This window comes from Propionivibrio pelophilus DSM 12018 (assembly GCF_059569095.1).
The window spans coordinates 1-90,953 of the sequence record NZ_JCANUT010000004.1 but is presented as its reverse complement, the minus strand read 5'-3'; the positions used below and the strand labels follow the sequence as shown (position 1 = coordinate 90,953).

The window sequence follows — 90,953 nt, the reverse complement described above, 5'->3', positions numbered from 1 at the left end:
TTCTTGGGTACTTCTTCTTGGCAAGACAAGAAGAAGTACCTCGCCTGCAGGCGAAACACGGCGCGTCAGTCCGCGACCACGCTATCTCGTGCTGCTTTGGAGACGGATGCGTTGATCTTCGCCTGAACCGCTTGGTTCCGCGCCTGACGCGCGGGCATCCTTTCTTTTGCCTCGCCAAAAGAAAGGAGCCAAAGAAAAGGCGACCCCGGGTTACGCGATCGGCTGCGCCGACTCCCCTGCGCTACTCGGCAAGCCGGGCGGCTGCGCAACTCGGGGCTACGCCCCTCAAACAGTGCTCGCCGACTGCCCCCGGCTCGCCTCCGTTGCTCGGCGCTGCACAAGGGGAAGCTCAAAACCAACCGATCACTACCACCATCGGTTGAAACACCGTTCGGTTTTCCTTCTGCCCTCTGCGTCGTCGAGCAGCGCAGAGTACCCGGCAAAGCAGGGCGACGCAGCGGGCGCGCCTTCTTCTTGGAAAGACAATAAGAAGTACCTCGCCTGCAGGCGAAACACGGCGTTTCACCGACCTCCAACGCCTGAGATCGCAAAAAGACAAGAAAAATGGCGAATGAACCATCCGGAGTGAAAACTCACGACACGGCCGGCCCCGACTGCTGACCGTGTCGCAAAGTTGTAGTAGTCTTGCGCCCTTTTTTCGCTGTCCGACCACGCCACTGCCATGACGCGTGAATTTCAACGCGCCACCTTCCACCGCTCCACCCTCGTCCGTCTACTGTCCGACACGCATCCGCAGCTCCCCGACCCGAAATACGATTTCGGCGAACGGCTCGGGCGCTGGCTGGACCTTTCGGATGCGATGACGCTGTTTTCCGTCCTCGGCGCGGAGGCTGGCGGTCGCACGGCTGAACCTTCATCGGACGGCGATCTGCCAAGGCAACTGGCTCGCCTGCGCCAGACGCTGAGCGCCGCCATTCACCACGACGGCGTTTTTGTCGCGGCGCCCGACGGCACGAAACCGCGCATCCCGTTCCCGACGCTGACGCCCGCCGCCAATGACACCGACCACGCCGGCAGCCCCCCCGACTTCACGCCATTCCACCGCTACTACCTCGCGCACCAGCGCGAGATGAATACGGCGATCACCGCGCTGCGCGCCGACGCTCGCAAGGCCCTGGCCGCGCAGTCGGGCGCCGGCAGGCAACTGGCCAACCTCGACGCCACCTTCGAGAAGGCGCTGGCGGCGCGCGAATACAACCTGCTGGCCAACGTCCCGATCCTGCTCGCCCGATCCTTCGAGCAGCGCTACGCCGAACACCGCGCCAAAGCTGACGACGGTGATGATCCGGCGCTCTGGACGCAGCCGGGCAGCTGGCTGGAAGCCTTCTGCAATGACACCAAGCGCGCACTGCTCGCCGAACTCGAACTGCGCCTGAAGCCCGTCGCCGGGCTGATTGCCACATTGAACGACATGAACGAAACGAAACCGCATGAACAGTCCTGACCGATTTAACCGCAACCTCAGTCTCCTCGCCTTCATCCTCGGCTTGGCCGCCGTCATCTGGGTGGCCGTCGGCTACGTCGGCGGCAGCGCGCTGGCCTTCACCGTTTCCTGCCTCATCGCCACGGTCTATCTCGCCGGCGCCTTCGAAATGCGGCGCTTCGATGGCAACACGAGCGCGCTGGCCCGGGCGCTGGACAACATCCCGGACGAGGTCGACAACATCGGTGAGTGGCTGCAACAGGTCCCCGGCAATCTGCAGAACGCCGTTCGCCTGCGCATCGCCGGCGAACGCGTCGCCCTGCCGGGACCGAGCGTCACGCCGTACCTCGTCGGTCTACTGGTCCTGCTCGGCATGCTCGGCACCTTCCTCGGCATGGTCGTCACGCTGAACGGCGCCGTTCTGGCGCTGGAAAGCACGACCGACCTGCACACCATCCGTGCCGCACTGGCGTCACCGGTCAAGGGACTCGGTGTCGCCTTCGGCACCTCGGTCGCCGGCGTCGCCACCTCGGCCATGCTCGGCCTGATCTCGACGCTCGCCCGACGCGACCGCCAGCAGGTCGCCCAGTTGCTCGACGGCAGGATCGCCGGCGCGCTGCGCGGCGTCTCGTTCGCCCACCAGCGGCAGGAGACTTTCAAGGCGCTGCAGGTGCAAGCCCAGGCGCTGCCCGACCTGGTCGGCAAACTCGACGCGATGATGAGCCAGATGGCCGAGCAGAACCGCCAGCTTGGCGAACAGCTGCTCGCCGATCAGCAACGCTTCCATGGCGAAGCCAAAGTGCTGTACGCGGACCTCGCGCAATCGGTCGATCAGTCGCTCAAAACCGCCCTCCGGGAGAGCACGACGGCCACCGCAGAGGCCATCGAGCCGATCGTCGCGACGACCATGGCGGGCATCGCCGGCGAAACGCGCGGCCTGCACGACAAGCTGTTCGGCACCGTCGAAACGCAGCTAGCCAACGTCACCGACCAATTCACGCGGACCGCCGCCGGGATCGGCGAGACCTGGTCGCAATCGCTGGCGCGTGCCGAGCAGGCTGGCGAAGCTCAACGCCAGAATCTGCAAACCGCGTTCGCCAGCTACGCCGACACCTTCGAGCAACGCTCGACCGCGCTGCTCGCCTCGCTCGAAGCCAACCAGACCCGCTTGCAGGCCAACGCCGCGCAACAACTCGCTGCCCTGACCGCAACCGCTGCCACCCGCCAGCAGCAACTTGCCGACACGCTGACCGAGCAATTCGACGGGCTGACAACGCACCTCGATCGGACCATCACTCAGCTCGCCGGCACCTTCGGCGAACGCAGCCAATCGCTGCTCGCATCCATCGACGCCAGCCACGCCGCCTTCGCCGAGACGACGCGAGCCCAGCAGAACACGCTGACGCAGCACGTCGCGACCCAGCTCGATGGCATCGCCCAGCGTTTCGACGGCGCGGTGCAGACGGTTGCCGAGACGTGGATCAGCGCCCTGAGCAAACACGAGCAAGCCAGCGACCGTCTCACGCAAACGCTGGACCGGACGCAAACCTCCCTGGCCGAAACCTTCGCCGAACGTAGCGCCGCGCTGCTCGCCGACCAACGCACTGCCCAATCCGCCTGGCAAAGCGAATGGAGCGCCGGTGAAGAGGCCCGCCAGACCCGCATCACCGAGGCATTGACCGCAATGGCCAGCACGCTGGAAACACAATGGCAGCAAACGAGCGAGAAGACGCTGGCGCAGCAGGAAGCGATCACGCAAACGTTGAACGCCACCGCGTGCGACCTCGTCGCAGCTACCCAGAGCCAAGCCGAAACGACGATCGCCGAAGTCACCCGCCTGATGCAGACCGCCGCCGAGGCACCCAAGGCGGCGGCCGAAGTCATCGGCGAGCTGCGCCACGAACTCTCCGCCAGCATGGCGCGCGACAACAGCCTGCTCGAAGAACGCAGCCGCATCATGGAGACGCTGGGAACCCTGCTCGATGCCATCAACCACGCCTCGACCGAACAGCGCAGCGCGATCGACGCGCTGGTCGCTTCGTCGGCCGAACTGCTCGAACGCGTCGGCAGCCAATTCACCAACAAGGTCGAAAGCGAAGCCGGCAAGCTCGTCGAAGTCGGTGCCAGCGTCGCCGGCGGCGCGCTCGAAGTCGCCAGCCTCGGCGAAGCCTTCGGCCACGCCGTGCAGCTGTTCAGCGACTCCAACGAGAAGATGATGGCCGCGCTGCAGCGCATCGAAGGCGGGCTCGCCAAGTCGCTCACACGCAGCGACGAACAGCTCGCCTACTACGTCGCCCAGGCGCGCGAGGTCATCGAACTCAGCGTCCTGTCGCAGAAGAAGATGGTCGAAGACCTGCAGCGCGCCGGCCCCAGCGAGGCTTAAGCCATGGAAGAGATCGACGCCGGCTTTGAACACGGCGCGCATGAAAGCACGCCGGCGTGGGCGGTCTTCGGCGACCTGATGTCCGGGCTGCTCGGCGCTTTCGTCATCATTCTGGTGGGCGTGCTCGGCGTGCAACTCGAACTCGCCACCAGCCTAGAAGCCGAAATCCAGAAGCGCCAGCAGGAAGAACAACGCCGCGAAGCGCTCGAACGCGCACTCGCCGGCCCGCTCGCCTCGGGCCGCGTCACGCTCGACAACGGCAAGATCGGCATCAGCGGCAACGTTCTCTTCGCGCTCAACTCCGACCAGCTGCAACCGGATGGTCGTCAACTGCTGAAGACGCTCGCCCCGCCGATCACGGCGTATCTCGGCGCCAGCGAACAACTGCTGATGGTCAGCGGCTTCACCGACGACATGCCGGTGCGCGACAACAACCGGAAGTTCGCCGACAACTGGGAGCTCTCGGCCCAGCGCGCCCTGACCGTCACGCGCACGCTGATCGAGGAAGGCGTGCCGCCCTCCGCCGTCTTCGCCGCCGCCTTCGGGTCGCAGCAGCCGGTGGCCGACAACGCCGACGCCGACGGCCGCGCCCGCAACCGCCGCGTCGAGATGGCGCCGGTGCCCAAAACAAGCACCAACGACAATGGCCGCAACTGAAGATCTGCAAGCGACCCTGGACGCCCTGCGCGCCAGCGGCGCCGCCGAACGCGACCCGGTCCGCTTCGCCTACCTCGAGGCATTGGCCCGCCGCGCTGCCATACAGCCCGAAGCGGTACGCGCTGTACTCAGTGAACGGATCAACGACACCGTCCGCAAACTTGGCCCCCGCCCAAGTGAGCCGGCGACAGTAATCTCCGACGAAGGTGCAAGCAGTCCGCTGGCCAAACTCCTCGCCGACATCGGCCAGCACGCCGATGACCAGCCGGAAACGCCGGCGCTCCGCTCGGTCACCCGCTTCCACGACACCTGGGCCCGGCTCAGCAGCGAGCAGCAACTCACCCAGACCCTTGCGCAGGCCCCGGAGAACGCCGGGCCGATGAACTCGCAGCACCTCGTCCTGCGCAGCCTGCAAGTCATGCGCGACATCGCACCGGACTATCTGCAGTCCTTCATGTCCTACATCGACACGCTGATCTGGCTGGAGCAGGCGGCGCCGACCAGGGCGACCACCCGTTCATCGGCAGGTGAGCGCGAGAACAAATCACAAACCACAAAGCGTAGCGCGACAAACCGGTAACCGGCTGCAAGAATCAGAAACAAAACCGACTTGGGCGCGTTTCCCGCTGGTGCTGATTAAAAAAGTCGCAGCAGGCGAGCCGGCAGCAGGTTAAGATCAAAGGGAGATCCAAACGCAAAACTCGGGCCAATGACGATCCACCGATGGTACGCCTGCCTCGAACGAGTCGGCGCCTTCGCCAGCAGAGTCATTCTGTTGGTAGCGACGGCGGCCGTCTTGCCCGCTGCTGCCGAACATCAGGAGACGCTCGCACTACAACTCAAGGGGCCACACCAGTTCCAGTTCGCCGGCTACTACGCGGCGCAGGAAAAAGGGTTCTACCGCGAGAAGGGACTGGACATGCGTTTCATGGAGGCGAAACCTGACACGAACGTCGTCGACGAGATCGTCAGCGGCCGGGCGGAATTCGGCGTTGGGAACAGCGCTGTGCTCCTTGCACGCCAGAAAGGCAAACCGGTCGTCGCCCTGGCGGCGGTGTTCCAGCATTCGCCGCTCATGCTCTACGGGCACATCTACTCGGGCATTTCCTCGGTCCGCGACCTCAAGGGCAAGCGGATCATGCTCGAACCGAATGCCGAAGAACTTCTGGCCTTCCTGCGGCGCGAAGGCATCTCCGAGAACACGCTGAACCCCTTCCCGCATACCTTCTCGACCGACGAGATCATTCTCGGGCGCGTCGACGCGATGAGCGGCCAATCGACCAGCACGCCTTTCCTGCTGGACAAGAGCTACATCCCCTACGTCGCCCTCTCGCCGCGCTCGGCCGGCATCGACTTCTATGGCGACATTCTGTTCACCTCGGAAGACCAGGTGCGCGAGCATCCACAACGCACCAGGGCGTTCCGCGAAGCCAGCCTGAAAGGTTGGGAGTACGCGCTGGAGCATCCCAAGGAAATCGTGGACATTATCCGCAGCCGCTATGCCACGGACAAAAGCCGCGAATTCCTGTTGTTCGAGGCCGAACGCATCAAGCCGCTGGTCAAGGATGACCTGCTCAGCATTGGCCACATGCGCGGCGAGCGCTGGCAAAACATCATCAATACCTACGCCGAACTCGGACTGATGCCCAGCAACTTCCGATTGGGTAATTTCCTTTACATCGACGATGAGAAGGAACAACGGCGACAGGAACAGAAAAAATGGGTAATCGGGTTGTCGATTGCCGTTGCCGTCGGAGCATTGGCATCACTCATCGCCGCATTCATGCTGCGCCTCAACCGACGCATGAAGCGGGAAATGGCCGCGCGCGAACAGGCCGTCAGCGAATTGCGTGAGAGCGAAAGCAAGTTCCGCTTCATCGCCGAGAACAGCGGCGACGTGATCTGGATCCTCGACATCGCCAGCGGCCGCTTTACCTACATCAGCCCGGCGGTTTTCGAACTGCGCGGGTACACGCCGGAGGAGGTCATGGCACAGCCGATGGACGCTGCGCTGACGCCGGAATCGGCACAACGCGCCAAGGACACGCTCAAGGAATCGATCGCGCGCTGGAACGCCGGCGACCCGCTACGTTCCCCACGGATGACAGAAATCGACCAGCCGCACAAGGACGGCCACGTCGTGCACACCGAGGTAGTCACCACCCTGCACGCCGACGCCAGCGGCAAACCCGCCTACGTGATCGGCGTCACCCGTAACATCACCGAACGCAAGCGCGCCGAAGAGGCGATCCGTCGACTGGCCTTCTACGATCCGCTCACCGACCTGGCCAACCGCCGCTTGCTGCTCGACCGTCTTCCGCAACAGATCGCCCGCGCCCGTCGGGATCAGCACCGGCTGGGAATCCTCTACATCGATCTGGACAAGTTCAAGCCGATCAACGACCGCCTCGGGCACGAAGCGGGCGATTGGTTGCTCCGCTCGGTGGCCGGGCGAATCCGCGACTGCCTGCGCCTGTCGGACACCGCAGCCCGTGTGGGGGGCGACGAGTTCGTCGTCCTGCTGCCCGACATCCAGCACCCGGGACACGCACAGACCGTAGCAGAAAAGATCAGCCACGAACTGCAACAGCCGTTCATCACCGATGCCGGCGAGAAACTGAACGTTTCATCGAGCATCGGCATCGCACTCTATCCCGACCACAGCGAAAACGACCAGGAACTGATACGAATGGCCGACGAAGCCATGTATCACGCCAAGCGCTCGGGCAGTGGCCGTGTCGAACTGTTCTCGCCCATCGAAGCCGCCGGAGAAATCGGCACCGACACGCACCGTGTCCTGCATCTCGCCTGGCGGCCCAGTTTCGCGTCGCACCACCCCGCCATCGACCAGCAACACCGCGAACTGTTCCGTCTGGCCAATGCCCTGCTGGATGCCGCGCCCACCAATTTTTCGAATGCCTTCGACGTACTGTTGACCCACGTCGAACAGCATTTCTCCGACGAGGAAAAAGTCCTCCGCGACCATGCCTATGAAGCACTCGCCGACCACACCGCCCGCCACCACGCACTGATCCGCAATGCGCTGGAACTACGCCGCCGCGTGGACGAGAAGACGGTATCGATGGGCGAACTGGTCGATTTCCTGGCCCGTGATGTCGTAGCCAAGCACATGCTTCAGGAAGACCGGAAGTTTTTCAGCCTCTTCGCGAAACCCGGGCAGACAAAGCCAACGGACATACACCGCAACTGAGATGCCGAGACACCGGCGCCCCTTCACGCCGGCAAGGCTTTCCGGTTAGCATTCTGCCTTCTGCCAATGACATAGTCTGGCCTTTCCGAGGACCCCCATGAGCAAGCGAAAGATCCTCGTCGTCGACGACGACAAGCGGCTGCGCGACCTGTTGCAACGTTACCTGGGCGAACAGGGGTTCGCCGTCAAGGTGGCGGAAAACGCCGAGATGATGGACAAGGCGATGGCGCGCGAGACGTTCGACCTGATCGTGCTCGACCTGATGCTGCCGGGCGAGGATGGCCTGTCGATTTGCCGCCGCCTGCGGGCCAGCGAACCGCAACAGGCGATCGTGATGCTGACGGCCAAGGGTGACGAGATCGACCGCATCGTCGGACTGGAAATGGGCGCCGACGACTACCTGCCCAAGCCGTTCAACCCGCGTGAGCTGGTCGCCCGCATCCAGGCCGTGCTGCGCCGCCGCGTGGCTGTCGTTCCCGGCGCACCGAACGCCGAGCACAAGACCATCGTGTTCGCCAACATCGAAGTCGACCTTGCCACGCGCACCTTGACCAAGGACGGGGAGGCCCAGCCGCTGACCACCGGCGAATTCGCCGTGCTCAAGGTGCTGCTCGAACACCCCCGTCAGCCCCTGTCCCGCGACCGGCTGATGACCCTGGCCCGCGGCCGCGAGCACGGACCGTTCGACCGGGCGATCGATGTCCAGGTCTCCCGCCTGCGCAAGCTGATCGAACCCGACCCGGCAACGCCCCGCTACCTGCAAACCGTCTGGGGCTTCGGCTACGTCTTCATTCCCGACGGCGAAACCAAGTGAAACTGCCGCAGCGGCTCGTTCCGCAGACGCTGCTTGGCCGCGCCTTCCTGCTGATCAGCCTGGTCATCTTCGTTTCCGGGATCGTCTGGTTCGCCCTTTTCAGCCTCGCCGGACGCGAACCCCGCGCCCGTCAACTGGCGGAACTGGCCGTCAGCATGGTCAACCTGACCAAGGCCGGTCTCGTCGCCGCCGACCCGGGGAAACGGGTTGCCCTGCTGCAGGATCTTGCAGAGAGTGAGGGTGTTCATCTCTATCCGGCCGAACAGAACGACACTGTCGCGCCCTTGCCCGACACCTTCTTCTTCAACGTCATGAAGCAGGCCGTCATCGCCCAGCTCGGACCACAGAGCCGCTTCGCCAGCGAGGTTAACGGGCAAGAGGGGCTGTGGATCAGCTTTTCGATCGACCCCGGCGATGACGACGAATACTGGCTGATGCTGCCCGCGGCCCGCGCCGAGCGACCGGTTCCGTGGCACTGGCTCGGCTGGGGGTTTGCCTCGCTGGCCCTTGCCCTCTTGGTCGCCTGGTTGATCGTTTCCCGCGTCACGCAGCCGCTGCGCACCCTGGCCAACGCCGCCCGCGAACTGGGACAGGGGCGTCATCCTGCGCCGGTGACGATCGATGGCGCGAACGAATTGCGGCAACTCGCGGACGCGTTCAACCGAATGTCGAACGACCTGCAGCAGATCGCCACCGAACGAACGGAGGTTCTGGCCGGCATTTCGCACGACTTGCGTACCCCCCTTGCCCGCCTGCGCCTGGAATGCGAAATGTCCATTGCCGACGACGATGCACGGGAGGCAGTCGTCGGCGACATCGAGCAGATGGATACGATCATCGCCCAGTTCCTCGACTACGCGCGCGGGGACGGCAAGGAAACGCCCATCGACAGCGATATCAACGCGCTCATCGAGCAAGTCATCGCGCGATATCTGCGCACTGAGCCGGCGCCGCAATTCACGCCAGGCAAGCTTCCGGGGACGATCCATGTGCGCCCGAAGGCACTGAGCCGCGCCATCGCCAACTTGCTCGACAACGCGCTTAAATACGGGGCCGCGCCGTTCAGCGTCGAGACACGACAGGAAAGTTCGCTGCTGGTGATCGACGTCGCGGACTGCGGCCCCGGGCTTCCGGATGCCGAACTGGAACGGCTGAAACGCCCCTTCACCCGACTGGAAAACGCCCGCACCGACGCCAGCGGCACCGGCCTCGGCCTGGCCATCGTGGAGAGGATCGCCCGCCTGCACGGCGGCACCTTCGAACTGCAGAACCGCCCCGGCGGCGGTTTGATTGCGCGCCTGCGCATCCCGACGCAGGCGTCCTGACGGCAACTACAAGACTTTGCCGGGATTCATGATCCCGTTCGGATCGAGCGCCTGCTTGATCGTGCGCATCATGTTGATCTCGACGGGACTGCGATAAGTCGCCAGTTCGCGGCGCTTGAGCTGGCCGATGCCATGTTCGGCGCTGATGCTCCCGCCGAACCGCGTCACCAGATCGTAGACGAGGCGATTGACCTCCGGTTGCCGCGGAATGAATTCGGCATTGGCCGCCTTGTCCGGCATCGACTGGTTGTAATGCAGGTTGCCGTCGCCGACATGGCCGAAGGCCACGATCCGCACCCCGGGAAACGCCGCCGTGAGCGCCACATCGGCCGCATCGACGAACTCGGCCAGGCGCGAAATCGGCAGCGAGATGTCGTGCTTGATGCTGATCCCCTCCTTCTTTTCCGCCTCGCTGATGTTCTCGCGCAAGGCCCACAGCTTGTGCGTCTGCTCGATGTTCTGGGCGATCACCGCATCGCTCACCGTGCCGTTGTCGAACGCCGTCTCGAGGAAACGCTCGAGTCCGGCATTGAGTTCGCTTTCGCCGTCCGGCGCCGACAATTCGACGAGCAGGTACCACGGACTTACCGACAGCGGCGGCTGCGCGCCCTCGATATGCTTGAAGACGAGGTTGAGCGAAAGCTCGGAGACGAGCTCGCAGGCGGTCAGCGCAGTGCCGAAAGCACTTTGCAGTTCACCGAGCAACTGCACCGCGACGCTCGGCGATTCGATCGCCAACCAGGCCGTGGCGATCGCCCGCGGCTGCGGAAACAGCTTCAATACCGCGGCTGTGATGATGCCCAGCGTCCCCTCGGCGCCAATGAACAGTTGCTTCAGGTCGTAGCCGGTGTTGTCCTTGCGCAACCCACGGAGGCCATCCCACACCTCGCCATTCGGCAGGACCGCCTCCAGGCCGAGGGTGAACTCGCGGATATTGCCGTAGCGCAGCACCCGGACGCCGCCGGCATTGGTCGACAAGTTGCCGCCGATCTGGCAACTCCCTTCAGCCGCCAGCGAAAGCGGAAAATAGCGTCCCGCCTCGAACGCCGCATCCTGCACGGTCTTCAACAGGCAGCCGGCCTCGACGGTGATGGTGTTGTTCGCCCGGTCGATCGCCCGGATGAGGTTCAGCCGCGAGAGACTGATCATCACGGCGTTGCCCGAGAGGTCCGGGATGCCGCCGCCGCACAGGCTGGTGTTGCCCCCCTTCGGCACCATTGGCACACCGGCGGCGGCACATACGCGCACCACGCCGGCAACCTCTGCGGTCGACGCAGGACGCACAAGACACCGGGCCGCGCCATGATAACGACCGCGCCAGTCAGTCAGATGCGCAGCCATCTCCTCGGCACGTTGCAGGACGTGGTCTTCGCCGACCACGGCAGACAGTTGTCCAATCAGTTCGTCGCGCGTCACGCTGCTCGCTCCGATTACTCGGGAATCGCCTCCGCATAAAGATCATGCTCGTCGGCATCGACGACGCGCACCTTCAGGAAATCACCCGGCTCGGCGTCAAAATACTGGTCGATGATCACCAGCCCGTCGATTTCCGGCGCATCGGCCGACGAGCGTGCCAAGGTTCCTTCATCATCGACTGCGTCGACCAATACGGTGATTTCGCGCCCGATCTTGGCCGCCAACAGTTCGGCCGAAATATCTTCCTGCACGTCCATCAAACGGCGGCGCCGCTCCTCACGCACTTTGTCGGGCACCGCGGGCGCCAGTGAATTGGCCACGGCGCCTTCTACCGGCGAATAAGGGAAGCAACCGACACGGTCGAGCCGCGCCTCTTCGATGAATTCCAGCAGCTCCTCGAACTCCGCCTCGGTCTCGCCCGGGAAGCCGGTGATGAAGGTGCTGCGGATCGTGATGTCCGGACAGACTGCGCGCCAGGCCTTGATCCGCTCAAGGTTGTTTTCGGCGCTCGCCGGCCGCTTCATGGCCTTGAGGATGCGCGAATTGGAATGCTGGAACGGCACGTCGAGGTACGGCAGGATCTTGCCCTCGGCCATCAGCGGGATCAGCTCATCGACGCTCGGATACGGATACACATAATGCAGGCGCACCCAGATGCCGAACTCGGCCAGCGCCTCGCACAACTCCCTCAATCGCGTCTTGACCGGGCGACCGCCGACGAAGCCTGTGCGGTATTTCACATCGACGCCATAGGCGCTGGTGTCCTGCGAGATGACCAGCAACTCGCGCACGCCGGCTTCGGCAAGATGTTTCGCTTCCTGCAGCACATCGCCGATCGGCCGGCTGACCAGCGGCCCGCGCAACGACGGGATGATGCAGAAAGTACAACTGTGGTTGCAGCCTTCCGAAATCTTCAGGTAGGCAAAATGCTGCGGCGTCAGCTTGATACCCTGCGGCGGGACCAGGCTGGTGAACGGATCGTGCGGCTGCGGCAGATGCGTATGCACGTGCTGCAGCACCTCGTCCGCCGAGTGCGGCCCGGTAATCGCCAGCACTTTCGGATGCGCTTCACGCACCAGTTCCTGTTTTGCCCCGAGGCAGCCGGTCACGATCACCTTGCCGTTCTCTTCCAGCGCCTCGCCGATCGCTTCCAGCGATTCCTCGACGGCGGCATCAATGAAGCCGCAGGTGTTGACCACCACCAGATCGGCGCCCTCGTACGAAGGCGAAATCACGTACCCTTCAGCGCGCAGTTTGGTGAGAATCTGTTCGGAATCGACGAGTGCCTTCGGGCACCCGAGGGAGACAAAGCCGACTTTCGGCGGCAGTCTGGAATCTATCATCGTGGAATCGGCTTCAGAAAACCGAAAGACGCCGCACGCCGTGCGCGCCTCGTCTCTCAAACGGACGGCAAAAAGAAAGTGGCGAGCCTTACCCCGGCACTCACAGTAAATGGCTGTGGCTGCTTCCTTCCGGACCTGACCAGGTTCACCACCCTGCGATGCGGGGAGACCCGCCGGCGCGAATGTTACCACAGAGCGCGGCGAGGATCGGCACCGCGCAAAAACCTTTTTCGGCCTGACCGGTTTTACGGTCAGGAACGCGTATCCTCCGGAAAATCGAGCAGCTCGCGCAGCTGTGCCAGCGTCCCCTGGTCCTTGACGACGGACGCCAGCCAGCGCTCGAGCGGCATTTCCGCCCAATTGGCCGCCCGTTCGGCCAGCGGCGCCACCGGGCTGTGCGGCTCGTTCTTGCGGAAATACGACGCCGCGGCGCGCAACGCCTGGATCGCATCGGAACGGGTAACGATGATGCCCTGTACAGACCGCGGCAAGAGCGACGGCGCCATATCGACCGCGTGGCTGTTTCGTTCCGTCCCGGCTAAAGGAGATTCCTGGCCCCGAGCCACCACCACCTGGCCGCCCAAGCGGGCCAGCAACTTGCCGACAAGCGACTCGCACGCGCCAAGCGTCTCCTGCATTTCCTTCAGGCTCGGCGCATCGAGTCCGAAGCGTTCGTCAATGCGGGCGGCCAGCATCCCGGCAGCAGAAACCGCGTCGCCTATTCGCGCATGCAACTTCTCGTAATAGGCCGGCCCGGATAGCTGCACGGCCTTGTCGAAATCTTCACCGCACAACTTCCCGGCGGCAATCGCCTTGTCGCGGGCGCCACCGTCCTTCAACCCCAGGTTGTCGACCAGACGCGATTCCTCCCACTTCAGGAACGAATAACCACCGGACGCCCGATCGGTCAGCGGAATCTCGCGGATCACCGCGCTCAGCTGCTTGTTTAACCACTCGATCTTCCCGGCCCGCTCGTCGAGATCGTCCGGATCAAGACTGGGATAGCAGAATTCCCAGAATTCGTTGAGAAGCCCCTCGACGACCGCAAGCCCCGCGGTCACTCCCTCGAACCCCTTCAGCCGCGCCATCGCTTCGGCGTACCAGGCCGCGACCTGCAAGTCCTTGCTCTGACGCGACAACACATCCTCCGCCAATTCCCTCACCCTTGGCCAGTCCGCGGTCTTCAATGAGGTCTCCCACTCTCCCTGCGCCAGCGTCGTATCGTCCTCGCGCCGCGCCTCGAGGATTTCGTCGAATACGGCAGAAAACGACAGGTCGACACCACCGATGTCGTCACCGGGAACAGGGTCAAGGAGCGGAGCAGGTAGAAGGCTGTTCATGGATTTCTTCCGTCAGTCGGAGTTTTGCGACTCCAGGAATTTTTTCGAGTACGTAAATAGAGCGATCTTTGCCATCCTCAGATCTGAGCAGGCGTGAAGCCGGGGGCGGCGAATGCCGACACCAAGTGGCAGGAAGGGGTGAAACGAAGTGGTAATCGCGCACCTGTTGGCGCCTGTGTCATGGCATCTTCTTGCGAAATGAAATACGGAACAGACAGTCTCGTTTTTCCTCCTTGAAGGCAAACGACAGTTCCCCCCACGGCATCGCTGCAGCATATACGGTGGTTTCCTGCAACGAGCGCCCACGAGGGTATTGAACGATGGTTAGCACACCAAAGTGCTCGCGAATCTCGTCGAGGCCGATACACCGCCCCTCAAGTTCAATAGACAACCCACTGTTCTTCCCGAATTCACCGCCGGGTAGTAGCGCGAGACTTACGCGAGAGACTGACGAACCATCATCAAGCGGATGACCGCCCCCTACGAGGTGCCAAAGGTATTCATCACGCGTTTTGTCTGTCAGTTCTGTTCTCAATACCGCTTCGACTACCTCTCTCGAAAGCGGCATCTTTTCGCCAAGTGTATTCACGACGCCCCATAGCGTCCCGCATCCATTTTCCATCAATGATTCCTTTTCCTTAGCGCCGGAAGCATGCAGACATCCCGCACACAAACACCCCAACATACCGAGCAAGAACAGGCGCAATAGATTATTTTTTCGCCGGATAGGCTCGGTCATACCATCCCCCGTAATAGTCTGCATACGATTGTGCTGTATTCGAGGTTATCTCACCCGTTCCAAACCTTGCGCCAATGGAGTTTCGTGCGGCAATCGCATTGCCGTCTTTGAGGTACTGATCGTAAGCCGCATTGTACGCAGCATGATTGGCACGGTTTCCTGCAATTCCGATATCCGGGCCTCCGCTGGACAGTATCTCTCGCTGTACCTTTATGTTGTTCATCGTGGCGCCCCCTTCATCGGCCATTGCGCCATTGATGAAAGCAGTTCTGGACGAATAGTCGGCTGCGTACGGATAGACAGCATGCCCAACCTCGTGAGCAAGCGATTGAGTTGCAACTTCCGAATTTCCCCTCTCTGAGCCATCAATCGTAATTGTCGGAGGAGACGCCATTCGATCAGCGTACGACCCACTTCCTGCGGGACCATACTCAATTGCCCACCCCTCCTGTTTCAGTTTGAGAACGTCCTTCTGCAGACTCGGTGACTTGGCGACAAGTGCATCGACGCCGTCACCCAGCCCTGTCACCACCGCAGAACCGCTTTTTCCGGCAGCATGTACTGCAGAACTTGCCGTGCTTGCCGCCTCAGCCACCTTCGGCGCGAGCAAGCCCACCACCGAAGCTGCCATCGCGCCGGATGCCGAGCCGGCACCTTCGAAGGAGCGCCCCAAGGTCGGCAACGTGGAGATCAACGAACAGCCGCAACTGCATTTGTGGCCTTCGAGCGCCACGGCTTGCCCTTCGACGTACCACGACGGATCGCCCTCGACGATGGTCACGACACCGTGACCTTTCTTCGGACAAACCGCCTTGTCGCCACGTCTCGCCACCCGCTTGCCGTTGATTTCGGTATTCGCCGCGGCCGTAATCACCCGCCCGCCGTGCGTGTGCGGATCGCCCAGACGTATTACTCGCTTCATTCTCTCTCCCGAGTATTAGCCCATTGCCATTTCGGCGGGTTCTGGCGCACGCGCAAAAAAGAGCAACAAGGTTGCGTCGCGACGGAACTCGACGCAAAGCGCCGTACCTTGCGTCGCGGCGGCTCGGGCCACCGCGACGGAGAGCATGCCGACATCAAGCGCATCGCCGAGATCGCCGGCCACGGTGGAAATGTTTGTCGCTTCGTCGAACGGATCGAGCTCGATGCCGTGCTCGAGCAGCGCCACACCAAGTCCGGCCATGTGCACACCGCAATTCGCCGGCGTTCCCGCGTTATGTACCAGCCAATTGCACGTGCCGCTCCCTCCGCCTTCCTGCGCCTTTGCCTCTACGCCGTCGCAGGCCGGGAGCATCTCATCCATTCCGGCATAACGCCGGGCCTCATCCAGAGCTCTTCCCAAGGTGCGTGCCAACACGTTGGCACGCGTTTTCCCGCTATCCATCCCGACCATGGCCGGTCGATGCAGACGCGCCAGTATCGGCAGGGAACGCAGCGCCTCGTCCTTTTCCAGGGAAGAATCCGCGTCATCGCTCACGAAATCGGGATGGGTCAGCAACATCGCGAACACCCCTTGCCCCGGTTTCCCGGCATCGACTGCGCCCTCTTCTTCGTCCGTGTTCTGCGCCTGCAGCCACGGCGAATCCGTCCCGAGCAGAACGACGGCCAATCCCGGAGTCTGCTCAAACAAGCGGAGAAGAGCGCTCAATACGCTCCCTTCTTCCGCCAGTTGAAGTATCCGTCCGGGATCACGCACGCCATCGAATAATAGCCCCCCCTCCTCGATAAGCGCATGTTGCACGCCCCTGACCGCGTTCACGAACTCGTCCGCACGCGCCTCGCCCGGCGGCACGACATAAAGAGGGAGCGATACGGCGGCCGGGCTGCTCGCATAGATCGCTCCCAACGCCTCGTGCATGCCGGAACGCAAATGGGCCACCACTTCGGCCCGCTCATCAACATCCGCAGCCGAGGACTCGAATGAAGAGAGGTAAACACCTTGACACGCCTCGGCCAGAGGGACATCACCATCCCCGGCGCTCACCTGCGCCAGCGCAACAGCGCGGCAATCGCAGCCGAATCGATTGCGCTGCGACTCCTCCGTGGCAAGTCTGCGAGCTTTTTCTTCCCCCGCCTGGCGTTCTTCTTCGGCGCGCTCCTCCATCGCCCGGGTCCGCGCCTCCGCGACGCGGCCCCGCCAACGTCGCCAGCCAAACCAGAGCCCCCCGCAGAACAGCGGCGGCAGCGCATGAACAGCGGCTAGCCGGGGCAACGACCATTGACCGAAATCCGGCGCCACACCGAACCACAACGCGCTTACCCAGGCGGCAGCCAGCGTCGCCAAGATGATCAATCTCCTCAGCATTCCGGGCACCCCTATTTGACGGTGACCGCCAGTTCGTCGCTACGCACTTTCAGGCTCACCTCGCGTAGCGGCCGCCCCTCTGCCATGCGCGCGAGGACCTTTTCGGAGACGCGCGCCAGCACGGTGTCGGTGATGATCGCTTCGGCATCCCGCGCGCCGCTGTCGACTTCGGTACAGCGCGCGACGATCATGTCGGGCAGCGCGGCGTCAAAGACCAGCCGTGCGCCGTGGTTGGACTGCATCCGGCGCTGCACCCTGGCGAGCTTCAGCCCGACGATCAGGCGCATGATTTCGTCCGAGATCGGGTAGTACGGGATGACCGACAGGCGCCCCAGAAACGCCGGCTTGAAAGCCCGCTGCAGTGCCGGACGCAGGAGTTCCTGCAAATCCTCGGGCGTCGGCGGCCGCTGCTCCTCCTCCACGGTAACGCCATGCTCGACAGCACGCATGATGAGATCGGTACCCACATTGGAGGTCAGGATGATGATGGTGTTCTTGAAATCGACTTCGCGTCCTTCGGCGTCCTCCAGAACGCCCTTGTCGAAGACCTGGAAGAACAATTCCAGCACATCCGGATGCGCCTTCTCCACCTCGTCGAGCAACACCACCGAATACGGTTTGCGCCGCACCGCCTCGGTCAGCACGCCGCCCTCGCCGTAACCAACGTAGCCGGGCGGCGAACCCTTGAGACCGGAAACGCTGTGCGCCTCCTGGTATTCAGACATGTTGATGGTGATCAGGTTACGCTCGCCGCCATAAAGCGTATCGGCCAGCGCCAGTGCGGTTTCCGTTTTCCCGACACCGGACGGCCCGACGAGCAGAAACACGCCCTTCGGCTTGCCGGGGTCTTCCAGATTGGCCTTGGCGATCTGGATACGCCGGGCGATCAACGCCAGCGCGTGCGGCTGCCCGACCACGCGCTGCTCCAGCAAGGCATGGAGATTGCGCACCGTTTCGATTTCGTCGGCAACCATGCCGCCGAGAGGAATACCGGTCCAGCCCGAGATCACCTCGGCGATCGTCGCCCCATCCACGCACTCATAAATCAGCGCCTGTTGGTCGTGGAGTTCGTGCAGCTTTTTGAGCGCCGCGAGCAAGGCTTCGCGTATCGAACCGCCCTTGCCCGCCTTGCTCCCCTTCCCCTTCTTGGGTGGAGCCTCAGAGCCTTCCTCCTGCAAACGCGCCCGTAGTGCTACTACTTCGTCGACCAGCGCTCGCTGCTCCGCGAACGCCGCCTGCAAGACGGAGAGGTCGCTCTCCAGCGCCTTGCGTCGCGCCGCCAGTTCGGACAGGCGCCCCGCATGAGCGGGATCCTGCTCCTTCGTTAGCGCGGCTGTTTCACGATCAATGTTCTGGATCAGGCGGTGAACGTCTTCCAGCGCCGCCGGCGTGCTCGCCCGCGAGAGCGCCACGCGCGCGCAGGCCGTATCGAGCACGCTGATCGCCTTGTCGGGTAACTGCCGTCCGGTGATGTAGCGGCTCGACAGCTTCACCGCATCCACCACGGCCTCGTCGAGAATGCGCACCTTGTGGTGAGCCTCCATCGCATCGGCGATTCCGCGTACCATCTGGATCGCCGCCTCTTCGGGGGGCTCCTCGATCTTCACGACCTGGAAGCGCCGGGCCAGCGCCGCGTCCTTCTCGAAGTATTTCTTGTACTCCGCCCAGGTGGTCGCCGCAATCGTGCGCAGTTCGCCACGGGCCAGCGCCGGCTTCAGCAGGTTCGCCGCATCGCTCTGGCCCGCCGCGCCGCCCGCCCCGATCATCGTGTGCGCCTCGTCGATGAACAGGATGATCGGCGAAAGGCTCGCCTTCACCTCGTCGATCACCGAACGCAGCCGGTTCTCGAACTCGCCCTTGACGCTCGCGCCGGCCTGCAACAAGCCGAGATCGAGTGTGCGTAGCGTAACGTTGTGCAACACCTCCGGCACATCGCCCTGAACGATCCGCAGCGCCAATCCCTCGACCACGGCCGTTTTGCCGACACCCGGTTCGCCGGTCAAAATCGGATTGTTCTGCCGCCGGCGCAACAGGATATCGATCATCTGCCGAACCTCGCCATCCCGCCCGAGCACCGGATCGATTTTTCCGGCCCGAGCCTGCGCCGTCAGGTCAATCGTGTATTTGTCGAGATTCGGCGCATTCTTTGTCTTATGCGCCTTGCCGGCTTCATTCACCTCGCCCTCGTCAGCAGATGCATCGCCAACCGGCTGCCGCAACAGCGCCGGCAATGTCTCCTTCAGATTGTCCACAGGAATCCGCACTAGCGCCGCGCAGGAACCGGCCAGCAGGCGACGCAGATCGTCGTCCGCGACCAGCGCCAACAGCAGCACCCCGCTCCCCAGTCGTTCCACGCCGTAATTCACGCTCCCAGCCAGCCACGCGGCCTCCAGCCAGCGCAGAATGTTGCGGGAGAGCACGGGATTGCGCGTATTGCCCGTACGAAAACGTTCAAGCGCCGTTTCCAGATCTTCCTGCAAACGCGGCACATCGACGTGATATGCCTTCAGGATGCGCAGCAGGTCGGCATCCGGCGCCTGAAGCAATGCGGACAGCACGTGTTCGATGTCGACTTCGTGATGAGTGCGAGACAGCGCCACATTGGCCGCAGACTCCATCGCCTTGCGGGAGGAAACATCGAGCTTGGAAACCAGGGATCTGAGATGGGAGGTCATCGGTGAACAAGTTGATTAGAAAAGAGAATGTCCGACAGGGCTGAAACCGAATGGAAAAACCGCCGCCCGCACTGGCCAGAACAGAAAGGACGCCAAAAGAAGGGCCGACCCGGCGATCGACACCACCAGCCACCACACTTTCACGCGTTGAACTTCCCGTCTCCCGACGCATACGCCACCAGCGTCCACGTCGTTTCCACGAGTACGTTGATGGGGGCCCCCTTGAGTTTTTGCAGCAAGCTGCGTTCAGGGCCGCGCACGATGACGGTCGGGAGCGTCATGCCCTGCGGGAAGAAGCGGCGTTTCTCGCCGGCTGCAAGTTCGGCGGCGCATTCCCAGAGACCCGTTTGCGGACACCGACTCAATGAGGCGGCGGAGGTGCCCAACGGCAGGCCGCTTTGCGGCGCAGCCGGATTGGGCGACGGTTCCGGCGAAAGTGCGGGGGAGCTTACCGGCCGCACGCGGATCGAATTGACGATCGAATCGAAAAGCTCGATGGCTTGCTTGTCGGAAAGCGTCGGCGGGCGTTCCTCGAAGTCCTTGGTCTTGCCCGTCCGGAACTCGACAATGATTTCCGGCGCGTATAGATCATGGTATTTGCCGGTGGTTTCCCAGCGGAACATGTGCGTCGAGAAGGTCTCTCCCGCCGGAATCGACTGCAGGTATTCCTCCGCGGCCATGCCGGCAACCGAGTGCTGGCCGCGCCGCAGCACCTTGATCCTGTTGAACAGATCGATCAGGGCCGTATCCTTCTTCTTACGGTCGATCCGGTCCAGCAAACCTTCCCTGTCCTCCTTCATCACCATCCACGTCGACGCGTTTACCACCACGTCGGGATGGCCTTTCAGGCGGAAACTCACCTCGGCACGTTCGTAGTGCGGCATCGCCGGCTCGCCGGCAAACAGTCCCCGCTCGATACAGAAGCCGGGCTCGGTCGGGATCTCCTTCGGGTCGCGGTAGCGGAGTTCGGAGAGAGTGCGGTTGGCCATTCCGAGAGCAACGTCAACCTTGTTCTTGCTGGCTTCGTCTTTCATCAAAAAGCGGAAACCCTGCAGCCACTTGTATGCCGCCATTTCATAGAGGACATCCGAATAGGGTTTTTCCCAATAGAGCATTACGACTGAATTCCCGTTGTCGCTCCGCGAAATGTGTTTGAGCAGTGAAGGTTCATCGTCATGCTTCGTTTCGCGCAGCGTTTTCTCCTTCTCGGCGATCATTTCCTGGAAGGTTTTGGACGACGGCAGGCGTTCGACCTTGATCTTGTCCCAGCGGTACTCGGCCGTTTGCGCCATGATCTCCGCATCGTTGGGTAGGTCGATCAGGAAACGGCCGAGGCAGTAGGTGTTGGGCTGAGGGGCGGGTTTCATGGAATCTCCTTGAGACTGGGCAACGGCCGGCATGGCTAGAGCAAGTGCGGCGAAGAAAGTCAGAGTCAAACGCATGCGGTGCCATCCTCCTTGATAGTGATCTGCTGGACGAGCTTGCCGACAGCGTAGAGCACGGTGTGCTGGGCAATCTCGTTGTTGTAACTGAATTGATGATCGAAACCGTCGAGACCGAACACATCGCGGATACCTTCGAGGCGTTTCGCCGCTTCACCGGAGGGTGTCGGCACCGTCCCGTCGCCCGGACCATCGCGGTCTTTGAGTTTGAAGGTATAGGTTGTACCGGCAATCTCCACCTTGGTCTTGCCGGTCAGCTTGGCCGATAGGCGCGGGGCATTCAATAGTTCTTCCGCCGCAACACCGGACAAATCGTCAGAGGTTTCCCAGACGACGCTGGCGAAGGACTCGTGCTTTGGATCGTCGCCGTAGTGGGCGTAGGTGTGGGTGTGACAGGTAAGGCCGAGTGTGTCGTGGAATCTCTTGGCGAATCCCAGTTGTTTCAGGAAATACTCTTGTGGAGTAGTGTTCGGTTTTTCTTTCAATTTTTCCGCGGGATCGAGCAACCCCGGATCGACCATCCCCCACCACTTGTCGAGGGCGGAGACTTTGTAGACGTCAGTATAGGGGTCGGCTTCCTCGCGCCCTTCAAGGATGGCGGCAGGATCGCCTTGCGGTAACCGGAACTCGTTGCCGTTGCGATCCCGGATGCGCAGCCAGCCGGGACCATAGTGACGGGTCGGCAGGAGTTCCATCGGACCCGGCGAGTTGCCGAGGACTGGTGTGGTGTCGGCCGCATCCCAACCGAGCACGACCGCCGCGCCGACGCCACCAATGTCGAAGAAGCCACCGGCCTCGGTGCCGGACTTGAAGCGGCGATAGACGACTGGCGCGCCGGTCACCGGTTGCACGCCGTGTACGACCCCCAGGATCTTGTCCGGCACGAGTTGCGCTACCCGTCGCCCGACTAGCCCACCCATCGAGTGGGTGACCAGAATGACCTTGCCGGCATAGCGGTAGTAGCTGCTGCCCTCGATTCGTTTTTCGATCTCGGCGATGCGATCAATGACCCGTTGGGCCGAATCCTCGTTGCTCTTCAGCCAGTTGTAGCCACAGGCGTAGACCGGCAAGTAGATGGCCCCGAGGTGCGAGGCAAACTCGTCTTCGGTGAGCGGCGCCTTCGGCGACCAGCGGTCGTCCTTGGGCGAAATGGCTCCTTGCCAGGATTCGTGGGGTGACGGGGCATCGTTCCGTTCGGGGTCGCAGTACGGGTAGTTCAGTCGTTCTTCGAGTTCCTTGAGAATCGGGAGGTAGCTGTCGGCATGCAGTTCGCCCCAATGCCGCCGTGTGGCTTCCTCTTCGTCGAGGGCGAGATAGCTGTCCTTGAGCTTGACGGAGTCGTTGCGTTCATAGACGTCGCAGTCGTCAGCGGTGAGTTGCTCCTGGCGTTGTGCTGGCTCCTGCCCTGCCCTGCTGCCCAATTCTCCGAGTTTCTCGAGGACGCCATTGGGAGGCCTCCAGGAAGGAGACTGATCCTTCGTGCTGCGCAGATTCGACCCCATGATCCCCGGGATGAAGATCACCGGAACCAGGATGCGCCCCGGCCAGAGGGCGACGGCGCGGATCGTGCAGCCGACCGGGCTGGTGCTGGAGGGGGATTGCGGCGACATCTTCTTGTCGAACGTGGTGCGCACGCGGCGCCAGGTTTCACCTTCGCTCATGCCTTGTCCTTGAATTCGATGCGGATGTTCTCCGGGAGCTCTTTCTTCAGAATGTCGGCTTCTCCTTGCGCGTTGGTCGTGCCGCTCCACAAGGTCTTGCCCTTGGCATCGCGAATGACGGCGGGCGTATTGGCGACCGGCTTGCCGTTGTTGAAGCGCAGCCGGAATTTCTCGTCGTAGGCGGCTTCGCTGCCGGGCAGTTGCCCGCCGACACTGCCGCCGCCGGGCCCGGTCAGCTTGTGGAAGCCGGCCTTTTGTTCGTGGATCCCGGAGCACTGCGTGGTGATCGCGCCGCTGCCCAAGTCGATGCGTGCGCCGGACGCGATGAACGAAATCTTGGGGGCGTTGAGGACGATTTCTTCGAGCCCGGTGAGCACGATCTTTTTGGCCGCAGTGGCTTCGATATTGTTGTTGTGCGCCTGAATTTCGACCTTGTCGTTTGCCGCAATGAGCTTGATGCGGGCGCGGTGGGCAAACAGGCTGATGCTCTCGGCCGCGCGCACCAGCCAGCGCCGCCCGGCGGACATCTGGATGTTCTGGTTGCTGATGAGGTCGATGTGATTCTCGGCTGCCAGGGCGATATTGCTCGCGCTGCCGACGACAAAACCGGCCGGGGCGGTGGCAGCGATGATCGGTTGGCCGCCAGCAGGGTCTGCCTTGCCTCCCTCTGCGTTGTTGCCTTTTTCCCAGTTCTCGACGTGCTGCTTCAGTTCGGTGAGTTTCTGCGTGTCGGTCTCGTCCGCCTGATGGGTATTGGCCAGGTCCGCCAGTTGTTGCTGCAAACTTTCGAGCACCTGCAGGATGCCGATGAGTTCGGCTCGGTCGAGCTGGCGGCCGCGGGCTTTGAGCCGAGCATCGGTTGAAAGCAGCAGCCCCTTGGCCGCGCGTAGCGCCCCCGACTCATCTGTGCGCAGTTCAAAGCCTTCGCCCCGTGGTTCGCCCTTGCCGTCGGTGCGCGGGTGGATGAGGTAGCCCTGGTTGAGCTGGGTCTTGCCGTGTTCGCTGGAGAGTTTGGTGCGGAGTTCGCCGGTGCTGTCGTCGAGCAGGAGTTCGTTGTAGCCGCTGCCTTTGTATTCCTTGGACTTGTGCCCGGAGAGGGCCTTGTTCGCCGGGAGAGATCCGGCGCCGCTGAAGGTCGGGGGGCGGTGCGTGCCGTTGTGGAGGACGCCGGTGACGACCGGGCGGTCGATGTCGTTTTCCAGAAAGCTGATGAGGACTTCCTGGCCGATCCGGGGGATGTACTGCGTGCCCCACGCCGCGCCGGCGCTGGGGTAGGCCACCCGCACCCAGGTACTGGAACGGTCGTCGCGGTCGGCGCCGCCGTCGGGGTGATCCTGTTTCCGTTGCCAGTGGAACTGGAGCTTGATCCGGCCGTGTTCGTCGGTGAAGATTTCTTCGCCTTCCGGGCCGACGACGGTGGCGGTGGTGCCGCCGGGAGCGGTGGGTTTTTGATGGGCGGTGCAGCTGTAGTCGGGCACGAAGCGGATGGGGCGGCGGATCGCTTCGAAGGTGGCGCGGTAGGGGGTGCCGCCGGTTTTGGCCTGTGGCCGGGAGGGTGTCTCTATGGCTTCGCCGAGCAGGCTGTCTGCAGAGAAAGGAAGGGAAACAGGAAAGGGGTCGGCGTTTTTGGGCAGGAGGTTGTTGGTGGCGGCGAAGGTCAGCCGGGTGACGAGGAACTGGCGGTCTTCTTCGCCGTCGGCGTCGTGCAGGGGGTGGTCGGCGAGCGGGAACCAGCCGCCGGCGATCAGGCGGCGGACGCTGCCTTCGCCGGTGAAGGTCTTGGTGGCGCGGTCCCTGGCCTGTTGCCGCAGATTGGCGTAGCGGGCCATGGCGTCGGGATCGCTGCCGTAGTAGAGGGTCTGCGGGTCGTAGTCTTCGAGGGCGAGGCTGGCGGGGTCGCCGGCCTTGCCTTGGGCGATGGCGGAGTTGTCGTCGCCCGTATGGGCAGCAACGGTCTTGTAGTCGTAGGAGAGGAGCGTGCTTTTGCCGCTCTGGAGCTGCCGGGTGCCGTGCCAGCGATCGAGGGCGTCGTCGGTCTCGACGCCGGCAGTGCGGTGGTAGCGGATGGCGGCGGGACGGGTGGCGCCGGTACGGCCGATGGGCTGTTCGGCGGTGAGGAGCGGGAGGTCGGTGTTGTCGTCGAAGAGGACAAGGGTGTGGGCGGGGACGCGGTCGTCGGTGGGGGCATCACTGTCGCGCAGGGAGCGGTCTTTGTCCGGGCCGTGGATGTAGCGGTAGGCGATGCCTTCTTCGGCGAGGAGGCGTTCGAGGAAGGCGAGGTCGGTTTCGCGGTACTGGAGGCAGTAGGAGCGGAGCGGGTAGCGTTGCTGGGTGGCGTCGCGGTAGGTGAAGCTGCGGCGGAAGGCGGGGTGGGTAGCCTGGTGTTCGCTCAGGAGGGCGGCGACGATCTCGGGGACGGTTTTGTCCTGCCAGACGCGGCTGTTGCGGCGGTGGGCGAGCAGCGCCAGGGCGGGTTCGATGGTGAGGGTGAAGAGGCCGAAGCCGCCGTCGGCGCCGACCTGCTCGGCGCGGGTGACGAGGCCGGTGTAGAGGCGCTCGCCGCCGTCGGGGAGAAGGAGGCCGAGCTCGATCGGCTGGCCGAGCAGGGCCTTGAGTTCGAGGCGGGTGTCGGGGGCGAGGCAATCCAACGTGTAGCGGTAGTTCTGCGAGAGGCCTTCTTCGCCGTGCAGGCGGTGGGGGAGCAGGCTCTCGGAAGTGAGTCCGGCGTCAGAAGCGAAGCGGAGCCGGAGAAGACGCCGGTGCTGATTGAAGAGGGAGACGCCCGCCGCGGCGAGGTCAGAGAGCGTGGTGGCAAGTGGAGAGAACGCGGCAAGAGCAGCCATCGGAACTCCGGCAGAAAACCAAAAGCCGGGATTTTACGATAAATGAATTTGCCAATCGAATAATTTAATGCGTATGGATTCAGCCAAAACACATGAAATGTGCTGAAGAGCGCGATCGTTGCCCTCTTCTCTTCGCGCCCCATGAATTCCGAGAGGCGCCTAACCCGGTTGCCCGTCAACCCGAGGATTGATCAGGATCGGCGCGAACTTCACGACGTAGAGCGCAAAGCACGCCGACCAGGCCATCGCGGAGTGCCACAGCACGACGGTGTAGGCCTCGCCGAGCAGGCCGAACTGCGGCAGCACGCGCAAGATGACCGACAGCTGCAGCAGCACGTAACACGCCGTCTCGATTCGCCCGATCCGGAGCAAACGGCCGGTATGGCCAATCGCCGTGCGGGTGATCATGCCGATGATCAGCCCGCCCATGCCGCCTACGGTCAGCAGGTGCAGGACCGGCGTCGCTTCCACAAGTCCCGCTCCTGCGGCCGCAAGCAGGAACAGGGCGACGACGATCCACCCGTGCGAAAGGTGCAGGATCCACAACAAAGGCGTGCGGACGGTCGCCAGTGGGCGCCACCCCCACACCCGGACGGACTGGGCAATGCCGGCAACCAGGGCCGCCATGCCGGTCAGTCCGGCGGGCGCATCAAAGGCCCACAACCCGAGCGCAATGGCCGTTCCGGCGATGGCTGCACGATCGACATGGGCGTTTTTCCACGGCGTGGTGCGCAGCGCATTGGCGGTGAAACTCGGCACGATGCGCCCGGCGATTACCGTTTCCAGGATTGTGACCAGCGCCACAGCCAGATGCAGCCCGGCAAGCGGCGGCACCGCCAGCCAGCCATGACTGCCGGCATGGCTCAGCGCGTTGGCCAGCGCCAGCACTATCAACAAAACGGGGATGAAGTAATTGCGCCGGTTGCCGGCACGGAGCAGGACGCGCGCCAGGACCAGCGCCGAGACGATCAGGAAACTCACATCGACAACAGCGGCAAGCACCGGCATCGATGAGAACAACACCACCCGCCCGGCTAGCCACAACGCCACCAGCGCCGCCAGCGGCCAACCCGAGGGCGTCGACAGGCCGGTCCAGTTGTGCGCCGCGGTCAACAGAAAGCCGACGATGACCGCGGCGGCGAACCCGAAGACCATTTCATGGCCGTGCCAGACCATGGCCGGCAGGATGGGCGAGAGAGGCAACCTGCCGGTCAGCATGGCGATCCACAGCGGCACCAGCAACGCCGCCGATACGGCCGCCAGCAGGAAGAACGGCCGGAAGCCGAGCGCAAAGAGGGCAAAGCCCTTGGGCGGGGTCTTCGGTGCGACGCGCGGCTCGGCAATCCGGATAACGGCCATGGATCAATCCTTTCGGTTCAGTAATGCGGCGGGATCTCGTCACGCAGGCTGCGCTGCTCCGCAGGCGGCTGCGCAGCCTCGACCTGTTTGTACAGCAGACGCAACTGCGCCTGCAGCAGATCCAACTGCTCCTGCTGACGAAAGACGGTGCGGTTGAGTTCCTCGACCAGATCCTCGGTCAGGCTCAGCTTGATTTCCAGTTCGGTCAGACGATCTTCCATGGCTCGTTCATTCTCTTCCGTGCAAACAACAAAGGGCTGGCAAGGTAACATAGCGGCCAAACCAGACCATCATTCCGAAGTCATCAGCAAGGATTCAACCATGTCGCTCGTTCCCTGCCGCGCCTGTGGCCATCAGGTCGACACCTCGGCCCTGGCCTGCCCCGAATGCGGTGCCACGAACCCCGGCCACAAGATCAGCCTGCAACAACGCAACATGATCAGCGCTGCGATCCAGATCGTGGTTTTCGCCATTCTGCTCGCCTGGGGCGGCATCTACGCTTGGCGAACGTTCGTTCCGATGGTCAAGGAAATTGTTGCCAAGCCGCAGACCGCACAGACCGAGCAGCCGGGCGAGCACCGCTGAAAAGGCTAGTCAGACAGCGCTCGCAGGCGCTTGTTCCGCAGCCGCGGCCAGCATCGCGGCACGCGTCTCGGGCGTTTCCAGGCTGATGCGCCCGAGTTTTCCATCGCGATAATCCTGCAGCAGAACCATCGAAGCCTTCTCGAAATCGGGCTCGCCACCGCGGGTGCGCAGCGCGCGCCGTCTGGCGACGCCTTCGACAACGGCCACCGCGTCCATCCCAGCGACCTTCAGACCATAGCGCTCGGCCAGCCGCGCCGGGTAGCGTGCGAGCAGCAAACCGGCGAGGAACACTGCCACCTCCTCGTCGATGATCGCGTTGCGACCGATCGCATGGCTGGCGGCGAGCATGTAGCCGTCGCTGTCGTGCTGGATCTTTGGCCACATCAACCCGGGGGTATCGGTGATCGACTGGCGCACGCTGAGCTGGTAGGTCTGCTGCGACTTGGTCACCGCCGGCTCGTCGCCGACCTTGGCGATCTTGCGCTTGACCAGCGCGTTCATCAGCGTCGACTTGCCGACGTTGGGGATGCCCATGATCATCATGCGCAACGGCTTGACGTTATCGTTGCGATGCGGCGCCAGGCTCTGGCAGAGACTCGGCAGCCGCGCCACCTCGCCCGCGACCTTGCTCGAAATCGCCACCGCCTTCACGCCCGGCTGCTGGTTGTACCAGGCGATCCAGGCCTTGGTCGCTTCAGGATCGGCGAGGTCGGACTTGTTCAGCACTTTCAGGCACGGACGCTGGCGGTAGCGCCGCAGTTCATGCACCAGCGGGTTGGTACTCGCCTCGGGCAGGCGCGCGTCGACCACCTCGATGACGACGTCGGTAACCGCCATCGTCTCGGCCGCTTTCTTGCGCGCCGAGGTCATGTGTCCGGGGAACCACTGGATTGCCATAAGCTGCCAAAACCTTGAAAAGGCGGCAATTATCCCATTTGTTCACTAAAATGAGCGGCTTATGAAAAAAACCGCCTCCCCTGACATTCCCGAAATCCGCCCCGGCCAGTCGCTCGAACTGCTCAAGGAACTGCACATCCTCACCCGCGACGGAAAGCTGAACCAGGACAGCCGGCGCAAATTGAAGCAGGTCTACCACCTGTACAACTTCATCGCACCGCTGCTCGACGAACTGTCGCAGGTCGGCGAGGACATCACCCTCGCCGACCATGGTGCGGGCAAATCGTATCTCGGCTTCATTCTCTACGACCTGTTCTTCAAGGCACGCGATACGGGCCGCATCTACGGCATCGAAACGCGCCAGGAACTCGTCGAAAAATCGCGCAATCTTGCTGAACGGCTCGGATTCGGTCGGATGGACTTTCTGGCCCTGACGGTAGAAGAGTCGATCCATTCGCCGGCATTACCGGCGCAGGTGGACATCGTCACCGCCCTGCACGCCTGCGACACGGCGACCGACGACGCCATCCGTTTCGCCCTGCACAAGCAGGCCCGCTTCATCGTCCTCGTGCCTTGCTGTCAGGCGGAAGTCGCCGCCGTACTGCGCAAGAACAAGAGCGCCTCGTTCGGCAGGACGCCGCTCTCCGAACTCTGGCGCCATCCGATCCATACCCGCGAATTCGGTAGCCAGCTGACCAACGCTCTGCGCTGCCTGATGCTCGAAGCCCACGGGTACCAGGTAACGGTCACCGAACTGGTCGGCTGGGAACACTCGATGAAAAACGAGTTGATCGTCGCTCGGCACACCGGGCAGGTCCGACGCAACGCCGAGGAACGCCTCGCCGCGATCCTGCACGAACTGAATCTCGACGAACTGCGCGAACGCTTCCTCCTGCCGCCGCTTGCCGTGGAAGCCGACTGATGAGTACCGAAAACTGGATCATCCGCATCGTCGGACTGTTCTGCGCTGCCGGCAGCGCCGGCCTGCTGTGGACCTTCGGCGTGTTCGTCGTCGTCCCCTGGCGCGCTGATCGGCTGTTCGCTCTCAACGCCGCCGAAATCCAGGTTCTCGGCGCATCGCTGATCCTCGGTCTGGTGACAGCCTGGGGCGCCCTGCACATCCTGGCGCAGGCCGATCGCGCCAGTCGTCCAAAAAGCTACGCGATGACCCGCATGTTGCTGATCATCGCGTGGCTCGCCGCCGGCATCGGCGGCATGACATGGACGCTGGGAAGGCTCGCTTAACAGGTTGTTGAATTTCACCGCGACGCCTTCGGCTATTTGGCGCTGACGGCAACGAAGTAAGCAGTTGAAAGCCCTTGCGTAGCCTCGAAACCGGTTTTTAGCCGGTTTCTTGTCCGGTAGGTCGCTAAATAGCGACCTACCGGCGGATTTCTCCCTATACCGTATTCAACCGCCAACCAAAGATCGTCGCCATCCGCGTCAAGTTGTAGGCAGCCAAAGTGAAGAGGGTCTGTGCCTTCACCTTGGCCAGTCCGATGAAATGGGTTTTGCGAAGCCCGCCGACGGTCTTCGCCCAGCCGAATACTTCTTCGACGCGCTTTCTGATCTTCAGACTGACCGCGTAGCCCGCATGCCGGGTGGTTCGCTGATCAATGGCGCTGTCCGTCTTCTGGGTCACGTGGGGTGTGACCTTACGTTGGCGCATCGCTTTGACGAAGCCCGCGGTGTCGTAATTCTTGTCCGCGCCCACAGTCGCGCCTGCCTTGAGCGAACGCTCGACCATCGTCGTCGCTGCGTCTCGTTCTGCCGTACCCGTCGATTGCGTCGTCTCGACATCCACCACCAGTCCGTTGCGATTTTCCATCAGGGCATGGCTCATGTAGCACAGCCGCGATTTGTCGCCCTTCGATTTCTTGAACAGGCGCGCCTCGGGATCCGTCGAGGAGACGTGCGTGTCGTTCTTGCGTTCTTCGCCCTTGAAATCCACCGTCGGATTACGTCCGCCGTCTTCCGGCGGTTTGCTCGATCCATCCTTGGCCTTGAAACTCTTCATCGAGGCCCAGGCTTCGATCAGGGTGCCATCCACCGAGAAGTGATCCGAGGACACCAGGTCTTGCCAACGCGCCCAGCCGAGCACTTTCGCGAAGAAGGCACGCGCGACCGTTTCGTTGAGCAGCCGGTCCCGGTTCTTGGTGAAGGTGCTGCGATCCCACACGGCATCGTCCATGTCCAGCCCGACAAACCAGCGGTACAGCAGGTTGTAGTCGATGTGTTGCACCAGTTGCCGTTCCGACCGGATCGAGTACAGCGTCTGGATCAGACAGGCGCGCAGCAGACGTTCCGGCGGAATCGACGGCCGCCCCGTCTTCGCATACAGGGCAGCAAAATCGTCATGCAATGTCATCAGAAGATCGACAACCAGCTTCCGGAGATTACGCAGCGGATGCGACGCCGGTATTCGTTGCTCCAGCGTACGATAGCTGAACATCGCTGATTGGGTTACGTCGGCTCTGCGCATGGAAACTCGATCTCGTTGAAACGCAAGACTCAATTATACCAATAGCATGTACTTCGCGCCGTTTTTCAACGGCCTGTTAAACCCCCCGTAGATTGGCTCAGGCTGTGGTATTGACCCGCGTCCCAACGAGTTGGCCGCTGGTGTTGACGACCGGCCGGTTCTGTTCCGCTTCCTGACGCGCAGCCGCCGCTTTCTCGGTTTCACTGACGGCCTGCGTGGTCTGCACGTTGTTCGCCGATTGCGTCTGCGGCGTCGTCGGTTGCGTCTGCGGCGGCGTCGGTTGCGTCTGCGGCGTCTGTGCGGCCTGTTGCTTCTGATCCTGCTCGGCCTGACGGGCCCGCGCCTGCGCGGCACGATCCGTGATCACCGAATAAAGGCTGGATGTCGTTGAACTGATTTCCATGGCGCACCTCCCGCAAAACCGAAACAGACAGTGTGCATCTTAGACCAATCCGCAGCGTTTTGTTCAACCGACTGTGATTGTCAAAACCGGTAGCGAAACGCCACAATCTGCAAATACACCCTTTTCACATCCGAATAGTCATGGCCAGCCAACCCAAACGCCGTCTGCTGATTCTCCTGATAGTCGCGCTCGTGGCCGTCGCCGGCAGTCTGGCCGCCTGGCACTTCGGCATGCGGGCCCTGAAGGGCCAGATCGAGCAGGCGCTCGGCCCACGCGGCGAAGTCAAGGAGATACGCGTCGGGCTGACCGGCGTCGAAATCCTTGATCTGCGCATCAAGGCGAAACGCGACAGCGGTTGGCCGAGCGAGGATGAACTGCGCGCGCAGCGGATTCTGGTCACGCCCAACCTCAATGACCTGCTGACGGCGCAACTGTCGATCGACCGTATCCGCGTCGAGGGCGCCTACATCGCCATGTTGCGCACCCGCAACGGTCAACTCAAGGTACTTCCCGGCCTGCTCGACACGAAGCCGGCGACAACATCGAAGACGACGAAAGGTAGCGATACGGGCGAAACACCGATCCGCATCGACAACATCATCATTGCCGGTGGAATCATCGAATTTTACGACGGCAGCATTCGAAAGACACCGGTCAAGCTGCGTCTCGAGCAGATCGATGCCAGCCTCGGCAAACTACTTCTCCCGGACCTTACCGGCCAGACGGCGATCAAGGTCAACGGCACCCTGAAAGGCAACCGGCGCGACGGCAAACTGGCCATCGACGGTGCGATCGAACTGGCGAGCAAGGACTCCGGTTTCACGACGACGCTGCGCGGCGTGGACATGACCGTCCTGCAGCCCTATCTGGTCCAGGCCGCAGAGACGGGCGTCCGGCGCGGAACGCTGGATCTCGATCTCAAGTCGTCGGTCAGCAAGGGCAAACTCCGCGCCCCCGGCACGCTGACGCTCTCGGACCTCGAGCTGAGTTCGGGTTCCGGTTCCTTCATGGGACTGCCACGCAATGCCGCCGTCGGTCTGATGAAGAACAACAGCGGCAAGATCAGCGTGAGGTTCCTGCTCGAAGGCGAGATCAACGACCCACGCTTCTCGCTCAACGAGGAAATGGCCACACGCCTCACCACCTCGCTGGCCAGTTCGCTGGGCATCAGCATCGAATCGCTCGCAAAGGGCGCAGGCAGCATCGGCGGCAGCACTCTCAAGGGCATCGGCGATTCAGTGGAAAAGCTGCTCGGCAAGTAGTCCCGACGACGTGATCATGCCGAACATGGGCGGATTCAACGTCAACGAGATGATGAAGCGTCAGCGTTGAGTTGATTCAGCGGCGCCGTCAAAGCCAGCGTCCGACGCGTGTCGCGTAGTCCTCGAACTCCTTGCCGAATTTCTCTCGCATGACACGTTCTTCCGGCGCGATCTGGAAGCGGTTCATGGTAACGACGAACAGGCAAGGGCCGGCGAACCCCCAGGGCGTGGCCAGAAACAAGGCCCACGCGGTGAGGTAACACAGTAATCCGACGTACATCGGGTTGCGGGTCACTCGATAGACACCGTGCGTAACCAGAACAGACGCCCTGTGCGGCCGCAGCGGATTGATCGAGGTACGGGCACGCAGAAACGCCATCAGAGCGAGCAGATCGAACACGAAACCGGCAATTATCAGAATCAGTGCGACGATCCCGCCGGGCCGCAACGGGGCGATCCAGAGCAATTGCGTTGGCGACGCCGACCACATCGCCAGAGCAATGATACCCGCGACAACCGGCGGCGGAATCGTGTGTTCGAGCACGCGCACGAAAATCGTCGCCAAGCAGACCTACGACCCGCAGGCCGCTACGGAATCCCGCCGGTAGAACTCGGCCGTCGCAACGACAACCCGCGCCTCGCGCCCGGCGGGAAACGTCCGCGCATAGCTCTCCGCCGCCTTTCGCGTGGTGAAGTAGCCGTGCGTGGCGAAGGCCAGCACGCCGTCTTCATCCAGGCAGATCACGAAATAGCGCTCTCCCATACGCCCTTCTCCTTCGGAAACCGGAAAGGCTGCCAGTGTGCCACGCGCAGAGCGGGCCCGGGAGAACAGGCCATCAATGCCCCCCCGCCGAGGCATCGACCTTGCGCGTCGGCTTCGGCGCAAGCCAGATCGCCGAAGCGGCGAAGACGAAGGCGATGCCGACCGCGGCCATGATCTGGTTGGTCGCCAGCATCACGGCTTGACTGGTTACGAGACGGTCCAGAGACTGCAGCACGGCATCCGCGGACATTCCGGTGTTTTCGAGGAAGGTCTGGACGTAGTGATCGCTGTCGGCCAGCCCCACCAGCTCGGCATGGTTACGCGTAATCTGGTCGTCCCAGACGGTGGTAATCAGAGACGTGGCGAAGGCTCCCGACAGAGTGCGCAGGAAGTTCATCAATCCGGCTGCCGACGCCATCTCGTGCGGGTCGACGCTGGCCAGCGCCAGCCCGGTCAGCGGGATGAAGAAGAACGGCATCCCCAACCCCATCAGCATCAGCGGCTGCGACACGCTCCAGTAGTCCATGTCGGTCGTGGCGATCGTGCGCAGGAGCGTCACGATGCCGAGCCAGATGACACCACCAAAAACCAGCTTGCGCGGATCCACACGGTGCGACAGCGTGGCAGCGATCGGAGCAACGAACACGGCAAAGATGCCGCTCCATGCCGTCGCCATGCCGGCGGTCGTGGCCGTGTAGCCCATGTAGGTCTGCAGCCATTGCGGCGTCAGCACGTTGGCGCCGAAGAACGCGGCAAACGCCAGGCTGATGGTCAGCACGCTGACCGAGAAGCCGCGATGCCGGAACACCCGCAGATCGACCACTGGATGTTCTTCGTGCAACTCCCAGATCAGGAAGGCGGCAAAGCCGATGATGGCAACGATCGCCAAGGCGACGATCTCCGGCGAGGAGAACCAGTCGAGGTTCTTGCCTTCGTCGAGCATCAGTTGCAGGGCACCGACCCAGACGATCAGCAGAAGCAGCCCGACGCGGTCGATCGGGTTCTTTTTCAGCGGCTCTTCATAACGCTTGAGCATCTTCCAGGCGATCACCGCGCAGGCTCCGGCGATCGGCAGGTTGATCCAGAAGATCCAGTGCCAGCTGTATTCGTCGCACAGATGCCCGCCCAGGATCGGCCCGAGCACTGGCGCCACCAGCGTGGTCATCGACCACAGGCCGATCGCCGCAGCGGCCTTTTCCTTCGGGAAGATGCGCAACAACAGCGTCTGCGAAAGAGGCATCAGCGGTCCGCCGGCCAGCCCCTGGCAAATGCGGGCAAACACCAGCATGCCGAGAGAATTGGACAGGCCGCAAAGCACAGAAAACGCGCCAAACGCCGCCATGGACATGACGAAGACGCGCACGGCACCGAAGCGCGCGGCCAGCCAGCCGGTCAGCGGCACGGTAATCGCTTCGGCGACAGCATACGAGGTGATCACCCAGGTTCCCTGGCTGGTCGTCGCCCCGAGTCCCCCGGCGATGTTCGGCACCGAGACGTTGGCGATGGTCATGTCCAGCACGGCGATGAAGTTCGCCGCCGCCAGGATGATCGCCGCGGCCCACAGCATTCCCCCGCTCAGCGGCGCGTCGCCACGGGCATCCACTTGGCTCATGCCGGCCTCCGCTTCAGCTGCGCTCGCGCGTGTCGATCCGCGCCGTCATCGACAAACCGACCTTCAGCGGATGGGCTTCCAGTTCGGCCGAATCGAGCTTGATACGCACCGGCAAGCGCTGCACCACCTTGATCCAGTTGCCCGTCGCGTTCTGCGCCGGAATCGCCGCGAACGCCGCCCCGGAACCGCCGGAGAAGCCCTCCACCATGCCGTGATAGGTCACCGAACCACCGTAGATGTCCGCTTCCAGCGTCACCGGTTGACCGATGCGGACATTCTCGAGCTGCACTTCCTTGAAGTTGGCATCGACGTGCATCTCCTGCACCGGAACCACGGCCAGCAGCGGTGTCCCGGCCTGCACGCGCTGACCGATCTGCACCTGGCGTCTGGCCACCACGCCATCGACCGGCGCCCGAACGACCGTCCGCTCCAGGTCGATGGCTGCCCGATCCCGACGAGCTTTGGCCAAAGCGACTTCCGGATTCGTTTCCACCGTGCTCTCGGCGATCAGCGCGGCGTTCGCCGCCTTGCTGCCGATCGCCGCCGCGCGGTTGGCCCGCGCCTGCTCGGATGCTGCGCGGGCGGCCGCCAGATTGGCTTCGGCGGCGGCAAAGGCGTTCTGCGCCCGGGTCAGTTCGTCACCGGACACCGAGCCTGACTTCGCCAGCGCCTCGCGCCGCTGCAGATCGATCTTCGCGCGGTCGAAGTCGGCTTCGGCGGACGCAAGCTGCGCGACGGCGCGCTTTTCATCAGCCTCGCGCGCCGCGATCTGCGCCGCCAGTCCGCTGTCGGTGGCCACATAGCCCTTGACCCGCCGGATGGCACTGCCGAGTTCTGCCTCCGCCTGAGCCAGTGCCAGGCGTGCGTCGGACGGGTCGATAACCACCAGGATGTCGCCGGCCTTTACCGTCTGAGTGTCGGTGACACGTACCTCGCGGATCGTGCCGCCAACCTCCGGCGTCACCTGGGCGATCTCGACTGCGGCATAGGCGTTGTCGGTCGACACGAAATGCGACCCGTACAGGAACCAGTAGGCGCCGGACGCCAGCGCGGCGATACCGACCACGCCGCCCAGCGCGATCAGGAGCTTGTTGCGGCGCCGCTCGTTTTCTGCACGGCTCGGGGAAGCGATTGTGTTTTCGGACATGGTGTTTTCCTCGTTTCTTGCGATGTTCAGGTATTCGATTCAGAGGTTTGATGCAGCGTTTCGCGATAACCCCCTCCCAGCGCGCGGATGAGCGCCACATCCAGCGCGAACGCCCGCGACTGCAGGTCGCTCAGGCTGCGCAGGCTGTTCAGCAGCACATCCTCGGCGGAGAGCACCTCGAGGTAGCTGGACAGCCCGCCCTCGTAGCGATTGCGCGCCACGCGGTGCGCTTCGGCGGCGGCATCCGCGGCCTCTTCGGCCTTGGCCAGGCGCCCGCCAAGCGCCCGCTGGCTGAGGCCGGCGTCGGCGACTTCCTGCAAGGCCAGCGTGACGGTCCGGTTGTAGTTGGCGACCGCCTCCTCGTACGTCGCCACCGAGCCGCGCAGTTCCCCGCGCAAACGGCCGCCGGTAAAGATCGGCAGCGAGATTGCCGGCCCGATGCTGCCGACCGTCGAACCGCTCTTCGTCAGCAGATCCAGGCCCAGCGACTGCAGGCCGATGAACGCCGACAGATTCACGTTGGGATAGAACTCGGCCTTTTTCTGGTCGATCCGGCGCTGCTGCGCTTCGGCCTGCAGGCGTGCCGCCACGACATCCGGCCGCCGCCCGATCAGCTCCGCCGGCAGGTTTCCCGGCAACCCCGGACGCGCCTCCAGGCGCACCACCGGGCGGGTTATCGACAGGCCGCGATCCGGCCCGGCACCAAGCAACGCAGCAAGTCGATTGCGCTGCAGGCCGATCTGCTCGTCGATCGCCAACAGATCCCCCTCCGCCGTGGCGCGCCTCGCTTCGGCGTCGCGGACGCTGCCGCGCGTTTCCAGACCGTTGGTGAAACGTTCGGCAAACAGGGTTGCGGTTTGGGCTCGCACTTCAACCGAACGCGCCGCCGTGTCACGGGCAGCAAAAAGGCGGGTCATCTCGGCGTAGGCGCTGGCGACATTGGCGGCAAGAACCAACCGCGCCTGTGCCACCTCGGCGCGGCGGGCTTCCACTTCCGACGTTGCCGCTGCCAACCCCGCGCGATTCTTGCCCCAGAAGTCGAGCTCCCAGCTGAAATCGAGCGTCGCCCGGCCGTAATCCTTCCAGCCTTCCGGTGTCATCGATGCCGGGGTCAGGTAGTTGTAACTCTGCCGCTGCTGCGTCGCCGAGGCATTGCCCCCCACCTGCGGCATCAAGGGCGCGCCGGCCACCAGCCCGGCCGCTTCGGCACGGCGCAGACGGGCGGCGGCCGCCGCCATATCCGGCGAATCGCGCAAGGCTTCCTCGACGAGCCCGTCGAGTTGCTTGTCACCGTACGTCCGCCACCAGCCGTCCTCGGGCCAGACAACCTGCGGCGCCGCGAACGAGGCGTTCGTCTGATACTCGAAAGCGGGCTTGAATACCGCGAGCGAATCGAGCGACGGAAACTGCGCGCAGCCGGCCAGCCCCAGCGCCAACAGGCCGATGCCCGCCAGACGACCGCGACGCATTGCCGCATCAATAGAAAAACGAGGAATGAACATGACGACCTCTGAAATATAACTGTACGGTACAGTTTAGTATTGAACATTCCGGGCCGTCAAGCTAAAGTAAACCGGTTGGTTCAGAAATGAAGGGCACGATGAGAACGAAGACGGAAGAAAAGCGCGAGGCCATCCTCGCCGTGGCGGCCGAGGTATTTCGGGAGGTTGGTTTTTCCGGCGCCTCGATGTCGGAGATCTGCGCGCGCGTCGGTGGATCGAAAGCGACGCTCTACAACTACTTCCCGTCAAAGGAAGAACTGTTCTTCGAAGTGATGTTCCGCTCGACCGAAGCGGAATTCGAGGCGACCCACCAAGCGCTCGACCCCTCGACCGACGACGTCGCGGCCTGCCTGCGCCATTTCGGCGAGCAATTCCTTGCGTTCATTTACTCGGAAAAGGTGCTGGCTGTCCGCCGGCTGATCATCGCCGAATCCGGACGCTCCGACCTTGGCCGCCTGTGCCATGAACGCGGCCCCAGGTGCAGCCAGGAGATGATGGCGAGCTTCCTGGCTTCAGCGATGGCCCAAGGCAAACTGCGTCCCGCCGACCCGCGCGTCGCCGCCCTGCACCTGCGCGCCCTGCTCGAAGCAGAACTGCTCGACTGCGTCCTCTTCCACATTGACCGGCCCGAGGAAGCAGGGAGCATCGAATCCATCGTTGCCCGGTCCGTCGAGGCATTCATGATCGCTTACGGCCCGCCCCGCGACTAGCCGCCTTGGATTGCAGGCTGGCACCTCTCTTGATCGGTTAATTTCGCTGGAACTGAGCATCTGTTCTCAGCATCCCTGAGCAGCGATCCTCGGAATAACTCAATGAAGGCCGCCGGAATCACGGTAAAGAACGCACTGCTTTACCACGTGAGCGAATCCGGGGAGTACGGATGCGGACTCCCCGATTGACCACCTACCACATCAATTCTCCAGCGCGCGCACTTTTACGGTCTTGCCCTTGACCTTGCCGGTTGCCAGCTTGCGCACGGCTTCGCCGGCGATCTCGCGCGCCACGGCGACGTAGGTGGATTGGTCTGTGACGGCAATCTTGCCGACCTGCTCGCGGGTGAAGGTGCGAGTACCGGGAGCTTCTGCCGTGAGCGCGCCGAGGACGTCGCCGGGGCGGATTTTTTCCTTGCGTCCGCCAAGGATCTGCAGAGTGACCATGGGCGGCACCAGGGCTTCGTCGTTGCCGCTTTGCAACGAGCCGAGCGTGTGCCATTCCGGTTCGCTGCCGGTCATCCGGGCGATGGTGTCCACCCGGCGCCGGTCGCGCGGGCTGCAGAGGCTGAACGCCCAGCCGTCCTCGTCGGCGCGGCCGGTACGGCCGATGCGGTGGATGTAGATTTCCGGGTCGGGCGTGACATCGACGTTGATCACCGCTTCGAGCCGGTCGATGTCCAGCCCGCGTGCGGCAACGTCAGTCGCCACCAGCACCGAGCAGCTCCGATTGGCGAACTGGATCAGCACCTGATCGCGTTCACGCTGTTCCAGGTCGCCATTCAGGGTCAGCGCGTGAAAGCCCTGGGCATGCAGCACGTCGAGCAAATCGCGGCACTGCTGCTTGGTGTTGCAGAAGGCCAGTGTGCTGATCGGCCGGTAGTGCTTGAGCAGCGTGGCGACAGCCTGCAGGCGTTCTTCGTGTTTGACTTCGTAGAAACGCTGGCGGATCTTGCTGCCCTCGTGCTGCTCCAGCAATTTAACTTCCTGCGGATGGCGCAGGAACTGGCTCGCCAGCTTGGCGATGCCTTCCGGGTAGGTGGCCGAGAAGAGCAAGGTCTGGCGGTGTGGCGGGCAGTGTTCGGCGACAAACACGATGTCGTCGTAAAAGCCCATGTCGAGCATGCGGTCGGCTTCGTCGAGCACCAGCGTGTTGAGCGCGTCGAGGTGCAGGCTGCCGCGTTCGAGGTGATCCATGAGGCGCCCCGGCGTGCCGACGACAACGTGCGCGCCGTGTTCGAGGCTGCCCCGTTGCGGGCCGATGGGGGTGCCGCCGCACAGCGACAGCACTTTGATATTGTCTTCGAAGCGCGCCAGCCGGCGGATTTCCTGCGTCACCTGCTCGGCCAACTCGCGCGTCGGGCAGAGCACCATGGCTTGCACGGCAAAGCGGCGCGGGTTGAGATTGGTGAGCAGGGTGATGGCGAAGGCCGCCGTCTTGCCGCTGCCGGTCTTGGCTTGCGCGATCAGGTCATGCCCGTTCAGCGAGATCGGCAGACTGGCTGCCTGGATCGGCGTCATCGTCTGGTATTCAAGCTGTTTCAGGGCGGCGCGCAGGCCGGGGGACAGCGAAAGTTCGTCGAAGGAGCGTGCTTCGGCCGCGGCGAGGGGTTCGGTCATCTCGCTCAGTCCTTGCGTCGGCGTGCGGGCAGCGGCTTGCGCTGGCGTTGACCGGGGCGCGGCTTGTCGCCCGCAGTAGCTTGCGGCTTGGGCGCCAAGAGGTTGTTGCCGGCACTCCTGGCCGAAGCGCGGTGCGCCAGAATGGCGGCACAGACTTCCTTTACCGTGAGCTGGATCGGCACGTGCTCGCCCTTGGCCTCGTAGGCCGCCAGCTTCTCCTTGATGCCGGCGATGCGTTTGGTCGTATCGGCGGTTCTCGACGGGTTGGCCATGACATTCTGCGCTGCCGCCGTCAACGTGAATCCGCCGTCCTGGGCACGGATCAGGCCGTACCTGGCAAGATGGGAGAAGGCTTCGACCAGCCGCACATCAGCGGGAATGACGCCCTGAACGATCTCGGTCGCCGCGACGATCTCCACAAGTCCGGCTGGCCGCCGCTTTGAGGAGAGCGCCAGAGCGAGTAACAGAAAAACATCAATATCGCGGATCGGGTGCATCGGATTCCTTTTGCATGCGAAAAAGAGAACGCCAGCAGGTGACGCCAGACGCCCATTGGTTCGTTGCGAGAGCGGGAGTGTACTGGATAATTCCTGCCAAATCCGCGGCAACTCGACGAGCGTTCCAGCGCCGAGGGGCCGAGCTGTCACTCCCCTCCATTCCGGTTCGCCATCGCGACGCGATTCCCGCCGAACATCACCTGCGTTACATCAATCCAGCGGAAAGGAGGGTTTTCGTTTCCTCTAACGAAGGTTATATTGGCTTTAAGACGTCCCGAGAAACGTTCAATCTTCGGCAAACAACCTTTTCAAGGGGGAAAGGATGCGCGCTGCGTCGGCCAGCACCTCGAATCTCGACCCGTACCGGGCAGGTGTCGAATTGGGGGAATCCGTCGCCTCGATCGAGCCCGAAGTGGTTTTTCTGTTTTCCTCGATCCAGTACGCCATCCCGGACTTGCTCGAAGGCTTGCACGACGCCATCGGCCGTAACGACCTGATCGTTTTCGGCAACAGTGGCGACGGCTGTTTCGAGACGGCGGGGGTTTTCGACTTCGGTGCCGCCGCTCTGGCACTCACCTCGGACGGACGCGTACGCTGGCAAATCGACGTATTGACCGGACTGAAGGACGGTTTCGTTGAAAGATTCGGCAGCTTGCTCAGCCACTTGGCGAGCGCGTTCGAGATGCCGCGGTTTGCCTATCTCGTAACGGACTTCAGGGTCGACGCCGGACAGCTCGAGGCGACGCTGCAAAAATACGCCACCTTCCCGATCGTCGGCGGGCTTGCCATGGACGACCGTCGCGGCCTGAACAGCTACGTCTACATCAACCGCGAGGTCCGCGACGATACGCTGGCGCTGCTCACGGCCTACGGCGAGATCGGTTTTTCGATCACCGTCGGAAATACGCAGCGCCCGATCGGGCATCCCGGACACATCGACGCCGCTGCAGCCAACCAGGTCAGGCAGATCGACGGCATCAGCGCCACTGCCTTCATCGAGCGGGAAACCGGAAAACCGGTTCTCCAGTCCGATCGCGGCGTGCTCTCGGTCAGGCTCATGGATTCCGCCGCGCTCGATGAAGGGCGCCTGCGTTCGATCATGCTGAAGGCCCAGTCCTCGCCGGGCGCCATCGGCTTCTTCGGCGGCATGGAGAGCGGTGACTGGGTGCAAGTCTGCCAGGCGAACCCGGAACAGATGCTTGGCGAAGTCGAGCAGATCGCCGCGTCGTTGCGCGAGAATGGCAAGGCGCCGGCCGGTGCGCTGATCGTGAGTTGCACGGGGCGAAAATCCTTCCTCGGGCCAGCGATCGAATGCGAGGTCGACGCGATCAACCGCTCCTTCCCGCCGGGACTTCCGCTGGCCGGTTTCCCGTCACGGGGAGAAATCGCCCCGCTGCCACGCCATGGAGGCTACACGCATACCCTGTTCCACAACATGACCTACGTCGTAGTGCTCTTCTGGCAGTGAACGCATGAAACCGCGCTACCTCAGCCTGATCCCGGCGCCGCCCGCCGGCTTCGAAACCGGACCGATCGGCAAGCGGGAACTGCTCTCGGGCAGCATCGTGCTGCTCGCGCCGGATCGCGAGACGGCGTGCGCGCTTCTGCCGGACTTTTGCGCGCGGGTCGAGGGCATTGTTGTCACCTTCGGCGCCCCGGCGGTCGAACAACTCGGTCCTCTGCTTTGGCACGTCGGCCTGCCCCGGGAGACGGTCAATCACGGAACGCTGCTCCTCCAGATTGCCTGTGAAGCGATCGATAGCGCAAGCCGGTTCCGTAACGAAGCACATGTCGCCACCCTGGCGCAGGAGCGCCTCGTCGCCGAACAAGCCCTGCGTTCCAAAGACTATCAGCGCATCACCAACGCGCTGCACGAACAGGTCGCCCTGCTGGCCGAGAGCGAGAACAAGCTGCAGACCATCCTCGACAGTGTCGATGCCTGCATCTATCTGAAGGATGACCGCTATCGCTATCTGTTCGCCAACCGCGCCGTCAGGCAGCTTCTGGGACGCGAGGCCGCCGGCATCATCGGCCGCGAAGACAGCGAGTTTTTCGACGCGGCCACGGCTGAGGCGATCAGGAGGAACGACGCGCGCGTCATCGACTATGGTGAAACACTGCTGACGGAGGAAACCAACACGATCCTCGCCACGGGGAAGACGATTACCTACCGCTCGACGAAGATCCCGCTCGTCGACGGTGAAGGCCGCATCTACGCGCTGTGTGGCATATCGACCGATATCACGCCGCTGAAGGAGCGCGAAGCACATCTCCAGTATCTCGCCCACTACGACATGCTCACCGCGCTGCCCAACCGGGTACTGCTCGCCGACCGGCTGAATCTGGCGATGACGCAGGCACGGCGGCGCGGCCAGTTGCTCGCAGTCGCCTACCTCGATCTCGACGGTTTCAAGGCCGTAAATGACCGCTACGGGCACGGCATCGGCGATCAGTTTCTCGTGGCGCTGGCGGGCCGGTTGAAGCAGATGCTGCGAGAAGGCGACACGTTCGCCCGGCTCGGCGGCGACGAGTTCATCGCCGTGCTGCCCGACCTGCCGGACAATGCGGCTGGCGTGCCTCTGCTGACGCGCCTGCTCGCCGCCGCCGCAGAGCCGGTGCAGCTCGGCGACCTGACGCTGGGCGTCACGGCCAGCCTCGGCGCCACCTTCTATCCGCAAGCCAACGAGGTCGATGCAGATCAGTTGCTGCGCCAGGCCGACCAGGCGATGTATCAGGCCAAGCTCGCCGGGAAAAACCGCTTTCATCTCTTCGACACGGAAAAAGACCGCACGGCACGCGGCATGCACGAGAGTCTCGAACACATCCGGCTGGCACTGGGCGCGCGGCAGTTCGTCCTCCACTACCAACCCAAGGTCAACATGCACTCCGGCGAAATCATCGGTGTCGAGGCGCTGATCCGCTGGCAGCATCCGCAGCGGGGATTGCTCCCGCCGGGCGTCTTCCTGCCGGTCATCGAAAACCACGCAATGGCCGTCGACCTCGGCGAATGGGTCATTGACGCCGCACTCGCCCAGATCGACGCATGGCAGGATGCTGGACTGAAGATTCCGGTCAGCGTCAACGTCTGCGCCGGGCATCTTCTGCACCCGACGTTTTCCCCACGACTGTTCGAACTCCTCGCGCAGCACCCGGCGATCCCGCCCGACCGGCTGGAGATCGAGATCCTCGAAACGAGCGCGCTGGAAGACCTCGCGCAGGTTTCCCGGGTAATCGACGAATGCCGAAGCCGGGGTGTCCGCTTTTCGCTCGACGATTTCGGGACCGGCTATTCGTCGCTGAGCTACCTCAAACGCCTGCCGGTCGATCAGATCAAGCTCGACCGGAGCTTCGTCAACGACATGCTCGTCGATCCCGACGACCTCACCATTCTCGACGGCGTGATCAGCCTGGCCACCGCCTTCGACCTCCAGATCATCGCCGAAGGCGTCGAATCGCCGGAACACGGCCGCATGTTGCTGCAACTGGGCTGCGAATTCGGCCAGGGGTATGGAATCGCCAAGCCCATGCCGGGCAACGAGTTGAAGGGCTGGGTAGAGAACTGGCTCCCCGACACGCTGTGGCGCAGCACCCGCCAGGTCCCGCGCGACGCCTTGCCGCTGCTCTACGCCATCACCGAGCACCGCGCCTGGACCATGGACGTCGTGGCCGCCGCAAGGATCAACCGAAGGGAAATCCCGGCACTCCGCCATCCCTGCCAGCTCGGCGACTGGTTACGCTCCGCCCGGGCGGAAAGAAAGATCAGCCAGGCCACCCGGCGGGAACTGGAACGCCTGCACGACAACGTACACCGGCTGGCCCACGACATGGCTGCCAATGATCCCGGCAGCCAACCCGATCCGGCGCCGCACATCAACGTATTCCGGGAAGCCGTGGATGCGCTGGTCACCGGCCTCCAGCGCGCGATCGAAAAGCGACGGTGATCACCCCCCGCCCAGCACCTTGAACAGCGTCATGCGGTTGCTCTGCTCGGTCAGTTGCAGGGCGATCAGACTCTTTTGCGCGGTGTAGAGCGAGCGCTGCGAATCCAGGACATTGAGATAGCTGTCGGCACCGGAACGGTAGCGCTCAGTCGACAGCTTCAGGCTGCTGGCATAGGCATCGACTTCCGCCCTTTGTGCGGCCATACGCTCCGCCAGCGTCCCCCGTACCGACAAGGCATCGCCGACCTCGCGGAACGCCGTCTGCACGGTCTTCTCGTAAGCTGCCACCTGGATGTCGCGGGTCGTTTCCGCCACCGACAGCGCGGCGCTCAGCTTGCCGGCGTTGAAAATCGGCAGCGTCAGCGTCGGCACGAAGGTCCACGCCCGGGTTGCCGCGTCGAACAGGCCATTCAGACTGGAACTCGCCGTCCCGACGGTACCGGTCAGCGTGATCGAAGGGAAGAAGGCCGCCCGCGCCGCGCCGATGTCGGCGTGGTAGCCGATCAGCGTGTGCTCGGCGGAGACGATGTCGGGGCGGCGGAGCAGTACTTCCGACGACAAGCCAGCCGGCACCTCCACCAGCGCCAGCGCGCTGACGCCGACACCACCTTGTTGCTCCGGAAGGAGATCCTTCGGCACGGTAGTGCCGACCAACAAACTCAGCGCATTGCCCGCCTGCTCGACCAAGCCCTGGTAGTTCGCCATGTCGCCGCGAGCCGCTTCGGTCGTTGCCTGCGCCTGCACAACCGTGAGGCGGGACGAGCCACCGAGTTCCTGCTGCTTGCGCGTAAGTTCCAGCGTCTTGCTGCGGCTCTCGTAGGTTTCCTTCGCCAGTTTCAGCAGATCCTGGTCCGCCGCCAGCGTCAGCCAGGCGTTGGTCACCTCGGCGATCAGGCTGTTGTGCACGCTGTCTTTCGTCGCCTCGAGCGCCAGAAAATCCTGCAGGGCAGCCTCTTTCAGATTGGACAAACGCCCGAAGAAGTCCAGTTCGTACGAGGTCACGCCGAGGCCGACGCTGTACTTTCGTGAAATGCTGCCTTCGTAGCGCGAGGAACTGCCACCGGCGGAGGCGCTGACCGCCGGCAACAGCGCGGCACCTTCGATCTGGTACTGCGCGCGCGCCTTCTCGATGTTCAGCGCGGCAACGCGCAGATCGCGGTTGTTCTCCAGCGCCAGCGCGACAACCTTTTTCAGTCGTTCATTGGTGATTACGCGCTGCCAATCGAGCCGTTCAACGGTTTTGGACGCCACGGCACGGCCATCGACGGATGTCGGCACTGGCATTTCCGGCCGCACGTAGTCCGGCGCAAGGTTGGCACAGCCACCAAGCAGGGCGAGGCAGAGCGATAGAGCAATAACATGAGGACGCATCAGGCATCTCCTTCGGCGTTCGCGGCAACCAGGCCCGACACGTTGGGGGCCTTGCGCCGCCGTTCGAACAGCCGGCAAACGAGGACATAGAAAAGCGGTACGAAGGTGAGGCCGAGCACCGTGGCCGTCGCCATGCCGCCGAGCACGCCGGTGCCGATCGCGCGGCGACTGGCCGAGCCGGCACCGCTACTGAAGGCCAGCGGCAGCACGCCGAACATGAAGGCCAGCGAGGTCATCAGGATCGGACGCAGACGCAGGCGCACCGCCTCGAGCGTGGCGTCGCGCAGCGACCTGCCCTGCTCGCGTAATGCCTTGGCGAACTCGACGATCAGGATCGCGTTCTTCGCCGACAGGCCGACGGTGGTCAGCAGGCCGATCTGGAAATAGACGTCGTTTTCGAGTCCGGCCAGCCAGGTCGCCGCCACCGCGCCAATCACGCCAAGCGGGACGACGAGCAGCACCGAGAACGGCACCGTCCAGCTCTCGTACAACGCGGCAAGGCAGAGGAAGACGAAGAGGATCGAGATCGCGTAGAGCGCCGGCGCCTGCGAACCGGCGAGGCGCTCCTGGTAGGACTGGCCAGCCCATTCGTAGCTGATGCCGGGCGGCAATTGCTTGATGACCTCCTCGACGGCTTTCATGGCGTCGCCGGAGCTCACGCCCTCGGCGGCCGAGCCGACGACTTCGTAGGACGACATGCCGCTGTAGCGCTCCAGGCGCGGCGAGCCGTAGGTCCAACCGGTGCTCGAAAAGGTCGAAAAGGGGACCATTTCGCCGAGTGAGTTGCGCACATGCCATTGCCCGAGATCCTCCGGCTTCATGCGGAAGGCGGAATCGCCCTGCACGTAGACCTTCTTGACGCGAGAGCGGTCGATGAAGTCGTTGACATAGCTGCCACCGAGCGCGGTCGACAGCGTGCTATTGACGTCGCTGGTCGCCAGCTTCAGCGCCGATGCCTTGTTGTCGTCGATCTTCACCGAGAACTGCGCCACGTCATCCAGACCGCTCAGGCGCACCTGCGCCAGCCGCTTGTCCTCGCGAGCGAGTTTCATGAACTGGTCCCGCGCCTTGACCAGCGCGTCGTGCCCGTTGCCGGCCAGATCCTGCAATTCGACGGTAAAGCCGGCGCTCGAGCCGAGGCCGCGGATGAGCGCCGGCATGATGATGAAGACGCGCGCATCGCGGATCTGGCTCAAATCGGCCGTCATCTTGCGCGCCAGCGACGCGGCGTCCTGCCCCTTGCCCTTGCGCTCGCCCCAGTCCTTCAGCTTGATGAAGCCGTTGGCCGACGCCTGGTCGCCGTTAATGCCGACGACGGTCATGAAATCGGTCACCTCGGTCTGCTCAGACAGATAGCTTTCGACCTGACGCAGCACGGCGTCGGTGCGGGCGTATGACGCCCCGGACGGCAACTGGATCGACATCATCAGCCGCCCCTGGTCCTCCTGTGGCAGGAACGAGGTAGGCAGCTTGACGAAGGAAATACCGAGCGCGCCGAGGATCAGTGCGTAGATCAGCATGAACCGCTTGCCGCGCTGCAGAATGCCACCCACGCCTTTTTCATAGCGAGCGTTGCCTGTTACAAACGAATGGTTGAACCAGGCGAAGAAGCGCTGGAGCGGGCCATGCGGCGTGGTGTCTTCATGGTGGTCGACGTCCGAGAGACGCAACAGCGACGCGCACAACGCCGGAGTCAGGGTCATCGCGACGAAGACCGAGAGCAGCATCGAGGCGACGATGGTGATCGAGAACTGGCGGTAGATGACGCCGGTCGAGCCGCCGAAGAAGGCCATCGGGATAAACACGGCCGACAAGACCAGCGCGATGCCGACCAGCGCGCCGGCAATCTCCTTCATAGATTCGCGCGTCGCTTCCCGCGCATCCAGCCTGCGTTCGGTCATCAGCCGTTCGACGTTCTCGACGACGACGATCGCGTCGTCCACCAGCAGCCCGATGGCCAGCACCATGCCGAACATGGTCAGCGTGTTGATCGAGTAGCCGAACGCGGCGAGCACGCCGAAGGTACCGAGCAGCACGACCGGCACGGTGATCGCCGGGATCAGCGTCGCGCGCAGGTTCTGCATGAACAGGTACATCACGGCGACGACCAGAGCGACGGCCTCGATCAGCGTGATCACCACCTCCTCGATCGACACCTTGACGAACGGCGTCGTGTCGTAGGGAACGACCGAGTGCATCTGGTTGGGGAAGAATGGCTCCAGCGCCGCAACCTTGGCCTTCACGGCATCGGCGACGCCGAGCGCGTTGGCACCGTCGGCGAGCTTGATGGCCATGCCGGTGGTCGGCTTGCCGTTGAGACGGCCGGTGACCGTGTAGTTATCCGCGCCAAGCTCGACGCGGGCGACGTCGGAAAGACGGATCACTGTACCGTCACTGGAGGACTTGATCACCACGTTCCTGAATTCATCGACGGTCGTCAGGCGGCTGCGCGCCGAAATCGTCGCATTGATCAGCTGCTCGGAAGGAGCCGGCAGCGCGCCGAGTTGCCCGGCCGAAATCTGCGTGTTCTGCGCGGTCAGCGCCGAGGTGATGTCGGACGGGATCAACGCGTACTTCTGCAGCTTGCCCGGATCGAGCCAGATGCGCATCGCGTAGCCGGAACCGTAGGTCTGCACTTCGCCGACGCCGTCGATACGGCTGATCACGTCAACGAGGTTGGACGAAATATAGTCGCCGATATCCACCGACGTGATGGTCGGGTCGTCGGAGACCAGCGAGACGACGAGCAGGTTGTCGTCGCCGGACTTGGTGACGGTCACGCCCTGGTTCTGCACCGACTGAGGCAGGCGCGACATCGCCTGCTGCACCTTGTTCTGCACCTGCATCAGCGCCACGTCGGAATTCGTCCCGGCCGTGAAGCTGAGCGTGACACGGGCACGGCCACTGGACGTGCTGCTCGACGACATCGACTGCAGGTGGTCGAGCCCCTTCATCTGTTGCTCGATGACCTGCGTGACGGAGTCCTCGACGGTCTTCGCCGAAGCACCGTTGTAGGTGGCCGAAACAGAAACCTGCGGCGGCGCGATGTCCGGATATTGCTCGAGCGACAGCTGGCGAATCGACAGCACGCCGGCAATCATGATGAGGATGGCGAGGACCCACGCAAAGATGGGCCGGTCGATGAAAAATCGGGCCATGACGTCTCCTACTTCGCTGCGACGGTGGTCGCAGCCTTCGCCGCCACACCATCAAGGGACGTCGCACCACTGGCGACCGACGGCACATCGACCACGCGTACGCTCTGGCCGGGCCGCACCTTGCCGCTGCCTTCGACGATGACGCGATCCCCGGCCAACAAACCATCGGTGACGCGCCAGTTGCTCCCGATCGCCTCGGCAACGACCACCTTGCGCTGCTCGACCTTGTTCTCCGACGTCACGACTAATGCGGTCGCCTTGCCGGTGCTGTCGCGACCGATACCCGGTTGCGGCACGAGCAGCGCGTCGGGCGCAGTGCCCTTGTCGAGCTTGGCGCGCACATACATGCCGGGCATCAGCAGGCGCTCGGGATTGGGAACCAACGCGCGCAGCGTCACGGCGCCAGTCGTCGTATTGACCGTAACCCCGGCGAACTGCAGCTTGCCCTCGTGCGCATAGGTGCTACCGTCTTCGAGGATGAGCTGGACGCGTGCACTGTCGCCCTCGCTCTTGAGCGCGCCGCTGGCCAGTGCCTTCCTCAGTTGCAGCACTTCCAGGCTCGATTGCGGGATGTCGACGTAGATCGGGTCGAGCTGCTGCACGGTGGTCAGCGCGGTTTCCTGATTGGCCGTGACCAGCGCCCCCGGCGTCACCGTCGAGACTTCGACGCGACCGGCGATCGGCGAGACGATGCGCGTGCGTTCGAGATTGATCGTCGCCGTATCCAGCGCGGCGCGCGCCGAGGCGACATCGGCTTCGGCCTGCTGCAGCGCCGTCTGTGCATCCTCCTTGTCCTGCTGGCTGATCGCCTCAATGGCAAACAACTCGGTCTGCCGCCTGGCCTTCAGCCGCGCCGCGCTGGCCGTCGCTTCGGCACGCGCCAGACTCGCCCTGGCGCTGGCCTGCGCGGCCTGATAACTCGCCGCGTCTATCTGATAGAGCAACTCGCCCGCTATGACCATCGCCCCCTCGGTAAAGGCACGTTTCTGCACGATGCCGCCGACCTGCGGCCGGATCTGCGCGACCATCCGCGCCGCGGTACGGCCGGCAAGCTCTGTGCTCAACGTAGCGGATTGCGGAGCCAGCGTGACGACGCCGACTTCCGGCTCTTTCGGTGCCGTATTGACGGCCGACTGACTCTCGTTGCAGCCGGAGAGGGAAAAACTGCCCACCGCCAGCGCGGCGACCAGTGCCAGGGAAGACAAACGGAAAGACTTGGGGACGCGCTCGACGCTCACGGAAAGCTCCTCGATGACCGGTTTCGCCGTGATGCCATCCGCCGACACCGCGGATACTGGCTGTATCACGACCACGAACAGAAATGGAAACGAGTCGCGCACCACCAACACGTTTGCGACCCGACTGAAGAATTCACCTCGGCATTATCGAGGCCGGCCGGTTGCAAACGATTTCGCCCTGCGAGGCAAATATTTCCAAACGTTTCAAACGCCGGACCGACCAACTTGAGGAAATGCTTATATGGAGACTTCCCCGCAAATCAAGTGATGTAACCGGTAGAAATCACCCGATTATCACGGACGATCACCGCCCCTACCCTCATCCCGGTGCAATTCGCCTTTTCTCGAACGGCAAAGGCAATCCCCATGTACAAGGTGTCGGTATCCTGCGGCGTCTCGCTGACGCCCCCCTACGGTGGCGGATGGCAGCAATGGAGACTGACATTAACCGAAAACCCCGGAATTTCGCAGAAGCCCAGTCGCTACCGAAGCAATCGGGCGACCACCGGATCGAGCGCCGCCATGAACACTTCCACGTCCCGCGTGTAGTCACCGGGCAGGCCGAGTTCCTCGTTGATCGCACCGTGGCTTTTGCGCTGCGACAACACCGACGCCCGAACGCCCAAGGCGTTTCTTTTCTCCGCGTAAGCCTTGGCCTGCCCGCACGGGTCATCCTTGCGCGTGGTCGAGCAGACGCCGAGCCACGGCGCGGCCCTGCGGTCCAGTTTGTGGAACGGGGAAGCCGCGACCCATTGCGCTTCCGTCGCGCCGAATGCCCCATCAGGATCACCCGTTGCGGATCACCGTCCCACTCACTGGCCCGTGCTTGCACGAAGGCCATCGCTTTATTGATTCGGCAAGGTAATGTCTGAATTCGTCACCCCGGCGAAGGCCAGGGTCCAGTCGGCGATTGCTCTCCGATACTGGATACCGGCCTGCGCCGGTATGACGAGGTCTTTATACTTCATCGTGCCGAAGCAATAGCGATGTGCTGGGCCTGCTCCAGCGCATCGCTCCCATCTCCAACCACCGGATAGTTGACGGAAACAACGATGAATCCCTTCGGTACCCAGCGCCCAACATTGTTGGCAACCACTTTCGCACCCACCTTGTCACCCACGCACCAGCCTCCACCGTGAACCATCAGAATGATCGGCGCGTTGCCTTTATCACCCACCGGTTCTGGTCGATACACATCCAGTTTCTGCCGCGCCTGCGGACCGTAGGCCAGGTCTTTCAGATCCGGAGCCGGCCCTGAATTTCTTCCATTGGCGCGTTTCTGCAAGAGATCGACCTTCTGCGACCACGCAGCACAACTCAAGCCATTACCGCCCATGTCGGCCAGTTCGTCCTGCGCGCCGTCAGTATCAGCACCTTGCTGCGCCTGACGATACCGCCGATGCCGTCATCGGCCAGTTCATCGACTTCGCCCGCATCGGCAGCAACGAAACACTGCAATGGTGCGACACGGCCGAACTGGCAACATCGATAGTTCAGGAATATGCCGGGAAGGACGGTTGCCGTCTCACGCTCGACCTGCATCCCGCCGAACCGCTGCTGATCCGCCCCGTCGCGCTGCGCCGAGCCATTGCCAACCTCGTCGAGAACGCCTGCCGCTACGCCGGCGGCGACATCGCCCTGCGCCTGGAAATGACAGGCGAACAGGTGATCTTTTCCATTCTCGATCGCGGCTCCGGGGGGCCCGAAGCGGAACTCGACGGCATCCGCCGGCCGTTCACACGGCGGACGACCGCCGGGCCCCATCAATCCGGAGCCGGATTGGGGCTCGCCATCGTCGACCGGATCGCCGCACTGCGTCGAGGGCGGCTCGTTCTGAAAAACCGGGAGGGCGGCGGCCTCATCGCCGCGATCGCACTCCCTCGCCCGGAAGAGTAACGCCGATGAACCCGAAGACTCACGGCAAACCGCTGACCGAGCCTTCCTTCGGATAGGTGATCGTGTAATCCACCCCGATCTTCCAGGTTTCGTTGGGCGCGAGCGCCTTGTTCCAGAAGACAACCCCGGGGCGATCCTTCCAGGAATCGCCCCCCGGTTGCGGTTCAAATGTCCGCTCGACCTCGATTTCCTCCGACTGTGCCACTGGCGACGGCTCCAGCACCAGCACATCAACGGGATTTCGGTGCAAGCTGGTCAGCGAATAGACGTCACCGACCTTGCGTAGCAACCGCTGGCCGGTAAAGCCCTCCGAGCCGTCCTGCAGTACCTTGCGATCGACCGTGACTCGCAACAGATCGTCCTGTCCGAACCCCAGCGTAAAGCGCTCTGAACCGACGGGATTCCAGCGCGTCTCCCCGACGTAGCCTCCGTCCCGGAACAACTGGACATTGCCCGGCAACCAGACTCCCGGCGGACGTTCGAACTCGGCGACCAGCACGCCGAAAGGCTGCAGCGACGGCGTAATCTGCACGCGCTGCGATGCGGTCACTGCCTGCTTGCTCAGCGACACGGCGATTTCACGACCGTCCGCCGCCAGCGTCACGGTTCCTGGCACCTCGAATTCGGTCGCATACCCCCCCTGGGTTTCGATGACAGGCACGACATAGTCATCCCTGTCCTTCGCGGCCCGCTTCATAATCGGCGCGGGGGCCGGAGCGGCTTCGGCCAGAACGGCTCGGGAACGTCGCAACTCGTCCTGCGAGACAGGCCGATGATAGACAAGGCGACGTGTCTGCGGATCAGCCAGCGCGCGAAACGCCTGCGGTTGCCCGGTCGACAGCTTGAGCCTGACGCCAGCCCAGTCCTCACCGGTTTTCTGCGACACCAAGGCCAACCGTTCCAGATCGAGCGCCGAACGTCCCGAATCAAGCGAGGCACGATAGGCCGGCTGCCAGCCCGCCCGATTGACCTGATAGATCAGGCGGACCCGACCGGTCTGCTCGGCCGCCAGCTGCACGCTGAGACGGCGGAAACTGCGGGCGCCACTCTTCAACTGCGCCAGCTCGAATTCAGCCTTGTCGAGCTCCTCCTTGATCGCACGCTTGCGAACCTCCGCCGCCTGCGCACGCTGGAAAGCCCCCTTCCCCGCTGCCTCGATGCCGTCGGCAACGCCGCGCAGCGCCTTGCCATCCAGCACCGCCTTTTCCCCGTTTTCCAGCCGCCCGAGGTAGCCCGTCACCAGGCTGGCGGACCGGACCTCGATGTCGAGCGCCTCGATCCGATCCTGGAGTTCGAGAATCGTCTTTTTCAGCGCCTTTTCACGCGGATGAACACCTTCGCTGCCACTCGTCACGTCCTTGACCATGATCTGCCCGACGCGGATTCCCTTGTCCGCCTGCACCTGCAGGGTTTTCGTATCGAAGTTGGCCGGCAGACCACCGACCTCCAGCAAGCGCGTTCCCGCCGCGACCTCGGCAGAACGTTCGACGGTGGCTGCGCCCGGATAGAGGATCACCTGCGTAATGGGCGCCTCGACGTCAGCCTGCGCCAGCGGGACGAAGAACAGCATCGAAAAGACAATTCGGCGAAGCATGAACACCTCCGGGGAAGGAATCGTGGCCGGGCGGCCAACAGACGACAGAAGCATACCGCGGGGCCATCCGGCGAGAAAGGCCACGTACATGGTACGGGAGTCGCCGTATTTGACTCGACAGCTTCCCGGAGCCGAAGACAGGTTGATCCGTACGGCGTCTAAATAGGGAGCTTGCAGCTTATTCTTTTTGAAACTTTGGGGAGGCAGTCGGCCAGGAGCGGAAATTCACCCACTCGTGTTGATTGGCTATGGGATGGCAGGTTCTCCCAGACACCCGCCATCGGAATGGTTGGTGCTGATTCTTGTTGAAAGCAGCGGATATTCAACTTAGCGCAAACCAATTCATTTGGATGCGTTGCCCTTCCGCTCGTAGTCGAGCAGGCTTTCGAGAAGCACATCGTCCTCTACGTAGAAGACTTCCGGACATGGCTCCTTTGGCTTGACAGCTACGACGACCAACTGACCCAAACGTAGATCAGGATGTTCCTCCCAGACTCGCTTCAACGCAGTGAGGGTGCGGTCGATTCGCTCGGGATCTCTCATAGGCTAGCGGTGTGAGGTGCGGAGTGTTTGCGCATAGCGCTGTGCATCAAGCGCGGAAAACGACCAAGCATAGTGTAGACGTGACGGATGCCGTGGATGCCCAGAGTTGGTTAGCGTGCCGAAGTGTTGCCAAACTGTCCCGTATTTTTGTAACCGACCGAATAACTGACTTACGGCGGCAACGAAATAGCTTCTTGCAGAGATATTTTCACCCCACGCAGCCCAGACCACTGGCGTTGGTTCCGCTGCAACAAGCGTCTCTATACGGTTCAAGTTCTCGGAGAACGCTTCAGCATCTACATCAGGAGATAATGCATTGAAGTCGGTGGAACGGATTGGATAGAGATTCAGCATGACGAATCCGTCAAATCCAGTCCGCTTTGCAACACCTTCGACTTTGGCAACCGTTGTGTCGGACGTCTCTTGTGTTGCTGTACTGGGATTAAGCCCAACGGTGAGCAGTTTTCGTGAGCCACTCTTCCCCAGAGTGAAGCGCAATGTATCGTTTCGGTCGTTTGAGTAAATGTCGTACATGTGTAGTCCTTGATATTCGGACGCAAAAAAGTCCACGTTGTTGCCCATAACTTCAGTACGCTCCAAGTGCTTTTAGCGCACGGAATGACAGAAAGATCATGTGGCTTTCAAAAGTCGACTCTAAAACCTGCCAGAGGGCCAACGGGAACTCATCGGCTCTAGCCGGAAGGGCTCTCTGCGTACTGTATCGCTTGGTACAGCCGACATGTGCGGGCGTACCCTAACCGGAATCGCCGTTGCAAGAAACTCACAGGGTATTGTTCGCCAACGGGCAGTGCAGCCTTCGCTTCTTCAATTAGCGCATCTGGACTCCAATGATCCTCATCAGATTGCAAGTCATCCCAATCCAGTTTCACCTGTAACTCGGTCAGGCTGATCCTATCTTTCGTAGCCCAATGATCGGCAGGACAGATACCCCAACTGAATCGAGTCTTGCGATATGGCGCATTGACGTGTCCTTGCTGAAAGATGGCGAACGTCAAGAATTCGAGTCGATGCAAACTCTCGTCATGCAAATAGATCACATCGGTTCCCCGCGTTGGTGAGTAATAAACTGTCGCTTGATAGGCTGGGTCGCCCGGATGATGTTGAAGGAAGCTTGGTAATAAATACTCCAAAGAAATGACATCATCGTTTCGCAGCAATCCGGCACCTACTAGTCGACCAACAATGCCAAGTCCTCGAGGATTTGCCCTGATTCTTTCGGCTGTCGCGCGGAATGCTTCAATCCCAGACAAGGCATGCTGCTGGACATATGCTTTACGTGCTTCGAACGAGGAGTGGGCGCATTCCTTTAGCGCGTTGTGGCACGCTTCGCAGCAGGTTACCCAGCCATCCTCGGCTGCTGGAATGCGATCAAACTTTGTCGTCGAAAAGATCGAGTATGACCACAGCAGGTCTTCGTTGCAGTATTGGCAAATACCAGCGTCGCGTTCAAACACATCGCGAAAGATCTCTTCTCTCGGAATCGCAACCACCAATTTTCCATCAAAGCTTGCAGGCATCGGGCATTCCTTCATCATCAAACAGCTTTGGCGAACCCATGTCCCGAGATTTTCTCCGTGCGTCTGATAGAGGTGCAGTTAATCACCACGACTTCTTTTCATCTGATTTTCAGGTGGATTTAGCTTGCCAATCAGATAGTCTTCCAGCGCACAGGCTAGATAGTTGTAGTCAGCGGGAAATCCAATCGTCGCGACAAGATCAGCTTGAAGAACTGCCCAGCGCTTCTGAAACTCGTACACAGAAGCGTCGTTCTCGCTGATTTGAATAACGTGAGAAAGCAATCTTCGGCTAATTCCGCGGTCTCGATAAATTCCGCCTCCTTTGCTTGCCCCCAACCCCACGTATAAAAGCTCCCCCAACCTGAAGATAGCGTACAGTCCGCCACGCTTGTAGTTCGGGACCGGACCATCCCATTTCCAAGAAAAATCCCACTCAGGCGCTTTGTCTTCGAGGCCCCAGTGGCGGGAGAAGAAATACTGAGTTTCGGAAGAGAGCTGAGATTTATCATTCATCGTTTTTTGTCTCCTCAAGTAGTGTCCAACATCCGTTTACCAAAGTCTGAGCGCCAACTTTCCTGCGATCACGAGAATTGGCAGGTCTCCAACATCGTATGTATTTGCTGAGGTTGCGCCCGTTTTTGCGCCTTGCTTTTTTGTTCTCGACCACCCAAGTATTTGAAGAAAGTGCTCCCAGTTTCGGTTTCAGCTCCTTTCCATCCCAAACCCAGGTGTTGGAAGACGAGGCGTTTATTTTCGGCTTGATCTCCTTGCCAGTCATAACCCAAGTATTGGTGGAATTTGCACCAGATTTCGGCTTTAACTCAGCGCCATTACAGATCCAGTTGCCAGGCACCTCGATTCTTTCAGTCATCGGATAGCTTCCTTTTTGAAATTTCAGAGACAGAATTGCCAAACCCTCTCAACCACCAATCCAGCATCGCTGAATCCACGACTGTTGCCGTGATTTCGTACTCGTCGCCTACTTGCTTGACGTCCTGATCGACAGATAAGGGCGACTCCAGCAGATGGAGTCCAGCCTCCTTGTCGATTCTGAATTGCAGGCGAATACGTTCACCATTGCCGTAGCCGAAGCCGAAGCGGCCATCGTCGTCGTACTTCTTGAGGTCGAATTCTTTGGGGCGCTCGAATGTGAAGGTCGAGGCCCTGGCTGTAACGATTCGGTTCAGAGCGAGGCTTCGTTCATTGTCGTAGCCATCGAACCGGCAAACGAGATACAGACGCGTACCCTGTTGTGCCAGACCCAGCGGCATCACGCGACTTTTTGCGCGTTTCCCGGCCGCATTCTGGTAGTCGATTTCGAGCCACCGGTTTTCATATAGCGCGTTGCTGACCTGTTCGAAAACGTCCGGGCTGATTTTTGGGGGTAGCAACGGTTGTGTCGTACTGACTACACGGACCTTGCCCAGCCACTCTCGCTCTCGCTGCGTCGCCATCTTGTCGCCAATCTGGGTACGGGCCTGAGCAAAGAAGCTTTCCATCGATTTCATTAACCTGGCTGGCAGCAGCGCATTCAAATGCTGCTCGGCCAGGATCAGCAAAAGCGACTCCTGCGTGGAGAGGCTCGGCAGCGATAGCCCCTTGGCATACGGCTTCCAACTGTATCGAAACGGCTTGGTGCTCTCGTCCCGCTCAAGATCGTAGGATTCGGCAAGCACTTCCAGTTGCCGCTGAATGGTCCGCATGTCCCGCTCGTAGCCCGCTTCCGCCAATTGGTCGCGCAATTCAGACGACGTGACGGAGCGCCCCCGGGGAATGCGCCGCAACAGTTCAAGCGAAATCTGTAGCGTTTCCAGTGAATCAGGTCGGCGAGGCATGATCAAAGTCTCAGTTCGTTTCGTCCGGCGAACACCTGCCACAGCCGAACCATCGCATAGGTATCGAGGCAGCAATAGGCGAGTAACTGCCGTTCGATTTCTGCTTTTCGCACGCTACTCGTGCCGGGGTGAATTCCTTCAAGGAAGGCATCCATTGCCATTCCGCCGTCCTGCACACCGTCGAGCGCGTCGTAACGCAGTTCGGGAACGACTGCCGGCAAGACCTTCTTGATGCTCCAGCTGCCCTCCTGACTTGGGTGGTAATAGTGCTCACGCGCGATGGGGAGAAGATCCACGACGCGATCGTTGATGGCTAGAAGATCACCGCTGAGCAGCGGAAAGCGGTCGGCAAGTTCGCGGATTCGAGCCGTTTCGAAGCCGGCGTTGTACACGAAGACGGGGCCGTGATGATCGCAAGCCGCCAGCAATGCCTGAGCAAAAGCTTCGGACGGATCATTCCCAGAAAGGTCCAGGAACGGGGTGTGATGCAGTTCACAACTTTCGTCCAGAACATGCAGACTGAACTGAAATGGAATCTGCTGATACGGGCGCGTGCCTTTCCAAATTGGTACGGCGAACTGGATCGTTTCGAAGTCCAGAAAACAGGCAGGAAGTGGATAAGCAGCCAAGGCTTCTGCGGTGGCCGCTCTGTCAAAGTAAACCGTACCGTGTAACGTGTAGTCTTTCACCCGAGCTTGTCGCTCGTTCAGCAGGGCATCTGGAACATCTCTCATGTCGATAATGCCCTGGTCGGCAAGCGCCTTTATCTTGCCCGATGTAATCCGGGGTAACCAATTGACCGGGCATTCCGGCTTGTTGTCATTGCGGGTGCAATAGCCATAGAAGCCACATTCGAACGGAGACCAGCACTGATCCCCTGTTGTAACGGCTGGTTCTGATTCGGCCTCTGCAATGGCCGCCGCTTTGGCAATCCAGCTTTCAACCTCATCGGCCCGTGCGAATGCCTCTTCCGTCAGGTCGTTTTCCTTGAGCAAGCCGCGATAATCGCCATCGCCTGGATAGGTCCATGAACTGTCGATATGCGCGAGAGCAACCGAGGCCAGCGCGATTCCCGCCGACCTAGCAACGTAGGACTGAACCGCAACGTCGTCACGGTGATAATTCTTTACCGATGTAGAGGATTTCACCTCTACCATATGCCACATCAAGCGACCATTGACTTCCTGCGGACGCATTACATCTGCGAAGGCCAACGCTCCAGTGGCAGAAAACCCAGCTTCGAATACGGGCTGTGGCGTTTGCATCAAAGCCTTGCTACGTTCAAAAGCCGCACCGAATCCCTCGGCTTCAATATCGATCATGGCTCCGCAAGCGTCAGGGTCGTAAACCTTCCGGGCTATATCGCCGACCTGGAATCCGACGCTGAAACTTGCCTGAGTTGCCGCCGAGTCTTCCCGTAGTTCCGGATGATGAATTTCCAGCCACATACGTTTTGGGCACTGGCGAAAGGCCACGAGTTTCGATTTCGAGAAAGTTCGCATAAAGCTATGTCTAGCCCTTTGGCCGATCAATACCAGATGAATGGACTGATGCGATTATGGCCTTTCTTGCGTCATTTTGTGTCGCACGATTACGGTGTTCGGATGTTTAACCGCCCCACGTGCTGTACTTCTTTTTCGTTGTTGTCTTGGGGTGGCGTCAATGCTGCCTTGATGCCCCGTCTGAATACTCCCTGGCTAAGCAAGGTTCTTGAGTTGCAAGCAGCTTTATACGACTGCTTTACCCAAGTAACCTACCGCCCTCTCAACGCGACGATGAATGTCTCTTTTGGGTCGCAAGCAGAAGTATCCCGCGTACTCCAGTTGCGTTTTCATGCGCCAACGCAACGCACCTTCGCCGGAACGTAAAGAAACTGCTCAACTACATCGATAAACAGCCAGCCTACGGGCATCCCACCGCGAACACCGCCGCGAACCCGCCGCCGCGCGTGCGGAAATTGGTCGTCTGGCCCTGATACAGCCGTGCCGAAACGAGCTGCACGTGCCCGCGATAGACAAAATTGCGCAGGTCGAGCTTGAGCCGCTGTTCGACGCCATCGACCATCAGCCGCCGTTCGGAGGGCGGAACCAGCGCCTGGGCGATGAAGCCGCCGCGGGCGATTTCCTCGAAAACGCGCTTCGTCACCTTGTCGCCGCGGTAGGTCGCCTTGCTGCCGAAACCGGCTTCGGGCTTGAAGAACCATTGCTTGCGCGTCGTCCAGAAGGATTCGGCGTTTTCCGGCGTCACTTCTTCGGTAGGAGGCACGCAGGTGCGCAGCAGCGCCCGTTCGGGGGCAGCGACGCCGATCGACTGCAGCCACGGGTCATCGCTCAACGCCACCAGATTGCGCTTGTCGGCGTACAGCGCAGGCGCGCGCGGGTGCGGCGTCAGCACCACGGCATCGGCGAGATAGGCGGCACGCAACACGGCGTTGCCTTCTCCTTCCAGCGCGAAATCGGTCAGGCGGTTGTAGACAAGGTCGATCACCTCGGCGTCGAGTGTCAAATGCGCGCCGTCGAAACGCAACGCTTCGGGCGCGCAGATGCATGCAGCGATGCCATGCGCCTCGAACAGTTGCCGGAAGAGTTCGAACTCCGGCGCGAGGAACTGCTCCGCGGGCGTTTCGTCGACGATGGCGATGCGCCTGAGCGGAACATCCCCGCGCGACAACCGCCACTCCTCGCGGAACATGGCGACGAAGTCGTTCTCGACCGCGTGCCGCTGCGCGCCCCGGCTCTGGACTTGCGGGCAGCAGGCGATCTGCGCATCGAGCAGCCGGGCGTTGAGCAACCCGCCGCCGGCATTGGTGTTGATCTCGATCAGGCGCGGGCCGCTTGGGTCGAGATGGAAGTCGTAGCCGAGGAAGGCTCCGGCGGCGCCGGGAACGTGCCGCGCGATCTCCGGCGCATAGGCCAGCACGCGCTCCTGCCAGGCGGGAAGCCCGACGAGGCCTTCGACGACGCGAACGAGCCGCGCCATGGCATCGAGGTGATCCTGCGCCACGAAAACCCGTGAAGGAGAAAACAGGTTCGGCCGCGACGCGAGGATTTCCGACCCGGACAGCCCCTCGCCGCCCTCGAACGACCGCCTCAGCGCGGCACGATCGACAGTCTGGCAAAAGCACTGCCGGTTGAGCAGCGTCGCCGCGTCGCGGCAATCGGCGGGCAGGTTGTTCAACGGGGAGAAATCGGAGTTTGCACTCATGCGGCGTGAACCGACGGAACGTCAAATTGGGGAAAGCACTATTTTACCGTTTGCACTGCTCCGCCTCGTCAGATTGTGGCTTTTGGCAAAGAACACCCCGCCCCTTGCTGCTAAACTCCGTTAGCTTGACAGGATTTCAGCCACCGCCAATGACTGTTCTCTCAGTTTCGTCAGGCCGTTCCCCAACGATAACCACACAACGAAGGAGCCCAGGCAACCATGGAAAAGACCCTGCGCGACGCTGCGCTTGAATACCACCAGTACCCCACGCCCGGAAAAATTTCGATCCAGCCGACCAAGGCGCTGACCAACCAGTTCGACCTCTCGCTCGCCTACTCCCCCGGCGTCGCCTACGCCTGCGAGGCCATCGTCGAGGACGAGAGCAATGCCGCGCTGTACACCTCGCGCGCCAACCTCGTCGGCGTGGTCACCAACGGCACCGCCGTGCTCGGCCTCGGCAACATCGGCCCGCTGGCCGGCAAGCCGGTGATGGAGGGCAAGGGCTGCCTGTTCAAGAAGTTCGCCGGCATCGACGTCTTCGACATCGAACTCGCGGAAAACGACCCGGACAAGCTGATCGAGATGGTCGCCGCGCTGGAGCCGACGCTCGGTGGCGTGAACCTTGAGGATATCAAGGCGCCGGAGTGCTTCTACATCGAGAAAAAGCTCAAGGAACGGATGTCGATCCCGGTCTTCCACGACGACCAGCACGGCACGGCGATCATCTCGGCCGCGGCAATGCTCAACGCATTGAAGGTCGTCGGCAAGGACATCGCGCAAGTGAAGGTGGTGTGTTCGGGCGCCGGCGCGGCGGCGATCTCCTGCCTCGACCTGTGGTGCAACCTCGGCATCCAGCGCGAGAACGTGATGGTTTGCGACTCGAAGGGCGTAATCCACGTCGGGCGCGACGCCAACATGGAGGCGAACAAGGCGCGCTACGCCCGCGAGACCTCTGCGCGCACGCTGGCCGACGCCGTCAATGGCGCCGACATCTTCCTCGGCCTCTCTGCCGCCGGCGTACTGAAGCCCGAGATGGTGGCAACGATGGCGCGGCAGCCGATCGTCTTCGCGCTCTCCAACCCGACACCGGAGATCATGCCGGAACTCGCGCATCAGGCGCGGCCGGACGTGATCATGGCCACCGGCCGCTCGGACTACCCTAACCAGGTCAACAACGTCCTCTGCTTCCCCTTCATCTTCCGCGGCGCGCTGGATGTCGGCGCGACACGCATCACTGAAGAAATGAAGCTGGCCTGCGTGCACGCCATCGCGGCGATGGCGCACGAGGCGGTCACCAGCGAGGTGGCCTCGGCCTACCCCGGGCAGGAATGGTCGTTCGGGCCGGAGTACCTGATTCCCAAGCCCTTCGACCCGCGCCTGATCCTGGTCATCGCCCCGGCCGTGGCCAAGGCGGCGATGGAATCCGGCGTCGCCAGCCGGCCGATCGCCGACATGGCCGCCTATGTGGAGAAACTCAAGGGCTTCATCTACCGCACCGGCGTCGGCATGCGCGCGGTGTTCGACGCCGCACGCACCGGAAAGCCCAAGAAAATCGTCTTCTCCGACGGCGAGGATGAGCGCGTGCTGCGCGCTGCGCAGATCGTGCTGGACGAGCGGCTGACCCAGCCGATCCTGATCGGCCGGCCGGACGTGATCGCTGCGCGGCTCGAACGCATCGGCTCCAAGCTGCGCATCGGCGAGGACATCGAGATCGTCGACCCGAACAACGACCCGCGCTACAACGAAGCCTGGCGGCACTATCACGGCCTCATGAAACGGTCGGGCGTGAATATCGACACCGCCAGGGCCACGCTGCGCCAGGACGCGACGGTCATCGGCGCCATCCTGGTCCGTCTGGGTTACGCCGACGGGCTGATCTGCGGCGTGACCGGCCACTACATGCACCACCTGCAACAGGTACGCGACGTGATCGGAACCGCCCCCGGCTGCTCGACGATGGCCGCGATGAATCACCTGATTCTGCCGGGCCGCGCGCTCTTCATCTGCGACACGCACGTTAACCCAGACCCGGACGCCCAGCAGTTGGCCGAGATCGCCCGGATGGCCGCTGATGGCGTGCGGCGCTTCGGCATCGTGCCGAAGGTGGCGATGCTCTCGCATTCGAACTTCGGCGACTCGGACACGCCCTCGGCGCGGAAGATGGCCGAAGCCGGCGCGTTGTTCCGGACGATGGCACCGGACGTGGAAGCCGACGGCGAGATGCACGGCGATGCGGCACTGTCGGAAGCCATCCGCAGCAAGTTCGATCCGGAATCGCCGCTCACCGGCGAGGCCAACATCCTGATCATGCCGAACCTCGATGCCGCCAACATCTCGTACAGCCTGCTCAAGATGACGGTGGGCGAAGGCATCACCATCGGCCCGATCCTGCTCGGCGCCGCGCGGCCGGTGCATGTGCTGACCAACACCGCAACGGTGCGGCGGATCGTCAACATGACGGCGCTGGCGGTGGTGGACGCGGCGGGCAAGTAGCCGGCCCGGCTTTTGTAAAACCAAGAACCCACCACAGGTACGGAGGCGCAGAGGAAGCGCAAGAGATACAAAATGGTTTTCTCTGCGTTGTCTCTGTACCTCCACGCTTTGGTCAGCGGTGGAGTGGCATTTCAAGTAATCGCCCTACCCCGGACGCCTAACCCGCGCCTTCGCGCTAGAATGGCCGCTCCGCTTCGCGAGCCCAAGCCATGCTGCCCGAGCCACTCTATACCAACGAGGCCATCCGCCGGATCGAAACAGCATTCTCCGAACTTCCGCTGATGCAGCGCGCGGGCCTTGCTGCCGCCGATCTCGCGGCAGAGCTCTGTGCCGACCGCGGCCACCCCGTGCTGATCCTCGCCGGCCCCGGCAACAACGGCGGCGACGCCTTTGAAGTTGCGCGACTGCTGAACGGGCGGTTCTTCGAAACCTGCGTGGTTTTTCCCGGCGATGCGGCCCGACTGCCGCGCGATGCAGCCGCCGCCTATCGTCGCTTTACTGACGCGGGCGGCACAACACGGAGCGACATCCCGCCGACCCAGCGCTGGTCGCTGATTGTCGATGGCCTGTTCGGCATCGGCCTCACCCGCGACATCGCCGGACAGTACGCCGAGCTGATCGACCAGGCCAACGCGCTGGCCGAACGCGACACTTGCCCGCTGCTGGCCCTCGACTGCCCGAGCGGACTCGACGCCGACACCGGCTGTTTGCACGGCGCCACCATCCGCGCCAGCCACACGATCACCTTCATCGCTGCAAAGCCCGGCCTGTTCACCGCCGACGGCCCCGACTTCTGCGGCGAGGTCAGCGTCGCTTCGCTCGACCTTGACACGTCCCGTTTTGGTGAGCCATCGGGCCGGACAATCACGCCCCATCTTTTCGCCGGCCTGCTGCAACCGCGCCGTCGCAATTCGCACAAGGGCAGCTTCGGCAACGTCGGCATTCTCGGCGGCTCCGCAGGCATGGTTGGCGCCGCGTTATTGGCCGCTCGCGCGGCGCTGCGCCTCGGCGGCGGGCGCATCTACCTCGGGCTGATCGATGAACGCGCCCCGGCGCTCGACCCGCTGCAACCGGAACTTATGATCCGCCGCCCCGACCGGCTGCTGGCCACCGACCTGACAGCACTGGCCTGCGGGCCGGGCATGGGCAACAACGGCGAGGTGATCGCGCTGCTGGAAACCGCCTGCCACCTGGACATCCCGCTGGTTCTCGACGCCGACGCGCTGAACCGCCTTGCCGAGAACCCCGAACTCCACGTCGCCGTCACCGGGCGCCACGCGCCGACACTGCTCACTCCGCATCCTGCGGAAGCGGCACGCCTGCTCGACTGCGCCACCGGCGAGATCCAGAGGGACCGGATCGGTGAGGCCTGCCGGCTCGCTACCCGCTTCAACGCTTACGTCGCGCTGAAAGGCTGTGGCACCGTCATCGCAACACCGAAAGGCGACTGGTTCATCAACACCTCCGGCAATCCCGGGCTCGCCACGGCCGGCAGCGGCGACGTACTCACCGGATTCGTGGCGACGCTCCTCGCCCAGGGCGCCTCCGCACGCGATGCCTTGCTGGCTGCCGTGCACCTGCACGGCGCTGCCGCCGATCACCTTGTCGCTGCCGGCATCGGTCCGATCGGTTTAAGCGCGGGCGAACTGATCGACGCCGCCCGAAGCTGCCTGAATACCTGGACAAATCAATGACGACTGCATCATCGTTCGAGTCTCCGAACGAGGAACATCGCCCACCATCCTGAATCCCGAACGACCGACAGCGGCTTCTCTCTTAAGCCCGAGCAACCGGTCGACAAGTACGACTGGGTCGTCGCGCACGATCTGAACCCGCAAAAGGCACGTATCCTCGCCTCGGTCGCCCTGACGCAGACGCATGACAGCAAGGAACTGCAGCGAATCTTCTGGGAATACTGATCCGGCACGGTCACCCGCCCCGCCACATGAAAAACGGGAGGCATTCGTGCCTCCCGTTTTTCGTTCGTTTCCTGTAAAACCCGGGCAGTCAGCTCCCTGCGGTTTTCAGCCCGAGGTCAAGCTGGCGAGAGCCACCGTCGTCGACGACCGCCGCGGCGAGCTTGTTTTCGCGCGCCTGCTCGATGGCATCGAGATACTCCGGGGTCACGTCGCCGGTCACGTATTGGCCGTCAAAGCAGGAACAGTCGAACTGCGACAGATCGGCCTTGAGTCCCGCGATGGACGCCTTCAGTTCGTCCAGATCCTGATACACCAGCGCGTCGGCCCCTATCTCCTTCGCAATTTCCTCTTCGGAACGCCCCGTGGCGATCAGTTCGCCGCGCGTCGGCATGTCGATGCCGTACACGTTGGGGAAACGAACGGGCGGCGCGGCCGAGGCAAAATAGACCTTGAGCGCCCCGGCGGCACGCGCCATTTCGACGATTTCGTGACTGGTCGTGCCGCGCACGATCGAATCGTCGACCAGCAGGACACGCTTGCCCTTGAACTCCTGACCAACCGTGTTGAGCTTCTGACGCACCGACTTCCGGCGAATCGACTGCCCGGGCATGATGAAGGTGCGCCCGATGTAGCGGTTTTTCACGAAACCCTCGCGATACGGAATGCCGAGGCGCTGCGCCAGTTGCATCGCGGCCGGGCGGCTCGAATCGGGGATCGGGATGACCACGTCGATGTCGTTCGGCAGATCCCGCGCCACCTTGTCCGCCAGATGCTCGCCCATGCGCAACCGCGTCTCATAGACCGACACGCCGTCGATCACCGAGTCCGGTCGGGCCAGATAAACGTACTCGAAAATGCACGGCGAGAGCACCGGATTCTCGGCGCACTGACGGAAGTGCAATTGCTGCGACATATCCACGAACAGCGCTTCGCCCGGCGCTACATCGCGCAGCACCTGGAACCCCAGCGTATCAAGCGCCACCGACTCCGATGCGACGAGATACTCCGGCCCCTGCGGCGTTTCATTGACGCCGACGACCAGCGGCCGGATGCCGAACGGATCGCGGAACGCCAGCAGGCCATAGCCGGCGATCAGGACCACCACCGCGTAGGCGCCCTTGCAACGGCGATGAACCCCCGCGACCGCGGCGAAAATCGTATCCAGGTCGAGCTTGAAGCCCTTCGCCGACTCCTGCAGTTCATGCGCAAGAACGTTGAGCAGGACTTCCGAATCGGAACTGGTATTGATGTGGCGCAGATCCTGCCGGAACATTTCCTCCTGCAACTGCGCCGTGTTGGTCAGGTTGCCGTTGTGCGCAAGAACCAGGCCGAACGGCGAATTGACGTAGAACGGCTGCGATTCGGCGGAATCGGACGATGAACCGGCTGTCGGGTAGCGACAATGCGCGATGCCCATGTTGCCGGGCAGAGCGCGCATGTTTCGGGTACGGAACACGTCCCGCACCGTCCCCGAGCCCTTGTGCATGAAAAAGGTGTTGTCCTTGCCCGTCGCGATGCCTGCCGCATCCTGACCGCGATGCTGCAACACCATCAGCCCGTCGTAGAGCAGTTGATTGACCGGCGTGTTCGCCATGACTCCGAGAATACCGCACATAGTGTCTTCCTACCTGAACCGAATCCGTTTGGCCACATCGGGCGGCAGCCAAGGCTTGCAGGCCAGCACCGCCGTTTCAAGCGGTGCGGAGAATGCCGCCTCGCTCCACCATTGTTCCTTCGCCAGCGACAGCGTCCCGCCCAGCGCCACCAGCGCCAGAACGATCAGTGCCCCCCGCGCCGTGCCGAACAGCACTCCCAGCGCGCGATCGCTCGGACTCAGGCCGAGCGCCTTGAGCAGGCCGCGAATCGCCAGGCGCACCAGCGCCATCAGCAGTAATACGATGACAAAAACCAGCACCCACGCAACGACGATCCGGATCGCCGGATCGGCAATGCCGCCGAGTAGTGCATTGGCGAATTCCGCTCCCCACCATTTGGCAGCGAAGAAAGCCAGCACCCAGGCAGCCAGGGCGATGATCTCGCCGACGACGCCGCGCCAGGCCCCCAGGGCCATCGACGCGAGCAGGATCGTCAGTACGACATAGTCGAAAACAGTCATTGCTTGGCGGCGATCACGCCGTTCACTCCGATCCGCTTGATCTTGTCCAACGCCTTCTGCGCTGCCTCCTTGGACGGGAAGGGACCGGCGCGCACGCGCGTCTTGCGCCCGCCGGACGTATCGAGCGGCTCGGTGAACACTCGGACGCCGAGTTCGCCGATCTTGGTCTGCAGTTGCTTGACGTTCGCCGGGTTGGCGAACGCGCCGATGAGAATCACGAACTGGCCGTTGGCGGACGGCGCCGGATTGTCGACCGTCTTGCCACCGAGAATCGCGGCGGCGCGCTGAGCATCCTTGGCGTCAGCCGGACGTTCCGAAGTCTTTTCGGCCGGCCTGGCAGGCTCCTTCTCGGGCGGTTTGACTTCTTGAGCAGGCTTTTCCTGCGGTTTTTCCGCTGCCTTTTCCGTTCCCCGTTCAGGCGTCTTTTCCTGGCCTTTCCCGGCCACTGCCTCCACCGCGTCAACCGTCTTGACCGATTGCGACGCCGCATCGACTTCCTTCTTTTCCGAAACCTTCGGTTTCAGGTTCGGCGCAAACGGCACCTGGTCCTGCCCCGGAATGCGGATCTGGACGTCCTGTACCTGCTGCTTCGGCTCCTCGTCCATGACCATCGGCAGAATGATCGCCGCCAGTCCGGCAAAAGCCACGGCACCGACGAGACGACGGCGCGCACGTTTCTTCAACTGCAACTGTGCATCAGGGGAATCGGACATTGCTAAATCGACAATCGGTAGCGGGAAGGGTAAGAATCGGGAACACCCCGGGGATCAGGAATCCTGCTTTATCTCGCGCAGGACGGCGGCAACAGTGACGAACGATCCGAAGGCGAGGATTCTATCATTTTCCCCGGCCACGCCGACAGCGCGGCGGAAAGCCTCCTTCACCGAGGAGAAGCATTCAACGGCCGCGTCCGGCTGGACTGACCACACCGCGGCAGCCAGCACCTCAGCGGCCGCGCCGCGCGGCCCTTCCAGGCTCCCCAGAAACCAGAGGTCGACGTCCTCGGCCATCGCCTGCAATGCTCCGGCGATATCCTTGTCCGCCAGCATGCCGACCACGGCGAACGTCCGTCCCGTGTTTTCCTGTGCCGCAAGCGTCTGCGCCAGACCGGCGACCGCCTGCGGATTGTGCGCCACATCGACGATGATTTCGGGCCGCTCGCTGACACGCTGGAAGCGCCCTGCCAGACGAACCTCTTGCAGCCCGTGCGCAACGGCGGCCACATCAACAGGCAGGCGGTCCTGCAAAATATCGACGGCCGCCAGTACCGCGCTGGCGTTCCCGAGTTGATGCGCGCCGGACAGCCCCGGCAGCGGCAGGGAATCCCGTTTTGTTCCACGCCGATTCCACCACGACCAGCGGTCGCCACTTCGCGAGAAACCGAAATCTCGCCCGATCAACTGCAGGTCGGCGCCGATCGCCGCGGCGTGTTCCATCAGCGACCGGGGCGGTTCGACGTCGGCACAGATCGCCGGCCTGCCACCGCGGAAAACACCTGCCTTCTCGTAACCGATCGATTCCCGCGTCGGCCCAAGCCAGTCGGTATGGTCAAGGGCAATGCCGGTAATCACCGAGACATCGCCATCGTAGATATTGACCGCATCCAGACGACCGCCAAGACCCACTTCGAGGATGACCAGTTCGGCTCCCCACTCCGCGAACACCTCCCATGCGGCGAGCGTACCGAACTCGAAGTAGGTCAGCGCGACGTTTCCGGCCGCCTGCCGCGCCGCCTCGACACGTGCGAAGGCCGCACACAAAGCTTCGTCGTCGACCGGCGCGCCGTCGATCCGCACCCGCTCGTTGTAGGTCAGCAGGTGCGGCGAGGTGTAACAGCCGACCCGGTAGCCGGCAGCGCGGCAGATCGATTCCAGATAGGCGCAGGTCGATCCCTTGCCGTTGGTGCCGCCGACCACGACGACCGGGCACATTTGCCGCTGCAGCAGGACCTGCTTGACGCGGGTCACACGCTCCAACCCGAGCTCGATCCCGGCCTGCCCTTTCGGGTGCAACCCTTCGAGGTGGGCAAGCCAGTCGTCGAGCGTTATCACGCGGCTACCGGAGCCTTTTGCAGCAGGCCGAGCAGCTTCGCCAGCGAATCCTTCATCTCGCGGCGATCGACGATCATGTCGACCGCCCCTTTGCCGAGCAGAAACTCGGCGCGCTGAAATCCCTCCGGCAGTTTCTGGCGGACGGTCTGCTCGATCACGCGCGGACCGGCGAACCCGACCAGCGCGCCCGGCTCGGCGATGACGATGTCGCCGAGGAAGGCGAAGGAGGCGGAGACTCCGCCCATCGTCGGATCGGTGAGGACCGAAATGAACGGCAGCCGGGCGTCCGCCAGCCGTCGTAGCGCCGCCGTCGTCTTGGCCATTTGCATCAGCGAGAATAGACCCTCCTGCATGCGTGCCCCGCCGGAAGCGGCGATGCAGAGAAAGGGCATGCGCTGCTCGACGGCCAACTGCACGCCGCGCACGAAGCGCTCGCCGAGCACGGAGCCCATCGAACCGCCCATGAACTCGAACTCGAACGCCGCGACCACCACCGGCAGCGTCTTCAGCCGTCCTTGCATCACCACCAGCGCATCGGTCTCGCCGGTCGCCTTCGTTGAGTCGGCCAAACGCTCGGTATAGGGCTTGCTGTCGCGAAAATGCAGAGGATCGGCCGGCCGCACGTCGGCGCCGATCTCGAAACGCTCCTCGGGATCGAGTAGCAGATCGAGACGCGCCCGCGCGGCAAGGCGATTATGATGGCCGCATTGCGGGCAAACCTGCTGGTTTTTCTCCAGGTCGGCCGCGTACAGCACCGCATCGCACGCCGGGCACTTGCTCCACAGCCCTTCGGGCAGAACGCTCTTGCGCTGGCCGGCGTCCGGACTGCGCTTGATTTTCGGCACTACCTGGTTCAACCAGCTCATCGCACGGCCCTCCGCACTCAGTTTTTGCTTGCCTCGTCTATACCGCGACGCAGGTCGGCGACAAGCGTCTTGACCCGCGCACAGAGCTCGTCGGCCGGCGCTTTCTCGATTTCCTCGATGATCCGGCTGCCGACCACGACGGCATCGGCAAAGCGGGCGATCGCCCCGGCCGTCTGCGCGTCGCGGATGCCGAAGCCGACACCAACCGGCACGCCAACCGCCGCATGAATTTCCGGAATCCGTTTGGCAACGGCTTCAACATCGAGTTGCGCGGAACCGGTCACCCCCTTGAGCGAAACGTAGTAGACGTAGCCGCTGGCCAGTTCGGAGACCATGGCTACGCGTTCCTCGGTCGAGGTCGGCGCAAGCAGGAAGATCGGATCGAGCGCGTTGGCCTGCATGGCCTTGGCGAAATCGGCGCTCTCTTCCGGCGGGTAATCAACAACCAGCACACCGTCGACGCCGGCGTCGAACGCCGCCGCCGCGAAGGTATCGACGCCCATCGCCTCGATCGGATTGGCGTAGCCCATCAGCACCACCGGCGTCTCGTTGTTGTCGGCGCGGAAGTTGGCGACCATTTCCAGCACCTGGCGCAGGCTGACCCCCTTGACCAGAGCGCGCTCGGAGGCGCGCTGGATGGTCGGCCCGTCGGCCATCGGGTCGGAAAACGGCACGCCCAGCTCGATGATGTCGGCGCCGGCTTCGACCAGCGTGTGCATCAGCGGCACGGTCAGTTTCGGGTCCGGATCGCCGGCGGTGACGAACGGAATCAGCGCCTTGCGCCCTTGCGCCTGCAGGCGCTCGAAAGTGGCTTGTATCTTCGACATGGCGCCTCCTCAGAAAGTGATGCCCGATTTTTCGGCGACGGTGTGCATGTCCTTGTCGCCGCGACCGGAAAGATTGACGAGCAGGATCTTGTCCTTGGCCAGCGTCGGTGCCAGTTTCATCGCGTGGGCGATGGCGTGGCTAGACTCAAGCGCCGGGATGATGCCTTCGAGCCGGCACAGCGTATGGAACGCCTGCAGCGCCTCCGCATCAGTGATCGTCGCGTACTCGGCGCGCTTGGTGTCCTTCAGCCAGGCGTGCTCGGGACCGACGCCCGGATAGTCGAGGCCGGCGGAGATCGAATGCGTCTCAATGATCTGGCCGTTGGCGTCCTGCAGCAGGTACGTGCGGTTGCCGTGCAGCACGCCGGGATGTCCGGCGGTCAGCGACGCCGCGTGACGACCGGTGTCGACACCGTCGCCCGCTGCCTCGACACCGATCAGGCGCACGTCGTCGAACGGGATGTAAGGATGGAAGATCCCCATGGCGTTGGAGCCGCCACCGACGCAGGCGATCACCGCATCCGGCTGGCGCCCGCAGAGTTCCGGCATCTGCTCGATACACTCCTTGCCGATCACCGCCTGGAAGTCGCGCACCATCATCGGGTACGGGTGCGGACCGGCGACGGTGCCGATGATGTAGAAAGTCGACGAGACGTTGGTCACCCAGTCGCGCATCGCTTCGTTAAGTGCGTCCTTGAGCGTCTTCGAGCCGCTCTCGACCGGCACGACAGTCGCGCCGAGCAGTTTCATGCGATAGACGTTGGCGGCCTGGCGCTTGACGTCCTCGGAGCCCATGTACACGACGCATTCCATGCCGTAGCGCGCCGCGACGGTAGCCGAAGCGACCCCGTGCTGGCCGGCGCCGGTTTCCGCGATCACGCGCTTCTTGCCCATGCGCCGGGCGAGCATGGCCTGGCCGATGCAGTTATTCACCTTGTGCGCGCCGGTGTGGTTGAGATCTTCGCGCTTCAGGTAGATCTGGGCACCGCCCATTTCGTCAGAAAGGCGCTTGGCGTGATAAACCGGGCTGGGCCGGCCGACATAGTGTTTGAGTTCGTATTCGAACTCCGCGATGAACTCGGGGTCTTGCTGGGCGGCGGCGTAGGCATCTTTCAGTTCGGCGAGTGCGGGAATCAGGGTTTCTGCGACGAAGATGCCGCCGTACGGGCCGAAGTGGCCGCGGGCATCGGGCAGATCATAGGTATTGGCAGTCATGGAATTTCCTTGAGGCAATTGAGATAAAACCGCAGGTGATCAGGCGATCACCGGCCTCAAGTGTGGTCGGCGAGAAATCGTCTCCAGCAGGTACGGGTACGTCCACCACAGGTCTTGCGCATCGTTCTTCCAGTACCGAAAAATCGGATCAATCGGTTGCCGCAGATTCCACCATATCCGCTGCGCGTACGGCGGCGACAAACGCGCGAATCTTGCACGAATCCTTGATGCCCTTGCCAACCTCGACGCCGGACGAGACGTCGACGGCCGCCGGTCGCACCCGTGCTACGGCCTCACCGACGTTCCCCGCATCGAGCCCGCCGGACAGGATCAGCGGCTTGGGCAACGTTGGCGGAATCAGGTTCCAGTCGAACACCGTCCCGCTCCCGCCATAGCCCTCCACGAACGCGTCAACCAGGATTGCCTGCGCTGATGAAAAGGCAGCGGCGTATTGTAGCAAATCGACCCCAGGCTTCATCCGGGCGGCCTTGACATAGGGGCGATCGAACTGCCGGCAGTAGGCTTCATCCTCGTCACCGTGGAACTGCAGCAGGTTGATCGGTACCGCCGCCAGCACCTCGCGAACGAATTCCGGCGTCGCGTTGACGAACAGTCCAACCGTCGTGACAAACGGCGGCACCAGACGCGCCAGACTTGCGGCCTTTTCCGGTGCAACAAAGCGCGGGCTGGGCGGATAGAACACCAGCCCCAGCGCATCGGCGCCCGCATCGACAGCCGCATGAACGTCCTCGGTTCGGGTCAGCCCGCATATCTTGATTCGCGTCCGCAACACAGTCCCTCCTCAAAGGATCATTGTACCGGGGAGGAAGGGCTCGGCGGGAATCGGCAGCCCCCAGCGTTCTTCGTAACGGACCCCGACGAGATACAGTCCGGCCGCCGCAAAGGTCGGCGCCGCCTTTGTCCGGTCGGCGGCGTCGAGCAAATCGCCGATCCACGACGGTGACTGTTTGCCCTGGCCGACATAGACCAGACTACCGACCATGTTGCGCACCATGTGGTGGAGAAAGGCGCTCGCTTCAAAATCGAAGACCACCATGTCCCCGTAGCGCCTGACTTCCGCATGGCGCAACAGCTTGATCGGCGAGCGGGCCTGGCAATCCGCCGCGCGGAATGCGGAAAAATCGTGCTCCCCGACAAGAAGCCGCGCCCCTTCCTGCATTCTCGCTTCGTCGAGCCCGTGGTGATACCACCCTGCACGCCCGTGCCACACGCCCGGCCGCTGAGCCCGATTGATCAAGAGATAGCGATAGCATCGCCCGAACGCAGCGAATCGTGCATGAAAATCTTGGTCAACACGACAAGCCCAGCGCACCGCTACTGTTGGCGGAAGAAAGGTGTTGACGCCGCGAACCCACGCAGACAATGGCCGGTTGGCCGTCGTCTCGAAGTGAACGACTTGCCCGGTTGCATGAACACCGGCATCCGTACGCCCGGCGCAAATCACTGGAACCTCATGCCCGGCGATACGTGCAAGCGCGAATTCCAGTGCGTCCTGGACGGTTCCCTTCCCGGGCTGAGTTTGCCAACCGCGGAACGCAGCCCCGTCGTACTCGACTCCCAATGCAAATTTCATGAATACCCACCCAGAAGAGCAACGAAGATCGCGGCACACAAGCATGTGATTGCCAGTCCGTCACGCCAGTTCAGTGCGTGCTGCTCAACCTCAATCCTTTCGCTAGTACATACATCGGGCATTGCCAGAAGAATTTTCCAGTCACGTGGACGCGGCAACGTCTCCACATATCGGAGGACAAGCATCAATCTGACAACCCCCCGATCCGCATTGACCCCCAACCTCTGGAACGGACGCAGTAGCGCCCGCGTGGCGGCAAGCAGGTCTGCCAGAGGGGTGAATTCAAGGAAGGCGGCAACGGTGATCAGCACAAGGAGCATCCGGGCGAGATGACGGGCTCCTTCACGAATCCCTTCATAGCTCGGAGAAAACAGACCTTCATTCCAAAGCGCTTTCCCCGGCACGCCCCAGGCAAAAATGACAAACAGCGAAGCCAGCAACCAGCGCGCCCTCCAGATCAGGCGCCAGGCGCGAAGTGCCACCCGCTTGCCGCATAGAGAAACGACAGAGAACGCCACGATAAACATCGCGCCGTCAATGAACTGGACGGCGATCAGCGTTGAAATCCAGATCAGCAAGCGAGTCGCGGGATGAATCCTTGAAGTCGGCATCGGCCTCAACCCAGGAATGAAGAAAGGCCGCACCCGCTATCGGGCACGGCCTTTCGTTATACGTTTCTACGAACTATCCGCCGATCCTGTCGAGCAGAGTCTGCGCAGCCTCACGCTGCGCGACATCACCCTCTTTCAACACTTCCTGCAGGAGTTCCCGAGCGCCTTCGAGGTCGCCCATCTCTTCATAAGCTTTTGCGAGATCGAGTTTGGTCGCGACCTCCTCGTTACCCCCTATCTCCATGTCAGACGCCAGATCGGCCCCACCGTCAAAGGACGGGGTAATCAACGTGGCCTCCACATCCTGTTCAAGGAAGTCGGGATTAACCATTGTCTGGGACTGCGCCCCAGGCACGATGAGCGTTTCCACCTGCTCAAGCGAGAAATCCGGATTGACCGCCGTGGAAACGTGGGGTGCTTCTGCCTGATCCTCCTCACGTGAAGGGCCATCTTTATTATCAGCACCTACCTGATCAGACTGAATTTCAAGCTCTGGCGACTGAAGATCGAGTTCGATCTCCGAAAGATCGAACGAGGAGTGTTCCGGCTCTGCGCGACCGAGGAAAGTCGACTCCGTCAGATTGACATCGAACTCGACATCATCAGTACTTCCTTGACTCGCAGAAACAGGCTCTTCGATAGAGGCTTTCTGTTGCGCATGGCTGGTCACGATCGAACCGAGGTCGAAATCCAGATCGGGCAACCCCTTATCCGCCAAGGTCTGGTCCTCATCGCCCAGGATCTCGGCGGCTGGCATGATTTGTGTCCCGATATCGAAGTCCAGATCAAGTTCAGCGCCGGAACCTGTTTCATCCGCTGCCTTCTCGATTTCCGACGACGGCGTATCGGGTAGCGAAAACTCCGGCACAGCAGGCTCGACAGGAAGCTCAGGCGAGATACTCCCCAAATCGAAATCGAGCGCACCGAGAGCATCCGACGCCTCCTCAACGGAAACTTCACTCTCGCTCGCCGTGCTCTCTTCCACACCGAGATTAAAATCAAGCCCCTTCGTTTCGGCAGATTCAACTGCCGTAGCGACCACCGGCTCCGTAGTGATCTCTTCGATCGAGTCTGCCTCTTTCGCCAGTTGGGACAGCGTCCCTGGCATGGTCTGTGTATCTTTCACCTTCTCGGACACGGCACCAGCCAAGGCTGCTCCCGCGGCAACTGCCGCGACCCCGGCTGGCACCGGCTCTCCGCGGAACAACGGATTGGCCGGATCAAGCTGGTGCCCCATCGCCACTGCTTTCTCCCAATCAGGCCCAACGCCGTTCGTTTCTCCATACAGTTCGGTCGCCAGCGTCTCGAAACGAGCCAGATCCTTGCGCCCGGAATAAATCTCCAGCAGTTTCAGACAAATCGCCAGACGCTTCGGATCTTTCTGTTTCGCCTCCAGCAAAATCTCCTCCGCCTGGGCATCACGACCGTAAGCCATGTAGACATCGGCCTCGGCCACGGGATCGACCTCATCGGTATCGATACTTCCCGGCCCCGCCTGACTGAAGTCGGTATGCGCCGGCGTCTGCGACGCGGTATCGACGCTCTGACCACCCGTGGTGCGGAAGACGGAATTGGCAGTCAAACTCGCCGTCGTTGGCGGCGTCAGCGTAGTACTGAGATCCGCTTCTGCATCTTTCTTCGACGCGCCCTTCCTTCGGGCGAAGAACCAGGCGGCCAGAAGCGCCAAAATGCCGCCCCCTCCGGCGAGCGTGATCGGATCGCCGAGCAATGACTCGAAGAAACCCGGCTCTTCCGGTGGTGGTGGCGCCGCTTTGGGCTTCGCAGCGGGCTTCTGGACCGCTGGTTTGGGCTCGGTCGGCGGGGCGACAGGCTGAGCAGGAGAAACGGAAGGCTCTTGTGCCTTGGGAGCCGGCTGCTCACTCTTTGGCACGGCAGTGTCAGCAGCCCCTGCGGTCGGAGACGCCGGCTGGGCCGGTGATGTAGCCGGCGTACTCACCGCTGGCTGAGCGACGGCCTTTCCGCCCGCATCGCCAGAAGAAGGAGCCTGCTTCTGCATGTCGGCCAGGCTTTGATTCTTGAGTTCCAGGAGCTTCTGCAAGTCAGCAACGTTCTTTTCCAGAGCTGCGACCCTCTCATTGGCTTCCTGGAGCGCTTTGTCCTTGGCAATCAGCTCCTCTTCAGCCGCCTTCCCCGCAACTCCGGCCTTGCCGGATTTTGATTCTGCCCTGGAAACCTTGAGCTGATCCCTGCTAGCAGCCAGCTCTTCCTTGTCCTCAACCTTGGCGGTAATCTTCCCGCCAACTTCCTGCCTAGCCGAATCACCCTCCGCCGGTGCGGCGGCAGAAATTCCGGCCAGCTTGCTTCGATAGGCATTCCAGTTGGACGACTGGGCCACAACGATCTTCTTCGCTTCCACGGGTGTCACAGTTTCGACAACCGCTTTTTCCGGGACCGACAGGATCTTCCCTGCCTTGAGGCGGTTCATGTTATTCCCGTCGAACGCATCGGGATTGGCACGAAAGAGAGCAACCAGCATCTGATCGAGCGTCACACCTTGGGGTTTCAGCTCGGAGGCGATCCGATGCAAGGTCTCGCCGGAATGAACCTCGCGATTCCCGTCGCCGGCGCGCTGTTCTCCCGATTTCGGGGCTGATTTCGAAACGGCTCCCATCTGAGCGACTGCACGCGCACGCACATCACTATCGATCCGGGATACTGCCGACGACTGGGAAGCCCCCCGCTTTGACGGTGCAGCGACCTTGGGCGTCGTCACGGGAACGGCGGCCGATTTAGCCTTGTACTCAGGGGGGTCCAACAAAAACGAATACTCACGAACAAGACGGCCTGATGACCAGTTCAACTCCATCAACATATCCACGAACGGGTCGTTGATTGGCCGATCGGAACCAAGCTTGATGACGGCCTTCCCGCTTGGCCGCTTTTCAAGTTTGAAATTGATCGTCAACAGGGTCGTGGCGTAATCCAGACCGGCCTGCTTGAACAATTCCTCAGGAGCCAACCCGGCCTTCATGTCGGCCAGTTCCTCCCGCGTCGCCGTAACCTCGATCTCCGCGCGCAACGGCTGGCCGAGTGCGGAAAACACCACCAGTCGGCCAAGACCCGCCGCATTCACGCCCGACGGAATGGAAGCAAGCGCCAAGCATGAGGCCACCGCGAACGCCGAGGCGCTTAGACGGAAGGAACGGATACTCTGATATGTTTTATTTGCCACGGCGCGACCCTGAGCGTCAAAATCGGAAATATTAAAATAACATCATGAAGTTACGCATGCAAGCTAAACTTGCACGTGACATTCGAACGCGAAAATATCAAAAAAAAACCGGAACTTTCGTCCCGGTTTTTTATTAAAAACACACTGAAATCAATCAAGCAGGATACGCAACATCCGACGGAGAGGCTCGGCAGCCCCCCACAGCAGCTGGTCACCCACCGTGAACGCGCCCAAATACTCCGGCCCCATGGCCAGCTTGTGCAAGCGACCGACAGGAACCGTCAGTGTTCCGGTCACGGCGGTAGGGGTCAGTTCGCGTTCGCTGATCTCCCGCTCGTTCGGAACGACCTTCGCCCACTGATTGCCTTTGGCGATGATATCGGACACTTCGTCGAGCGGCACATCCTTGCGCAGCTTGATGGTCAACCCCTGGGAATGACAACGCATTGCGCCGATCCGCACGCAGAGGCCGTCGACCGGGATGCTGCCCGGCGAACGGAACGGCGGGCGGCCGAGGATCTTGTTGCATTCCGCTCCACCCTTCCACTCTTCTTTCGACTGGCCGCCCTCGACGGGAACGTCGATCCACGGAATCAGGCTGCCGGCCAGCGCGGTGTTGCGGAAGTTCTTGGTGGGGAAGCTGGCGGAACGCATCGTTTCAGCAACCTTGCGGTCGATATCGAGGATCGCCGAAGCCGGGTCGGCCAATTCGGCCTTCACCGCATCATGCAAGGCGCCCATCTGGCATAACAGTTCACGCATGTTCTGCGCACCGGCACCCGACGCCGCCTGATAGGTCATGGCCGAAACCCACTCGACGAGATCGTTCTGGAACAGACCACCGAGGCCCATCAGCATCAGCGAGACGGTACAGTTGCCGCCGATCCAGTTCTTGCCGCCCTTGGCCAGCGCATCCTTGATCACGTTCAGGTTGACCGGATCGAGGACGATCACGGCATCCTTGTCCATACGCAGCGACGAGGCCGCGTCGATCCAGTGACCGTTCCAGCCGGTCGCCCGCAGCTTGGGAAAAATTTCCTTGGTGTAGTCGCCCCCTTGGCAGGTCACGACGATATCCATCTGCTTGAGCGCGTCGACCGACATCGCATCGAGCAGGATGCCGCCTTCCTTGCCGCCAAGCGCCGGCGCCTTGCCGCCAACGGACGAAGTGGAGAAATAGACCGGCTCGATGAAGGCGAAGTCGCCCTCCTCGACCATGCGCTGCATGAGCACGGAACCGACCATTCCGCGCCAACCAACAAGACCAACCTTCTTCATTGCAGTTACCTCGAATTGAAAAAAGAAATCTGTGCGGACCTCAGAGCGCGGCCAGGACGGCGTCGCCCATTTCGCGGGTGCCGACTTTCCGGGTTCCCGGCTCGTAGATGTCGCCGGTGCGGAACCCCTGGGCGAGGACCTTCTTCACGGCGGTCTCGATGCGCTGCGCGGCCTCCTCCTGGGAGAAGCTGTAACGGAGCATCATCGCGACAGAGAGAATCGTCGCCAGCGGATTGGCCATGTCCTTGCCGGCGATATCCGGCGCCGAGCCGTGGCACGGCTCGTAGAGCCCCTTGCCGGTTTCATTGAGCGACGCGGAGGGCAGCATGCCGATCGAACCGGTGAGCATCGAGGCCTCGTCCGAAAGGATGTCGCCAAAGATGTTGCCGGTCACCATCACGTCGAATTGCTTGGGCGCGCGCACGAGTTGCATGGCGGCGTTGTCGACAAGCATGTGGCTCAGTTCGACGTCCGGATACTCCGGCGCCAGTTCGTTCATCACGTCGCGCCAGAGTTGCGTGGTTTCGAGGACGTTCATCTTGTCGACCGAACAGACCTTGCGATTGCGCTTGCGCGCGGCCTCGAAGGCCATCCGACCGATCCGGCGAATCTCGTTCTCGCTGTAGATCATGGTGTTGAAACCGACGCGCTGCTGCACGCCGTCGACTTCGCGCGTTTCAATGCCGCGCGGTTGGCCAAAGTAGATGTCACCGGTGAGTTCGCGCAGGATCAGGATATCCAGACCGGAAACGACTTCCGGCTTCAGCGTCGAAGCATTCGCCAGTTCCGGGTAAAGCACGGCCGGACGCAGGTTGGCGAACAGGCCGAGAAGCTTGCGAATTCCAAGGAGACCGCGCTCCGGACGCTGTTCACGGCCGAGCACATCCCACTTGGGTCCGCCGACCGCGCCGAGCAGCACGGCATCGGCCGCCAGCGCCAGCTTCTGGGTCGCCTCGGGGAACGGATTTCCCGTCGCATCGACCGCACAACCGCCAAGCAAGGCTTCTTCCATTTCGAATTTCAGGTCGAGAGCCTTCAGAACGCGAACCGCCTGTGCGGTAATTTCGGGGCCAATCCCGTCTCCTGGCAAAACGCAAATTTTCACGTCACATTCCTTCAAAAATTAATAAAACCGTTTCATCCCGCCGCTAGCAGCGCGGGGCTTATCTCGTCGCGGCCCTTTCGATGGCCTGACCGCCTCGCTCGATATCCTTCCCGATCCCTTGCATGGTATTGCATGCCGTCGAGAGAAACGCAAACGCGGCGACCAGCACGGCAACAACAACTTTCTTCATGGTTCATATCCTCAAACAATACGACGCAGCAATCTTCAAGGCTACGCCGATCGGAGCAATCGGGCCGGGGATTATCGCATGGGACAAGGCGACTGTCAGCCGGCACAAGCTCATGAAATAAAAAGGGAAGTCATCTGTTTACGCGCGCCGCTCGGTAAAGCGGCGCCACCCGGTCGGCGTAAATACGCAAATCCGACAATCGCGACTCGTGCGACGGGTGGGTCGACAACCACTGCGGCGTGCTGTTGCCGGACACCCGCGCCATCTTCTCCCAAAGCGAAATCGCCGCATACGGATCAAAACCGCCCCTCGCCGAAAGTTCGACGCCGATGCGGTCGGCTTCCTGCTCCATCCCCCGCGAATTCGGACGCATGAAAGCCAATTCGCCGGCCGCCCCGACCAGGCTTTTCCCGATACTCGCATCGACTCCGTAATAGGCGCCGATCAACCCGCCAAGTGTCGCGGCGATATCAACCCCCGCGGCTTGCCCGACTTTTTCCCGGCCGTGTTCGCGCAACGCATGGGCGATTTCATGCCCCATCACTGCCGCAAGTTCGTCGTCGGTAAGTTTCAGCTTTTCCATCAATCCGGTGTAGACGGCCATTTTCCCGCCCGGCATGCACCACGCGTTCAAGTCGCTGGAACTGATTACATTGGTTTCCCAGCGCCAGCCGGTAGCGTCAGGCCGGAAAACCCGGGTCACGGCGATCAGACGAGCGGCGATGTCTCTCACCCTGCGCACCTGATCCGGATTGCGATTGAGCAGGTTTTTGGCCCGCGCCTCCTGGACGGTCTGCGCATACGCCTTTTCCGCCGAGCGATTGACCTCGGCAGAGGAAACCAGCATGGTCTGCTCGCGATCGACCCCTACCGCACCGCTCGATGTCGTATTCGTCGTCGCGCATGCGCCCAACAGGACGGCAGACAACAAAACGACAGCGCGAAATACATGATTCTCTGCAATCTTGCTCACGAAACACCTCCCCTTCTTACGAACCACACGTCTCCCCCCTCTGGGTGGGCGGATCGAACCCCCAACGGTACATGATCAATAGACCCAAAACGGCGAACAACGATCCCGTAGCAAAGGCCACTTTGCCGCCAAAGCTTTCCCACGCCCAACCACTCACCAACCCGCCGATGGCGCCCCCAGCACCGAAGCTCAGGCTGGAATAAAGCGCCTGACCGCGAGCTCGGGTATTCCCGGGGAACCAACGGCTGATCGCCGCGATGGCTGCCGAATGAAACGCTGCATAGGTCATTCCGTGCAGCAACTGCGCCAGGGCGAGAACGACCACCGAGTCGACCGCCAGTCCTATCGTGACGAAACGTATCGCGGCGGCGCCAAGCGACGCCAGCATGATGGCTCGCAACGCAAAGTGCTGCATAACGCGCCCCATGTAGAAGAAGAGCCCGATTTCGACCAGCACGCCGAGCGTCCATAGGGCGCCGACCATCGACCTGCTGTACCCATGCTCGGAAAGAAAGATCGCGTAGAAAACATACAAGGCGCCGTGCGCGGCCGACATCAATATGCAGGCAACCAGGAGAGCGGCGACCGGTGATTGACGGACAATGCTACCGATCGACGGATGCTCCTGATGCTGATGAGGCTGCTCGGAATCGGGTATCGACAGGCCAAACCCCATCAATCCGGCCAGGCACACGGCACATAGCCAGAGCTGGTTGCCCGGCGCAGTGCGATCGAGCAAGGCACCGGCACCAAGCACGGTCACGATGAAGCCGACCGACCCCCACAGGCGAATCCGGCTATAGCGCCCCGGATCGTTGCGCAGATGATCGAACGTCGTTGTCTCGACCAGTGGCAATGCAGCGACCCAGAAAAGCGAAAAGAGCCCGATGCTGAGCAGCAGTGCCGCAAACCCCTGAACGAAGAATAAAGTGCAGAAAAGCAGCAATGTGGCGACACCGCTGATGCGAATCACCGCCATGCGAAGATCGAAGCGGTCGACCAGCGCACTCCACAAATACGGTCCGACGAGACGCATCACCTGCATCTGCGTCATCAGGACGCTGATATCCCACGCGGAAAAAGACAGCGACTGGAGGTAGAGCCCGAAATACGGCGAAAAGACGCCAACGAAGGCGAAATAGAAAAAGTAGTAGCCGGAAAGGCGCCAATAGGGAACACGGAGCATCCGGTCATTCTACCGGACGCTCCGGAACAAACCGGCAATGCTTATTTGCTGGATTGCTGCCCGGCGCGGTAGGCGAGCATCAGGTGGTACAGATCGTCCTTCAATTTGACCCGATGTTTCTTCATATCCTCGATCGTGAAGTCGGCAACAGGCATGTCGTGCTCTTCCAGATCTTCCACACTTCCCGTCAACCGTTTGTACGAGGCATACAGTCGGGCGAACATCGGGTTGTTGTTTCGCAAGTCGCTGATCGCGTCCTGCATTTCGGGAAACTCATGGTGAAGATCGTGGTGTTCGACGTGCATTTTGACTCTCCTTCGCTTCGTAGTGATCCCCGCACCGTTTTTAATTGCACGGACGACCGTCCGCGCTATGGAATTCTGCTCCCAATTTTCGGCGTTTGGCAATGCACGTCGCCGCACTGCGCACGATGCCGCAAGGCATGATCCATCAGCACCAGCGCCAGCATGGCCTCGGCGATCGGCGTGGCGCGAATGCCGACGCACGGATCGTGACGGCCGTGCGTTTCGACGCTGATCGCCTCGCCGGCAATGTTTACCGAACGGCGCGGCAGGCGGATGCTCGATGTCGGCTTGATCGCCATGCTCACGACGATGTCCTGCCCCGTCGAAATCCCGCCGAGCACGCCACCGGCGTTGTTCGAAAGAAAGCCCTCCGGCGTCATTTCGTCGCCGTGCTCGCTGCCCTTCTGCGTCACACAGGCGAACCCGGCACCGATCTCGACGCCCTTGACGGCGTTGATTCCCATCATCGCGTGAGCAATCTCGGCGTCCAGACGGTCATAGACCGGCTCGCCCCAGCCGGGCGGCACGCCGCGCGCCACGACGCTGATCCGCGCGCCGATGGAATCACCGGACTTGCGCAAGGCGTCCATGAACGCCTCAAGTTGCGGAACGACCGCCGCGTTCGGGGTAAAGAATGCGTTCTTCTCGATTTCTTCCGCATCGACAAAGGGGATCGCGATCGGCCCGAGCTGGCTCATCCAGCCCTGGATCGTCACGCCGAAGCGCTGTTGCAACCACTTCCGGGCAATTGCTCCGGCGGCCACGCGTACTGCGGTTTCCCGCGCCGACGAGCGACCGCCGCCACGATAGTCACGGAACCCGTATTTCTGCGTATAAGCGTAATCGGCATGTCCCGGACGGAAGGTCTCGGCGATGTTTCCGTAATCCTTGCTGCGCTGGTCCTGGTTGCGGATCAGCAGCCCGATCGGCGTACCGGTCGTCTTGCCGTCGAACACGCCGGACAGGATCTCCACCGTATCCGGCTCACGGCGTTGAGTTACGTGCCGGGAGGTACCCGGCTTGCGCCGGTCGAGTTCGGCCTGGATGTCGGCTTCGCACAACGCGAGCCCTGGGGGACATCCATCGACAACGCAACCGATGGCCGGGCCGTGCGATTCACCAAAGGAAGTTACGGAAAAAAGGGTGCCGAAAGTATTGCCAGACATGATGTTTCCGGGAGCGTTAGAATTTCAGTGAAGTCTAGCACGCCAGCTCATTTCGACGGCTCCAGCCATGCACAACAAACCCAAACCTCCGGCAAAACACCGCCCCGCCCCACCTGCACCGCCCTCCGCGCAAAATCCCGCTAACCAGCGCGACGCGCGCTGGCAGCGCACGGTCCGCTACGGCTGGGACAAGGGCGGTTCACGCGGCGGCCGCAAGTAAACACCTGACCGGGCCTGGCTGCTCAAGCCGAAGCCCATCCAAGAAAGAAAGCAGTCATGAAGACCAAGATCATTCTGCCGCTCGTGGTCATCCTTTCCATCACCGTCACGGCAGCCGTTGGATTTGCCTGGTTGCGCAACGAAAAGGAAGCGGCCGACGAACTCACCCTGCACGGCAACGTGGACATCCGTCAGGCCGAGCTCGCCTTCAACGCGAGCGGTCGGATTTCCGCGATCGAGGTCCGCGAGGGCGACACGGTCCGCGCCGGGCAATTGCTGGCCCGGCTCGACACCGAACGCCAGCATCTCGCATTGCAACAGGCCGACGCCCAGGTTGCGGCGCAGCAACAGGCCGTACTCCGGCTCGAAGCCGGTTCGCGCCCCGAGGAAATCCGCCAGGCGCGCGCGCAACGCGATGCGGCGCGCGTGGCGATGGACGATGCAGACAATTATTACCGCCGCCAGCAAAGCCTCGTCGCCCGCAATTTCATCTCGCAGCAGCAGGCCGATACCGCCCGCTTTGCGCTGGACAAGGCGCGCGCGCAATGGCGGGCGGCGAATGAAACGGCGCGTCTGGCCGAACTCGGACCGCGCCACGAGGACATCGCCGCCGCCCGCGCCACGCTGCTTGCTTATGAAGCGGCAGCAGCACAAATCCGCAAGGACATCGCCGAAGGCGAACTGCATGCGCCCTCCGACGGAATCATCGACAAGCGCGTACTGGAAGTCGGCGACATGGCCTCGCCGCAGAAAACGGTGTTCACCCTCGCCTTGACCGACCCGCTCTGGGTACGGATCTGGCTGCCGGAAACGCACCTCGGCAAAGTTCCGGTCGGGGCGCGCGCCATCGTGCGCACCGACAGCCATCCGGACAAAACCTACGAGGCCTGGATCGGCCATGTCGCACCCAGCGCCGAATTCACCCCGAAATCGGTGGAAACGGCCGACGTCCGGTCTAGCCTCGTTTACCAGACCCGCGCCTACGTCTGTGCCGGCCAGGGCGAACTGCGCCAGGGCATGCCGGCCACGGTGACGATCCCGCTCGACGCGCCGCCACAAAACACGCCGCCCTGCTCCGCACACTAGGCGATGCCAAGCGACCTTGCTCCCATCCTCATTGCCGATCGGCTGGCCAAGACGTTCGTCGCCGGCCAGCAGCGCATCCGTGCACTCGACGCGGTGAGCTTCGCGGTCGCGCCGGGCAGCATCACCGGCCTCATCGGCCCGGACGGCGCGGGAAAAACGACGCTGATGCGCCTCGCCGCCGGCCTGCTCGTCCCGGATGCCGGAACAATCCACGTTTTCGGCCTCGACGCCACGCGTGACGCACTGACCGTACAGGCCTCGCTCGGTTACATGCCGCAGCGCTTCGGCCTCTATGAAGACCTGACGGCGCAGGAGAACCTGGACCTGTACGCCGACCTGCAGGGTGTTCCCAAAGGCGAACGGGCGAATCGCTACGCCGAACTGATGCACATGACCGGCCTGCAACCGTTCGTCAACCGGTTGGCCGGGCGCATGTCCGGCGGGATGAAGCAGAAGCTGGGGCTGGCGTGCACGCTGGTCCGTCCACCGCGCCTGCTGCTGCTCGACGAACCGACGGTCGGCGTCGACCCCGTTTCGCGCCGAGAACTCTGGGAAATCCTCGACCACCTAGTCACCGGCGCGGGGATGAGCGTCCTGCTCTCCACCGCCTACCTCGACGAAGCCGAACGCTGCCAGGACGTCGTTCTGCTCCACGAGGGCCGGCTGCTCGACCGGGGCGACCCCGGCCAAATGAGCGCGCGCCTGACGGGACGTACCTGGGCCATCGCCGCCCCGGAACGTTGCCGCCGGCGCCTGCAGATGACCCTGGCACGCATTCCGGGCGTCATCGACGCCATCGTGCATGGCGACGCGGTGCGCGTCGTCACGGCAACGGAGGGATTCCCGCCCGCACTCGCCGCGCTGCCGGAAATGGCCGACAGCGCGGCAATTCCGGTGCCGCCGCGCTTCGAGGATGTTTTTGTGGTCATGCTCAGCCGCCACGCCGCCGCCACGGCGCACGCGCCGGCCATCCCTGAAGATACACCGGCACATGACGGAGTACCGGTGATCCGCGTCGCCGACCTCGTCCGGAAGTTCGGCGATTTTCGCGCCGTCGACGGCATCAGTTTCGACGTCCGCCGCGGCGAGATTTTCGGCCTGCTCGGGGCCAACGGCGCCGGCAAATCGACGACTTTCCGCATGCTTTGCGGCCTGCTGCCGGCGAGCAGCGGCCATCTCGAAGTCGCCGGCCACGACCTGCGTCACTCGGCCGCCACCGCCCGCGAGCGGATCGGCTACATGTCGCAGAAATTCTCGCAATACGCCAACCTGAGCGTGAGACAGAACCTCGACTTCTTCGCCAGCGCCTACGGCCTCGCCGGACAGGAGCGCGCACAACAAATCGCCTGGGCGGAGGACGAATTCGACCTCGGACGCTACCACGACCATCTGGCCGGCAACCTGCCGCTCGGCTACAAGCAACGGCTGGCGATGGCCTGCGCGCTGATGCACGGCCCCGACATCCTCTTCCTCGACGAACCGACCTCCGGCGTCGACCCGCTGGCGCGGCGCGAATTCTGGCAACGCATCAACACCCTCGCCCTGTCCGGCGTCACGGTGCTGGTCACCACGCACTTCATGGAGGAAGCGGAATACTGCGACCGGCTGGTGATCATGGCCGCCGGACGCATCCTCAGCCTCGGCGAGCCGGCGACGATCAAGGCCGCCGCGCGTTCGCCGGAACAGCCGCATCCGAGCATGGAAGATGCGTTCATCAAGCTGGTGGAGGACGCGGCATGATTTCTCGGCACGGCAGCGCAATGCGCCTGAAAGCGCTGGTGCGCAAGGAGTTCCTGCAGATCGTGCGCGACCCGAGCAGCATCGCCATCGCCTTCCTGATGCCGCTGTTCCTGCTGCTGCTCTTCGGTTACGGCGTCTCGCTCGACGCCGACCACGTGCCGGTGGCCTTCATCGCCGAGCAGCCCTCCGCGGATAGCCGCGACTTCGAATCGAGCCTGCGCGGCAGCCACTACTTCGCTGTCTCGCCGCTGCGCACGATGCCCGAGGCGGAACAGGCGTTGCGCGAGGGAACGGTCAACGCCATCGTGCGCCTGCGCGCCAACTTCACCGAACAGCTCCACCGCGCTGACGGCGCGCCGATCCAGGTGATCGTCAACGGCGTCGATGCCAACACGGCGCGCCTGACCCTCGGCTACCTCGAAGGCGCGTGGGGCAACTGGCTGGCCCGGCGCGCCGAAGCCAGCGGACGGGCGCTGAATGTGCCGGTGCAGATGGAACAGCGCATCTGGTTCAACAGCGAGATGAAGAGCCGCAATTTCCTGGTACCCGGCCTGGTGGCGATCATCATGACGCTGATCGGCGCGCTACTCACCGCACTGGTCATGGCCCGCGAATGGGAGCGCGGCACGCTCGAAGCGTTGCTGGTCACCCCGGCGAGCATGAGCGAAATCCTGCTCGGCAAGATCGTCGCCTATTTCGTCCTCGGCACCGGCGGCATGCTGCTCACCGTGGCGCTCGCCGTCTGGCAGTTCGGCGTGCCACTGCGCGGCTCGTTCTGGCTGTTGTGGGCCTGCGCCTCGCTGTTCCTGCTCGCGGCGCTGGGCATGGGCCTGACAATCTCGACGCTGGCGCGCAACCAGTTTGTCGCCGGGCAGATCGCCATCGTCGGCACCTTCCTCCCGGCCTTCCTGCTCTCCGGCTTCATCTTCGACATCGACAGCATGCCGGTGGCGATCCAGGCCGTCACCCATCTGGTCGTCGCCCGCTATTTCGTCTCGATCGTGCAGACCCTGTTCCTTGCCGGCGACGTCTGGGCCATCGTCCTGCCCAACGCGCTGGCGTTGCTGTTGATGGCGCTGTTCTTCCTCGGCGTCACCTGGCGAAAATCGCGCAAGCGTCTGGAGTAAGCCGAATGCGCTCGATGCTGACCCGCGTGCTGGCCCTGTTGCTCAAGGAGTTCCTGGCGCTGTTCAAGGACCCGAAGAGCCGCTCGGTGCTGATCGGCCCGCCGCTGATCCAGCTGATCGTATTCGGCTACGCGGCGACGTTCGAGCTGAAGGACATCCCCTACGCCGTCTACAACGAGGATCGCGGCGCAATCTCGCGCCGACTCGAAGCGGCATTCGCCGGCGCCCCATCGTTCCACCGCGTCGCCACGATCAGCGCCGCCGGCGAGATGGCGCCGCTGATCGACAGCCGCAAGGCGCTGCTGGTCATCCATATCGGCCAACGCTTCAGCGACCGGCTGCTGGCCGGCGACGGGGCGGCGGTCGACTCGCCGCTGCAGGTGCTCATCGACGGACGCAACTCGAACACCGCGATGCTGGCGATGAACTACGTGCGCAGCATCGTCGACAACTTCAACCGGGAATGGATGACGGAACGCGAATTACCCTCACTACCCGCCCGCCTTAAGTCGCGCGCCTGGTTCAACCCGAACCTGGAAAGCCGCTGGTTCTTCGTGCCCGGCATCATCGGCATGCTGGCGCTGATCGCGACGATCCTTGTCACCGCGATGACCGTCGCGCGCGAACGCGAGCAAGGCACCTTCGACCAGTTGCTGGTCACCCCGCTGCGCCCGGGCGAGATCCTGCTCGGCAAGGCCTTGCCGGGCTTCCTGATCGGCCTCGCGCAGGGCACCGTCATCCTGCTGATCACCGTGCTGTGGTTCGGCGTTCCGTTGCGCGGCAGCGTGCCGGCGCTGTATTGCGGCCTCGCGCTGTTCCTGCTCTCCGGCGTCGGCGCCGGCCTGCTCATTTCCTCTCTGGCCGTCACCCAGCAACAGGCGCTGCTCGGCGCCTTCCTGTTCATGGTGCCGGCGATCATCCTCTCCGGCTTCGCCACGCCGATCGCCAACATGCCGCCCTTCGTACAGGCCGTCACCTACATCGATCCGCTGCGCTACTTCATGACCATCCTGCGCAAGGTGTTCCTGGAGGGCGCGGGATTCGACGTACTGGCCCACCAGCTGTGGCCGATGGCGCTGATCGGCGCGACCACGCTGGCACTCGCCGGCTGGCTGTTCCGCCACCGGATGAACTGATGCGATCGACGCCATGGCCGCCTGTTTTGGTAGCCACGACTCCGAGGATCAACCCAGATCGACCGGCACGAACAGCTTGGCGTCACCGCGCTGGATCAGCAGAGCGACCCGCTTCGAGGCCTTCGCCACCAGCGCACGCAACTGCTCGACGTTGGCCACCGGCTCGCCATTGACCGACAGTACGACATCGCCGCGCCGGATACCTGCCTTGGCCGCCGCACCGGAGACGTTCTCCACGACGAGACCGCCCTTGCCGCCGATCTGGCGGTTCTCTTCCGGCGTCAGCGTACGCAAGGCCAGGCCCAGCTTGCTTTGCGTCGTTTCCTTGCCATCAGCACTAGCGGTCTTCTCGTCTTTCGCGCCGCCGACCTTGACCTCGATGTCGCGCATGCCGCCCTTGCGCCAGATCTGCAGCTTGACCGTCTCGCCGGGGCGGATGTTGGCAATGATCGGCGGCAGTTCGTTCGACGACTGGATCTCCTTGCCATTCACCGCCAGGATGACGTCGCCCGATTCCAGGCCGGCCTTGGCTGCGGGGCTGCCGGACTCGACCGAGCTGATCAGCGCGCCAGACGGCTTGCTCAAACCGAACGATTCGGCCAGCGACTGGTTGACCTCCTGGATCGAAACCCCCAGGCGGCCACGCTGCACCTTGCCGTGCTTCATGATCTGATCCTGGATCGACATCGCGACGTCGATCGGGATGGCGAACGAGAGCCCCTGGTAGCCGCCGGTACGGCTGTATATCTGCGAGTTGACCCCGATCACTTCGCCGGCCATGTTGAACAGCGGCCCGCCCGAGTTGCCGGGATTGACGGCCACGTCGGTCTGGATGAACGGCACGTAGTTGTCGTCCGGCAGCGAGCGCGACTTGGCCGAGACGATGCCCGCACTGGCGCTGCTTTCGAAGCCGTACGGCGAACCGATCGCCAGCACCCATTCGCCGACGCGCGTGCTGGCCGTGCTGCCGATCTTCACCGTCGGCAGGCTGCGCGCTTCGATCTTGAGCACCGCCACGTCGGTGGCCTTGTCCGCGCCAAGCACCTTGGCCTTGAACTCACGCTTGTCGTTCAGGCGGACGATCACTTCATCCGCGCCTTCAATCACATGCGCGTTGGTCAGGATAACGCCGTCGTCGCGGACGATGAAGCCGGAGCCCTGGCCGCGGACGCGCTGCTCGCCGCGCTGCTGAGGGACGCCGAAATGGCGGAAGAATTCGTAAAACGGATCGTTGGGGTCAAGCCCCGGGAAGTCCGGCAGGTTCGGATTCTTCACCTTGCCGGTCATGCTGATATTGACCACCGCCGGGCTGTTGCGGGCAACGATCTCGCTCATGTCGGGCAGCGCCACGGCGGCCGCGATAGAAGCCGGCGCCGCGTGGACGTTCCAGACGCCGCCCTTGACGGCGATCGAATAGGCGCCGCTCAACGCGGCGGTCACCACGGCGACGATCAGGGTTTTCTTGAGCATTCGGGTCGTCATGATCGATTCCTCCTTGAGAATTACGGGTCGTTCAGGCAAAGCAGAGGCTTTGCGATGGAGGCATCCTAACGAACCGATACTTAAAACTTGCTTAAGGACGTGCTGATTTATTGAAGATTCGTCATTCCGGCGAAGGCCAATGGGATGGACTCCTCCCTTGCACCGGCATCGATGTGCCAGACTGGAGTTGTCACCAACCAGTCAAACGAAGGAAGGAGTCCAAGATGAACCTTACGCGCGTTGGAGTGGATTTGGCAAAGCAAGTATTTCAGGTGCATGGCGTGGATCGGCACGAAGCGGTGCAGGTCAAGCGAACGCTC

At 62.5% G+C, this 90,953-nt stretch carries 76 protein-coding genes and 1 other RNA gene; 21 read left to right on the top strand and 56 right to left on the bottom strand.

Translation table 11 applies throughout. The annotated features are described in order from the left end of the window. Positions 1-682: 682 nt before the first annotated feature. From BO74_RS03740 to BO74_RS03710, 7 genes are all read left to right on the top strand, one after another. The gene (locus BO74_RS03740) at positions 683-1,465 is read left to right on the top strand and encodes a DUF3348 family protein (RefSeq protein ID WP_496440127.1); all 783 of its coding nucleotides are present in this window, start codon (positions 683-685) and stop codon (positions 1,463-1,465) included. After that, a complete protein-coding gene (locus BO74_RS03735; RefSeq protein ID WP_496440125.1) occupies positions 1,452-3,827 on the top strand; it encodes a DUF802 domain-containing protein in 2,376 nt (791 codons plus the stop codon). The genes BO74_RS03740 and BO74_RS03735 overlap by 14 nt, the downstream gene beginning before the upstream one ends. 3 nt (positions 3,828-3,830) lie before the next feature. Next, positions 3,831-4,484, top strand: coding sequence for an OmpA family protein (locus BO74_RS03730; RefSeq protein ID WP_496440123.1), 654 nt, complete (start codon positions 3,831-3,833; stop codon positions 4,482-4,484). After that, positions 4,471-5,064, top strand: a complete 594-nt coding sequence (locus BO74_RS03725) for a DUF2894 domain-containing protein (RefSeq protein WP_496440122.1) — start codon at positions 4,471-4,473, stop codon at positions 5,062-5,064. Before BO74_RS03730 ends, BO74_RS03725 begins: the two co-directional genes overlap by 14 nt. Positions 5,065-5,193: 129 nt before the next feature. Next, positions 5,194-7,695 carry a diguanylate cyclase domain-containing protein gene (locus BO74_RS03720; RefSeq protein WP_496440121.1) on the top strand — a complete coding sequence of 834 codons (2,502 nt, stop codon included), beginning with the start codon at positions 5,194-5,196 and terminating at the stop codon, positions 7,693-7,695. Between the two features lie 97 nt (positions 7,696-7,792). After that, positions 7,793-8,509 carry an osmolarity response regulator transcription factor OmpR gene (gene ompR, locus BO74_RS03715; protein WP_496440119.1) on the top strand — a complete coding sequence of 239 codons (717 nt, stop codon included), beginning with the start codon at positions 7,793-7,795 and terminating at the stop codon, positions 8,507-8,509. Continuing rightward, positions 8,506-9,834 (top strand): ATP-binding protein, encoded by a 1,329-nt coding sequence (locus BO74_RS03710; RefSeq protein ID WP_496440117.1) that lies wholly within the window; start codon positions 8,506-8,508, stop codon positions 9,832-9,834. The genes ompR and BO74_RS03710 overlap by 4 nt, the downstream gene beginning before the upstream one ends. A 6-nt stretch (positions 9,835-9,840) precedes the next feature. On the opposite strand, the gene BO74_RS03705 is transcribed toward BO74_RS03710, so the two are convergent. From BO74_RS03705 to BO74_RS03645, 13 genes are all read right to left on the bottom strand, one after another. Further along, positions 9,841-11,250 carry an FAD-binding oxidoreductase gene (locus tag BO74_RS03705; protein WP_496440114.1) on the bottom strand — a complete coding sequence of 470 codons (1,410 nt, stop codon included), beginning with the start codon at positions 11,248-11,250 and terminating at the stop codon, positions 9,841-9,843. Between the two features lie 14 nt (positions 11,251-11,264). Continuing rightward, on the bottom strand, positions 11,265-12,593 hold the full coding sequence (gene rimO / locus BO74_RS03700; protein WP_496440112.1) for a 30S ribosomal protein S12 methylthiotransferase RimO: 1,329 nt from the start codon (positions 12,591-12,593) through the stop codon (positions 11,265-11,267). Positions 12,594-12,670: 77 nt separating this feature from the next. Beyond that, an RNA gene (gene ffs, locus BO74_RS03695) (signal recognition particle sRNA small type) lies at positions 12,671-12,768 on the bottom strand. 76 nt (positions 12,769-12,844) lie between these two features. Then, a complete protein-coding gene (gene tssA, locus BO74_RS03690; RefSeq protein WP_496440111.1) occupies positions 12,845-13,933 on the bottom strand; it encodes a type VI secretion system protein TssA in 1,089 nt (362 codons plus the stop codon). Between the two features lie 178 nt (positions 13,934-14,111). Beyond that, positions 14,112-14,672 (bottom strand): hypothetical protein, encoded by a 561-nt coding sequence (locus tag BO74_RS03685; protein ID WP_496440109.1) that lies wholly within the window; start codon positions 14,670-14,672, stop codon positions 14,112-14,114. Further along, entirely contained in the window at positions 14,644-15,594 is a 951-nt protein-coding gene (locus BO74_RS03680; RefSeq protein WP_496440106.1) for a PAAR domain-containing protein, read from the bottom strand. Before BO74_RS03680 ends, BO74_RS03685 begins: the two co-directional genes overlap by 29 nt. Positions 15,595-15,609: 15 nt before the next feature. Further along, a complete protein-coding gene (locus BO74_RS03675; protein WP_496440104.1) occupies positions 15,610-16,977 on the bottom strand; it encodes a hypothetical protein in 1,368 nt (455 codons plus the stop codon). 11 nt (positions 16,978-16,988) lie between these two features. Then, positions 16,989-19,652 (bottom strand): type VI secretion system ATPase TssH, encoded by a 2,664-nt coding sequence (gene tssH / locus BO74_RS03670; RefSeq protein WP_496440102.1) that lies wholly within the window; start codon positions 19,650-19,652, stop codon positions 16,989-16,991. Between the two features lie 140 nt (positions 19,653-19,792). Further along, positions 19,793-21,019 (bottom strand): T6SS immunity protein Tli4 family protein, encoded by a 1,227-nt coding sequence (locus BO74_RS03665; protein WP_496440100.1) that lies wholly within the window; start codon positions 21,017-21,019, stop codon positions 19,793-19,795. A 65-nt stretch (positions 21,020-21,084) separates the two neighbouring features. Beyond that, complete coding sequence (locus tag BO74_RS03660; protein WP_496440098.1) at positions 21,085-22,755, bottom strand: esterase/lipase family protein; 1,671 nt, start codon at positions 22,753-22,755, stop codon at positions 21,085-21,087. After that, complete coding sequence (locus tag BO74_RS03655) at positions 22,752-25,598, bottom strand: type VI secretion system Vgr family protein (RefSeq protein WP_496440096.1); 2,847 nt, start codon at positions 25,596-25,598, stop codon at positions 22,752-22,754. The genes BO74_RS03660 and BO74_RS03655 overlap by 4 nt, the downstream gene beginning before the upstream one ends. A gap of 159 nt (positions 25,599-25,757) precedes the next feature. Continuing rightward, entirely contained in the window at positions 25,758-26,957 is a 1,200-nt protein-coding gene (locus tag BO74_RS03650; RefSeq protein ID WP_496440094.1) for an NnrS family protein, read from the bottom strand. 17 nt (positions 26,958-26,974) lie between these two features. Further along, positions 26,975-27,178 carry a SlyX family protein gene (locus tag BO74_RS03645; protein ID WP_496440092.1) on the bottom strand — a complete coding sequence of 68 codons (204 nt, stop codon included), beginning with the start codon at positions 27,176-27,178 and terminating at the stop codon, positions 26,975-26,977. A gap of 100 nt (positions 27,179-27,278) precedes the next feature. Here BO74_RS03645 and BO74_RS03640 point away from each other — a divergent pair, with 100 nt between their 5' ends. Further along, positions 27,279-27,542, top strand: coding sequence for a hypothetical protein (locus BO74_RS03640; protein WP_496440090.1), 264 nt, complete (start codon positions 27,279-27,281; stop codon positions 27,540-27,542). 9 nt (positions 27,543-27,551) lie between these two features. Here BO74_RS03640 and ylqF read toward each other — a convergent pair whose 3' ends face one another. Beyond that, on the bottom strand, positions 27,552-28,439 hold the full coding sequence (ylqF, locus tag BO74_RS03635) for a ribosome biogenesis GTPase YlqF (RefSeq protein ID WP_496440088.1): 888 nt from the start codon (positions 28,437-28,439) through the stop codon (positions 27,552-27,554). Positions 28,440-28,500: 61 nt separating this feature from the next. On the opposite strand from ylqF, the gene BO74_RS03630 reads away from it, so the two are divergent. Both BO74_RS03630 and BO74_RS03625 read left to right on the top strand, forming a co-directional pair. Further along, positions 28,501-29,361 (top strand): class I SAM-dependent methyltransferase, encoded by an 861-nt coding sequence (locus BO74_RS03630; protein ID WP_496440086.1) that lies wholly within the window; start codon positions 28,501-28,503, stop codon positions 29,359-29,361. Continuing rightward, positions 29,361-29,684, top strand: a complete 324-nt coding sequence (locus BO74_RS03625) for a hypothetical protein (RefSeq protein WP_496440084.1) — start codon at positions 29,361-29,363, stop codon at positions 29,682-29,684. Before BO74_RS03630 ends, BO74_RS03625 begins: the two co-directional genes overlap by 1 nt. Positions 29,685-29,838: 154 nt before the next feature. Here BO74_RS03625 and BO74_RS03620 read toward each other — a convergent pair whose 3' ends face one another. Then, on the bottom strand, positions 29,839-30,921 hold the full coding sequence (locus BO74_RS03620; protein WP_496440082.1) for an IS5 family transposase: 1,083 nt from the start codon (positions 30,919-30,921) through the stop codon (positions 29,839-29,841). A 97-nt stretch (positions 30,922-31,018) separates the two neighbouring features. Then, positions 31,019-31,324, bottom strand: coding sequence for a hypothetical protein (locus BO74_RS03615; protein WP_496440080.1), 306 nt, complete (start codon positions 31,322-31,324; stop codon positions 31,019-31,021). A gap of 140 nt (positions 31,325-31,464) precedes the next feature. Between BO74_RS03615 and BO74_RS03610 the strand changes: the two genes are divergently transcribed. After that, positions 31,465-32,586, top strand: a complete 1,122-nt coding sequence (locus tag BO74_RS03610; RefSeq protein ID WP_496440079.1) for a DUF748 domain-containing protein — start codon at positions 31,465-31,467, stop codon at positions 32,584-32,586. A gap of 88 nt (positions 32,587-32,674) precedes the next feature. Here the strand turns inward: BO74_RS03610 and BO74_RS03605 are convergent, their stop codons facing one another. The 5 genes from BO74_RS03605 to BO74_RS03585 all read right to left on the bottom strand — a co-directional run bounded on the left by BO74_RS03605 (position 32,675) and on the right by BO74_RS03585 (position 37,610). Beyond that, positions 32,675-33,151, bottom strand: coding sequence for a methyltransferase family protein (locus BO74_RS03605; RefSeq protein ID WP_496440078.1), 477 nt, complete (start codon positions 33,149-33,151; stop codon positions 32,675-32,677). A gap of 6 nt (positions 33,152-33,157) precedes the next feature. Next, a complete protein-coding gene (locus tag BO74_RS03600; protein ID WP_496440077.1) occupies positions 33,158-33,349 on the bottom strand; it encodes a hypothetical protein in 192 nt (63 codons plus the stop codon). A 73-nt stretch (positions 33,350-33,422) separates the two neighbouring features. Further along, complete coding sequence (locus BO74_RS03595) at positions 33,423-34,961, bottom strand: DHA2 family efflux MFS transporter permease subunit (protein ID WP_496440075.1); 1,539 nt, start codon at positions 34,959-34,961, stop codon at positions 33,423-33,425. 13 nt (positions 34,962-34,974) lie between these two features. Beyond that, positions 34,975-36,108 (bottom strand): HlyD family secretion protein, encoded by a 1,134-nt coding sequence (locus BO74_RS03590; RefSeq protein WP_496440073.1) that lies wholly within the window; start codon positions 36,106-36,108, stop codon positions 34,975-34,977. 26 nt (positions 36,109-36,134) lie between these two features. Next, positions 36,135-37,610, bottom strand: a complete 1,476-nt coding sequence (locus tag BO74_RS03585; protein WP_496440072.1) for an efflux transporter outer membrane subunit — start codon at positions 37,608-37,610, stop codon at positions 36,135-36,137. Between the two features lie 98 nt (positions 37,611-37,708). On the opposite strand from BO74_RS03585, the gene BO74_RS03580 reads away from it, so the two are divergent. Next, complete coding sequence (locus BO74_RS03580; protein WP_496440070.1) at positions 37,709-38,320, top strand: TetR/AcrR family transcriptional regulator; 612 nt, start codon at positions 37,709-37,711, stop codon at positions 38,318-38,320. A gap of 201 nt (positions 38,321-38,521) precedes the next feature. Here the strand turns inward: BO74_RS03580 and dbpA are convergent, their stop codons facing one another. Together dbpA and BO74_RS03570 are read right to left on the bottom strand one after the other, a co-directional pair. Then, positions 38,522-39,940: an ATP-dependent RNA helicase DbpA gene (gene dbpA / locus BO74_RS03575; RefSeq protein WP_496440068.1), complete on the bottom strand. Its 1,419-nt coding sequence runs from the start codon at positions 39,938-39,940 to the stop codon at positions 38,522-38,524. A 5-nt stretch (positions 39,941-39,945) separates the two neighbouring features. Further along, a complete protein-coding gene (locus BO74_RS03570) occupies positions 39,946-40,437 on the bottom strand; it encodes a hypothetical protein (RefSeq protein ID WP_496440067.1) in 492 nt (163 codons plus the stop codon). Positions 40,438-40,759: 322 nt separating this feature from the next. Here BO74_RS03570 and BO74_RS03565 point away from each other — a divergent pair, with 322 nt between their 5' ends. After that, the gene (locus BO74_RS03565; RefSeq protein ID WP_496440065.1) at positions 40,760-41,905 is read left to right on the top strand and encodes an FIST N-terminal domain-containing protein; all 1,146 of its coding nucleotides are present in this window, start codon (positions 40,760-40,762) and stop codon (positions 41,903-41,905) included. 4 nt (positions 41,906-41,909) lie between these two features. After that, positions 41,910-44,378 (top strand): EAL domain-containing protein, encoded by a 2,469-nt coding sequence (locus BO74_RS03560; protein WP_496440063.1) that lies wholly within the window; start codon positions 41,910-41,912, stop codon positions 44,376-44,378. Here BO74_RS03560 and BO74_RS03555 read toward each other — a convergent pair whose 3' ends face one another. The 6 genes from BO74_RS03555 to BO74_RS03530 all read right to left on the bottom strand — a co-directional run bounded on the left by BO74_RS03555 (position 44,379) and on the right by BO74_RS03530 (position 51,481). Further along, on the bottom strand, positions 44,379-45,749 hold the full coding sequence (locus BO74_RS03555) for an efflux transporter outer membrane subunit (protein WP_496440061.1): 1,371 nt from the start codon (positions 45,747-45,749) through the stop codon (positions 44,379-44,381). Beyond that, positions 45,749-48,907 (bottom strand): efflux RND transporter permease subunit, encoded by a 3,159-nt coding sequence (locus tag BO74_RS03550; protein WP_496440060.1) that lies wholly within the window; start codon positions 48,905-48,907, stop codon positions 45,749-45,751. Before BO74_RS03550 ends, BO74_RS03555 begins: the two co-directional genes overlap by 1 nt. 8 nt (positions 48,908-48,915) lie before the next feature. Next, the gene (locus BO74_RS03545; RefSeq protein ID WP_496440059.1) at positions 48,916-50,247 is read right to left on the bottom strand and encodes an efflux RND transporter periplasmic adaptor subunit; all 1,332 of its coding nucleotides are present in this window, start codon (positions 50,245-50,247) and stop codon (positions 48,916-48,918) included. A gap of 158 nt (positions 50,248-50,405) precedes the next feature. Next, positions 50,406-50,519, bottom strand: a complete 114-nt coding sequence (locus tag BO74_RS03540; RefSeq protein WP_496440058.1) for a hypothetical protein — start codon at positions 50,517-50,519, stop codon at positions 50,406-50,408. Between the two features lie 108 nt (positions 50,520-50,627). Beyond that, a complete protein-coding gene (locus tag BO74_RS03535; protein ID WP_496440057.1) occupies positions 50,628-50,771 on the bottom strand; it encodes a hypothetical protein in 144 nt (47 codons plus the stop codon). A 338-nt stretch (positions 50,772-51,109) separates the two neighbouring features. Then, positions 51,110-51,481, bottom strand: coding sequence for a hypothetical protein (locus BO74_RS03530; protein WP_496440055.1), 372 nt, complete (start codon positions 51,479-51,481; stop codon positions 51,110-51,112). On the opposite strand from BO74_RS03530, the gene BO74_RS03525 reads away from it, so the two are divergent. Next, positions 51,400-52,041 carry an ATP-binding protein gene (locus tag BO74_RS03525; protein WP_496440216.1) on the top strand — a complete coding sequence of 214 codons (642 nt, stop codon included), beginning with the start codon at positions 51,400-51,402 and terminating at the stop codon, positions 52,039-52,041. The two genes, BO74_RS03530 and BO74_RS03525, sit on opposite strands and share 82 nt — an antisense overlap. A gap of 19 nt (positions 52,042-52,060) precedes the next feature. Here BO74_RS03525 and BO74_RS03520 read toward each other — a convergent pair whose 3' ends face one another. The 8 genes from BO74_RS03520 to BO74_RS03485 all read right to left on the bottom strand — a co-directional run bounded on the left by BO74_RS03520 (position 52,061) and on the right by BO74_RS03485 (position 60,755). Next, complete coding sequence (locus BO74_RS03520; RefSeq protein WP_496440053.1) at positions 52,061-53,635, bottom strand: DUF4139 domain-containing protein; 1,575 nt, start codon at positions 53,633-53,635, stop codon at positions 52,061-52,063. Between the two features lie 546 nt (positions 53,636-54,181). Continuing rightward, complete coding sequence (locus BO74_RS03515) at positions 54,182-54,712, bottom strand: DUF1643 domain-containing protein (protein ID WP_496440051.1); 531 nt, start codon at positions 54,710-54,712, stop codon at positions 54,182-54,184. A gap of 158 nt (positions 54,713-54,870) precedes the next feature. Next, positions 54,871-55,716, bottom strand: a complete 846-nt coding sequence (locus BO74_RS03510; protein WP_496440049.1) for a hypothetical protein — start codon at positions 55,714-55,716, stop codon at positions 54,871-54,873. Positions 55,717-55,794: 78 nt separating this feature from the next. Continuing rightward, the gene (locus BO74_RS03505; protein ID WP_496440048.1) at positions 55,795-56,229 is read right to left on the bottom strand and encodes a hypothetical protein; all 435 of its coding nucleotides are present in this window, start codon (positions 56,227-56,229) and stop codon (positions 55,795-55,797) included. Continuing rightward, complete coding sequence (locus BO74_RS03500) at positions 56,222-56,587, bottom strand: hypothetical protein (RefSeq protein WP_496440047.1); 366 nt, start codon at positions 56,585-56,587, stop codon at positions 56,222-56,224. The genes BO74_RS03505 and BO74_RS03500 overlap by 8 nt, the downstream gene beginning before the upstream one ends. Continuing rightward, on the bottom strand, positions 56,580-57,551 hold the full coding sequence (locus tag BO74_RS03495) for a helix-turn-helix transcriptional regulator (RefSeq protein WP_496440045.1): 972 nt from the start codon (positions 57,549-57,551) through the stop codon (positions 56,580-56,582). The genes BO74_RS03500 and BO74_RS03495 overlap by 8 nt, the downstream gene beginning before the upstream one ends. Before the next feature lie 2 nt (positions 57,552-57,553). Further along, positions 57,554-58,999, bottom strand: a complete 1,446-nt coding sequence (locus BO74_RS03490; RefSeq protein WP_496440043.1) for a DUF2779 domain-containing protein — start codon at positions 58,997-58,999, stop codon at positions 57,554-57,556. A 454-nt stretch (positions 59,000-59,453) separates the two neighbouring features. Then, positions 59,454-60,755: a hypothetical protein gene (locus BO74_RS03485; RefSeq protein WP_496440041.1), complete on the bottom strand. Its 1,302-nt coding sequence runs from the start codon at positions 60,753-60,755 to the stop codon at positions 59,454-59,456. Positions 60,756-60,974: 219 nt separating this feature from the next. Here BO74_RS03485 and BO74_RS03480 point away from each other — a divergent pair, with 219 nt between their 5' ends. Further along, positions 60,975-63,248 carry an NADP-dependent malic enzyme gene (locus tag BO74_RS03480; RefSeq protein ID WP_496440040.1) on the top strand — a complete coding sequence of 758 codons (2,274 nt, stop codon included), beginning with the start codon at positions 60,975-60,977 and terminating at the stop codon, positions 63,246-63,248. Positions 63,249-63,457: 209 nt separating this feature from the next. Beyond that, positions 63,458-64,942, top strand: a complete 1,485-nt coding sequence (locus BO74_RS03475; protein WP_496440039.1) for an NAD(P)H-hydrate dehydratase — start codon at positions 63,458-63,460, stop codon at positions 64,940-64,942. A 313-nt stretch (positions 64,943-65,255) separates the two neighbouring features. Here BO74_RS03475 and purF read toward each other — a convergent pair whose 3' ends face one another. From purF to aroC, 18 genes are all read right to left on the bottom strand, one after another. Next, on the bottom strand, positions 65,256-66,782 hold the full coding sequence (purF, locus tag BO74_RS03470; protein ID WP_496440038.1) for an amidophosphoribosyltransferase: 1,527 nt from the start codon (positions 66,780-66,782) through the stop codon (positions 65,256-65,258). A gap of 9 nt (positions 66,783-66,791) precedes the next feature. Continuing rightward, entirely contained in the window at positions 66,792-67,283 is a 492-nt protein-coding gene (locus tag BO74_RS03465) for a CvpA family protein (protein WP_496440036.1), read from the bottom strand. Next, a complete protein-coding gene (locus BO74_RS03460; RefSeq protein ID WP_496440034.1) occupies positions 67,280-67,996 on the bottom strand; it encodes an SPOR domain-containing protein in 717 nt (238 codons plus the stop codon). The genes BO74_RS03465 and BO74_RS03460 overlap by 4 nt, the downstream gene beginning before the upstream one ends. A 54-nt stretch (positions 67,997-68,050) precedes the next feature. Next, complete coding sequence (gene folC, locus BO74_RS03455) at positions 68,051-69,334, bottom strand: bifunctional tetrahydrofolate synthase/dihydrofolate synthase (RefSeq protein ID WP_496440032.1); 1,284 nt, start codon at positions 69,332-69,334, stop codon at positions 68,051-68,053. Next, on the bottom strand, positions 69,331-70,200 hold the full coding sequence (gene accD, locus BO74_RS03450; protein WP_496440030.1) for an acetyl-CoA carboxylase, carboxyltransferase subunit beta: 870 nt from the start codon (positions 70,198-70,200) through the stop codon (positions 69,331-69,333). The genes folC and accD overlap by 4 nt, the downstream gene beginning before the upstream one ends. A 17-nt stretch (positions 70,201-70,217) precedes the next feature. Then, positions 70,218-71,027 (bottom strand): tryptophan synthase subunit alpha, encoded by an 810-nt coding sequence (gene trpA / locus BO74_RS03445; RefSeq protein ID WP_496440029.1) that lies wholly within the window; start codon positions 71,025-71,027, stop codon positions 70,218-70,220. 9 nt (positions 71,028-71,036) lie between these two features. Next, entirely contained in the window at positions 71,037-72,242 is a 1,206-nt protein-coding gene (gene trpB / locus BO74_RS03440; protein WP_496440028.1) for a tryptophan synthase subunit beta, read from the bottom strand. A gap of 148 nt (positions 72,243-72,390) precedes the next feature. Continuing rightward, positions 72,391-73,035, bottom strand: a complete 645-nt coding sequence (locus BO74_RS03435; protein WP_496440027.1) for a phosphoribosylanthranilate isomerase — start codon at positions 73,033-73,035, stop codon at positions 72,391-72,393. A gap of 9 nt (positions 73,036-73,044) precedes the next feature. After that, positions 73,045-73,836, bottom strand: coding sequence for a tRNA pseudouridine(38-40) synthase TruA (truA, locus tag BO74_RS03430; protein WP_496440026.1), 792 nt, complete (start codon positions 73,834-73,836; stop codon positions 73,045-73,047). Continuing rightward, positions 73,833-74,447 carry a CbiQ family ECF transporter T component gene (locus tag BO74_RS03425; RefSeq protein ID WP_496440025.1) on the bottom strand — a complete coding sequence of 205 codons (615 nt, stop codon included), beginning with the start codon at positions 74,445-74,447 and terminating at the stop codon, positions 73,833-73,835. The genes truA and BO74_RS03425 overlap by 4 nt, the downstream gene beginning before the upstream one ends. 73 nt (positions 74,448-74,520) lie before the next feature. Further along, entirely contained in the window at positions 74,521-77,568 is a 3,048-nt protein-coding gene (locus BO74_RS03420) for a motility hub landmark protein FimV (RefSeq protein ID WP_496440024.1), read from the bottom strand. Between the two features lie 222 nt (positions 77,569-77,790). Further along, on the bottom strand, positions 77,791-78,918 hold the full coding sequence (gene asd / locus BO74_RS03415) for an aspartate-semialdehyde dehydrogenase (RefSeq protein ID WP_496440022.1): 1,128 nt from the start codon (positions 78,916-78,918) through the stop codon (positions 77,791-77,793). Positions 78,919-78,958: 40 nt separating this feature from the next. Then, entirely contained in the window at positions 78,959-80,023 is a 1,065-nt protein-coding gene (gene leuB, locus BO74_RS03410) for a 3-isopropylmalate dehydrogenase (protein WP_496440021.1), read from the bottom strand. Between the two features lie 58 nt (positions 80,024-80,081). Continuing rightward, on the bottom strand, positions 80,082-80,213 hold the full coding sequence (locus BO74_RS03405) for an entericidin A/B family lipoprotein (RefSeq protein WP_496440019.1): 132 nt from the start codon (positions 80,211-80,213) through the stop codon (positions 80,082-80,084). Between the two features lie 130 nt (positions 80,214-80,343). Further along, entirely contained in the window at positions 80,344-81,186 is an 843-nt protein-coding gene (locus BO74_RS03400) for a M48 family metallopeptidase (RefSeq protein WP_496440017.1), read from the bottom strand. A 16-nt stretch (positions 81,187-81,202) separates the two neighbouring features. Then, positions 81,203-82,372: an MFS transporter gene (locus BO74_RS03395; RefSeq protein ID WP_496440015.1), complete on the bottom strand. Its 1,170-nt coding sequence runs from the start codon at positions 82,370-82,372 to the stop codon at positions 81,203-81,205. Between the two features lie 41 nt (positions 82,373-82,413). Further along, on the bottom strand, positions 82,414-82,677 hold the full coding sequence (locus BO74_RS03390) for an HP1242/YdcH family protein (protein ID WP_496440013.1): 264 nt from the start codon (positions 82,675-82,677) through the stop codon (positions 82,414-82,416). 65 nt (positions 82,678-82,742) lie between these two features. After that, positions 82,743-83,843 carry a chorismate synthase gene (gene aroC / locus BO74_RS03385; RefSeq protein WP_496440011.1) on the bottom strand — a complete coding sequence of 367 codons (1,101 nt, stop codon included), beginning with the start codon at positions 83,841-83,843 and terminating at the stop codon, positions 82,743-82,745. A 276-nt stretch (positions 83,844-84,119) separates the two neighbouring features. Between aroC and BO74_RS03380 the strand changes: the two genes are divergently transcribed. Genes BO74_RS03380 through BO74_RS03365 form a run of 4 tightly spaced genes read left to right on the top strand, consistent with a single transcriptional unit; the run spans position 84,120 to position 89,151 of the window. Continuing rightward, positions 84,120-85,148: an HlyD family secretion protein gene (locus BO74_RS03380; RefSeq protein WP_496440009.1), complete on the top strand. Its 1,029-nt coding sequence runs from the start codon at positions 84,120-84,122 to the stop codon at positions 85,146-85,148. Positions 85,149-85,151: 3 nt separating this feature from the next. After that, positions 85,152-86,888, top strand: coding sequence for an ATP-binding cassette domain-containing protein (locus BO74_RS03375; RefSeq protein ID WP_496440008.1), 1,737 nt, complete (start codon positions 85,152-85,154; stop codon positions 86,886-86,888). Next, positions 86,885-88,015 (top strand): ABC transporter permease, encoded by a 1,131-nt coding sequence (locus tag BO74_RS03370; protein WP_496440006.1) that lies wholly within the window; start codon positions 86,885-86,887, stop codon positions 88,013-88,015. Before BO74_RS03375 ends, BO74_RS03370 begins: the two co-directional genes overlap by 4 nt. A 5-nt stretch (positions 88,016-88,020) precedes the next feature. Further along, positions 88,021-89,151 carry an ABC transporter permease gene (locus BO74_RS03365; RefSeq protein ID WP_496440004.1) on the top strand — a complete coding sequence of 377 codons (1,131 nt, stop codon included), beginning with the start codon at positions 88,021-88,023 and terminating at the stop codon, positions 89,149-89,151. Between the two features lie 48 nt (positions 89,152-89,199). On the opposite strand, the gene BO74_RS03360 is transcribed toward BO74_RS03365, so the two are convergent. Further along, a complete protein-coding gene (locus BO74_RS03360; RefSeq protein WP_496440003.1) occupies positions 89,200-90,633 on the bottom strand; it encodes a DegQ family serine endoprotease in 1,434 nt (477 codons plus the stop codon). Positions 90,634-90,953: the final 320 nt, after the last annotated feature.

What these genes read in the sequence shown, in the direction of transcription:
- BO74_RS03740 (WP_496440127.1), top strand. Translation starts at nt 683, where the DNA reads ATGACGCGTGAATTTCAACGCGCCACCTTCCACCGCTCCACCCTCGTC.
- BO74_RS03735 (WP_496440125.1), top strand. Translation starts at nt 1,452, where the DNA reads ATGAACAGTCCTGACCGATTTAACCGCAACCTCAGTCTCCTCGCCTTC.
- BO74_RS03730 (WP_496440123.1), top strand. Translation starts at nt 3,831, where the DNA reads ATGGAAGAGATCGACGCCGGCTTTGAACACGGCGCGCATGAAAGCACG.
- BO74_RS03725 (WP_496440122.1), top strand. Translation starts at nt 4,471, where the DNA reads ATGGCCGCAACTGAAGATCTGCAAGCGACCCTGGACGCCCTGCGCGCC.
- BO74_RS03720 (WP_496440121.1), top strand. Translation starts at nt 5,194, where the DNA reads ATGACGATCCACCGATGGTACGCCTGCCTCGAACGAGTCGGCGCCTTC.
- ompR (WP_496440119.1), top strand. Translation starts at nt 7,793, where the DNA reads ATGAGCAAGCGAAAGATCCTCGTCGTCGACGACGACAAGCGGCTGCGC.
- rimO (WP_496440112.1), bottom strand. Translation starts at nt 12,593, where the DNA reads ATGATAGATTCCAGACTGCCGCCGAAAGTCGGCTTTGTCTCCCTCGGG.
- tssA (WP_496440111.1), bottom strand. Translation starts at nt 13,933, where the DNA reads ATGAACAGCCTTCTACCTGCTCCGCTCCTTGACCCTGTTCCCGGTGAC.
- BO74_RS03685 (WP_496440109.1), bottom strand. Translation starts at nt 14,672, where the DNA reads ATGACCGAGCCTATCCGGCGAAAAAATAATCTATTGCGCCTGTTCTTG.
- BO74_RS03680 (WP_496440106.1), bottom strand. Translation starts at nt 15,594, where the DNA reads ATGAAGCGAGTAATACGTCTGGGCGATCCGCACACGCACGGCGGGCGG.
- BO74_RS03675 (WP_496440104.1), bottom strand. Translation starts at nt 16,977, where the DNA reads ATGCTGAGGAGATTGATCATCTTGGCGACGCTGGCTGCCGCCTGGGTA.
- tssH (WP_496440102.1), bottom strand. Translation starts at nt 19,652, where the DNA reads ATGACCTCCCATCTCAGATCCCTGGTTTCCAAGCTCGATGTTTCCTCC.
- BO74_RS03665 (WP_496440100.1), bottom strand. Translation starts at nt 21,019, where the DNA reads ATGAAACCCGCCCCTCAGCCCAACACCTACTGCCTCGGCCGTTTCCTG.
- BO74_RS03660 (WP_496440098.1), bottom strand. Translation starts at nt 22,755, where the DNA reads ATGAGCGAAGGTGAAACCTGGCGCCGCGTGCGCACCACGTTCGACAAG.
- BO74_RS03655 (WP_496440096.1), bottom strand. Translation starts at nt 25,598, where the DNA reads ATGGCTGCTCTTGCCGCGTTCTCTCCACTTGCCACCACGCTCTCTGAC.
- BO74_RS03650 (WP_496440094.1), bottom strand. Translation starts at nt 26,957, where the DNA reads ATGGCCGTTATCCGGATTGCCGAGCCGCGCGTCGCACCGAAGACCCCG.
- BO74_RS03645 (WP_496440092.1), bottom strand. Translation starts at nt 27,178, where the DNA reads ATGGAAGATCGTCTGACCGAACTGGAAATCAAGCTGAGCCTGACCGAG.
- BO74_RS03640 (WP_496440090.1), top strand. Translation starts at nt 27,279, where the DNA reads ATGTCGCTCGTTCCCTGCCGCGCCTGTGGCCATCAGGTCGACACCTCG.
- ylqF (WP_496440088.1), bottom strand. Translation starts at nt 28,439, where the DNA reads ATGGCAATCCAGTGGTTCCCCGGACACATGACCTCGGCGCGCAAGAAA.
- BO74_RS03630 (WP_496440086.1), top strand. Translation starts at nt 28,501, where the DNA reads ATGAAAAAAACCGCCTCCCCTGACATTCCCGAAATCCGCCCCGGCCAG.
- BO74_RS03625 (WP_496440084.1), top strand. Translation starts at nt 29,361, where the DNA reads ATGAGTACCGAAAACTGGATCATCCGCATCGTCGGACTGTTCTGCGCT.
- BO74_RS03620 (WP_496440082.1), bottom strand. Translation starts at nt 30,921, where the DNA reads ATGCGCAGAGCCGACGTAACCCAATCAGCGATGTTCAGCTATCGTACG.
- BO74_RS03615 (WP_496440080.1), bottom strand. Translation starts at nt 31,324, where the DNA reads ATGGAAATCAGTTCAACGACATCCAGCCTTTATTCGGTGATCACGGAT.
- BO74_RS03610 (WP_496440079.1), top strand. Translation starts at nt 31,465, where the DNA reads ATGGCCAGCCAACCCAAACGCCGTCTGCTGATTCTCCTGATAGTCGCG.
- BO74_RS03600 (WP_496440077.1), bottom strand. Translation starts at nt 33,349, where the DNA reads ATGGGAGAGCGCTATTTCGTGATCTGCCTGGATGAAGACGGCGTGCTG.
- BO74_RS03595 (WP_496440075.1), bottom strand. Translation starts at nt 34,961, where the DNA reads ATGAGCCAAGTGGATGCCCGTGGCGACGCGCCGCTGAGCGGGGGAATG.
- BO74_RS03590 (WP_496440073.1), bottom strand. Translation starts at nt 36,108, where the DNA reads ATGTCCGAAAACACAATCGCTTCCCCGAGCCGTGCAGAAAACGAGCGG.
- BO74_RS03585 (WP_496440072.1), bottom strand. Translation starts at nt 37,610, where the DNA reads ATGTTCATTCCTCGTTTTTCTATTGATGCGGCAATGCGTCGCGGTCGT.
- BO74_RS03580 (WP_496440070.1), top strand. Translation starts at nt 37,709, where the DNA reads ATGAGAACGAAGACGGAAGAAAAGCGCGAGGCCATCCTCGCCGTGGCG.
- dbpA (WP_496440068.1), bottom strand. Translation starts at nt 39,940, where the DNA reads ATGACCGAACCCCTCGCCGCGGCCGAAGCACGCTCCTTCGACGAACTT.
- BO74_RS03570 (WP_496440067.1), bottom strand. Translation starts at nt 40,437, where the DNA reads ATGCACCCGATCCGCGATATTGATGTTTTTCTGTTACTCGCTCTGGCG.
- BO74_RS03565 (WP_496440065.1), top strand. Translation starts at nt 40,760, where the DNA reads ATGCGCGCTGCGTCGGCCAGCACCTCGAATCTCGACCCGTACCGGGCA.
- BO74_RS03560 (WP_496440063.1), top strand. Translation starts at nt 41,910, where the DNA reads ATGAAACCGCGCTACCTCAGCCTGATCCCGGCGCCGCCCGCCGGCTTC.
- BO74_RS03555 (WP_496440061.1), bottom strand. Translation starts at nt 45,749, where the DNA reads ATGCGTCCTCATGTTATTGCTCTATCGCTCTGCCTCGCCCTGCTTGGT.
- BO74_RS03550 (WP_496440060.1), bottom strand. Translation starts at nt 48,907, where the DNA reads ATGGCCCGATTTTTCATCGACCGGCCCATCTTTGCGTGGGTCCTCGCC.
- BO74_RS03530 (WP_496440055.1), bottom strand. Translation starts at nt 51,481, where the DNA reads ATGGGCGGTAATGGCTTGAGTTGTGCTGCGTGGTCGCAGAAGGTCGAT.
- BO74_RS03520 (WP_496440053.1), bottom strand. Translation starts at nt 53,635, where the DNA reads ATGCTTCGCCGAATTGTCTTTTCGATGCTGTTCTTCGTCCCGCTGGCG.
- BO74_RS03515 (WP_496440051.1), bottom strand. Translation starts at nt 54,712, where the DNA reads ATGTACGACATTTACTCAAACGACCGAAACGATACATTGCGCTTCACT.
- BO74_RS03510 (WP_496440049.1), bottom strand. Translation starts at nt 55,716, where the DNA reads ATGCCTGCAAGCTTTGATGGAAAATTGGTGGTTGCGATTCCGAGAGAA.
- BO74_RS03505 (WP_496440048.1), bottom strand. Translation starts at nt 56,229, where the DNA reads ATGAATGATAAATCTCAGCTCTCTTCCGAAACTCAGTATTTCTTCTCC.
- BO74_RS03500 (WP_496440047.1), bottom strand. Translation starts at nt 56,587, where the DNA reads ATGACTGAAAGAATCGAGGTGCCTGGCAACTGGATCTGTAATGGCGCT.
- BO74_RS03495 (WP_496440045.1), bottom strand. Translation starts at nt 57,551, where the DNA reads ATGCCTCGCCGACCTGATTCACTGGAAACGCTACAGATTTCGCTTGAA.
- BO74_RS03490 (WP_496440043.1), bottom strand. Translation starts at nt 58,999, where the DNA reads ATGTGGCTGGAAATTCATCATCCGGAACTACGGGAAGACTCGGCGGCA.
- BO74_RS03485 (WP_496440041.1), bottom strand. Translation starts at nt 60,755, where the DNA reads ATGAGTGCAAACTCCGATTTCTCCCCGTTGAACAACCTGCCCGCCGAT.
- BO74_RS03480 (WP_496440040.1), top strand. Translation starts at nt 60,975, where the DNA reads ATGGAAAAGACCCTGCGCGACGCTGCGCTTGAATACCACCAGTACCCC.
- BO74_RS03475 (WP_496440039.1), top strand. Translation starts at nt 63,458, where the DNA reads ATGCTGCCCGAGCCACTCTATACCAACGAGGCCATCCGCCGGATCGAA.
- purF (WP_496440038.1), bottom strand. Translation starts at nt 66,782, where the DNA reads ATGTGCGGTATTCTCGGAGTCATGGCGAACACGCCGGTCAATCAACTG.
- BO74_RS03465 (WP_496440036.1), bottom strand. Translation starts at nt 67,283, where the DNA reads ATGACTGTTTTCGACTATGTCGTACTGACGATCCTGCTCGCGTCGATG.
- BO74_RS03460 (WP_496440034.1), bottom strand. Translation starts at nt 67,996, where the DNA reads ATGTCCGATTCCCCTGATGCACAGTTGCAGTTGAAGAAACGTGCGCGC.
- accD (WP_496440030.1), bottom strand. Translation starts at nt 70,200, where the DNA reads ATGAGCTGGTTGAACCAGGTAGTGCCGAAAATCAAGCGCAGTCCGGAC.
- trpA (WP_496440029.1), bottom strand. Translation starts at nt 71,027, where the DNA reads ATGTCGAAGATACAAGCCACTTTCGAGCGCCTGCAGGCGCAAGGGCGC.
- trpB (WP_496440028.1), bottom strand. Translation starts at nt 72,242, where the DNA reads ATGACTGCCAATACCTATGATCTGCCCGATGCCCGCGGCCACTTCGGC.
- truA (WP_496440026.1), bottom strand. Translation starts at nt 73,836, where the DNA reads ATGAAATTTGCATTGGGAGTCGAGTACGACGGGGCTGCGTTCCGCGGT.
- BO74_RS03425 (WP_496440025.1), bottom strand. Translation starts at nt 74,447, where the DNA reads ATGCCGACTTCAAGGATTCATCCCGCGACTCGCTTGCTGATCTGGATT.
- asd (WP_496440022.1), bottom strand. Translation starts at nt 78,918, where the DNA reads ATGAAGAAGGTTGGTCTTGTTGGTTGGCGCGGAATGGTCGGTTCCGTG.
- BO74_RS03405 (WP_496440019.1), bottom strand. Translation starts at nt 80,213, where the DNA reads ATGAAGAAAGTTGTTGTTGCCGTGCTGGTCGCCGCGTTTGCGTTTCTC.
- BO74_RS03395 (WP_496440015.1), bottom strand. Translation starts at nt 82,372, where the DNA reads ATGCTCCGTGTTCCCTATTGGCGCCTTTCCGGCTACTACTTTTTCTAT.
- BO74_RS03390 (WP_496440013.1), bottom strand. Translation starts at nt 82,677, where the DNA reads ATGCACGTCGAACACCACGATCTTCACCATGAGTTTCCCGAAATGCAG.
- aroC (WP_496440011.1), bottom strand. Translation starts at nt 83,843, where the DNA reads ATGTCTGGCAATACTTTCGGCACCCTTTTTTCCGTAACTTCCTTTGGT.
- BO74_RS03380 (WP_496440009.1), top strand. Translation starts at nt 84,120, where the DNA reads ATGAAGACCAAGATCATTCTGCCGCTCGTGGTCATCCTTTCCATCACC.
- BO74_RS03375 (WP_496440008.1), top strand. Translation starts at nt 85,152, where the DNA reads ATGCCAAGCGACCTTGCTCCCATCCTCATTGCCGATCGGCTGGCCAAG.
- BO74_RS03370 (WP_496440006.1), top strand. Translation starts at nt 86,885, where the DNA reads ATGATTTCTCGGCACGGCAGCGCAATGCGCCTGAAAGCGCTGGTGCGC.
- BO74_RS03365 (WP_496440004.1), top strand. Translation starts at nt 88,021, where the DNA reads ATGCGCTCGATGCTGACCCGCGTGCTGGCCCTGTTGCTCAAGGAGTTC.
- BO74_RS03360 (WP_496440003.1), bottom strand. Translation starts at nt 90,633, where the DNA reads ATGACGACCCGAATGCTCAAGAAAACCCTGATCGTCGCCGTGGTGACC.